Here is a 113,356-nt window from a genome sequence, read left to right as displayed (position 1 = left end):
GTAGGGGTTGTTCATCTCCTGGAACGTCATGCCGATCTTCAGCTGGTCGTCCTGGGCCGACGCGACCGTGGCGCAGGCTGCGACGCCCAGAGCGGCGATGGTGCCGGATTTCAAAAGGTTCTTCATGGTAGTCCTCCCTTGGTTGGCAGTCAGACCCCGCCCGCTCCGGGACCCTGAACGGGCCGCCGGGATGTTCTGCGGTCGGGGAATTTCGGTGATCAGGCGGGCATGCGCGCCGCCTCGTTTTCCGCGAAGGTGGCCCGGAACTCCGACGGAGACCGTCCCTTCAGTCGCAGGAAATGTCGGTTGAAGTTCGACAGGTTCGAAAACCCGACATCGAAACAGATATCCGAGATCCGCGCTTCGGGATCCGAAACCAGCATCTGGCAGGCCAGATCGATCCTGAGCTGATTGCGGAAGCGCACCAGTGTCGCCCCCGTGTGCCGCTTGAAGGAGCGGGAGAAGGCGCTCTGGCTCTGACCCGTCATCTCCGCGAGTTCCGTCTCGCTCAGGGGCTCGGTCAGGTTCTCCCGGAGATGCGCGATCACCCGGTTCATCGCCGATTCCTCGGATTTCTCCATGTCCAGCATGAAGTTGAGGCTGCAGAGCGTCTGCACGCGGGGCGCGTTCAACAGCACATCGAGGATCTCGAAGTAGAGGGCGAGGCGCAGCACGCCGCGCGCGTCGATCACCCGCCGCATGAGCGGGGCGACCTTCCGGCCGGTCTCGCCATCGAACAGTAGCCCGCGCCGGCTGCGCTGAAAGAGCCCCTCGGCCGCCTCCATCTCCGGGAACGCGTCGGCCAGGCGGTCGACGAAGTCCTGTGAAAACTGGATTACTTCGGTGCGGCTCGCCGAGACTTCGCCCGGCTGCACATCGCTGATCCAGTTCTGCGGCAGGTTGGGGCCCGTCATGATCAACTGACCGGGCTCGAAATCGCCGACATGGTCGCCGATGTAATACTTGCCGGTCGTCGCTACGACGAGGTGAATTTCGTATTCGGGATGGTAATGCCACCGCACGGTCCGGAACGGATAACCGTGGCGCCATGCGGCAAAGGATTCGCCGCTACGGATATGGACCAGCTCCAGATCGAGTTGCATCTGTCCCCCCATTCCCCGCCGAAATCGATGTGCCATTGGCAGTCTCGATCCTCCTCTCGGCGTTAATGCTTTTGTATCACGCCCCCGAATCCCCAGCCACGACGCCACCGCCTGAATGCTGGTACTTTTTTGACCGCCCCGCGTCCGAAGTGCATCAGGATGTCTGCCGGTGGGCGTACCACTGCGCGAGGCGAGCCTCGTTGAGTCGCCGCAATGCAGAAAAATTAAGGGGTTTCCGGAAAAGCAGATGCCCGCGAGACCACGGCCCCTCGGTCGCAGCCGGTTGCGAGCACGGGGCGGCCGAGCGCCGCCGGTCATACTTTTCCGCCAGCGCTATTACCGAATTCTATCAAATGCCCCGTCCGGCGCACCCTGCCTGCCTAGCAGGATTCGGGGCGCCGGCTGGGCTCCGTATTCGTCGTCAGGCGTCCGGAAACTCGATCTGGATCTTCACGTCCGTTTCGCGCGCTTCCACTGCGCGGTCGAAAGCCGCGATGCTGTCCTTGAAGGGTAGGGTGGCTGAAATGAGCGGTTTGAGATCGACCTTGCCGGCGCCGATGAGCGCGATCGCGCGATCGTAGATGTTGGCATATCGGAAGACGGTTTCGAGCCGGAGTTCCTTCGCCTGAAGGCCGACGATATCCATCGGTGCGGGCTCCACCGGCATGCCGACGAGCACTACTGCGCCGCCGGGACGGGCGAGGCCGGGCAGGCCGAGGATCGCGGGCGCCGCGCCCGAACATTCGAAGACCACATCGGCGCCCCAGCCATCCGTCGCTTCGGCAATCGCCTCGGCAACCGGGGTTTCGCGTATGTTGACGGTCTCGATCCCGTCATAGGCACCGATGATGTCCAGCTTCGGCTGCGCGAGATCGGCGACGTAGACCTTCGCGCAGCCACCGGCGAGCGCGGCGAGGGCCGTCATCATGCCGATCGGTCCCGCGCCCGTCACGACGGCGATGTCGCCGGGCTGGATGCGGGCGCGAAGGGCGCTCTGCATGCCGATCGCGAACGGCTCGACCATGGCCCCTTCGGCGAAGGTCACGTTGTCCGGCAGCTTGTAGGTGAAGGCGGCGGGGTGGACGATTTCCGGCGTCAGGCAGCCATGCACCGGCGGCGTGGCCCAGAACTGCACGGAGGGGTCGACATTGTAGATCCCGAGCTTGGCGGCGCGGGAGGTCTGGTCGGGGATGCCGGGCTCCATGCAGACACGGTCCCCCGGCTTCAGGCCGTCGACCTGCGAGCCCACCTCCAGCACCACGCCGGCCGCCTCGTGACCGAGGATCATCGGCTCGTTCACGATGAAGTGGCCGATCTTGCCATGGGTGTAATAGTGAACGTCGGAGCCGCAGACGCCGACGGTCCGGATCGCCACGCGCACGTCGCCGGCGCCGAGATCATTCGGAACCGGGAAGTCCCTGAGGGACAGCTTGCCCTTTTCCTCAAGTACGAGCGCTTCGGCCATGGTCGATCCTCCCCATCACGTCACTTGCCATCGATCGGGACCGCATCCCGGCTCGGCGTTCGCGATGTTCGCCTCGGGAGGCCTGCAAGTAAACGGGGGAGTGCGCCGGGGCGGAGTGTCGTCCCGCCGCCCGGCAAAATTCCTATCACGGGCACGCGGACCCGGTATCACGAGGCCGCGAATGCGTCCCGGCCGCGCGATGCGACGCGGCCGGGGAGGCCCGGGATCACATGCCCGAGGCCATGTCCGTCACCTCGGAGGTATAGGCGCCCTCGGGCTCCTCGGTGATCGCGGGGTTCTCCTCGCTGATCGCGGAGAGAAGCGTGTCCACGGTTTGCCGGTAATCCTCCGGATCGAGCGTACCGTCGGACCCTTCGGTGAGCTTGGCCACCTCGTTCATCATGTAGACCTGATGCTCCAGCGTCTGGGCGCCGGTCGTATCGTTGTCGATGATGATCTGCGCGGCCTCCTCGGGGTTCGCCTCCGCATAGCGCCAGCCTTCCATCGAGGCGGAGACGAAGCGGGCCATCTTGTCCACGAAGGCCGGATCCTCAAGGTCCTCCTCCTGAACGTAGAGCCCGTCTTCCAGCATCCCGACGCCCTCGTCGAGATAGTTGAAGTTGACCAGCTCCTCCTCGGTATAGCCGGCATCGAGGACCTGGCCGTACTCGTTGTAGGTCATGGTGGAGATGCAATCGGCCTGACCCTGAAGGAGCGGATCGACGTTGAAGGCCTGCTTGAGGACCGTGACGCCGCTTTCGTCCGCGCCGTCGGTGTCGATGCCGAGCTGGGCCATCCACGCGTAGAACGGGTACTCGTTGCCGAAGAACCAGACGCCGAGAGTACGGTTCGGGAAGTCCTCCGGAGTTTCGATGCCGGTCTCGGCGAGGCAGGTGAGCTGGAGGCCGCCGGTGGCGAAGGGCTGGGCGATGTTGACGAGCGGCACGCCGCGCTCGCGGGCGGCCAGCGCCGCGGCCATCCAGGTGACGATCACGTCCGCGCCGCCGCCGGCGATGACCTGCTCGGGCGCGATGTCGGGCCCGCCCGGCTTGATCGTGACGTCGAGGCCGGCCTCGTCGTAGAAGCCCTTTTCCTCGGCCACGTAATAGCCGGCGAACTGCGCCTGCGTGACCCATTTGAGTTGCAGCGTGACGGCATCCTGCGCCGCAACGGGGGCGGCCAGAACCGTGCTGCCGAGGGCGGCGATGAGGAACTTCTTCATGTGTAGTCTCCCTAGTCGGTTGTCCCCGGAGTTCATCCCCGGTTGGACGGATGCCAGAAGGTCACCCGTTTCTCGATTGCGACGACGAGGCCGTAGAACGCGCTGCCCGCCAGCGCCGCCACCGCGATCTCCGCCCAGACCATATCGAGCGACAGCTGGCCCACGGAGGTCGATATGCGAAAACCGATCCCGCGGATCGGCGAGCCGAAGAATTCGGCTACAATCGCGCCGATCAGGGCCAGCGTCGTCGAGATTTTCAGCCCGTTGAAGATGAAGGGCATCGCCGCGGGCAGGCGGAGCTTCACGAGCCCCTGCCAATAGCTCGCTCCGAAGGTCCGCATTAGGTCGCGCTGCATCGTCTCGGCGGCGCGGAGGCCGGCGACGGTGTTCACCAGCATCGGGAAGAACACCATGACGACGACGACGGCGGCCTTTGATTGCCAGTCGAACCCGAACCACATCACGAGGATCGGCGCGACACCGACCACCGGCAGCGCGGCGGCGAAGTTCCCGACCGGCAGGAGACCGCGGCGCAGGACGTCGACGCGGTCCGCCAAAAGCGCGACGGCGAAGGCCGCGAGGCAGCCGATCACGTATCCGCTGAGCGCGCCCTTCAGGACCGTCTGGACGAAGTCCTCCCAGAGCGTCGGCAGGCTTGCCGCGAAGCGCAGGGCGATCTGCGTGGGCGCGGGCAGGAACACCATCGGCACGTCCAGCCCGCGCACGATCAACTCCCACATCACGAGGAGCGTCACGCCGAAGAGCAGCGGCACGGCCAGCGCGACGCTTCGGCTCTGCGGACCGCTTGCGAGGCGGACGTTCAGCGCCCAGCCGGCGGCCCAGAGAACGAGGGCGAGCGCGACGAGCGTCATGGCCGCATCCCCATCCGCGCGAGCGCCCGGCGCTCCAGCCCGCCGATGAGCCCGACGAGCCCGGCGGCCAGGATCGCGGCGGCGAAGAGCGCGGCCCAGATCTGGACGGTCTGGCCGTAATAGCTGCCCGCCAGGAGCCGGGCGCCGAAGCCGGCCTGCGCGCCGGAGGGCAATTCGGCGACGATGGTTCCGATCAGCGCCGCGGCGACGGCGATCTTCAGAGAGGCGAAGAGATAGGGCGCCGAGGCGGGAAGACGGAGCTTCCAGAAGGTCTGGGGACGGCTCGCTCCGTAGGTCCGCAGAAGGTCGAGCTGCATCGCATCGGGGCTCCGGAAGCCCTTGGACATGCCGACGACGACGGGGAAGAAGGACAGGTACGCCGCGATCACCGCCTTGGGGAGGATGCCCTCGATCCCGATGGCGTAGAGCACGACGACGATCATCGGCGCGATGGCGATGATGGGCACAGTCTGGCTGACGATGGCCCAGGGCATCACGCTCATCTCCATCACGCGGAAATGGACGATCCCCACCGCCAGCGCGATGCCGAGGCCGGCGCCGATGGCGAAGCCGAGCAGGGTGGCCGACAGCGTGACCCAGCCGTGATGGATCAGGCTCTGGGCCGAGGTCGGTGAAACGGTTGCCGTGCTCTGCCAGAGCGCGCCTGCGACCTGATGCGGCGCGGGCAGACGGGGGCGGTCCTGCGAATAGGCGTGGGCGGTGGCGGGGCCGGGGTTGCGAAGCGCCAGCGCCAGACCGGACATGCCCCGGCGCTCCGATGCGGCTTCTGGCGAGACCGTCTCTCCTGCACGCGAGGCGTCGAGGACGGACTGGGCCGCATTCATGGGGATGCAGGCGAGGGTCCAGATCAGCAGAAGCGCGGCGAGCACGCCGAGGACGGGCAGGGTGGTCTGCCGCATAGCGCTGGCCACGCGAGCCACGCGGGCCGACCAGCCAACGCCGGCCTCGGGAGCGGAAATCGGGGCTGCGGTCTCGCTCATGCCGCCTCCATTCCGGCGCGCAGGCCCTCGCGGACGCGGTGCGCGATATCGATGAACTCCCGGCTGTCGCGAATGTCGAGCGGACGCTCCTTCGGCAGGGGGCTGTCGATCACGTCGCTGATGCGCCCCGGACGGGGGGACATGACGACGATCTTCGTGGACAGGTACACGGCTTCAGGGATCGAGTGCGTCACGAAGAGCATGGTCTTGCCGGTGCGCGCCCAGAGCGACAGCAACTCCTCGTTCAGGCGGTCCCGCACGATCTCGTCGAGCGCGCCGAAGGGTTCGTCCATCAGGAGAAGATCCGCATCGAAGCTCAGCGCACGCGCGATGGAGGCGCGCTGCTGCATGCCGCCCGATAGCTGCCACGGAAACTTCTTCTCGAACCCGCCCAGGTCGACGAGCTCCAGCGTCTCCCGAACCCGGCGCGCCTTCTCCTCCTCGGGATACCCCATGATCTCGAGCGGCAGCCGGATGTTGCCGCCGATGGTGCGCCACGGGTAAAGCCCCGCCGCCTGGAAGACGTAGCCATAGGCGCGGGCGCGGCGCGCTTCGTCGGCGCTCATCCCGTTGACCTCGAGTGTCCCGCCGGTCGGCTCCTCGAGCCCTGCGACGCACCGCAGGAACGTTGTCTTGCCGCAGCCCGAGGGGCCGATGAACGACACGAACTCGCCGGGTTCGACCGACAGCGACACGTCCTTGAGCGCATGGACCGGGCCGTCCGACGTCTGGAAGGTGAGGTCGAGGTTGCGGGCGGTGACGACGGCGCCCTCTGTGTCGGGCGCGCTCATTGCATCCCCCAGAGCCGGGCTTCGGCAAATTCGACGCTGTTTCCGGCAGGATCGCGGACGTAGACGGACCGGGCGCCATTCGGCCAGAGGAAGTCCGCCTCGATCTCGATGCCCTCTTTCGCGAAATGCGCGGTCCAGTCGTCTAGGGCCGCGCCGCTGGCCGTGAAGCAGACATGCCCGGGACCCTTGGCGCCATGGAGGGGGACGGGCAGGCCGCCGCCCGGATCGGCCGCGGCCGTGGCATCAGGGTTGAAGACGAGAAGCACCGTACTTCCGGCGCGGTAGAAGATGTGCCGCGCTTCCTTGCGCGCGATCACCTCCATCCCGAGCGTCCCGCCGTAAAAGGCATCTGCCGCGACCAGATCGCTGGCGTAAAGCGCGGCCTCGAGGATCCCGTCGATCTTCATCCGGCTCACACCCCGCTTGCCGGGATGCCGGTGCGCTCGACCGGGCGGGGCTTGGTCATGTCCTTCCAGGAGGTCAGTGCGCGGTTGACCTCGCCCTGCGGGCTGCGTTTGACGAAGCGACCGTGCCCCTCGGACGGCTTGAGCACGCCGTCATCCACCATCACCCGCCCGCGGGAGAGGACGTAGCGCGGCAGACCTTTCACATGTTTGCCTTCGAAGACATTGTAATCGATAGAGGATTCCTGCGTCTCCGCGCTGATCGTCTTCTCCTTTTCAGGGTCGAGCACGACGATGTCGGCATCCGATCCGACGAGGATCGCGCCCTTCTTCGGATAGCAGTTCAGGATCTTGGCGGAGTTGGTCGAGGTCACGGCGACGAACTCGTTCGGGGTCAGGCGGCCCGTGCCGACGCCATAGGTCCAAAGCATCGGCATCCTGTCCTCGAGGCCGCCGGTGCCGTTCGGGATCTTGGTGAAGTCCCCGATCCCGGTCCGCTTCTGCTCGGTCGTGAAGGCGCAGTGATCGGTGGCGACGCAGGAGAGGGACCCCGATTGCAGCCCGGCCCAGAGCGAGTCCTGATGCTTCTTGTCCCGGAAGGGGGGAGACATGACGCGGCGGGCGGAGTGGTCCCAGTCCTCGTTGAAATACTCGCTTTCGTCGAGGGTCAGGTGCTGGATCAGCGGCTCGCCCCAGACACGCATCCCGGCCTGCCTGGCGCGGCGGATGGCCTCGTGGGACTGCTCGCAGGAGACGTGAACGACGTAGAGCGGCACGCCGGCCATGTCGGCGATCATGATGGCGCGATTGGTCGCCTCGCCCTCGACCTGCGGCGGGCGGGAATAGGCGTGGCCCTCGGGGCCGTCATTGCCTTCGCGCAGGAGGCGGGCGGAGAGGTCCGCCACCACGTCGCCGTTCTCGGCGTGGACGAGAGCGATGGCACCAAGTTCCGCCAGTCGCTGGAAGGAGGCGTACATCTCGTCGTCCTGAACCATCAGGGCGCCCTTGTAGGCCATGAAGTGCTTGAAGCTGTTGATGCCGTATTGCTCGATCACGGTCTTCATCTCGTCGAAGACCTGCTCGCTCCACCACGTCACCGCCATGTGGAAGGAGTAGTCGCAATGCGCGCGGGCGGACTTGTTGTCCCACGTCTTCAGCGCGTCGAGGAGGCCCTGTCCGGGCTGGGGCAGGGCAAAATCGACCACCATGGTCGTGCCACCGGCCAGCGCCGCACGGGTGCCGCTGTCGAAATCATCGGAGGAATAGGTGCCCATGAAGGGCATCTCCAGATGCGTATGCGGATCGATCCCTCCGGGCATGACGTAGCAGCCGGTCGCGTCCAGCACCTCGTCGCCGTCGAGGTCTTGGCCGATCTCGATGATCGTCTCCCCATCTATCAGGACATCTGCCGCGTAGGTCAGGTCATGTGTGACGATGGTGCCGTTCTTGATGACGGTGGTCATGTTCTCTCCTCCCGTCCGTCCGTGCGACGGATGATCAGATCCTTGTGGATGATCGCATTGTCTTGGTTGCTCTGGCGTCCGCTCGGCGCGGTATCGCTCGGAGCGCGGATCGGCCTCGCCTCTCTTCCCGAAGGCGCGTGGATCAACGTCATCCCACCACCTCCGCCGTTTCGACGACCGCGTGCAGGAGCACGTCGGCCCCGGCCTTGGCCCAGTCCTGCGTGATCTCCTCGGCCTCGTTGTGGGACAGACCGTCCACGCAGGGGCACATGACCATGGCGGTCGGGGCGACGCGGTTGATCCAGCAGGCATCGTGGCCGGCGCCCGAGACGAGATCCATGTGGGAATAGCCGAGGCGCTCGGCGGCGGTCCGGACGGCCGTGACGCAGCCCTCGTCGAAGGTGACGGGGTCGAAATGGCCGACGGGCTCGATCTCGAGGCCGAGGCCGAGATCGCCCGCGATCTGCTTGGCCGCCGCCTCGTAGGCATTTCGCATGGAGGTTAGTTTCTCGAGGTCGGGGGAGCGCAGATCGACGGTGAAGACCGCCTTACCGGGGATCACGTTGCGCGAGTTTGGGAAGACCTCGCAATGCCCGACCGCCCCCACCGCGTGGGGCTGATGATCCATCGCGACGCGGTGCGCGGCCTCGGTCATGCGCGCCATGCCGAGGCCCGCATTCACCCGCATTTCCATCGGCGTGGAGCCGGTATGCGCGTCCTTGCCGGTGACGGTGCATTGCAGCCACCACAGGCCCTGCCCGTGGGTGACGACGCCGATCTGTTTCCCCTCGGCCTCGAGGATCGGGCCCTGTTCGATATGGAGTTCGAACATCGCGTGCATCTTGCGCGCACCGACCGGCTCCTCGCCGCGCCAGCCGATCCGGTCGAGTTCGTCGCCGAACCGCGCGCCCTTCGCATCCGTCCGGTCCTCGGCCCAGTCCTGATCGTGCACTCCCGCAAAGACACCCGAGGCAAGCATGGCGGGGGCAAAGCGGGTCCCTTCCTCGTTGGTCCAGTTCACTACGACGATGGGGTGCCTCGTCTTCACGTTCAGGTCGTTGAGCGTTCGCAGGATCTCCAGCCCCCCTAGAACCCCGAGGACACCGTCATACTTTCCGCCAGTGGGCTGCGTGTCGAGGTGGCTGCCGACATAGACGGGCAGGGCGTCCGGGACCGTTCCTTCCCGGCGGGCGAACATGTTGCCCATCGTGTCGAGCCCCATCGTGCAGCCCGCCGCCTCGCACCAGCTCCGGAACAGCTCGCGGCCCTCGCTGTCGGCATCGGTCAGGGTCTGGCGATTGTTGCCGCCCGCCACGCCGGGGCCGATCTTTGCCATGTCCATGAGCGACTGCCACAGGCGTTCGCCATCGATCGTCATGTTGTCGCCGGGTGCTTGGGATGGCATTGCAGGTCCTCCTGATCCTGACAAATTGACCGGATGGTCAAAAAGACGCTAGATCGGCGCGGGGCCGTAGCCGGGATGCGCAGTTGATTTGGTCGAATGCTGAAGAACTGGTCGGACCGTGCCGCATCATTGAGCACTTTCGCGGCAACTGGATGATCTCGCAATGACCATGAGCCGGATCCAGAAGCGAAATCGCGCGCGCATCGCCGAGGCCGCGCTGGAGGTCTTCTCCCGTAACGGATTCCGCGGCGCGACGCTCGACGCCATCGCCGGCGAGGCGGGGCTCTCGAAGCCGAACCTGATCTACTATTACCCCTCGAAGGAGACGATCTACGAGGAGCTGCTCACCGGCCTTCTGTCGCGCTGGCTGGAGCCTCTGACCGCGCTCGATCCCGCGGGAGAGCCGGAGGCGGAGATCCTCGGATACGTCAGCCGCAAGCTCGAGCTGTCGCGCCAGATGCCGCGGGAAAGCCGCCTCTTCGCGAACGAGATCCTGCGCGGCGCGCCCCTCATCGCGCCGCACCTGACCGGCCCGCTCCACCGGCTGGTCGCCGAGAAGGCGGCGGTGATCGAGGGCTGGGCCGCGGCGGGGCACATCGCGCCGGTGGACGGGCGGCAGCTCATCATGTCGATCTGGGCATTGACGCAGCATTATGTGGATGCCGATGTTCAGGTCCGGGCAGTGACCGGCTTGGCCGATCCGTTGGCGGGCGCGGCGGCGCATCTCGAAACGCTCTTCCGCCGCACCCTGAGGGGCTGATCGCCCTATTCAGCCGCGGTCGCCGCGGGGTTGTTCGGGTGTTGGGTCCAGTTTCCGGGTTCGGCCGGCACCACCCGTCCGGTCCGGGGATCGGTCTCGCCCGGCTCGAGCCGGGTCATGGTGATGCAGTCTTCCACCGGGCAGACATCGACGCAGAGGTTGCAGGCGACGCATTCGGCGTCGATCACCTCGAAAGTCCGGCCCGGCTCCATCGCGATGGCCTGGTGGGAGGTGTCCTCGCAGGCGGCATAGCAGCGGCCGCACTTGATGCAGAGATCCTGATCGATCCGCGCCTTGGTGACGTAATTGAGGTTGAGGTATTGCCAGTCGGTGACGTTCGGAACGGCGCGGCCAGAGACCTCGGCGACGGACGCATAGCCCTTCTCGTCCATCCATGCGGACAGGCCCGCGGTCATCTCCTCCACGACGCGAAAACCGTAGGTCATCGCCGCGGTGCAGACCTGGACGTTGCCGCAGCCGAGCGCGATGAACTCCGCCGCGTCGCGCCAGGTCGTGATGCCCCCGATGCCGCTGATCGGCAGGTCCCGCGTTTCGGGATCGCGGGCGATCTCGGCCACCATGTTCATCGCGATGGGGCGGACGGCCGGGCCGCAATAGCCGCCATGGGTGCCCTTGCCGTCGATCGTCGGCTCTGGCGCCATCCGGTCGAGGTCGACCGAGGTGATCGAGTTGATCGTGTTGATCAGGCTGACCGCATCGGCGCCACCGTTCAGCGCGGCACGGGCCGGCATGCGGATATCGGTGATGTTGGGCGTCAGCTTCACGATCACGGGCCGATCGTAGTACGTCTTGCACCAGCGGGTGACCATCTCGATGTATTCGGGCACCTGGCCGACCGCCGATCCCATGCCGCGCTCCGCCATTCCGTGCGGGCATCCGAAGTTCAGCTCGATCCCGTCCGCCCCGGTCTCGGCGACGCGCGGCAGGATCGCCTTCCACGCCGCTTCCTCGCACGGCACCATGATCGAGGCGATGAGGGCGCGGTCCGGGTAGTCCGCCTTCACCCGAGCCATCTCCTCGAGGTTGGTCTCGAGCGGTCGGTCGGTGATGAGCTCGATGTTGTTGAGCCCCATCAGACGCCGGTCCGGCCCGTAGATCGCGCCGTATCGGGGCCCGTTGACGTTGACGACCGGCGGGCCCTCGGCGCCCAGCGTCTTCCAGACGACGCCACCCCAGCCGGCCTCGAAGGCGCGACGGACGTTGTATTCCTTGTCCGTCGGAGGCGCCGAGGCGAGCCAGAAGGGGTTCGGGCTGCGGATGCCCACGAAGTCTGTCGTCAGATCGGCCATGGCTGGTCTCCGGAAAGTGGCGAGGGCGAGAACGAAAAGGGACGAGTAGGGCGGGGCGGGTCAGCCGGGCATGTCCGGGTGCGGCGCGTGGCCGTGAGGAGGCGCGTCGATCCCGCGCGCGGCCTCGGCGATGACGGCACGGGTGGAGGCTTCGGGTACGCCCATGAGCGCGGCGTGCATGTCTTCCGCCGCATCGCGGCCCTGGGCCGCGCCCCAGACGGTCAGATCGTCCCCCGGCGCGACGCAATCGCCGCCGGCCCAGACCTTCTCCATCGAGGTGCGGTACTTCGCGTCCACCGAGATCCGGCCCCCCTCAAGCTCAAGACCGCTATCGAGGGTCATCGTCTGACCGATGGCCTTGAAGATCTGGTCCGCGGGCAGGCGCAGCCGTTCGCCGGTCCCCCTCAGGCCGTCGCCGGTATCGGCGGTGTATTCGAGCTCGATCTCGGCCGCGGCGCCGTTTCCGTGGATCTCCACCGGCTGCACGTTGCAGATGATGCGCACGCCCTTGGACGCGGCCAGATCCTGCTCGTAGACCGAGGCGCCCATGCGGTCCCGCCCGCGGCGGTAGGCAATGGTGACGTTCTCGGCGCCGAGGAGCTTGGTTTGCACGGCCGCGTCGATGGCCGTCATGCCGCCGCCGATGACCACGATGTTGCGCCCCACGGGCAGGGACGCGAGGTCCGTGCTCTGCCGCAATTCCGCGATGTAGCGCACCGCATCGGTCACGCCGTCCTTCTCGGCGCCCTCCGCTGCAAGGGCGTTCACGCCAGCCAGCCCGACGCCGACAAACACCGCATCGAAGCTCTCCGCCAGCTCTTCGAGCGACAGCTCACGCCCGAGCGCCTTGCCGCCCTCGAAGGAGATACCGCCGATCTGCATGATCCAGTCGGCCTCGGTCTGGGCGAAATCGCCGGTCGACTTGTAGGCCGCGATGCCGAACTCGTTCAGCCCGCCGGGCTTCGTCGCCGCATCATAGAGCGTGACCCGGTGGCCCCGCATGGCCAGCCGATGCGCGCAGGCCATCCCGGCCGGGCCGGCTCCGACGACGGCGACGGTCTTGCCGGTCTCGTCCGCCCGGTTGTAGGGGTGGCCCTGCCGCCGCATGAGGCTGTCGGTCGCGTAGCGCTGGAGAAGGCCGATCTCGACCGGCTTGCCCTCCGACGTCTCCCGCACGCAGGAACCTTCGCAGAGATCCTCGGTGGGACAGACCCGGGCGCACATTCCGCCGAGGATGTTCTGGTCGAAGATCGTCTTCGCCGCTTCCTCCGGCCGCCCGCCGGCGATCTGCCGGATGAAGAGCGGGATATCGATCTCGGTGGGGCAGGCCGCGATGCAGGGCGCATCGTAACAGAAGTAACAGCGATCGGCCGCGACCGCGGCGTCCCGCGGCCCGAGCGGCGCATGCAGGTCGGCGAAGTTGCCCTCGATCTCTTCGGGGGAGAGGCGGCCGGCGGCAAGTCCTGGCGTCAAGGGATCGGTCATCACCTGTCCTTCTGGCTGGGTCAGGTGAAGCCTTGCACGGTTCGATTTTTTATCAAACGGTAAATTTTGGGCGAAGCGTGAACGGCAAAAATTGGGCGGGCACCGCGCCGGTGCCGGCCTGCTCACACGCGGCGGGGGGCGCGCGTTACGTGCGGGCCGCCCTCTCGTCGGGGACCTGCGGCGGGAAGAGCGTGTCGTAGCACCAGGTGAAGACGAAGGCGTAGACGACGTAGAAGGCCGCGAAGGTGATCTCCATCAGGAAGGCCGTCACGAGCGAAACCTGAAGCCACCACGCGAAGATCGGCAACAGGATGACGAGGAGGGTGGCCTCGAACAGCACGGCATGAAGGATCCGTAGCGGGAACGTCTTCCGGGCATCGCCCCTGCGGCGGTGCAGGGCGTGGTCGAAGCCGAGGTTGAAGAGGTAGTTCCAGACCGTCGCGGCCGTGGCGCCCAGAACGACGAGGACGCCCATGTCGCCCATGGGATGATCGAAGAGCCAGGCAAACATCGGTGTGACGATCAGGATGCCGATCAGTTCGAAACAGATGGCCTGGCGGACACGATCGGCGGTGCTGCGCATGATGAAAGGGCTCCGATTGAATGTCGGGCCGTCCCGAATGCAGACCGATTGGCCGGGGGAGGTCGTCCTCTCCTGGGGCGGGATCTGGCCTCTATGGCCGCGAGTTTCAAGCGGCACCCGTGTCGCAGGGAACCTGACCGCGCCAATGGTTCCGGCGGGGCACCTGGCGCGGCTTTCACGAGATGCGCTTGCCTCCATGCCGCCCAGATGCGAATGAATTAACCATCGTTAAATGCAGGCTTGTCGGGGAGGCACGGCGGAAGATGGTCCTTTCAGCCATTCGGCGCATTCAGATCGTGAGTTTCGCCCTGCCGCATATTCCGCTTGCGGCTGTCGTCGCGATCCTGCTGAGGGATGGCAGCGAGGGCGATTGGGCCCTGATCGGTGGAACGTTCGTGGCGACGTTGATCACCGCGGTCCTGCTGCTGACGTTCCTGAACAGCGCTGTGAAGAATGTCGCGGCGCGATCTGATCGGCCTGCCGCCGCTGCGCCTTCGAACTGAACGGATCAGGAACCGATCAACATCCAGATGATCGCCGCGATCAGGATGGCTTTTGCGCAGACGACGGCGACGAGGGTTCCGCGGTTCTCCGGAGCGAGAAAGATCTCCTGCCAGGCGGGCCTGCTCGGACCGAAGATCCGGGCTTCCACACTTCGGCGGATGCGGGCCGGCGGAGACACGGCGTCGACGTCGAACATCTCGGTGAACGTGCTTTGCCAACGATCGAGTTCGGACCGGAAATCCGCGTCCCACGAAGCGAGATCGCGCGCCTGACGGAGATCCTCGCCCTCGAGCAGATCGAGAGCGTATTCGCCGGCCAGCATGATTCTCTCGTCGCGGCCCATGAAGCCTCGTTTTCGCGCAGTCTGATATCAATGTAGACCGCCGGGCCGTTCATTACCATGACGCGTCACGGCAGCGCGAGGCGCACGGGATGACCGGTCTTCGTGGCTGTGCAGGGCGGTAACGGCTCGCCAGGTTAATCGAGCCCGGCGGTAAGCGATCAGTCCAGCGACAGGACCGCGAGGATCACGAGAAGGACGATCACCGCGCACGGCATCAAGGCATGCCGGTACTTGCGATGAACTATGAGCGTGAAGCCGGCCCCGATCATGGCGCTGATTCCAATTCCCGCACCGAGATGTCGCGTCATTATGGGAATCAGCAAGATCGCGGTCAGCAGTTCCAGGCTCCCCACGAGGCGGTTCATGTATGCGGGATATCCCCAGCGCGTATATTCGGTCCGGGCGCTTTCTGCCCCGATCAGGTTTATGAGGCTGCCGATGAGGAAGAAGAGGGACGCGGACCAGGCAATGAAATGAGACATGACACCTCGAAAGAGCAAGCCGGTCCAATCGATCCGAATTGACGGCACCCGAATTCAGGGTGACCTATACGCAATTTTCACACCGACGCGCGCTCATTTACTGAAGCTTTCGTTCTTTTACAATGGTATTGCCGCAAGACATTCCCGACTCAGTGTGAACGAGGCTTTGAGGCGTTGCGACTTTTTTGTGCGCACGGACCGCTTCATGCGACGAAACAGGCCCCGTCGCACGCCTTCGCGCAGGCGTCGCGATCAAAGCATCTGTAGGGACGCAAGGATGATGAAGCTGCCGGCGAGAACCTCAAGGAGAGGGAGGAACAGTCGGACCCGCGAGCCGTCCGCGAAGGACAGGAGCGTGCTTTCCCGTGCGGTGACGGCGAGGATGGCGACGCCGACGGTCACGGTCCCGGTGCCGAGGGACATGGCAACGGTCCCCGCAATTCCGGCGGCAAGGAGTCCCATGTGCCACGTCAGGACGAGAAGGAGCAATGCGCCGGAGCAGGGGCGGATCGCGATGCTCGCGATGAGGGCGGCGATGCCGCGCGCGGACGTCGCCCCGGACACCTCCTCGACAGTCGGGCCGTGTCGATGTCCGCACCCCTCATGCGCGCACCCGCCCTGATGCCGATGGTCGTCGTGGCCATGGGGATCGTGGCCCGATTGGCCGGAGCTGCCGCTCGTCCGGCTCATGCGCCAGAGACGGCCGGCGCCGCGAATGGCAAGCCAGATGCCGATGAGGCCAATAGCGAGGGCGCTGAGGGACGCCATGATGCCTTCCGCGGCCCCCGTCGCCTGCACCCGCGTCCAACCGATGCCGAGGATCCCGATGCAGACGATGGCAATCGCCGTCACGGCCTGTCCCAGAGAGGCACAAAGGGCGATGGCGGAGAGGCGAAGGATCGGCACCCGTCGCCCGACGCCGTATCCGCCGATCAGCACCTTGCCATGCCCGGGGCCGATCGCATGAACGACCCCGTAGGCGAAACACAGGCCGATCATCAGCGCCAGTGCGCCGGGATCGCCGGCCCTGAGGGCGCGCAGGGCGCCGGCAAGCTCGTTCTGGAAAGCGCGCTGCCACCCGGCGGCCCAGCGAGCGAGATCGGCATCGGCGCCGGTGATCAGCAGGGCCGCGAACACCGCGAGCGCGAGGGTCGGCAGGATGAGAAAGCTCAGTCGCATGACAGAAGGAACGCGTCCGTGAAAAGGATGCCGATATCCGGCAGATCGACGACCTCGAAGGGATCGGAGGCCATGTCCACCGCTGCGAGAAGGTCGCCGTACTTCGCGCGTGCGGCCTCGAAATCAGCCTCGTTCCGCAAGAGGCTACACCCCTCCCGCCCGATCACGCCGGGCTCGCCCGGAACGTCGTAGGCGACGAAGTAGGTGGTATCGTAGGCCCGTGCGACGATGTCGTGCCCCTCGATCGCGGCGGGCTCGGCGAGGGGGCGGATATGCGAGGTGACATAGCGCTCGTCCCGCCACTCGGCGGTATGGGAGACCGGCGGGTCCAGTTCGATTGGCGCCCCGTCTATGGTGAGCGTGAAATCTCCCGGAAAGCCCGCGTCCCAGTCGACGTCCTGTCCGGCGAAGGCATCGAGCCGCTCCTGCTCAGGAACGCCGTCGCCATTCTCATCGAGGTCCTTCTCCTCCAGAAGGAGGAGGGAGTAGAAGTCGTCATAGGTCCATTCAACCAGCACGGCCTCGATCCGCCCGTCCGCATCGAAAATCAGATCGAAATCGGTGTCGATGAAGATATGCGGATGAGCGGATGCCCCGCTTGCCCAAAGAAGGACGCCGGCGGCGCAGACCACCCCGGCGGACGCGGCCCGGCCGAGCCGGACCGCGAAGCAGCGGCACAAGGGAGCCGATCTCGTCATTTCCCGCAGGATGCAATCTCTTCCGCGACACTCCGGATGAGGGCGGGATAGAAGTCCGGCCCAAGCGGGATGTCCGTGCCGACGGGGTCTATGATGCCGGTCGAGACGCCGGTGCCGTCGGCCACGGTGCGGACCAGCCCCTGATTGAACTGCGGCTCGGAAAAGACGCACGAAACGCCGAGATCCCGCACCATGTCGCGGACCTCCTTGATCCTGGCGGGAGAGGGGGAGGAGGCGTCACTGAGGGAGATGGCCCCCGCGGCGGACAGATCGAAGCGCGTTTCGAAATACTGATAGGCGTCGTGGAAGACGATGAATTGCAGGTCGGTCACGGGAGCGAGGGTCGCACTCGCCTGGGCAATGGCGTCGTCGATCTCGGTCTTGCCGGCTTCGGCGTTCGACGCGTAGGCGTCGGCGTTGTCCGGGTCGAGGTCGCTCAGGGTACTTGCGATCTGATCCAGCCAGACCTTGGCATTCTCGGGGTCGAGCCACGCATGGGGATCGGTGCCGTCATGCGCATGATCGTGGCCGGCGTGCCCGTGAGCGTCGTCATGATCATGTTCCGCATGTTCTTCGCCATGGTCATGATCTGCGTGATCGTGGTCGTGTCCGGCGTGCTCATGCTCATGATCGGCATGCTCTTCGTCATGGTCATGCTCTTCGTCATGGTCATGGTCGTGATCGTGCTCATGGTCGTGGTCGCCATGATCATGTGCCTCGAACGTGGCGCCCTGGCGGAAGGCTAGGGTCTGAGTGGCGGGCAGGTCCAGAAGCCCGACAACCTCGGCGCCATCCGCGAGGTTCGCGATCGAGCCCTCGAGAGACGGCGTCAGGTCCGAGCCGATCCAGAAGACCGCGTCGGCGTCCTGCAGGGCGCGCGCCTCGGAGGGGCGCATCGCATATCCGTGCGGCGAGACGCCCGGCTTCACGAGCAGGCTCGGCTCGTCTGCGAGTCCGTCCATGACACGGGCGACGAGCGAGTGGACCGGTGGGATGTCGGTGGCCACCTGCGGGACATCGGCGAGGGCGGCGCCGGAAGCGAGGAGGCCGGCGAGGCCGGAGAAGGTGGTCAGGCGGATCGACATCTAAGTGCCTCGTGATTGTATTACATTTCACCGCTCTCGATAGCTGTTACCATTTAACACTTCAACCCGGTGAGCTGTCACGGGACCGATACCGGGAGGGGGGCTCTCGGAGGCCGGATGACCTCGGGCCCAGACCTTGCGCGCGTCGCGGCAGATCTGCCCGGCCTCGATGGCGTCGAGCCGCCTGAGCGCGGCCGCCTCGTCGCCTCCGGCATGGCGGAGGGCCGTCCGCCATGCGCGGAGGGCGGAGCGGGGGGACCAGGGCAGCGTGGCCGTGGCGAGCCAGCGACGAAGGGATTCCGGAAGCCTGTCATATTCGCTCATGGGGGAGACCCTGCGCCTCCTCCGGGCGAGGCTGCTGTTGCCGGTATTCGCGCGCGTCATTCCGCGGCCATCCTGTCGCGCCAGCCGGGGAAGGGGTCGCCGAGTGTCGTCCAGTCGTCCGGGGCGAAGGAGTCGCCGTCGAGAAGCGCCGCGTCCAGTGACCGGACGATCGCGTCCCGGTCCATCCCGCTGCCGATGAAGACGAGTTCCTGCCGCCGGTCGCCGAACGGCTCCTGCCAGTGCCGGGAGATATAGGCCCGCGCCTGCGGATGGTCGGGCCAGCGATCCTGCGGCACTGTCGCCCACCACCGCCCGAGCGGTTTCACGGAACTCAGCGCACCCGCGAGCGAGAATTCGGCAAGCCAGTCCGGGCGCGTCGCGATCCAGAAATGGCCCTTCGCCCGGATCACTCCCGGCAGCTCGCCGGTTAGGATGTCGTGGATCTTCTGCGGATCGAAGGGCCGGCGTGCGCGGTAGACGAAGGACGACACGCCGTATTCCTCCGTTTCGGGCACGTGGTCGGCAAACCCGTAGAGCTCCTTTGCCCAGAGGGGATGCTCGTGCGCGGTCTCGAAATCGAAGCGCCCGGTGCCGAGGATCTCGTCTGCCGGGACATGCCCGTGATCGGCCTCCACGATCCGGGCATCCGGGTTCAGCGCGGTCACGATCTTCCGCGCGGCGTCGAGCCGGTCCGGGCCGGCGTCGCTTGCCTTGTTCAGGATGACGACGTCAGCGAACTCGATCTGGTCGACCAGCAGATCGACGATGGTGCGCTCGTCCTCTTCCCCCAGGCTCTCGCCGCGATCCTTGAGGAAATCGTGGCTTGCGTAATCCTGCAGCAGGTTCACCGCGTCGACCACCGTCACCATCGTGTCGAGCCGGGCGACATCCGAGAGGCTCTGGCCCGCGGCGTCGCGGAACTCGAAGGTCGCCGCGACGGGCAGGGGCTCCGAAATGCCGGTGGACTCGACCAGCAGGTAGTCGAAGCGGTTCTCAGCGGCGAGGCGGCGGACTTCCAGAAGCAGATCGTCCCTGAGGGTGCAGCAGATGCAGCCGTTGGACATCTCGACCAGCGTCTCGTCGGTCTGGCTCAGGTTTGCGTCGCCCGCTCGGACGAGGTCGGCGTCGATGTTCACTTCGGACATGTCATTGACGATGACGGCGACGCGGCGACCGTCGCGGTTGTTCAAGACATTGTTGAGAAGCGTAGTCTTCCCCGCTCCGAGGAAGCCCGACAGGACCGTGACGGGCAGGAGGGTGGACTCGTTCGAAGAGAGGGTCACGTCGGCATCCTTTTTTATTATGTACTAACATAACGATTACAGGCGCCATTGGCGGCTTGCAAGCCGAGCGCTGGCATTCGCAGGACGACGACCCGGCAGGCCCGCGCCAAGACCCGCCACGTATCTCGCAAAATGGGCCGAGAGATCGGCTTCGTCGCGCAGTCTCGCCGGCCTGCCGCCTCTTGCGGAAAAACCGTGCGCGATACTTGACTAAAAGAATTGGGTTTGAGAATACCCCCTCCATCGCCGGCGGACATTTGCCGGCTCGACCGATGCCAGCGCCGAAGCAAGCTCCCGGATTTCTCAATCTCAGGAGGATGCCGTGCGTCATCGCCCGACCCCCGTACTTTGTGCTGCACTCTGCCTTCCCACATTGTGCCCCTCGCTGGCCGTAGCGCAGGAGACAAGCTTCACGCTCGATCCGATCATCGTCACGACGGACCGGTCCGGGACCGCAATCCTCGACGTGCCGGCCAGCATCACGGTGATCGGGCAGGAGGAGATCGAGGACCGTCAGGTCTCTGACATCGAGGAGTTGGTGCGCCGCGTTCCGGGCGTGACGGTGAACCGGCAAAGCTCCGGCGCAGATCCGTTCAGCACCCTCGGCGGGTTCACGATCCGCGGTGTCGGCGGCAACCGGGTGGCCGTGCAGGTGGACGGCTCCCGCATGGCCGAGAGGATCATCGACGGCACCCGCGACTACGTGGACCTGAACTTCACCAAGCAGGCGGAGATCGTCCGGGGACCGGCCTCCGTTCTCTGGGGGGCGGATGCGCTCGGCGGGCTCGTCGCCTTCGAGACGATCGATCCCGAGGATCTCCTCCAAGGCAAGGACGAGGCTGTCCGGGTGGGGGCCGGGTACGACACCTACGATGACAGCGTCAGCGCGAGCCTCACATTCGGGCGGAGATTGTCCGACAGCGTGTCCGTCCTTGCCGGGATTGCCCAGAGCGCCGCGCACGAGCCTGAACTGACGAATGCGCGCGATGACGGAGGAATTTACGGCTGCCCCCGCGCCACGGAGTTCGGCGCCACGCCCTGCGGGGCCTTCGATCCCACCGATGCCACCTCGACGCGGGCCCTTGGAAAGCTGGTCTGGACGCCGGACGCGGCGCACCGTCTGGAGTTCAGCGCCGATGCCCTGATCAGGGACACCAGCGTCGAGCAGGATTCCTCCCTCGGGCCGGTGCTGTCCACGATCACCGGCGCGCCGACGGGAGACGTGATCGTCGGCAAGGATCGCGCGCTCGACCTCTACCGGTATCGCCTCGGTCTGGAGCATACCTGGACGCCCGCTGCCGGCCCGTTCGACGAAATCGTTTCCACGCTGGCCTACACCCCCCATGGCTACGAGCGGAGGGGGCGGGAACTCTCGACCTCTGCGGGCGGTGCTGAGATCCTCACCGAAGACGAGCTGACCTACGAGGAGGACTTCGTCGAACTGGACATCCAGGCGACCTCCCGCTTCGAGACGGGCGCGGCGGATCACCGTCTGATCTTCGGCTTCGACGGCGACCGGAAGCGCACCGATTACGAACGCCGGGACGTCGAGACGAACCTCGCGACGGGCGCGGTGACCGAAACGGTCGCCGGGGGCTTCAACTTCGCGAACGCCACCACGCAAAGGGCGGACGTCTACGTCGAGGACCGCATAACCTTCGGTGGCGGCCGCTTCGAACTGACGCCGGGGCTTCGTTACGCCACCTACAAGATCGATCCGCGCCCGGACGGGGATTACGAGGAGGTGCCGGGCCAGGCGCCACGTGTCCGCAAGGACGAGACCCTGCTGAAGAGCCTCGGCGCGATCGTGCGGTTCGATGACAGCTGGTCGGCCTGGGCGAAGTACGGCGAAGGCTTCAAGATGCCCACCGCGCAGCAGCTCTTCACCTCCTCGCCCGGTGACTTCTTCAATCTGACCCCCGCGCCCGATCTGAAGCCGGAGGAGGTGCAAAGCTACGAGCTCGGCCTGAGATACGAGGAGCCGCGGGGCTTCGCGTCCCTGAGCGTCTTCAAGGCGGATTACTCGGACTTCATCCAGAGCTTCTACAACCCGCCCGGAACGATCGACTACACCTACCGCAACCTCTCCGTGGTGAACGTCCACGGCGTCGAGGCGGAAGCCGGCTGGGCGTTCGGGCAGGGGACGACGATGAGCGTTTCCGCCGCCTGGCAGGAGGGCACCCAGCAGGTCAGCGACGACGCGGAGGAAACGCGCCATACGCTGCCGCCGCTGACGGCGACCCTCGCTCTGGCGCACGAATTCCCGGACTACGGTCTCTTTATCGAAGGGGTCGCCACCTTCGCCTCCGACGTGGAGGAGACCGCGAGCCCGGACGACTTCAAGCCCGATGCCTATCAGGTGCTCGATCTGCACGCGAAATGGGAGATGGTCGAGGACGGCTTCCTGAAGCTCAGCGTCAACAACGTCTTCGACCGGCGCTACTTCGTCGCCAACGCGGCGACCTACGGATCCACGGCGTCGGCCTCCGTGGCCGCGACGAACCCGATCGAACTGCAGACCGGACCCGGTCGCAGTTTCGCCGTAAGCTTCGACAAGACGTTCTAGATGCGGGACTCCCTCGCACGCATCTGGGGCCTGACCCGGCGCGCGGTCTTCGGACCTAGCGCCGGGATCGGATTGCTCATGGCGGGGATCGCGCTCGCCCTCATCGGCGTCGAACTCTGGGTCGACGTGAAGATGATCGCCTGGACGCGGCGGTTCTACGATGCGGTGGAGCAGATGGAGACCGCCGCCGCGATGCGCGAGCTCGGCGTCTTCGCGGTCCTCGTGACCGCCTCCGCCGCGATCTTCCTGACGAGCGACTACCTGCGCAAGCGTCTGCGCCTGAGATGGCGGCAGAAGCTGACGGGGCAGGCGCTCGACCGCTGGACGGGGGGCAAGGCCTACTGGCATCTCCGGCCCGGCCTTTCGGCCGAGACCGTGGACAATCCCGACCAGCGCATCGCCGAGGATTGCGAACGCTTCGTCGCGCTTCTTCTACTGCTTACCCTGGACCTTGTCGGCCGCATCGCCGGGGTCGTGACCTATATCGCGATCCTCTGGACGCTGTCCGACTTCGTCCTGAGCTTTTCCCTCTTTGGCGTGGGCATCGAGATCCCGCGCTACATGGTCTGGCTCGCGCTCCTTTACGTGCTGGTCTCCAGTCTCATCACCCACGCCGTCGGCTGGCCGCTGAAGTCCCTCTATTTCCGGCACGAGAGGCGGGAAGCGGATTTCCGGCATTCCCTCGTCCAGGTTCGGGACAACGCCACCGAGATCGCCCAGTCCGGCGGTGAGGCGGCGGAGCGGCGCCGGCTCGATGCGCGGTTCGAGGGGATCCGAAGCAACTGGCTGCACCTGATCCGCCGGGAATTGATCCTCGGCCTCTTCACGCGGCCCTACTACCAGACGGTCCTGCGGGTGCCGCTGTTCTTCGCGCTGCCGGCCTATTTCGCGGGATCGGTGACCTTCGGCGGGCTGATGCAGCTTTCGGGCACGTTCAGCCGGGTCACGACGACCCTGTCCTGGTTCATCTTCCAGTACAAGGAGCTGGCGGAGTTCGCCGCCGTGTCCCACCGCCTCGACCAGCTGTTCCGCGTCACGGAGGACCCAGAGCCTGTCGCGGGAGCCGTGACGGCAATCGAGCGGACCCATGGGGGCAACCGGGCCCTTCGCGTGAGCGGCCTGACCCTCGCGACCCCGGAGGGACGGTGGCTCGCGCCCGTGCCCGACCGGGTGATCCGGCCGGGCGAGCGGATCTGGATCTCCGGCGCGTCCGGCCAGGGCAAGACGACGCTCCTCGCGGCGATCACCGGGCTCTGGCGCTATGGCGAGGGTCGGATCGACATGCCTTCGGGGCGCATGATCGTACTGCCGCAACGACCGCATCTCTTCTCGGACGGCCTCGCCGCGGCGGCCTGCTATCCCTCCGATCCCGCCGACGTTCCGCCGGACCGGCTGCGCTTAGTTCTGGAGCGCCTCGGCCTGACACATCGCCTGGGCGCGCTCTCGGCGGAGGGCCCGGACGATGGCGACGCGGCGCTCGAGGGGTTGTCCCTCGGCGAGCGGCAGCGGCTGGCGCTGGCGCGGGTGCTTCTGCACCGGCCGGACTGGGTCATCCTCGACGAGGCGACCTCATCGCTGGATGTCGCCAGCGAGGCGCATCTCCTCGCGCTGCTCCGGCGCGAACTGCCCCGGGCCGCGATCCTCTGCGTTGCCCACCGCGATCCGGTCGGGCTCGACCCCACCGGGACCTGGATCATCGGGGAGGCCCCCCAAGACGAAAGGAAGACAGCATGACCGAGATCGAGAAAGGCCGCTGGGAGCTGCCGGATGCCGAGGTGGCCGAGATGCTCCACCGGCTGGAAGGAATGGAGAACATCATGATCGTGCTCCGCTCCGGCGGGGCGACCCACGAGCGGATCGGCGCTGTGGGGGAGGTGTCACGCGTGGGCGACATGATCGCGATCGGTGGACCGGTTCACACCGCCCGGATCGATCCCGGCGCCGCCAGCCGCATCGTGTTCGACACCTCGCTCGTGATCGCCGGCGGAAGCTATCCGGCCCTCGAGTTTCAGGACGAGGACGGCACCGAGCTCTTCAAGGCCATCGCGATGGGCGGGGCGCCCGCCTTCGTCGCGGCCTTCGGCGCTGAGGCGCGGGTCGCGCTCGAGCCGAAGGAACGGATGATGCCGTCGATGGGCGGCGATGCCGACGAGATCACCTCCGATCCGGCGTTCATCCTGCTGAACAGGCTGCGGGAGGAGGGGGATCCCGTCGAGATCCGGCACCGCCTCGCCGGACGGGAGCAATCGTGGCAGGGGACGATCGAGACGGTCCGTCCGGGCATGGGGTTCTCGAACGTGACCACGGACGACTTCCACCTGCACGTGAAGGCCGGCGCCGTGTCGGAGTGGCGCGAGACGCCGGCGGGATGGCTGGCTCTGGCGCCCGACGGCTCGGAGATCGGCCTCGTCGTGGCGCGGATGACGAAGGCGGCGGCGTGACCGGTCCTTTCTGGTATCGTCCCGGCGCACCTGACGCCGTCCCGCACGCGACCGTCCTCGAAGACATGGCCGGCGCCGAAGTGGTCCTTCTCGGCGAGCAGCACGACCGGGCGGACATGCACCGCTGGCAGCTCCATGTGGCGGCGGGGCTACTCGCCCGGCGCCCGCTGATCGTCGGGTTCGAGATGTTTCCCGCGCGGCTCGATCCGGTCCTGTCGGAATGGGTCGCAGGCGCACTCACCGAGGAGGCGTTCCTCGAGAAGGCCGAGTGGGGCACGGTCTGGGGCTTCCCGGCCGACCTCTACCTGCCGCTCTTCCGCTTCTGCCGGGAGACCGGCACGCCGATGCTCGGCCTCAATTGCCGCCGCGGCCTCGTCAGCGAGGTCGGCAAGGGGGGATGGGAGAGCGTGCGGGAGGAGGACCGCGAGGGCCTGACGCCTGCGCGTCCTTCGCCAGAGGCCTACCGCCGTCACATCTTCGACCTGACCGGAAACGGCCAGCCGGGCCGGAGCGACGCCGACCCGGATTCCCCCCGCTTCAGCAGGTTCCTGCGGGCTCAGGAGGTCTGGGACCGGGCCTTCGCCACGCGACTTGTGGCAGCCGTTCGGCCGGACGGGCCGCTCCTCGTCGGGATCGTGGGAATGGGGCACCTGGCCTACGGGGGAGGCGTGTCCTGGCAACTGGCCGATCTCGGCGTGACGGACGTGCGCGTCGCGATCCCGCACTCGGCTGAGCAGGCGGAGATGAAGAGCGGCGCGGCCGACTACGCGATGTCTCTCGCCTGAGAGGGCGACACGTCGCGCCATGGCAGCGCTCGCGCTAGACCGCGGCCGGTCGGGGAAGCGCGTGGTGCGACAGCGTTTTCGTCGAGCGCTGAAGCCTAGTCGGAAGCGGTACCAAGGATACGCGCACATTCGTGGCGCACCTCTTCGCAAAACGTACGGATCAGGGGGAGGTTGCGGGCGTCGCTGGCGTGCATGAGATACTGATCCAGTGCGACGCTTGGCCTGAACGGGCGAGAGACGATGCGGGTGTCCATCGCGTTGCAGAACAGCGGGTACACGAGCGACACGCCGATGCCTCCCGCGACGAGTTCGGTGACGCTGTTCACGCTGTCCGTGGTGACGACGACATTCGCATGGACGCCATGTTCCCGAAACAGCGAGTCGACCTTTTGACCGGTATGGGAATCGAGGTCGAAGGCTATGAATTGCTCCGTCGCCAGATCTTCGGGGCGGATCACGTCGCGGTCCGCAAGCCGATGGCCTTGCGGCATGATGCAGACGAGCGGAAGCGCGGCGAAGTGATCGACCACGAAGCTGCCGTTCTCGATCGGGGTCGGCGAGACCGCGATGTCGATCTGGCGGGTGCCGACATGCTCGACCAGCCAGCGCGAGCGACGCGACTGTATTTGGCAATAGACGTTGGGACAGCGATCGAGGAAGCGTTTCACCACGCAGCGCATGAACGATCCGGCAAGACCGGGCGGCACCCCGATGATCAGGCGTGCCCGATCCTCCCGCTTGATATAGTCGATCGCGCTCTCGACCTGCTTCACGCCTGCGAAGATGCGCTCGACCTCCTCGTAGAGGTACAGGCCCTGCGTCGTCGGGATAAGGCGCCCCTTCCTGCGGTCGAAAAGGGATAACCCGTTGTCGCCTTCCAGCTGCATCAGCAACTTGCTCGCCGCGGGCTGCGAGACGTTCAGCAGTTCGGCCGCCCCGCTGACGGTGCCGATCTCCATCACGGCCTTGAAGACCTCGACCTGCCGGAGATTCAATGCGCGTGCCATGCCATAACTTCCGGAATACCCTACCGTCGTTTTACTCTTGGACAGAATACGCAGGCCTTCCCTAAATTTGTCAACAGAGGGGAAGCGAAATGCCTGTGACACACCTGAACATGACGCAGATCGAGCGGGACGAAGCCGGGGAATCCCCGCTGTTCAGGCTGGTCGAGTCGCCGGAGAATTCGGTGACCATCCGGGTGGACGGCGTGCCTGTTCTTGCACAGCCGGGCGAGACCGTGGCCGCCGTTCTGTTGAGGCTGTCCCCCGCCTGGTCCCGCCGGACGCACGGCTCGGGTGAGCGGCGGGCGCCCTACTGCATGATGGGCGTCTGCTTCGACTGCCTCGTTTCCATCGACGGGACGGGATCGACGCGAAGCTGCCTTGCCAGGGTGTGCGACGGCATGCAGGTCGAGCGGCAAGACATCTCGCAGGGGCTCCGGACATGAGCCGCCGGGTCGACCTGCTGATCGTGGGCGCGGGACCGGCGGGCCTCGCCGCCGCGATCACAGCACGCGCCTGCGGGCTCGACGTGGTGGTCGTGGACGAACAGGCCGGACCGGGCGGCCAGATCTGGCGCGACATCGAGCAGGTGGGCGCAACGCCCCGCGCGCGTCTCCTCGGGCAGGCGTATGGCGAAGGCCGCGGGGTCGTGCGGGCCTTCCGCGAGAGCGGGGCGGAGTTCCTCCCCGAGACACGGATGTGGAATGTCGACGAGGACCTGCGCGCCTATCTGGCCCATCGGGGACGGGCGTGGTCGATCGAGGCGGGAGCACTTCTGCTGGCGACCGGCGCACAGGAGCGACCGGTGCCGTTCCCGGGCTCCACCCTGCCGGGCGTCATGACGGTCGGCGCCGGACAAATCCTGCTGAAATCGAGCGGTCAGGTCCCGGCGGACCCCGCCTGGATCGCGGGGACCGGGCCGCTGGCGTTGCTCTACGCCATCCAGCTGCTGGCCGCCGGCGGCCGGATCGCAGGGTTTCTCGATACGAGACCGACAGGCCAGACACTTGCGGCGGGGCGGCACGCGGCACGGGCGCTGCTGACGGGGCCTCGCGACATCGCCAAGGGCGCCGCCTGGATGGCGCAGCTGCGGCGGCGCGTGCCGGTCTTTGGCCATGCCCACGGGATCGTCGCCGAGGGTGGCCATACCCTGGAACGCATTCGCTTCCGCGACAAGCGGGGCGCCGAGGTGACTCGGGCGGCGAAGGTGTTGCTGGTCCACGAGGGCGTGATCCCCGCGCTTCACGCCACACAGGCGCTCGGCTGCCGGCATGAATGGGACGCGGCGCAGCAATGCTTCCGGCCGGTCCTCGACGACTGGGGCACAACCAGCGTGGCCGGCGTTCACGTCGCCGGTGACGGCGCGGGGATCGCTGGCGCACGGGCCGCGGGTCTGCGCGGCGAACTCGCCGCGCTCGGCGTCGCGATGCGGCTGGGCCGGATAGGGGCGGAGGCCGCTGAGCAGCGCGCGGCGCCGGTACGTGCCGCGCTTCGCCGGGCGATCGGTGTCCGGCCGTTCCTCGATGCGCTCTATCCGCCGCGGGTCGAGATTTCGGACCCGCCCGACGCTGCGATCGTCTGCCGGTGCGAGGAGGTGCGGGCAGGGCGCGTGCGTGCCCTGGCGGCCGGTGGCCTCACCGACCCCAATCAGGTCAAGACCGCGACCCGGGCCGGGATGGGCCCCTGCCATGGGCGGCAATGCAGCGCCCCCATCGCCGGGATCCTGGCGCGGATGGGCGGCTCAGAGGTGAGAGACATCGCGCCGGGACGGGTGCGGCCGCCGATCCGCCCGCTGACGCTTGCCGAACTGGCCAGCCTCGATGCGACGGAGGCGCCGCGATGACCGCGATCGTCCGCGATGCCGTGGTGATCGGCGGGGGCCTGCACGGGCTCTCTGCCGCGCTGTTCCTCGCACGGGCCGGGCAACGGGTCACGGTGGTGGAGCGCGCCTATCTCGGCCGGCACGCCTCGGGGGCGAATGCGGCCGGGGTGCGTACGCTGAACCGCGCCATCGAAGAGCTGCCGCTCGCGTTCGAGGCCATGGAGATGTGGCGCGACATGAATGCGCATGTCGGCGACGATTGCGGGTTCCATGCCTGCGGGCAGGTTCGTGTGGCCGAGTCCGTCGATGAGGTCGCCAGCCTGGAAGCGCGTCAGGCGCAATCGCGGGCGGCGGGGTTCACGCACGAAGAGATCATCGACGCGGCCGAGCTTCGCCGCTTGGTGCCGGCCATTGCGCCCCACTGCGTCGCGGCGCTGGTCACGCGGGACGACGGCGCGGCCGATCCTCATCGCACGATCGATGCCTACCGACGCAGTATTCTGGCCGCGGGCGTCGCGCTTCACGAAGGCGCCGGCGTGACAAAGGTCGTCCGACAGGGCCAGGACTGGGCGGTGCACTGCGACGCCGGGACGTTCGTCGCGCCCTGCGTGGTCAACGCGGCCGGGGCCTGGGCGGGACAGGTGGCCGCGATGGTTGGCTGCCACATCCCCATCAGCTGTCGCGCCTCGATGATGATGGTCACCGAGCGCGTTCCGCCGCTGCTGGAGCCGGTCGTCGGACTGGTGGGCCGCCCGCTGTCATTCAAGCAGACGGATAAGGGCACGCTGATCATCGGCGGCGGGCAGCAGGGCCGCGCGGATATCGAGACCGGGCGCAGCATCGTCGATTTTGCAGGACTCGCGAAGACCGCGCGAACGGTGACCGAGCTGTTCGCAGCTACCGCAGGCGTGGGTATCACGCGCTGCTGGACGGGGATCGAGGCTCAGACGAAGGATCGGCTTCCCGTGATCGGCACGTCGCCCGACGCACCGGGGATGATCCACCTGTTCGGGTTCTCGGGCCACGGGTTCCAGCTTGTCCCGGTCACCGGCGCCATCGTGGCGGATCTCGCGATCAGGGGCACCACGCAACGCAACATCGCGGCCTTCGCGCCGCAACGCCTTCAGGGCGAAGCAATTGAGGCCTGTCCGCAGGACGGCCTCCGACATGCGATCAAGGAGTAAACGGGCAATGTACAGGATCGGCGTGGATGTCGGAGGAACCTTCACGGATTTCGTGATGGAAAAACAGGGCGGCGGGTCGATCGCCTTCTACAAGGTGCCTTCGACCCCGGACGATCCGTCCGAGGCCATCGCCTCCGGCATCGTCGAGATGTTGAAGCGTCACTCGGTCGATCCGGGCGACATCGCTTATGTCGGCCATGGCACGACGGTGGCGACGAACATGGTCATCGAACACCGCGGAGTGCCGACGGGCCTTCTGACGACCAGGGGATTTCGCGACGTGCTCGCCATAGGTCGGCAGACGCGCCCGTCCCTGTACGACTGGGGTGTGCGCAAGGTCGCCCCGCTGGTCGAGCGGTATCGCAGGCGCGAGATCGACGAACGCATTGACCGGCGCGGCACCGCGCTGGTGGTTCCCGATGCGGCGGAGATCGAGGCCGAGGTGCGGGCCCTTCGCGACAGCGGGGTCGAGGCCATCGCGGTCGGCTTCCTGCATTCCTACCGCAATGCGGCGCACGAACGCGCGGTGCGCGACCTGATCGCGAAGATCGCGCCCGACATCTTCGTCTCGATCTCCTCCGAGGTGGTGGCCGAGTTCCGAGAGTTCGAGCGGTTCTCGACCACGGTCCTCAACGCCTATGTCGGCCCCCGGACACGGAAATACCTGCACCGGCTGCGGGATCGCATCGCCGCGGCCGGCATCTCGGTCGAGCCGCTGACATTCCATTCCAACGGCGGGCTGCTGCCGGTGCGCACGGTCGAGGAGCTGCCTGTCCTGACCTGTCTGTCGGGGCCCGCGGCGGGTGTGATTGGGGCGACGCGTATCGGCGCAGAAATCGGCCAGAGCGAAATCATCACGTTCGATGTCGGGGGCACATCGACCGACGTGTCGCTCATCACCAAGGGCAAGCCCCAGTTCACCTCGAGCAGGCTGGTCTCGGGGCACCCGGTCAGGATGCCGATGGTCGATATCCACGTGATCGGCGCAGGCGGCGGGTCCATCGCGCGCATCGATGACGCCGGTGCGCTCAAGGTCGGCCCGGTGAGCGCCGGCGCGGTTCCCGGACCGATCTCCTATCTCCGGGGCGGGACCGAGGTGACGCTGACGGATGCCAATATCGTTCTGGGCCGGCTCAACCCGGTGGCGCTGCTGGAGGGCCGGATGAAGGTCGACCGTGGCCTGGCTGAAACCGCGATCCGAACGAAAATCGCCGAGCCGCTCGGCCTCTCGGTCGAAGCGGCAGCCGCCGGGATCATCCGCATCGCAACCGCGAACATGAGCCGGGCGATCCGCTCGGTCTCGACCGAGCACGGTCACGACCTCTCGCAATTCGCGCTCTATGCCTTCGGGGGCGCCGGCGCGCTCCACGCCGCCGAGGTGGCCGAGGAATGCGGTCTCGACCGGATCGTGGTTCCGCGCGAGCCGGGAACGCTTTGCGCGCGCGGCGTGCTTCTGTCGGATGTCAGCCGCGACTACGTTCGCACGGCGCTCATCGTCGCAGGCGACGCTGGCTGGGGCGAGGTCGTGGCGATGGGCGCGGGCATGCGCGAGGACGGCGAAGCCTGGCTTGCCTCCGAGGCGCGGTCCGAGGCAGCCCACGAGCTGCGCTTCACGCTCGACGCGCGGTATCTGGGCCAGAGCCATTCGATCGCCGTCCCGCTCGAGACGCTGGACGCGGCGGCGATGACCGACTTCATCGCGCGGTTTCATGCAGCGCATAACGACCAGTTCGGCTACCGGCTCGATGATCAACCCGTCGAGATCGTGAACATCCGCCTCAAGGCCGTTCGCTTCGTCGAAAAGGGTGCGGCACCGGAGGCCGAAGCGGGCTTGACGCTGGCCGAAGCGCAAATCGAGTCGCGGCAGGTGTATTTCGCGGACGGATGGGCGCCCACCCCCGTCTACCGTCGTGCAGGCCTGCCCTATGGCGCGCCCTTCTCCGGCCCCGCCATCGTCGAGGAGATGAGTGGCACAACCGTGGTTCTGCCCGGCCAACGGGCCGAGCTGGACCGGTTCGGCAACATCCACATCACGCGCGCACAGGGCTGAGGAGACAAGCATGACACAGGTACAGGCACAGGCGGAGACCCCCGCCGCCGGGTTCGACGCCATCGCGATGGAAGTTTTCGCCAACCGCCTTCTGTCGATCACCGAAGCCATGGCGATCAACATGATGCGGTCGTCTTTCTCGACCCAGATCAAGGAGCGTCGGGACTTCTCGGTCGGACTGTTCGACGCAGGCGGGCGGCTTGTGGCGCAGGGCACGCATATCCCGGTGCACCTGGGGTCGCTGATGGGCGCTGTCGACGCGGTGCTGGCCCGGTTTCCGCGCGACCAGATCGCGCCGGGCGATGCCTTCATCTGCAACGATCCCTACGTGGCCGGGGGGACCCATCTGCCGGACATCTCGATCGCAACGCCGCTGTTCGTCGAGGGACGGCTGGAAGCGTTCACGGTGAATATCGGCCACCACAACGATATCGGCGGGCCGGTGCCGGGATCGACCTCGGCCCTGTCCCGGTCGATCTTCGAAGAGGGGCTGCGGATCCCCGTGATGCGGGTTTGCCGGGGGGGCGAGATCGACGAGGATCTGCTTGCGATGATCGCGCTCAACACCCGTTTGCCGGAAGAGCGGATCCTCGACCTCAAGGTGCAGATCGCCACCAACATTCGCGGCGGCGAGCAGACGCGCGAGCTGATCCACCGGATGGGCGCCGGCGCATTCCGCGCGCGGATCGAGGACCTTCTCGACTACACCCGGCGGCGCCTGGCGCTCAGGATCGCAACGCTCGAGGGGCGGGGTCAGGGACACTTCACCGCGCATCTCGACGACGACGGGATCCCGGGCGGCGATCCGGTGCCGCTGTGTGCCACGGTCGGTGTCGAGGCGGGACGGCTGGTCATCGATTTCGCGGGCAGCGGCCCCGAGGCACGCGGCGCGCTCAACATCGCGCAGAACGCCCTGCGGGCGACGGCCTATTACTGCGTCAAGGCGCTGCTGGACCCTGAACTCATGGCCAATTCCGGAATGATGGACGCAATCGATCTGCGCGCGCCCGTGGGGACGATCGTAAACCCCGCCGATCCCGCGCCTGTCGGATCGCGCACCATCGCCTGCCAGCGGCTCGCCGGGGCGATCTTCGGCGCGTTCCAGCCGCTGATAGAGCCTGCGCAGCGGATGGCATCGAGCTATGACGTGCTGCCGTCCTTCGATTTTTCGGGCCGCGATCCCGAGACTGGAAAGTACTTCATCTGCGGCGAGACGGTCGGCGGTGGCGGCGGCGCGCGGAACGACGCGGACGGAATGGACGGCATTCACGTGCACATCACCAACTCGCTGAACCTGCCGGTGGAGGCGATGGAGAACGAGGCGCCGCTCATGTGCCGCGAATACGGCCTGCGGCCTGATACGGGCGGTGCCGGGCGCTGGCGCGGGGGGATGGGCATCATCCGTACGGTCGAGGCGCTGCACGCCGGCACCATGGTCTCCGCCCGGTCGGACCGGCACAGCGCCGGTGCCCCGGGCAGCGAGGGTGGCGCTCCGGGCGGAACCGGACGCATCCGGCGCAATCCCGGCACGCCACGGGAGGAGGAGCTGTCATCGAAGATCGCGCGGCTGCCCTTCGCGGCCGGCGACACGCTGTGCATCGAGATACCGGGCGGCGGCGGGTTCGGACCGCCAGCCGACCGCCCCGACGACCTTCTGGCCGTCGACCTTCGTGACGGGATCTTCAGCGAGGATCACGCCCGCGAGGTCTTCGGCCACGAGAAAGTCGCGCGCGTGCTTGCGCGGCTGAAGACGTCTGCGGCTGGGTAGCACCCCGGTCCGCAGCGACGTGAAGACGAAACCGGGCATACCCGGACATCAGTACAACAGAGGAGAACGACATGAGAAACAGAGTGATCGGACCCAAATCCATTCCCGCCCGCGTAGCCGCGGCGGCGATGCTCGCCCTCCCGGCCCTGGCCGCCAGCGGGCCGGTGATCGCACAGGACAACGCCGTGCTGCGCTTCGGCCTGTCGGCTTATCCTCCGGGCCTTGACCCGTTTCGCCACGAAGGCGCGGCGGGCCATGATGTGAAGCTGCAGATTTTCCGCGGTCTCCTGGGCTTGAACGGCTCCGGAGAAATCGTGGGCGAACTGGCCGAGTCCTGGGAAGAAAACGGCACGGAATACGTCTTTCACCTGCGCCAGAACGCGACGTTTCACAACGGCGAGGCGGTGACGGGCGAGGACGTGAAATGGTCGCTGGAGCAGATTCGCGCCGAGGGGTCGACCGCCTATTTCAAGGACGAACTGCAGGTCATCACCGAGGTCGAGGTGATCGACGACAGCACCGTCCGCATCAAGCTCGATGCGCCGACACCTGCATTCCTGAAGCTGCTGGCGACGCCCTATGTGCCGATCCTGTCGCGCGAGGCCGGGCTTGAAGACCCGGTCGGTGCCGGGCCCTACCGCATCACCGCGACGGAAGAAGGCGTCGCGATCGAGTTCGAGGCTTTCGACGATTACTACAAGGAGGGCTATCCCAAGACGGAGCGCATGCGCATGATCGCCTATCGTGACGAGAACTTGCGGGTGGCGGCGCTGGAAGCGGGCGATGTCGACATCATCGAGTACGTCCCTTGGCAGAGCATGGCGAAGATCGAAGACGATCCCGACCTGACCCTGCAGGAGACAACCGGCCCGAACATGGTGCTGAACTTCAACGTCGAGCAACCGCCTTTCGACGATGCGCGGGTGCGTCGCGCGGTCTGCAATGCGATCAACCGGAAGGACATCGTCGATGCGGCGTTCTACGGGCGCGGCGCCCCGCTGGAGGGCCTGCCGCTCGATGAAAACTCGGAGGTGGCGGACGACAAGACCCAGACGCTCTTCGGGTTCGACATGGAGGGCGCCAGCGCCGCGTTGAAGGACAGCGGGGCAACCGGACAGGAGGTGACGCTTCTGTCCTCATCGACCTATTCCATGCACCAGGACACGGCACTGGTGATCCAGCAATATCTCATCAATGCCGGGCTTCAGGTGACCCTCGACCTGCCGGAGTGGGGCGCCCGCGTGGCGCAGGGCAACGAGGGGCAGTACCAGTTCGCTGTCAACGGCAGTGGGACGGTGGTCAACGATCCCGACGGGCTGACCGCGATGATCGGAAGCGGCACGCCCAGCTACAAGCGCTCCTACGGCTATTCCAACGAAGAACTGGATGCGCTTCTGAAGAAGGGCCGCCACGAACTCGACCCCGAAGCGCGCGCCGCGGTCTATGACGAGATCGCTCAGATCGTGGCCGAAGACGTGCCGCTTTGCCCGCTGACGCGGCGGACGCAGGGCTTCGGTCTGCGGCAGGGCGTCGAGGGGTTTCACGCGCTGGTGGGAAGCGCGAGCGGTTACTCGGCCTTCGGGCTTGAAGCCGTGACGCTCGACTGAGGCACGCGGGACCGGAAGGCGGGCGTGTCCCGCCTTCCAGGAAACGGGACGGAAATCAGATGCTTTCATACACCATCAGACGATGCGTCGTCGCGCTGTTGCTGGCCGTCTCGGTCGCTTCGCTCGTGTTCTTCGCGCTCTATCTCGTGCCGGGAGACCCGGCGACGATGCTGCTGTCGGTCGGAGGCGTGGAGCCGCCGGCGGCGGCGGTTCAGGCGCTGACCGAGGAGCTCGGGCTCGATCGGCCGGTCCTGGTTCAGTACCTGGATTTTCTGGGTGGCCTCGTAACCGGCAACCTTGGCCAATCCTTTGCGAATGGCGACACGGTTTGGAGCATGATCGCCGTGCGCCTGCCGCGAACACTGGAACTGATCGCGCTGGCCACCGCCATTTCGCTTGCCGTGGGGGTGCCCGCGGGTCTTGCCGCGGCGCTGCGGCAGGGGCGCACTGTCGATCGGCTCTTCTCGTTCACCGCGAGCGTCCAGATGTCGCTACCGGTCTTCGTGGTCGGCACGGCGATGGTCTATATCTTCGCGCAGCGCCTCGGCTGGGTGCCCGCGGGCGGCTACGTGCCGCTGGCACAGGATCCGGCGCGCCATCTTGTCCTCGTCCTGATGCCGGCGCTCGCGATCTCGGTGGGGTTCAGCGCGATCGTCTTTCGCATGTCGCGCGCAACGGTGGCATCGGTCCTGACGAAGGACTGGGTACGAACCGCGCGCGCCAAGGGACTTGCCGAGGGCCGCGTGCGGCGCTGGCATATCCTGCGCAACGCCCTGGGGCCGGTCGCGACCGTCGTCGGTCTCGAGATGGGCGGGCTGCTCGGCGGCTCGGTGCTGGTCGAATACGTCTTCAACTATCCCGGCCTCAGCGGCTTCCTCGTGACCGCGATCGAAAACCGCGACTATCCGCAGATTCGCGGAACGGTTCTGGTCATCGCGTTCCTGTTCATCCTGCTGAACCTGCTGGTGGACCTCCTTTACATGCTTCTCGATCCCAGGGTGCGCGACTGATGGACAAGACACGGAGTACACAACGCCGCGGCCCGGGCGCTCTCGAGCTCAACCTCGGTCTGCTCGTGGCCCTGATCGGTATCGCGGTCCTCGGGCCGATGGTCTGGCGGCTCGATCCGACGGCGATGAGCATCGCGGAGCGCTACGCTGCGCCCTCGTCGGCGCATCCGCTGGGGCAGGACAATTTCGGGCGCGACGTCCTGTCCCGCCTTCTCTACGGGGCACGCACATCCCTGAGCATCGCCTTCGCGACCGCGCTCATCGCGGCGACGCTCGGCACCGCCGCGGGGATCGCCGGAGGCTACTTCGGGCGTTTCTGGGAATTCGCGACGCTCCGGGTGTCGGACGTCCTGCTGGCGTTTCCTCCCATCCTGATGGCCCTGCTCGTCGTTGCCCTGTTCGGGCCCAGCGTCGCCACGCTGGTGATCTGCCTGTCGATCCTCTACGTCCCGAATTTCGCGCGCGTGGCCTATGGCGAAACGCTTTCGGTGCGGCGTCACGAATACGTTGACGCGCAACGCGCCTTCGGGGCCCGGGCGCCGCGGATCCTCGCGCGGTCTATCCTGCCGAACATCGCCGGACCGGTGCTGGTACAGTTCTCGCTGACCGCGTCCCACGCCATCATCGTCGAAGCCGGCCTCAGCTTCCTCGGACTCGGGGTCGTGCCGCCAACGCCGTCCTGGGGCCTGATGATCCGGGCTGCGCGAGCGCAGGTCGAGGTGAACCCGATGGGTATCGTCTGGCCAAGCCTCTGCCTCGTCCTGACGGTCTTCGTGGTCAACCGGCTCTGCGACGCCCTTCAGGCGCGGTTCAACCCACGCAGTGCCAACGCGGCCCGCGCGTCCAGGCAAAGCGTGTCGGAAGAGGTCGTCTACCGCGCGCCCGAGGCTGCCAGCGACGCGCTCCTGTCCGTGTCGGATCTCAGGACCGAATTCCTGACCGAGGCGGGTCCGGTCGAGGCTGTCAGCGGCGTGTCGCTCGACGTCCGGCGTGGCGAGACGCTGGCCATCGTCGGTGAGTCCGGATCGGGCAAGAGCGTGACCGCGCTGTCGCTCATGCGCCTGAACGAGCGTGGCACGACCCGCATGAGCGGATCCGTGACCCTCGATGGGCGGGAGCTGATGACGCTGTCGGACGAGGCGTTCCGCGATATTCGCGGCAACGACATCGCGATGATCTTCCAGGAACCGATGACCTCTCTGAACCCGGTCCTCACGGTCGGAACGCAGATCGTCGAGGCGATCCAGGCGCATCGCGACGTGACCCGAGCCGAAGCGCGGGCCGAGGCGCTCCGCCTGCTCGACAGGGTACGCATCCCTGACTCCGCCACGCGGATCGACCAGTTTCCGCACAACTTTTCGGGCGGCATGCGGCAACGGGTGATGATCGCGATGGCATTGGCCGGTCGCCCGAAGCTTCTGATCGCGGACGAGCCGACCACCGCGCTCGACGTCACGGTGCAGGCGCAGATTCTCGAGTTGCTGAAGGAGTTGCAGCGCGAAGACGGTATGGCGGTGGTGTTCATCACGCACGACATGGGCGTCGTCGCGGAACTCGCCGACACCGTCGCGGTGATGTACCGCGGCAAGCTGGTCGAGACGGGCGCGAGCGAGACGATCTTTGCCGCGCCGGAGCATCCCTATACCCGCGCGCTTCTCGCGTCGGTGCCGCGGATCGGCGCCATGGCGGGACAGGCACATCCCTTGCGGTTTCCCGAGGTCGATCGCGCCACTGGCATCGCGCGCCAGGCACCCGAGAGACGCGACACTGTCCGCCGCGATGCGGACCCCGTGCTGCGGGTGCAGGGCCTCGTAAAGCGGTTCGAGCTGCCTGGGCGGTTGCTTTCACCGTCACCGGGGCGGGTGCATGCAAGTGAGAACGTGAGCTTTGACATCCATGCGGGCGAGACGCTCTCGCTGGTCGGTGAATCGGGCTGCGGCAAATCAACGACGGGGCGCGCGATCCTGCGCCTGACCGATCCCGATGCAGGGGAGGTGCAGCTCGCCGGCAGGGATGTGACAGGCGCGGACCCAAAGCAACTCCGCGCCCTTCGGCGCGAGATGCAGATGATCTTCCAGGATCCGTTCGCCAGCCTCAACCCGACGCAGCGCGTCGGCGCTTCGATCGCCGAGCCTCTTCTGATCCACGACCGCGCGCGGGGCGCAGAGGCCCGGAAGCGCGTGGAAGACCTGCTGGTCCGTGTCGGGCTGAGCCCCGAGATGGCCGACCGGTTTCCCCACGAATTCTCAGGCGGGCAGCGCCAGCGGATCTGCATCGCCCGGGCCCTCGCGCTCGAGCCGAAGGTCATCGTGGCGGACGAGGCGGTGTCGGCGCTCGACGTGTCGGTCAAAGCCGAGGTGGTCAACCTGCTCATGGAGCTGCAGGAGACCATGGGGCTCGCCTATCTGTTCATCAGCCACGATATGGCGGTGGTCGAGAGGGTCAGCCATCGCGTCGCGGTAATGTATCTCGGCGAAATCGTTGAGATCGGCCCACGCGAGGCCGTCTTCGGCGATCCCCAGCACCCATACACCAAGCGGCTTCTCCAAGCCGTGCCGGTGGCCGATCCGTCCCGGCGCGGCCAGCGACGCTCCGTGCCCGCGGGCGATCTGCGCAGCCCCGTCCGTCCCACGGACTACGTCGGCCCCCGCCGGGAGTGGCGCAGGGCAGACGCCGGTCAATTGGTGATGTCGTGGGAGGAAGACCCTGAATGGGCAGGGAGCTCCACGTTGTCGGTGCCGTCCTAAACAGATCCGGCCTTCATCGATGTCCCGATCAGCCGACCGTGTTTCACCCGATAATGTGTGTCATCAACGCCTGCCTGGGAGACGCCAAATTGCAGCGGCTGACATCTTGTGAAGGTCGGCACTGACCCGATCGCTTCCGCCTCTTGCTTTGAGTGGATGGCGGGAGCAACAAACCTGGCCTCTGCTCGACACTGCGGGCGCCATGTCTCCGGTGTGTCGTAGGGCGCGTTTTCCTCGTGGGTCAGGCGCACGTTCGGCCCATCCCAGACGCACGGGGCTTGCTGCGCTGTGCGGCGCTTAGGAAAAAGCTTGAGGCGGTGCATCGAAGCCTCAGCGCATCTGCGGGAATGACAGCCTGTCCATTTCTTTCAGAGCACCCGGCCCGGACATCGGCTCGGCCGATCAGGCTCGCGACAAGACCGACGGTCTGGCGGAGCGGCAGGCCGAAGAGGACCTTCAGCGTCAGGAAGGTCTGAACGGTACTGTCGGAGAAGGTCTCGGGGTGGCACGGCATAGTCGGTGCAAGCGGCGGTGCTGAAAGTCGTCATGGTATGACGATGTCCTGGCAAACGAGCTTCCCGAGGGCGCCCATAAGCAAAATAGAAACATAACTACAGGGAGTTAGTGGCGGAGAGACAGGGATTCGAACCCTGGGACCCCGTGAAGGGTCAACGGTTTTCGAGACCGCCCCGTTCGACCGCTCCGGCACCTCTCCGCGCTGCTGGGTCGCAGGTGGCGTGTCGTTTAGGCCGTGGCGGGCGGGCATGCAACCCCCGATCTGGCGGGTTTCCCAGCGGAATGCGGGCAGGGCAGGGCGGGGCCGGCCAGGAGGCGCCGACGCCTGACGATTTGGTGGGTCCCGCTTGGCAGGACGCAATGCGTTGCGTATCGCTGGTCAACGCGATGGGCTGCGCCCGTGCCGGACCCGAGCTGCCGTGCGGCATTGTCGGTTCGGCGTCGGGTCACGTCCTGTCGTCATGGAGCGTCACCGTCCGCAAAGGGGTCATCCGAATGCGTCCGACCAAAATTGCCGCCCGCGTCCTTTTGTCTGCGCTGCCTGCTGCTCTCTGCGGTGGGCTCGCGCTGGCGCCGATCGATGCCACGGCCCAGACAGCGCCCATGCCATCCGTGAGAGCCGCCGATCGGGCGGAGGTCGCGCCGCTTGCCGAAGCGTTGCGCATCGAGGAGCTCATGGCGGTGATGCGGGCCGAGGGACTGGCCTATGCCGTCGAGTTGCGGGACCAGCTCTTTCCGGGCGAAGGCGGCGCGCGGTGGACCGCGGCGACGCGGGAGATCTACGCGATGGACACCATGACCCGTGTCATGGTGGAGGGCCTCGTCCACGACATGTCCGCAGAGGACGTCGCCGCCGCGGCGCAGTTCTTCACGTCGGACCTCGGGCAGCGGATCGTGGATCTGGAGATCGCCGCCCGCGAGGGGTTGATGGAGGACGGTGTCGAGGAAGCGAGCCACGACCACCTCGGTGAGCTGGCGGATGCGGACCCCGAGCGGATGAAGCTTCTGGATGCGTTCATCGCGGCGAACGATCTGCTCGAAGAGAATGTGGTCGGTGCACTCAACGCCAATCTTGCCTTCTTCGAAGGTCTGGACGCGGGCGGCGCATACTCGGAGGAGTGGAGCGAAACGGGGTCGATGTACGGCGACCTCTGGGCCCAGGAGGCGCGCATCCGTCAGGAGACGGGGGAGTGGATCTACTCCTACCTCGCCATGGCCTATGCACCGCTCACCGATGCCGAACTCTCATCCTACATCGCATTCTCCGAATCGGATGCCGGGATCGCCCTCAACACGGCGCTCTTCGGGGCGTTCGACCGGCTCTATACCCGGATCAGCTACGACCTCGGCCGCGGCGCGGCGCGGTTCATCGCCGGCGAAGACATCTGAGACGCCCCCGCGGCGCTTGACACCAAGGGACTTCCTCGCCATAGAGCGGCTTCCCTAAGAACCGAGCCCCCGAGGGGGCCGCCGTCACAGGCGTCGGCATGGCCGACACGAACGTTCCGGAGACCCGGAAGGCCGTAGACGCGAGAGAAATGAAGGAAACGGCCCATGTTTGCGGTCCTCAAGACCGGCGGCAAGCAGTATCGCGTTCAATCCGGCGATGTGCTTCGTGTCGAAAAGCTTGCAGCTGAAGCAGGCGAAACCGTCCAGTTCAACGACATTCTCATGATCGGCTCCACGGTCGGTGCCCCCCTCGTCGAGGGTGCGGGCGTCCAGGCCACGGTGATCGAGCAGATCAAGGGCGAGAAGGTCATCCACTACGTCAAGCGTCGCCGGAAGCACAGCTCGCAGCGCCGCAAGGGGCACCGTCAGCAGCTCACGCTCCTGCGCGTCACCGATCTTCTTGAATCGGGCGCCGACAAGAGCGACGTGAAGGCTGCGATCGGCGCCGGGTCCGTTTCGGGTGCCGCGATCGTCGCCTCCGACGGCCGCTACGCCAAGAACAAGACCGACCAGGCGGAGATGAATCGCCGCGTCACCGAGGGCAAGGCGAACGAGAAGGTCGCCGAGACCACGGATGCCGCCGACACTCCGAAGAAGAAGCCCGCGAACCTCCTCAGCGAATCGCGGGACGGCAAGGGTGACGATCTCACGAAGATCGGTGGCGTCGGCCCCAAGCTGAAGCAGAAGCTGAACGACAACGGTGTCTACCATTTCGACCAGATCGCGGCGTGGACGCCGGAAGAGGTCGAGTACATGGACGACCAATTGTCCTTCAAGGGCCGCATCACGCGTGACGGCTGGATCGACCAGGCGACCCAGTTCGCCGCAGAACAGGAGTAAGTCCCGATGGCACACAAGAAAGCTGGCGGCTCTTCCCGGAACGGTCGCGACTCTGACGGCCGCCGCCTCGGTATCAAGAAGTTCGGTGGCGAAGCCGTGATCCCCGGCAACATCATCGCGCGTCAGCGCGGCAACAAGTGGTGGCCGGGCGAGAATGTCGGTGAAGGCAAGGACCACACGCTCTTCGCCAAGGTCGAAGGCGCCGTGTCCTTCCGCAAGGGCTTCAAGGGCCGGACGTTCATCTCCGTTCTTCCCGTCGCCGACGCCGCCGAATAAGGCGCGTCCGATCCGGGCTTAATCGGATCGAAAGACACACGATCTATCTGGACGGGGCTGGCGGTGTCGCCGGCCCCGTCCCCGTATCGGCCGGAGAATCCGGCCCTGCCGCGTCCGGGGAGGGCACGCGGACGGGCTGCTGGTCGGCGCCGGGAAAATCCCGGCTGCGAGGAGGGTTATTTCATGAGCGAGACAGTCTCCCTGACCGGGCAGCCGGAGATCGTGGCCGACCGCGTGGTGCTGCGGCCGCTGCGTCGCTCCGATGCTGGCCTCCTGAGCCTCTATGCCGGTGACAAGCGCGTTGCCGCATCCACCTCTTCGATCCCGCATCCCCTGCCGCCCGGCACCTCGGAAGCCTTCATCACGCGTGCCCTCGCGCCGAACCGGCGGGAAGAGGTCTGGGCCCTCGATGGCTCGTCCAGCGGGCTTGGGGAGCTTGTCGGCGTCATTTCCCTGACGCGCATGCTTCACGGCGCGCCCAACCAGGCTGAGATCGGATACTGGGTCGCGCCCGCCTTCTGGAATACCGGCCTCGCCTCCGAAGCCGTACGCGCGCTCACCGCGGCCAATCCGCTCGGCAGCGCCACGATCTTCGCCAGCGTCTTTCAGGACAACTCGATATCTGCGCGCGTCCTGACAGGGGCGGGGTTCGACTATATCGGCGATGCCGAAACCTTCTGCGTCTCCCGCGGCGCAAAGGTGCCGACCTGGACCTATCTACTCCGTCTTGAGGCTCGGCGCTCACCCGCGGCTTGATGGCCGCGTCCTCTTGGCGTAGGCGGACAGCCTGACAAGGGGGCGGACATGAAGTTCCTCGATCTGGCCAAGGTCTATCTGCGCTCCGGCGCTGGCGGTAACGGGGCGGTTTCGTTCCGCCGCGAGAAGTATATTGAATACGGCGGTCCCGATGGCGGGGACGGCGGGCGCGGCGGCGATGTGATCGTCGAGGTTGTCGAGGGGCTGAACACGCTCATCGATTTCCGCTATCAGCAGCATTTCTTCGCCAAGAACGGTCAGGGCGGCATGGGTCGCCAGCGCACCGGCCGCACAGGTGATGACATCGTGCTTCGCGTGCCGGCCGGGACCGAGATCCTCGAGGAAGACGAGGAAACCGTGATCGCCGATCTGGCCGAGGTCGGGGATCGCGTCGTCCTGGCGCGCGGCGGCAACGGCGGCTTCGGCAACCTGCATTTCAAGACCTCCACCAACCAGGCGCCCCGCCGCGCCAACTCAGGGCAACCCGGCGTAGAGCGGACGGTCTGGCTGCGCCTGAAACTGATCGCGGATGCGGGCCTTCTCGGTCTGCCGAATGCGGGCAAGAGTACCTTCCTCGCGGCGACGTCCAATGCCCGCCCGAAGATCGCAGATTATCCCTTCACCACGTTGCACCCCAATCTCGGCGTCGTCGGCGTGGATAATGCCGAGTTTGTCGTCGCGGACATCCCCGGCCTGATCGAGGGCGCACATGAGGGCAGGGGCATCGGGGACCGCTTCCTCGGCCATGTGGAACGCTGCGCCGTGCTGCTTCACCTCGTCGATGGCACCTCTGAGGATCCGGTTCAGGACTGGCGCACGATCATCGGTGAGCTCAACGCCTATGGCGGCGTCCTCGCCGACAAGCCACGGCTGACGGTTCTCAACAAGATCGATGCGCTGGACGATGAAGAGCGGGATGCGCGCGCGGCCGCCCTTGAAGAGGCGACGGGCGGTGAGGTCATGCGCATGTCCGGCGCGACGGGCGAGGGCGTGCGCGAGGTGCTGCGCGCGCTTCGCCGGATCATCCTCGCCGAGCGTGGAGCCGAGGCGTCGGTGGACGAGGAGCCGGGACCGTGGCGCCCCTGACGCTCGCCCAAGGACGCCGCATCGTCGTGAAGATCGGCTCCGCCCTTCTGGTGGACGCTGCGACGGGAGCCCTCCGCGAGGACTGGCTGACCGGTCTCGCCGAAGACGTCGCGGCGCTGCGCCGCAACGCGGACGTGATCCTCGTGTCCTCGGGCTCCATTGCCCTGGGGCGCCGCATCCTCGGCCTCGCCCCCGGGGATCTTTCCCTCGATCACGCGCAGGCCGCCGCGTCGGTCGGCCAGATCCGCCTTGCGCGCGCCTACGAGGCTGCCCTCGGCGCCCACGGTATCATCTCCGGCCAGGTTCTCCTGACGCTGGACGACAGTGCGTCCCGCCGCCGCTATCTCAACATTCGTGCGACGCTGCAGACGCTTCTCGGCCTCGGCGCCGTGCCGGTCGTCAACGAGAACGACACCATCGCCACCGACGAGATCCGCTACGGGGACAACGACCGTCTCGCCGCGCAGGTCGCCGTGACCATCGGCGCGGACCGGCTCATCCTCCTGTCCGACGTCGATGGCCTCTACACCGCGAACCCCGCGCTCGATCCCGGGGCGCGCCACCTCCCCGAGATCGGGCGCATCACGCCCGAAATAGAAGCGATGGCCGGCGATCCCGTCTCCGGCCTCTCCAAGGGCGGAATGCGCACCAAGCTCGCCGCCGCCAAGACCGCCACGGCCGGCGGCTGCGCGATGGCGATTGCCCGCGGAGATGCGCATCGTCCGCTGTCGGCGCTCGACGGCGGCGCTCGCTCGACGTGGTTCCTGCCGCAGGACGATCCGCAGGTTGCGCGCAAGCGGTGGATCGGCGCCATGAAGGCGAAGGGCACGGTCGCGGTCGATGCCGGCGCTGGCGATGCGCTGCGACAAGGGCGCTCGCTTTTGCCGGCCGGGGTGACCGCCGTCACCGGCCGGTTCGAGCGAGGTGACCCGGTGGAGATCGTGGACCAGGGCGGTGCACGCCTTGGCCTCGGCCTTGTGAGGTACGCCGCAGCCGAGGCGAGCCGCATCATCGGGGCACGTTCGGAGGAAATCGAGGACATCCTTGGACATCCTGCGCGCTCCGCCCTGATCCACCGCGACGACATGGTGCTTTGAAGCCGAGCGCCGCCCTTTCATCTTGTGGCGAATACCCATATTCCGGACGCCGAACGGCAACGAAGGGGTCGGGCCATGAAGGACGGCACAGGCGACATTCACGAGATGATGCAGGATATGGGCCGTCGAGCGCGCGCAGCGGCCGACGTGCTTGCCTACACCCCGGCCGAAGTCAAGCGCGCCGCTCTCGAGGCCGCCGCGGACGCGATTCTTGCTGCCGAAGCTGAGATCTTGGCGGCGAATGCCGCCGATCTCGACGCCGCGACCAACCTCACTCCTGCCATGACGGACCGGCTGAAGCTCGATTCCGGCCGCATCGCATCGATGGCTGAAGGCGTTCGCGCCATTGCCGCGCAGGAGGATCCCGTCGGCGCCGTTATCGCCGAATGGGACCGGCCGTCCGGCCTTCATATCAGACGCGTTCGCACCCCGCTGGGCGTCGTCGGCGTGATCTATGAAAGTCGTCCCAACGTGACCGCCGATGCCGGCGCGCTCTGTCTCAAGGCCGGCAATGCCGTCATCCTGCGCGGCGGATCCGAGAGCACGCGCTCCTCCGCGGCCATCCACGATGCCCTCGTACAAGGCCTGAACGCGGCCGGTCTTCCCGCCGATGCCATCCAGCGTGTGCCCACCACTGACCGCGCCGCCGTCGGCGAGATGCTCACCCTGTCCGAGTATATCGACGTGATCGTTCCTCGCGGCGGACGCAGCCTTGTCGGTCGGGTCCAGACCGAGGCGCGCGTTCCGGTCTTCGCCCATCTCGAGGGCATCTGCCATATCTATGTCGACAAGGCTGCCAATCCCGAAATGGCGATTGATGTCGTGCTCAATGCCAAGACCCGCCGCACCGGAATCTGCGGGGCGGTGGAGTGCCTCCTCGTTCATAAGGATGCCGCCGAGCTCGGTCAGAAGATCGTCGACGCGCTGATGGCGGCCGGTGTCGACGTTCGCGCCGAGGGGCTCTCCGGGTCCGCCCCCGCGACCGAGGACGATTGGGGGAAGGAGTATCTCGACATGAAGATCGCTGCCCGCCTCGTCCCGGATATCGATGGAGCGATCGCGCATATTCGCCGTTACGGATCGTCTCATACCGAGGCGATCCTGACAGCGGATGACGCGGCTGCCGATCTGTTCTTCACCAGGCTGGACAGCGCGATCCTCCTGCGGAACGCCTCGACGCAGTTCGCCGACGGCGGTGAGTTCGGCATGGGCGCCGAAATCGGGATCGCCACCGGGAAGATGCACGCACGCGGCCCCGTCGGGGCTGAACAACTAACCTCCTTCAAGTACCTCGTCACCGGCGACGGAACGGTCAGGCCCTGAACATGACGGATACCTCCGAACTCCCGCAGCTTTACCTTGTCACGCCGACGCTTCCGGATCCGAGCAGTTTTCCGGACAGGCTCGCGAGGGTCCTTGATGGCGCCGAGATCGCCTGCGTCCGTCTTGCGATCCAGGGCACCGACGAAGATGCCATTGCCCGGGCGGCTGATGCCGTCCGGCCGGTCTGTCATGATGCCGACGTCGCCCTCGTCGTGACGGACCATTTCAAGCTTGCCGAACGCCTCGGTCTCGATGGAGTACACCTCTCCGGCCCGAAGAACATTCGAGCCGCGCGCAAGGCCCTCGGTCCGGATGCCATCGTAGGCGCATTTTGCGGTGCTTCCCGGCATGACGGCTTGAACGCAGGTGAAGCAGGCGCCGATTATGTGGCCTTCGGGCCGGTCGGCGGCGGCGGTGTCTTGGGAGATGGTACGGTTGCCGAGCATGATCTTTTTGCGTGGTGGTCCGAGATGATCGAGTTGCCTGTGGTTGCCGAGGGTGCTCTCGACGTCACCGCAATTCGGTCGCTTGCCCCCGTGACGGATTTCTTCGGGATCGGCGACGAGATCTGGCGCGAAGATGATCCTGCCGCGGCCCTTGCTCGATTGAAGGACGCGATGGGCGTATAGCTGGCATCGCATCCCGGCTACGCCTTTGGCCCGGCAACTGTCAGAACATCTGAATGTCTCCTCGCTCCGTGCTCTCGCTGCGGAGGGACCCGGCGCACTCTCCGTTCAATCGCTGCTTGAGCGAGGCCAAGCGAAGGCCATCAAACAGATCGGCATGATCGATTTCCGTCTTGCCCGTCCGGTCGGCGATGTTTGAGGCGAGGCGTCCCAAATCCTGCGCAACCTGGGTGGCGAAGTCCAGGTTCTGGAGTTGCGTCACGCTTCCTGCCAATGCCAGACCGTCATCACCGGCAAGGTCCCGCGCCTGAATGGCGGCCGTCAGATCCGACAGGCGGACGAGTTCTGCCGCCATGTTCGTCATCACCGACGACAGGATCGAGGCGGCATCAGTTTCCCCGAACGACGGATTTTCAGGGCGTTGGCTGATCGTGCTCACAGACGCCCCACCACGGCTTCAATGCAGTTCAGTAGGCCCTGTGGATCGAAGGGCTTCGCAATGAAATTGTTCATTCCCAATTGCTTTCCGGCATTGATGATATCGGGATCTGCCTTACCCGTAATCAGGATGAAACCGACGCCGCCGAGTTTCGTGTCCGAGCGGAGGGACTTGAGAAGTTCGAGCCCGTCCATTCCGGGCATGTTGTAGTCCGATATGACCAGATGCGCGGGCGCCTTTCCAAGTGCCGCGAGTGCGCTCGGCCCATCTTGCGCGTTGCGGACATTCCGTACTCCAAACCCGTCGAGGGCTTGCAGGATAAGGCCGCGGCTCGTCGACATGTCATCGACGACCAAGACGTGGAGCTGATCGCGAAGGGCCATTTTGTCAGTACCTTTCTCTGGAGCCGGAATAATGGGCGCTGCCCTTTCGATAGGTCGTCGTTCCGACCGGGATGAGCTCCGTCGCTGGCACGCCTTCGACACGCTCCGAATGTCCGACGAACAGGTGTCCCCCGGATTTGAGCAGAGCTTCGAATCTCGGCCACAAGGCTGCCTGTGTTTCTGCGTCGAAATAAATGACGACATTCCTGCAGAAGATGATGTCGAAGGCGCCGCGCATCGGCCACTGTGTCATGAGGTTCAGCGGTCGAAAGGTGCAGAGGGCGCGCAGGTTTTCGGAGGCCCGCAACGTGTTGCCATCTCCCGACCGTGCGCTGAAGTGTTTCTTCCGGATATCCGGAGGAACCTTCTTGAGCAGCGTTGCCGCGTAAGCGCCTTTCTCAGCCGTCGCAAGGACGTCCCTGTCGATGTCGGTGGCGAGGATCCGAATGTCGAGCTGTGCCGCTTCGGGGCATGCCTCAAGGACGCACATCGCTATTGTGTACGGCTCGGCGCCGGTTGAACAGCCGGCTGACCAGATTCTCACCCGCTCTCCCCGTTTTGCGGCGTCCATCAAGGGCGGGAGGATTTTCCCTGAAAGAAGATCGAAATGGTGGGGTTCGCGAAAGAACGATGTCACATTCGTCGTCAGCGCTTCGATCAGTCCACGGCGTTCATCCTTTCCATTCGGGCCGTCGAGAATCGCGAGATAGGATGCAATGTCTGGCAACCCGAGCCGGCGCGCGCGTTTTGCAAGACGAGAGAAGACCATGGAGGCCTTTTCCTGCGGGATCTGCAGGCCGGCTTCCGCGCGCGCGATACCGGCTATGCGAGCGAAATCGACTTGTTTGTCGGTCTCGGAAAAGGATGACTGCGCCGATGTCATGCCGCCTCCGTCTCATGGCCGGGCTGGACTGCATCAAGATCGAGGATGCGCAGCATGCGACCTTCGATGATTGTCAAAGCCTTGATGAAGCCATGGCTCGCATCCTCCGCCATGTCGGGCGGGGGCTGCATGTCCCCCTGCGGGATCGAGAGGATATCCGAAACAGCATCCACCAGAAGTCCGAGGGTCTGATCATGAACGTGGACCACGATGATCACATTGCGTTCCGTGGGCTCCGCGACCGGGATGCCGAGCTGGCGCGCAAGATCTATGATCGGCAGAACAGTGCCGCGCAGGTTGATGACGCCGCGGACATGCGCCGCCGAATGGGGCAGGGGCGTTGCACGGGTCCAGCCCCTTATTTCGCGGACGGACATGATATCGACCGAGTATTCCTGTTCGCCGACTCGAAACGACAGCAGCTCCTGCTCGGTGGGATCGATGTGACCTTGCTCGCTCATGGACTCTATCCTGCGTGGAGGGATTCTTCGGCCGACGGTTCCCGACCGGGGATTATGGTCAGGTCGGCGGCGGCCCTGGTTGCGCCCGAGGCCCGGGCCATGAGATCGACCGGATCGAGGATTAGCGCGACCTGTCCGTCCCCGAGGATGGTTGCTGCGGCAATGCCGGGGACGTGTCCGTAGCTTTCCTGGAGGCCCTTGATCACGACCTGTCGCTGTTCTTGGATCTCGTCGACGATGAGGGCGGAGCGGCTTCCATCCTCTTTGGCAATAAGGAGAACGACGCTCGAATCGTACTGGCCGAGCGGTGTCCGGTAACCGAGCTCGGCCCCCAGATCGAGAAGGGGGACGAAGCTGTCGCGAATATGGATCACGCTCGTCCTCGGGCCGAGGTGCCGGATCTCGCTGCCGGCCAATGTGAGCGTTTCGACGATCGATCCGAGGGGCACGACGATGGTCTCGCCGGCGACGCGGACGACCATGCCGTCGAGAACGGCAAGGGTCAGCGGAAGGCTGATCTGGAGTGTCGTGCCACGACCGGGCTCGGACGAGATCGCGATCCGACCGCCGAGGGACTGGATGGAGCTGCGAACGACGTCCATGCCGACGCCGCGCCCGGATAGATCGGACACTTTGGAGGCAGTGGAGAAGCCCGGAAGGAACAGGAGGTTGTCGATCTCACTGTCACTGAGCTGCAGACCCGACGCGATAAGGCCCTTCTCTTCGGCAATCTGTTTGACTTTGGGCCTGTTGATGCCGGCGCCATCGTCGGACACTTCGATGATGACGCGCCCCGACCGGTGCGCGGCACTGAGCCTGACGACGCCTTCGTCCGGTTTGCCCGCGGCAACGCGTTTGTCGCGGCTTTCAAGACCATGATCGACGGCATTGCGCACCATGTGGGTTAGGGGATCAGACAGCCTTTCGATGACAGTCTTGTCGACTTCGGTGGCTTCGCCGTCGGTGACGAGGCGGACGCGCTTGTCGACGCTTGCGGAGGCTTCGCGGACGATCCGGGCCATGCGCTGGAACAGGGATTTGACAGGCTGGGCGCGGATCATCATCACGCTGTCCTGAATGTCCCGGGTCAGTTGCATGAACTCCTCGAGCCCGTGGGAAACAGGTGAATTGGCTGGGATCCCCATCTCCGCGACCGATTGAGTGAGCATCGCTTGATTGATGACCAGTTCGCCCACGAGATTCACCATGCGATCGATGCGGTCGAGATCGACACGGACGGTCTGCTTTGGTTTTGCGGGCTCTTCCGGAGGAGAAGCCGGCGCGGGCGACGTCTGTCCAGCTGCCGCGACAGGGGTGGGGGCAGACGGCTCTGCGATCGGGACGGTTGCCGGCTCGGGCTCAGGATCCGGCCGTGCGGACGTCGGATCTGGGGACAATCGATCTGCGCACGCCGTGGCCCCGGCCACATCCGAGCTGCAGCGGGAAATGTCGAGCCGGCAGACCCCGTCGACGAAATCAAAGATTTCGGCTACACGCTCGCGATCGACATCCGCCGCCAGCCTCATCGACCAGGACAGGTAATTCTCCTCGGGGTCGAGGTCCCACAGGGGGGGAACCGCAGAGGTGTCACAGCGCGTTTCCAGCGGCCCGACCTCCGAGAGGGCGGCGAGGAGATGCCGCGGTTCGTTTCCTGTCACGAAGAGTTCGCGCTCGGGCTTGAACGAGATGTCCCAGCCGGGAGCGGCAGCTGCCTCGTCCGGCGAAATGTCGAGGCCGGGCAGGTCGAGGGACAGGGTCATCGGCGTGAACTCGACGGCCTCCGCCTCGCCCTCTGGTTTGGGGCTTCCGCCGGTCAGCCCCTCGAGCTCGCTCAACGTCGCTTCGATATCCGCTTCATCGAGGGAGGTGCCGTCGCGGGCGGCGCGGACGAGGTCGAACAGGACGTCGGCCGCGCGGAAGAAGAGGCGCATCGCTTCGGCGTCGGCGCTGAGGCGGCCGGCGCGCATCTCGTCCATGACGGTTTCGTAGCGGTGGGCGAACCGGACGAGATCGTCGAGGCCGAATGCCCCTGCGCCACCCTTGATGGAGTGAACGGCGCGGAAGCAGACGTTGATCGTTTCGGAATCGGATGCACCGCCCTCCATGGCGGTCAGGCCATCTTGCAGACTCTCAAGGAGTTCCTCGCACTCGACAAAGAACGAGGCGCGGATTTCGGCCATGGGATCAGGAGCTCTCATCTGGCATCTCCGTTTCCGGCGACCATGTGCAGGGCGCGGATGAGCTTGTCCGGATCGAACGGCTTGACGATCCATCCAGTGGCCCCGGCGCTGCGGGCACGGGCCTTGAGTTCCGGTGCGCTCTCTGTCGTGAGAAAGAGGATCGGCGTCGTCCGGTGCCTGGGCTGTTCGCGGACGGCTTCGATGAAGCCGAACCCGTCCATCCGCGGCATGTTCAGATCGGTGATGATGACATCGGGGGAGGTCTGCTCGAGCACCTCCAGACCGTGGACGCCGTCCTCGCCGAAATGCGCGTCGAACCCCGCGCCCGAAAGGGTCAGTTGGAGCATGTCACGGATCGTGCGGCTGTCGTCGACCGCGAGTACTTGCAACGCCATCGCTCAGCCCTCCGCCGCGCGGGGCTGGAAATCGGACGCCGTCAGCCCGAAAATTGCGAGCTGCCGTGTGATTGCATCCTCCTCCAGTCCTTCGATGGAGAAGTCCCGGCCCGACTCCCACCACGTCCGGACCGCGGAGAGCAGGACCTGCAATCCGGGCGTTCCGAGATGCGCGACATTCGTCGCATCGATGACGATCGGGCCGTCCGCATGGGATTGCAGTTCGGCGGCCAGCGGTGCGGCGGCCGGCAAGTCGAGTCGCGCCGGCAGGATGATCCGCGGGGCACCATCGCCTTGGCGCCGCTCTGTGCTGGTGGCTGGGGCCACTGGTAGACCTCCCTCGCGTTGACTGTCACGCGAGGGGGTTTAGCGCCCGGTCTCTTAACATCCGCTTACCGACAGACGGCTTTGTGGGTCAGGACTGCGCCATTCGGTGTTCAAGGTGAACGATCGAACCGATGAGGGCGGCGTAGTCGTCTTCGACGACGGTGACGTCGAAACGCTCCATGAAGGTCGAGAACCGCCCCTTGTCCCGGAACGCTTCGACGAAACCGTTGGTATGCATGTGAGGGACCATGGCGCGGGCGACGCCGCCGATGAGGTAGATGCCACCGAACGGCAGATGGGTCAGCGCAAGATCACCGGTGACGTTGCCGAGAAGCCTGACGAAGGTCGCGACGGCATCCTGCGCGCAGGGATCGCCGCCTGTCTCCGCGGCCTGCATGACCTCTGCCGCGGACGCGCCGTCCCCCGTCTGACGCTCGCTGCAGAGCCAGGAATGGATCCGTTCGAGACCGCGGCCCGAGAGGACGTCCTCGATGGAGGCGAAGCCGTGGTTGTGTTCGACGAAGGCCGCGAGGCGGCGGTCATCGTCCCGCCTCGCCGGCAGGGAGGCGTGGCCGCATTCGGATGGGGGGACGTAGCGGCCTGTCTCGGTGTTCCAGACAGGAGCTGCATTGAAGCCGGTGCCGACGCCGACGACGAGCTGCGCCGCCTCGCCGGATGTCTCATGCGCGCCGATGATGGGGTGCAACCGATCGGCGCTCAGATGGCCCAGAGCGTGGCCCTGGGCCTGAAGATCGTTCAGGAGCGCGACGGTTCCGGCCCCGGTCGCGCGGGCGAGCACGTCCACGTCCAGAACCCAGTCGAGATTGGTCATCTTCCCGCGGCCTTCGAAGACGGGTCCTGCCATGGCGATGCAGGCGGCATCCGGCGCGCCGCAGCCGGCCTCCTCGATGAACTGGCGGAGGACCGGCTCGAGGGCGCCGAACTCGGAATTGCGGAACGCGCGGGTGGAGGCGTCCACCAGCACACCGTCGCGGGCGAGCGCGACGCGGGTGTTCGTTCCACCGATGTCGGCGACAAGGGACTGGCGGCTCATGCGGACCTCTTCAGCGCTGATTTGAGCGCGTGATAGGATGCCTTGGGGCTGCGTTCCAGCGTGTCGTAATCGACATGGACGAGACCGAAGCGGGGACCGTAGCCGAGCGACCATTCGTAATTGTCGAGAAGCGACCAGGTGATGTAGCCGGCGAGCGGAACGCCGTCCTCCGCCATCGCCCTGCGGGCCTGCTCGATATGATCGGTGAGGTAGGAAATGCGCTGGTCGTCCTGATGCGGCGCCTCGGCGGCGAGCCCGTTCTCGGTGACGTAGATGGGCAGGCCGGGCGCGTCCCGGGCCACCTGGTTCAGGAAGTGGCGCAGGCCCTCGGGATAGATCTCCCAACCGACCTGCGTCTTCGGCAGGCTCCCGTCCACTGGCGCGAGTGCGGGCCAGGGGCCGGGCGCCGCCGCGATGTTCTTGCGCGTGTAGTAGTTCACGCCGAGCCAGTCGAGCTTCTGGCCGATGAGGGGCATGTCGTCCTGCCAGCCATGGGGCAGGTGCGGCTCCAGCCCCTCGAGAACCTCCTCCGGATAGGCGCCGTGGAACAGGCCGCCGGTGAAGAAGCGATTGTAGATCGCGTCATAGGTGCGGGCGGCGCGGCGGTCGTCCTCGCTGTCGCTGGCGGGGTTGGAATACTCGAAGTTGCAGACCGCGCCGACATTGGAGACGTTCGCGCCGCGCAGGACCTCGACGGCGCGGCCATGGGCGTAGAGGACGTGATGCATGGCCCGGGCGGCCGCTCGGATGTCCCTGAGGCCGGGAGCATGGACGCCCTCGAAATGGCTGAGCCAGGCGACGCACCAGGGCTCGTTGATCGGAGCGGCGGACCACACGCGGTCCCCGATGCGGGCGGCCATCAGGTCTGCATATTCGGCAAACCAGTCGCCAATATCGCGATTGCGCCAGCCGCCCTTGTCGGCCAGCACGCTGGGCAATTCCCAGTGGTAGAGCGTCCAGGCGGGCTTCAGGCCGCGCTCCAGAAGACCGTCGACGAGACGGTCATAGAAATCGAGGCCCTTCTGGTTCGGCGTGCCGGTGCCCTCGGGCAGGACCCGCGCCCAGGAGGTAGAGAACCGGTAGATGTCGAGTCCGAGATCCTTCAGCAGGTCCAGGTCCTCGTCCATCCGTCCGATATGGTCGCAGGCGACATCGCCGTTCTCGGCGCCTTCGACATTGCCGGGGGTCGCCGCGAAATCGTCCCAGTGGGTCCGGCCCGCGCCGCCCTGCGCACCGCCCTCGATCTGATACGCGGACGTGGCAGCGCCCCACAGGAACCCTTCGGGGAATTGCGACCGGTCGAACATGGCATTGCTCCTGATCTCATGTCAGCGCTCACAATAGGCGACGCCGTCGCATTGGAAAGGCGGAGACTGCCCTCGGACCAGCGCCGACCGAGCGGATGACAGCGGGTTTCGCCCAGGCCCCGATTTCGCCAAAGCCTCAAGGCCCGCGCGGACAGTGCCACCGTCCGCGGCCGAATTCGAACAGCGACGCGGCGACATAAAGTTATTTCTCTCGATGCCGCGTTGACAGGGAATTGCGTGGGCATACGATGGGGGTGGCAAGGCCCCGGACGGAATTGATGTTTCCGCGATGCCGCAATTCGGGGCCGAATGGAAGAACGACGCCGGTCCCGCAGGGACAGGGGTCAAGTCTGGGAGGACATTCATGAAATTCCATCTTATGGCCGGCGTGGCCACCATCGCCCTCGCCGCCGGAGCCGCCAACGCACAGGATCTGGTTTTCCCGATCGGCGAAGGCGATTTCAACTGGGACAGCTATCAGGCATTCGCCGACAGCCACGAGGCGGACGGAACCGCGATCACCGTGTTCGGCCCCTGGCTCGCCGGAGAAGCCGAGGCCTTCGAGAACCTTCTCGCCTACTTCAACGAAGCCACCGGCGCGAATGCGACCTACTCGGGCTCCGACTCGCTGGAGCAGCAGATCGTCATCGACGCCGAAGCCGGCTCCGCCCCCAACATCACCGTCTTCCCGCAACCGGGTCTTGCCGAGAGTATGGCCGAGCGTGGTTTCCTGTCGCCGCTGCCCGAGGGCACCGAGCAGTGGGTGCTCGACAACTACGCTGCGGGCCAGTCCTGGGTGGATCTCGGGACATACGCCAATGCCGAGGGCGAAGATGACCTCTACGGCTTCTTCTTCAACGTGAACGTCAAGAGCCTCGTCTGGTACGTGCCCGAGAACTTCGAGGATTTCGGGTACGAGGTCCCCGAAACGATGGAAGAGCTCAAGGCGCTGATGGACCAGATGGTCGAGGACGGCGAGACGCCGTTCTGCGTCGGGCTCGGCTCCGGCGGCGCGACCGGCTGGCCGGCGACTGACTGGGTCGAGGACCTGATGCTGCGCCTCCACGCGCCCGAGGTCTACGACCAGTGGACCACCAACGAGATCCCGTTCGACGATCCGCAGGTCATCGAGGCGATCGAGGAATACGGCTTCTTCACCGGTAACGACGACTACGTCGCCGGTGACGCGACCGCCACCGCCGCCACCGACTTCCGGGACAGCCCCAAGGGCCTGTTCGACGTGCCGGCACAGTGCATGATGCACCGGCAGGCGTCGTTCATTCCGGCCTACTTCCCCGAGGGGACGGTCGTCGGCCAGGATGCGGACTTCTTCTACTTCCCGGCCTACGAGGAACGCGATCTCGGGCGCCCGGTGCTCGGCGCCGGCACGCTCTTCGCCATCACCGATGCGAACGAGGGTACGGACGCCTTCATGCAGTTCCTGCAGACGCCCATCGCCCACGAGATCATGATGGCTCAGGACGGCTTCCTGACCCCGTACACCGAGGCCAACCCGGAGCTCTATTCCTCCGATGCGCTGCGCGGGCAGGGCGAGATCCTGACCAACGCGACCACGTTCCGCTTCGACGGATCCGACCTGATGCCCGGCGGCGTCGGCGCGGGCAGCTTCTGGACGGGGATGGTGGATTACTCCTCCGGCACGGCCTCCGCGGCGGATGTGGCCTCCGACATCCAGGACAGCTGGGAAAACCTCCAGTAACGTCGCGGCCCGGCCGGAGAACGCTCCGGCCGCCGCATTCACCTCGCGACCGGTCCGGGCGGCACATTCCGTCCGGGCCCATCGTCACCGCCGCCTGATCTCGTGAGGACCAGATGAATCCAGCCCTGCAAGGTGTCATCATCGTCGTTCTGGCCGTTGCGGTCTGCGTCGGGTACTTCTGGTCGTCGAACCAGATCCTCGACCGGGTGATCTTCCCCGCGAAGGGCGAGAAGGCCGGGCAGAACATCAACCGGGCGAACATGGTCCGTCCGTGGCTCTTCCTGTTCCCCGCGCTGCTCGTCCTCGGCGTCTACCTCGCCTACCCCGTGGTGGAGACGCTGCGCCTGTCGCTGACCCAGCGGGTCGGATCGGGGTACGAGTTCGTCGGCTTCGACAACTACGTCCAGATGTGGAACGAGCCGAAGTTCCGCGAGGCGCTCCTGAACAACATGCTCTGGCTGGTCGTCGTGCCGGCGGCCTCAACGGCCTTCGGGCTTCTCGCCGCCCAGCTCACCGACCGGATCGGCTGGGGCGCCGTCGCCAAGTCGCTGATCTTCATGCCGATGGCGATCTCCTTCGTCGGCGCCGCGGTGATCTGGAAGCTGGTCTACGACGCCCGTCCGCTCGGGCAGGACCAGATCGGTATCCTCAACGCGATCTACCTCGGCCTCGGCGGCGATGCGCCGCAGACCTGGCTGACCATTCCGTTCTGGAATAACTTCTTTCTCATGGCCGTGCTCGTCTGGATCCAGACGGGCTTTGCCATGGTGATCCTCTCCGCAGCGCTCAGGGGCATCCCGGAGGAGACCGTCGAGGCCGCGATCGTCGACGGGGCAGGGCCTCTGCGCGTCTTCTTCCAGATCAAGGTGCCGCAGATCATGGGCACGATCCTCGTCGTCTGGACGACGATCACGGTGATCGTCCTCAAGATCTTCGACATCGTCTACGCGATGACCAATGGCCAGTTCGAGACGCAGGTTCTGGCCAACTACATGTACGACAAGCTCTTCCGCGCGAACGACTGGGGCGTGGGATCGGCCGGGGCCATGGTGATCATGCTGCTCGTCACGCCGATCCTGGTCTGGAACGTCTACAACGCGCGCAAGGAAATGCGCTGAAGGGGGAGCGGACGTCATGGACAATATCGCCGGACACAAATCGAGCCTGACATGGGCCGTGCATATCTCGGTGGCGCTTCTGGTGCTCCTGTGGCTCCTGCCGACGCTGGGCCTGCTGGTGTCCTCCTTCCGTACGGCGGACCAGATCGCCGGATCCGGCTGGTGGGCCGCCCCCTTTCCGCAGGAGGAAAGCCTCCAGCTTCGGACCGCCGGTCCGGACGAGATGACGCAGGATGGCGATCTCTACGTCATCGAGGGCAATCTTCTCGAACAGAACGGGGCTGGTGATCTGGATATCTCCGCCTGGGGCACATCCGCCCGGGACGTGTCCGCCTATGCGCCCGGCAAGACCGCCGAGATGCGGGGTGGCGAGACCATGACGCTGGAGGAGGACGGAACCTATCGTCTCACGTCTGCCGAAGCGTTCGAAGGGCGGGGCGAGAGGGTCTTCGTCTCGGCGACGGTGCCGCCCGAATTCACGCTCGACAATTACGAGCGGATCCTTTTCTCGGATGACAGCCGGGAAGGCATGGCGAAAGCCTTCTTCAACACGCTCACCGTCACCATCCCGGCGACGATCATCCCGATCCTGATCGCCGCCTTCGCCGCCTACGCGCTTGCATGGATGGATTTCCCGGGGCGCGCGCTCCTTGTGGCCGCGGTCGTCGCGCTCCTCGTCGTGCCGCTGCAGCTTGCCCTGATCCCGCTTCTGCGGCTGCACCTCTCTATCGGCATCGGCAAGGGCTACATGGGGGTGTGGCTTGCGCATACCGCCTTCGGGATGCCGCTCGCCGTTTACCTCCTTCGCAACTACATGGTGGGTCTGCCCAAGGACATCATCGAGAATGCCAAGGTCGACGGGGCGACGGATTTCCAGATCTTCACCCGCATCGTGCTGCCGCTGTCCTTCCCGGCGCTCGCCTCCTTCGCGATCTTCCAGTTCCTCTGGACGTGGAACGACCTTCTCGTCGCGCTCGTCTTCCTGATCGACGCCTCGGGGCAGACCACGGTGATGACCCGCCAGATCGTGGAACTTCTCGGCACGCGGGGCGGCAACTGGGAAATCCTCGCGACGGCGGCTTTCGTCTCGATCTCGGTTCCGCTGGTGGTGTTCTTCGCGATGCAGCGGTATCTCGTCCGGGGCCTGCTTGCAGGGTCCGTGAAGTGACAGACGAGGCTTCCGAATGAGCTTTTCAGCCAGCGCTGCCGCCGCCGCCGGCCATTCCTCCGAGCCGCCGAAGGCGGACAGGGACTGGTGGCGCGGGGCAGTCATTTACCAGATCTATCCGCGCTCCTTCCAGGACAGCAACAATGATGGGGTGGGGGACCTCTCCGGCATCATTCACCGGCTGACCCACGTGTCGGATCTCGGCGTCGACGCGATCTGGATCTCTCCGTTCTTCCGCTCCCCGATGCTCGATTTCGGCTACGATGTGAGCGATTACCGGGATGTCGATCCGCTCTTCGGAACGCTCGGCGACTTCGATGCGCTGATCGCGCGGGCTCACGAGCTCGGCCTGCGTGTGCTGATCGATCTGGTGATGTCGCATTCCTCCTCGGAGCATCCGTGGTTCAAGGAGAGCCGCTCGAACCGCACGAATGCGAAGGCGGACTGGTATGTCTGGGCGGATCCCAAGCCGGACGGCACCGTCCCAAACAACTGGCTGTCGATCTTCGGCGGTCCCGCCTGGCAGTGGGACAGCGAGCGGATGCAGTATTACCTGCACAACTTCCTCGCCGAGCAGCCGGACCTCAACTTCCACAATCCCGCGGTGCAGGACGAGATGCTGGACATTGCCCGCTTCTGGCTCGACCGGGGCGTGGACGGCTTCAGGCTCGACACCGTCAATTTCTACTTCCACGACGAGCAGCTTCGGGACAATCCGCCGCTGCCCGAAGAGGAGCGGAACGACAATACCGCGCCGTCGGTGAACCCTTACAACTTCCAGGACCATCTCTACGACAAGACCCAGCCCGAGAACCTCGCCTTCCTGCGCCGTCTGCGTGCGGTGATGGACGAGTATCCGGCCGCGGCCTCCGTCGGTGAGGTCGGCGAGAGCCAGCGCGGCACCATCGTCCAGGCGGAATACACCGCCGGCAACGATCTGCTGCACATGTGCTATGATTTCGATTTCCTCTCGAGCACCTATCCCGGGGGCCGCGAGGTCGCCCACGTGCTGCAGAAATTCGCCCGCTTCGTGAAGGATGGCTGGGCCTGCTGGGCCTATTCCAATCACGACGTCGTCCGCCATCCCAGTCGCTGGGGCCTGGGCGAGCCGGCCCGGCGGCTCTACGCGGCGCTTCTTATGTCGATCAAGGGCTCGGTCTGTCTCTACCAGGGCGAGGAGCTGGGGCTGGGCGAGGCCTATGTCGCGTACGAGGACCTTCAGGATCCCTACGGCAAGCGCTTTTGGCCGAAGTTCAAGGGCCGGGACGGCTGCCGCACGCCGATGCCGTGGAACGCCGAAGGCCGCAACGCCGGCTTCTCGGATGCCAAGCCGTGGCTGCCCGTCGCCGTCGAACATCTCGACCGCGCGGTGAGCGAGCAGGGGCGGGACCCATCCTCCACGCTGGCCTTCTATCGCGAGATGATCCGCTTCCGCGGCACCCATCCGGCGCTCGTCAAGGGAGACCTGGAGCTCGCCGAGTTCGACGAGGGCTACGTCTCGTTCCTCAGGGGAGAGGCGGGCGGCAGGGTCTTCTGCGCCTTCAACCTGACGGGCCGCCCGCGGGAGATCAGCCTGCCCGAAGGGCGCTGGCTGCGCGATCCGGCCGCTCCGTTCGAGGCCGAGCAGGTTTCGGACGACCGTTACACGTTGCCGGCCTGGCAGGCGCTCTTTGCCACGGAAGAAGAATCGGACGGCTGATCCCGTCATCGAGGGGAGGGACGACATGGCGAACCTGAAATTGAAGGACGTGGAGAAATCCTACGGAGAGGTCCGCGTCCTCAGCGACATCAACCTCGAGATCGAGCAGGGGGAGCTCGTGGTCTTCGTCGGCCCGTCCGGCTGCGGCAAGTCCACGCTTCTGCGCATGATCGCGGGCCTGGAGAAGATCTCCGGCGGCACGCTGGAGATCGACGGGCGCGTGGTGAACGACGTGCCCCCGGCGCAGCGCGGGATCGCCATGGTCTTCCAGTCCTACGCGCTCTATCCGCACATGACCGTGCGGGACAACATGTCCTTCGCCCTCAAGATCGCCAAGAAGTCGAAGGACGAGATCGAGGCGGCTGTGGCCAAGGCCGCGCGCATCCTTCAGCTCGAACCCTATCTCGACCGGCTGCCGAAGGCGCTTTCGGGCGGCCAGCGCCAGCGCGTCGCCATCGGCCGTTCCATCGTGCGGGACCCGAAGGTCTATCTTTTCGACGAGCCGCTCTCGAACCTCGATGCCGCCCTGCGCGTCGCCACCCGGATCGAGATCGCGCAGCTCAAGGAAGCGATGCCGAATTCCACCATGGTCTACGTCACCCACGATCAGGTGGAAGCGATGACGCTGGCCTCCCGCATCGTCGTGCTCGCCGGTGGCGGGATCAGCCAGGTCGGCGCGCCTCTCGAGCTCTACCGCAAACCTGAGAACGAGTTCGTCGCGCGCTTCATCGGCTCGCCCGCGATGAACCTGATGCCGGGGGAAATCACCGGCACCGGCGCGCAGACGCGGGTCAGGCTGAAGCACGGAGGCGGCGAGATCCTGTCGGATTACCCCTCCACCGAGGACGATCTCGGCCGCGAGGTGAATGTCGGCATCCGCCCCGAGGACATGCAGATCACCGAGGGCGAGGATTACGCCTTCGCCGGCGAGGTCGAAATCCGGGAGAGCCTTGGCGAGGTCACGCTTCTCTACTTCAGAGAGCACGAGGAGGGGGCCGACCAGATCATCGCCAAGCTGCCGGGCATCCATCCCGACAATCGCGGCCAGCACCTGCGGCTCACCGGCGCTCCCGATGCCGTCCACATCTTCGCCAACGGCCGCTCGCTGCTCTATCGCTGAGCGTGCGGCCCCGCTTGCGCCTTCATCGCAGGCAGAGGGCTTCGTGCGCGGACAAGCGGAGAGATGTGCGCCTTCTCCCCCTTTGCGGGACGACCGGGAGCGCATAGTCTCTGGCTCGAACCCCCAAGGAGACGATCAGCCACATGCGTCCACGCGTCGGCATCATCTGCAACCCCGCCATTTTGGACGGGACCTACAAGGTTCACGCCGGCGGCGTGATGAACACCGAGGCCGTGGCGGAGGTGACGAACGCCCTGCCTCTTCTCATTGCGGCCGATCCGCGCTTCGTGACGGTGGAGGAGCTTCTGGAGAGCTTCGACGGCTTTCTCTTCACCGGCGGCCGTCCGAACGTGCATCCGGAGGAGTACGGCGAGGCGGCGACCGAGGCGCATGGCGATTTTGACCGGTCGCGTGATGCGATCACCCTTCCGCTCATTCGCGAGCTGACCCGCCGCGGGCAGCCCTATCTGGGCATTTGCCGCGGCTTCCAGGAGGTCAACGTGGCATTCGGCGGCACGCTTCATCCCGAGATCCGCGATCTTCCGGGGCGGATGAACCATCGCATGCCACCCGATGGCACCATCGAGGAGAAGTTCGAGCTGCGTCACAAGGTGACGTTCGGCGAGAGCGGCCCCTTCCACCGGCTCTTCGGCGCGCGTGAGGTGATGACCAACACCCTCCACGGCCAGGGCATCAAGTCTGCCGGTGGGCGCATCGTCGTCGACGGTCACGCGCCGGACGGAACCCCCGAAGCGATCTACGTGGACGGCGCTCCGGGGTTCACACTCTCCGTGCAGTGGCACCCCGAGTATCGGGCCGCCGAGGATCCCGTGTCCCGCCCCCTCTTCACCGCCTTCGGCGATGCCGTCCGGGCCTGGGCCGAGGGTGGACGTCAGCCCGTTCGGCTGTCCGCCTGACGGATCAGGTCACGAGTGACCGGGTGGCATAGGCGGGGTCGTCCCAGAGCCGTTCGTTCATCACCTCGGCAATGACGCCTGCGGCGACGTCGATATCCTCTTCGGAGAGGTAGAGCGGCGTGATGCCGAAGCGCATGATGTCCGGCGCCCTGAAGTCGCCTACGACGCCACGCGCGATCAGGGCCTGCATCGCCGCGTAGCCGTGCTCGAACCGGAACGACACCTGGCTGCCCCGCGCCTCCGGATCGCGCGGAGAGACAAGCTCGAGATCCGGGCATGCGCTCCCGACGGCCGCGATGAAGCGCTCCGACAGCGCGATCGAGCGCGCGCGCACCTCGCTCATTTCAACCTCGTCCCAGATATCGAGCGCCGCCTCCAGCGCCGCCATCTGAAGGATCGGCGGCGTTCCAACACGCATCCGCTCCGCTCCGGCCGCCGGCCGGTATCCCGGTTCGAAGGCGAACGGCTCCGCATGGCCGAGCCACCCTTGCAGGATCGTTCGCGCCACGTCGGCATGGCGCGGGGCGACATAGGCAAATCCCGGCGCGCCCGGCCCCCCGTTGAGGTACTTGTAGGTGCAGCCACATGCGAAATCGGCACCGGCCCCGGCAAGCTCGACCGGAAGGGCCCCGGCCGAATGCGCCAGATCCCAGACCGTCAGCGCGCCGGCTTCGTGCGCGGCGCGGGTCAGGGCGGCCATGTCGTGTTTGCGGCCCGTCCGGTAATCGACTTCGGTCAGCATCAGCACCGCCACATCGGGCCCGATCCGCCCGGCGATCTCCTCGGGCTCGACGATGACGAGCTCGACGTCCCCGAGCGCTTCGGCGAGACCGTCCGCCATGTAGAGATCGGACGGAAAGTTCCCGCTGTCGGACAGGACCACCTTGCGCTCCGGTCGCATCGAGAGAGCCGCTGCAACGAGCTGGAATACCTTCACCGAAAGCGTGTCGCCGACGGAGACGGAGCCGGGCTCCGCACCGATCAGGCGCCCGATCCGATCCCCGAGCGCCATCGGTTGACCGATCCAGCCGGCCCGGTTCCAGCCGGCAATCGCCAGTCGCCCCCATTCGAGCTCCACCGTCCGCCCGACGCGCTCCGACGCGGCGCGGGGCAGGGGGCCGAGCGAATTGCCGTCGAGATAGACGAGTCCGTCCGGCAGGATGAATCGCTCTTTCATCATGAGCGCAGGGCCTCCGTTAGCCTGGTTTGAGAAGTCCTGCGCCGCCGCAAGGACCACCGGGCATGACATGAAAAGTCGCGCCCAGGGACGTCCGGGGCGCGACAGGAGTATCAAGCGGCAGGGATCAGAAGCCGGCCTTGATCCGTTCGAAGGCCTCGTTCTGCTTCTGGCGCAGCTCCTGGCTCATCGGGAGCTGCGCGAGGACCGGCGCGTCGATCTCCTCGAGGCCGGACGCGGCGAGCTCCTCCTGGGACTTCTCGGACATCGCCGCCTGGTTCGCCTGACCGTAACCTTCGGTCAGAAGGGCGTCGGTCGAGGTGGGCGCCAGCATCGCGTTGATGAAGTCGTAGGCCTTGTCTTCGACGCCCTCGCCGCTGGCGAGGTTCACGTAGCCGCAGAGCCAGAGGGAAGAGCCCTCTTCGGCCGTCCGCTGGAAGCCGGCGGGGAAGTCCATCTCGGTGAGCGTCGGGTAGGTCTCGTTCCAGGCCCAGGCGATCTGCACTTCGCCGGTGGAGACCAGCTGCGCAAGTTCCGCCGGATCCTGCCAGTAGGTGCGCAGGTTCGGGTGGACCTGGCGCAGCCAGTCGGTCGCGGCCTCGAACTCCGCATCGTCCACGTCGCCCCAATCGGTCACGCCGGTTGCGAGGTAGGCAAGCGCATAGGCGTCGTCGACATTGTCGGGCAGCGTCATGCGGCCGGCATAGGCGGGGTTAAGGAACACGTCGAGGGAGGCGACATCCTCGGCGGGCACGTCCTCCTCGTTGTAGATGATCGCGGTGGAGCCGAAATCGGTCGGTACGAAGTAAACGTCCTCGGCGCCGGTGGTCACGTCCTGGCCGGTCAGCTCGGGATTCAGGTCCTCCCAGGCGTCGATTTTCGAGGTGTCCCACGGCTCAAGGAGGCCGCTCTCCTGCCATTTCGTCACCGATCCGGCGCAGACGTGAGAGACATCCGCGCGGAAGCCGCTCTGCAGCTTCTGGAAGGCTTCGTCCTCGTCACCGAAGAAGGCGAAGGTCGGGCTGGCGCCGTTGGCCTCGATGTAATCGGGATGGAAACCGGGGTCTTCGAAGCCGGAATAGTCGAAGACGAGCAGATCGGAATCCTGCGCAAGGGCCGGACCGGCGGCGAGGGCGGCAAGGGCGGCGCCGGCAAGCAGACGGGCCGTGCGGGTCGGGTTGGACATGGAATGTCTCCTCCGGGTCATGTGTTTCATCGTGTCGGACGGTAGCAGCCGACGAGCCGCTCGCAAGTGATTAAACCTCCGCGATGCGCAACCCGGTCCGCACGGGCGAGGCGAGGCGGCGCATCTTATTTCGAAACCGCGGTGAAACTTTTCCTTAGGCCTCTCCGTGCATTCTGCTGTCCGGCCTGGGGACCTCCCGGGTCGCGATGCGTCACGAGTGAGGGGCGGAGGTGGCCTCCCCCAACGGGTCGCCTTCGTGCAATCCCCGCCCATCAGTTCCGGGCGGGGACCCTCACCGTCGCCTCTTCTTCCCGGCTCGATCCCGGTTGCGGGCATGATTCTTCTCGCAATCGTGCGCCAATGGTGCAGGATGAGGGCAGGGAGGCGTCGCATGGAACTCAAGGACAGCCGCAGGATAGAGGCACCCCCGCAGGACGTGTGGGACGCGCTTCTGGACAAGGACGTGCTCAAGGCCTGCGTGCCCGGGTGCCAGGAGATGGAAGGCTCGCCCGAGGACGGCTTCGACGCCAAGGTCGTTCAGAAGGTCGGCCCCGTGAAGGCCACGTTCGGCGGCCGCGTCACGCTGGAGGACCGCGTGCCCCCGGAAAGCCTGACGATCACTGGAGAGGGCAAGGGCGGCGCTGCCGGTTTTGCCAAGGGCGGCGCAAAGGTCCGGCTGGAGCCGCTGAACGGCGGCGCCGCAACACAGCTTCACTACGATGTCGAGGCCCGCGTCGGCGGCAAACTCGCTCAGCTCGGCAGCCGCATCATCGACGGATTTGCAAAGAAGATGGCGGATCAGTTCTTCACCCGTTTCGAAGAGGTGGTCACCGGGACGGAGGAGGCGGCGGAGGCCACCCCGCGCGCCGATGCCGGCAACGAGGCGCCGCCGGGTGAAACGGCGGCCGCCCAGGACGAACGGACGCGCTGACTGGAGGGGCGGCGCGGCAGGACGTGACGAGCAAGCAAAGTGACGGGCCGTCCCCGACGCGGGCGGTCGGAGAGCAACCGGGAGGGACGCCATCCGATGACCAAAGTGACAATGAACGTGAACGGCAGGAGCCGCAGTGGCGAGGTCGAGGGCCGGACCCTGCTCGTCCAGTTCCTGCGAGAGACGCTGAGCATGACGGGAACGCATGTGGGGTGCGACACGTCGCAATGCGGCGCCTGTGTCGTGCATGTGGACGGGCAGGCGGTGAAGTCCTGCACCATGCTTGCGCTGGAGGCGGATGGCGCGGAAGTCACCACGATCGAGGGCATGACCAATGCGGATGGCTCCCTCGGCGTGATCCAGCAGGCCTTCCAGGATTACCACGGCCTTCAATGCGGTTTCTGCACGCCCGGCATGGTGATGTCCGCAAAGGCGCTCCTGGCCGAAAATCCGAAGCCCTCGGAGGAGGAGATCCGGGAGTATCTGGAAGGCAATATCTGCCGCTGCACCGGCTACCACAATATCGTCAAGGCGATCATGGCGGCGTCCGGGCAGCAGGTGGAGCCGGTCGCGGCGGAGTGAGCCGCGAGGACTGATAGGCGGGGCGTTTTGAGGAGAGCGCCCGGCCTCGATGTATCACGGCGTCCGCCCCGGATGTGGTGCAGGCCGCCGGAGTTTCAGGGAGGAGTTCAATGCCCAAGGACGGAGGCATCGGCGCCAGCACAAAGCGGCGCGAGGACGTTCGGTTCCTGACCGGGACCGGCCGTTACACCGACGACATCAACCTGCCCGGACAAGCCTACGTGCATTTCGTCAGATCGGACGTCGCACATGGACGGATCAGGTCCATCGACCCGAGCACCGCCGAAGGCATGCCCGGAGTTCTAAAGGTCTTCACCTCGAAGGATTTCGAGGCGGCGGGCGGCATTCCCTGCGGCTGGCAGATCACCAGTCGGGATGGCAGCGTCATGCAGGAGCCGAAGCATCCGATCCTTGCCGAGGGTGTGGTGCGGCATGTGGGCGATCCCATCGCGGCCATCGTCGCGAAGAGCCGGGAGCAGGCCCGCGATGCCGCCGAAGCGCTCGAGATCGACATCGAGGAGCTGCCGGCCGTGATGAACATGCGGGAGGCGCTGAAGGACGGCGCACCGCAGGTCCACGACTCCCTCGACAGCAATCTGTGCTTCGACTGGGGGTTCGTCGAGGAGAACCGCGAGGCGGTCGACACGGCGATCCGCGAGGCGGCCCACGTCACGACGCTCGAGCTTGTCAACAATCGCCTGATCGCCAACCCGATGGAGCCTCGGGTGGCCATCGGCGCCTACGACATGGCCGCCGACAGCCATACGCTCTACACCACATCGCAGAACCCGCACGTCATCCGCCTCCTGATGGGGGCCTTTGTTCTCAACATCCCGGAGCATAAACTCCGCGTCGTCGCGCCGGACGTGGGCGGTGGCTTCGGCTCCAAGATCTATCATTATGCAGAGGAAGCCTTCTGCACTTACGCCGCCAAGGTGCTGAGGCGGCCCGTGAAATGGACGTCGAGCCGGTCCGAGGCGTTCATGTCGGACGCGCATGGGCGGGACCACGTCACCAAGATCGAACTCGCACTCGATGCGGACCACAATTTCACCGCTTTGCGCACCGAGACCCACGCCAACATGGGCGCGTACCTGTCGACCTTCGCGCCGGCCGTGCCGACCTGGCTCCACGGCACGCTCATGGCGGGGAACTACCGGACGCCGCTCGTCTACGTGAACGTGAAGGCGGTCTTTACGAACACCGTCCCGGTAGACGCCTATCGCGGCGCGGGTCGCCCCGAGGCCACGTTCCAGCTTGAGCGCGTGGTGGACAAGGCCGCTCGCGAGCTCGGGATCGATCCTGTCGAGCTTCGGCGCAAAAACTTCATCACCGAGTTTCCCTATGCCACGCCCGTCGCCGTCGAATACGATACGGGCGACTATCACGCGACCCTGGACAAGGTGCTGGAGATCTCGGACTGGGCGGGTTTCGACGCCCGCCTCGAGAAGAGCCGCGCGCGGGGCAAGCTTCGCGGCATCGGTCTTGCACATTACATCGAGGCTTGCGGCATCGCGCCGTCCAACCTCGTCGGCCAGCTCGGCGCGCGCGCCGGCCTTTTTGAAAGCGCAACGGTCCGGGTGAACGCCACCGGCGGCATCACAGTGATGACCGGCAGCCATTCCCACGGACAGGGCCATGCCACCACCTTCGCCCAGGTCGTGGCGGACATGATCGGGATCGATGCAAGCCAGGTCGAGATCAGCCACGGAGATACCGCGAACACGCCCATGGGCATGGGCACCTACGGCTCGCGCTCCATCGCCGTCGGCGGCTCCGCCATGGTCAAGGCGACGGAAAAGATCATCGCCAAGGCCAGGAAGATCGCCGCCCACATGCTGGAAGCGTCCGCCGATGATATCGAGCTCAAGGACGGCGCGTTCACGGTGGCCGGGACCGACAAGTCGCTGAACTGGGGCGACGTGACCCTGGCGGCCTACGTTCCCCATAATTATCCGCTGGACGAGATCGAACCGGGGCTGGAGGAGACCGCGTTTTACGATCCGGCCAACTTCACCTTCCCGTCGGGCGCCTATGTCTGCGAGGTCGAGGTCGATCCCGAAACCGGCAAGGTTGAGGTTCAGGGCTTTGCGGCCGCTGACGATTTCGGAAACGTTATCAATCCGATGATCGTCGAAGGTCAAGTGCAGGGCGGGTTGGCGCAAGGCATCGGGCAGGCGCTTCTGGAAGCCTGCGCCTACGATGATGACGGGCAGCTTCTGTCGGCGTCCTACATGGATTATGCCATGCCCCGGGCTTACGATTTCCCCATGTTCAAGGTGGATTCCTCGTGCCGGACGCCCTGTACGCACAATCCCCTCGGTGTGAAGGGGTGCGGAGAGGCCGGGGCGATCGGCTCGCCGCCGGCGGTGGTCAACGCGGTGATCGATGCGCTTCACCGCGCCGGTCATGAGATCCCGCATATCGACATGCCGATGACGCCGAACCGCGTCTGGTCGGCGATCCATGGCGGAGCCGGGCCAGACAAGGACGGCGAGACGATGGAAGAACGGTCAGTCGGCGCTTGAGGAATTTCGGGAGATAACAACGATGTATGACTTCGAGTTCATGAAGCCCTCCTCGCTGGACGAGGCCGTGGCCGCGCTCGCCGAGGAGGACGCCCAGCTTCTCGCCGGTGGACAGACCCTCCTGCCGACGATGAAGCAGCGTCTCGCTATGCCCTCCAAGCTTATAAGTTTGAAGGACATTCCGGACTTTTCCTATGTGAAGGCGGAGGGTGATACGCTCACGATCGGAGGCGGCACCACGCATCGCCAGGTCTCCGAGGAGGCCGAGAGCGCCTTTCCGGGCCTCGCGTCGCTTGCTGGTCGTATCGGAGACCCGGCGGTGCGCAATCGCGGCACCATCGGTGGAAGCCTCGCCAACAATGACCCCGCCGCCTGCTATCCCGCCGCTGTCCTCGCGACAGGAGCGACGGTGATCACGAACCGCAGGGAGATACCCGCGGACGAGTATTTCCAGGGCATGTTCACGACGGCGCTCGATGAAGGCGAAATCATCACGGCCGTGCGCTTTCCCATTCCCGAGGCCTCCCGCTACGAGAAGTTCGCCCAGCCCGCGAGCCGCTTCCCGATGGTCGCGTGTTTCGTCGCAAAGATGAATGGGGGCGTGCGCGTCGCCGTCACCGGCGCATCGGAAGAAGGTGTCTTCCGGTGGAGCGAGGCTGAGGAAGCGCTGACGGCCACGTTCTCGGCGGACGCGCTGGAGGGGCTGGCGCATCCTGCGAACGGCATGATTTCGGACATCCACGGATCGGGCGAGTACCGCGCGCATCTGATCGGCGTGATGACCAAACGTGCCGTCCTGCACCTGACGTGATCGAGGCAGGGGGCTTTTCTACCGCCGTGGTGACCGATGCAGGAGAGCTGGAGCGGGTGAAGGGAATCGAACCCTCGTCGTAAGCTTGGGAAGCTTCTGCTCTACCATTGAGCTACACCCGCTGAGCGACGCGAGATTTAGCTAGCGCACCCGGTTCGGTCAAGCCGGGATCATGGCCTTCCAAAAAAGAACCGGGCCGCGATGCGAGGACATCGCGACCCGGTATCGATGCCGGCCCGAAGGCCGGCGTCGATTTCCGACGTGGGTTCACTTCGGAAGGAGAACCCCGTCCACCACATGGATCACACCGTTGGACTGCATCACGTCCCCGGTGCTGATGAGGTAGTTGTTGCCGCTCTCGTCGAATGCGTAGAGCTGGCCGTCCCGCTCGCCGACCGACAGAGCATCGCCCGACACGGTGGTCAGGTGCGCAAAGCCGTCAGAGCCGAACTCGTCGCGCAGCGCCTGCGTGGTGAGGTTGCCCGGAACGACATGCGCGGTAAGGATGCCGGCAAGCTGCTCGCGGTTCTCGTCCATCATCAGCGTCTCGACGGTGCCATCCGGCAGGGCCGCAAAGGCCTCGTCGGTCGGCGCGAAGACGGTGAACGGACCCTCGCCCTGAAGTGTTTCGACAAGGTTCGCCTGCTGAACGGCCGCCACGAGGGTGGTGTGGATCGGCGAGTTCACTGCGTTCTCGATGATGTTCATGTCCGCCATCATGGGCGCACCGCCGACGGTGGGATTGTCGGAGGCCATGGTCTCGCCGGACATGTCGCTGCCACGGTCCATCTCCCCGGATGCCGTGTCGCTGGCAAGCTGGAAGTCTTCCTCGGCGGGAAGGAGGACCGTATCGATCACGTGGATGACGCCGTTCGACTGGCGGACATCGGCGGTGGTGACGGTCGCGACCTGGCCGCGCTCGTCGGTCAGCGTAATCTCATCGCCATCCATCTCGGCGGTCAGCGTGCAGCCTCCAAGCGTCTCGACCGGGTGCGCACCGCCATCGTCGGCGATCATGCCGCCGATTGCGTCGGACATCGCGTTGGCCGCGACGACATGGCATGTCAGAACCTGTTGCAGCGTCTCGAGATTCTCGGGGAGCAGAAGGGCGTCAACCGTTCCCTCGGGAAGCGCAGCGAAGGCGTCGTCCGTGGGGGCGAAGACGGTGAACGGACCCTCGCCCTGAAGCGTCTCGGCGAGACCGGCGGCCTGAACCGCGGCGACGAGGGTGGTGTGGATCGGCGAGTTCATCGCGTTCTCGACGATGTTCATGTCCGCCATCATCTCGGCGCCGCCGACGGTCGGGTTGGACATGGTGTCCTGCGCGATCGCCGGGGTGACGAGGGCGGTGGCGCCCATCAGTGCGACGATAGCGGTGGTCTTACGAAAACCGGTCATTGTTCGTTCCTCCCAGTGTGACAAGGCCCCGTTGTTCGGGGCCGATCTGCTGGAAGTCACGGAGACCGGGCTCTCCAAGTTGCGGCGATCCGCATCACGGCAGCGTGATGCGCGGTAAGGCGTTGATCAAGTTCAGTGAAATGATGACCGGCCTTACGTCCGGCGTCGTCGCCGTCGCCCTCCGCCGCCCTCTTGGTCCGATCCACGCGTGTTGAAGCTGACGTCCGGCAGGGGCACTTCGGCGCGGAGGAGAGTAAAGGGATCGACGGCATGAGGCATCGCGTTCGCGGCAACAAAATGCTCTTGGAAGCGCGGCTCGATGGCGGTTTCGACCTTGGTGATCTGCCGGACCTGCTCCTCGACCTGTCTGCGCGCGGCTTTGTTCAGGAGGGCAATGCGGGCGCCGGTTCCGGCGGCATTGCCGGCGCTGGTCACGTCCTCCAAAGCGACATCGGGGATCATTCCGATGACCATGGCATGCTTCGGCGAGATATGCGCGCCGAATGCCCCGGCCAGGACGACCCGTTCCACCCGGTCGACACCCATCTCGTCCATAAGGAGGCGCGCACCGGCGTAGAGAGCGGACTTGGCGAGCTGGATGGCGCGGATGTCCCCTTGCGTGACGGAGATCAGCGGACCGCCATCCTCCCTGCCGTCGTGGATCACGTAGGAATGGGTCCGGCCCTCGGGGACGCACCGTTCCGTGCCGGTCTGCTCCGGTGATCCGATGAGGCCGGCGCTGTCCACGATGCCGGCCATTCGCATTTCGGCCACGGCCTCGATGATGCCGGAGCCGCAGATGCCGGTGATGGCGCCGGCGTCCTCGACAAAGCCCGGCTCGTCCGACCACAACTCGGAGCCGATGACCCGGAAGCGGGGCACTTTGGTTTCCGGATCGATCCGGATGCGTTCGATGGCGCCCGGAGCGGCGCGCTGGCCGGAGCTGATCTGGGCCCCTTCGAAGGCCGGTCCGGTGGGCGAGGAGCAGGCGAGCACGCGGGAGGTGTCCCCCAGGAGGATTTCCGCATTCGTGCCCACGTCCACGATGAGCGTCAGGCGCTCCTGCGCGCCGGGCTCTTCGGACAGGGCCACCGCCGCGGCATCCGCGCCGACATGGCCGGCGATGCAGGGCAGGAGATAGGCCTGCGCCTGCGGGTGCAGTCCCGCCACCATCGCTCCTGCAGGGAGATGGGTCGCGTCCGAGGTCGCAAGCGCAAAGGGCGCCTGGCCCAGCTCGACCGGGTCGATCCCAAGGAGGAGATGGTGCATCACGGGATTGCAGACGAAGACCGTCTCGACGATCTCGCTTGCCTGCGCGCCGGCCTCGCTCGCGATCTCGGCGGCGAGCGTCTCCAGCGCGTCCCGCACCGAGGCGGTCATCTCTGCGGCGCCGGTCTCGTTCATCATTGCGTATGAGACCCGGCTCATCAGGTCCTCGCCGAACCGGATCTGCGGGTTCATCACCCCGGCGGACGCGACGACCTCTCCGGTCACGAGGTCGCAGAGATGGCCTGCGATGGTTGTAGACCCAAGATCGACCGCGAGGCCGAGGAGCCGCGGTTCGGCATAGCCCGGCCAGATGTCGAGGATGGTAGCCGTCGCGCCCGAGGCGCCTTGATGAACGAGGCAGGTGATCTGCCCGCTTTCCTTGCGCAGAACGCTCTGGAGACGGGCGAGAACGGGCAGGGGCATCGAGGCGTTCTCGACCCCCCAGGCCATTCGAAGCGCCTCCTGCAGCCGTTGAAGGTCGCCGCGGGGCTCGTGCATGTCCGCCTCGTCGACCTCGACGAGATAGAGCCGGACGGCCGGGTCCATGTCGATCAGGCGATGTGCGGCATCCTTGCGGACCACCTGCTTGTGAACCTGGCTCTCGGGCGGCACGTCGAGCAGCGCATCCGCCAGGATCCGGGCCTGGCAGCCGAGGCGTCGGCCCGGCTTCAGGCCGCGCTTCTCCTCATAGCGCGCCTCGACCGCGTTCCACTCCGATAGCGCCTCGGGACCGGTGGTCACGCCATGCTTGGGGAAGGACCCGACGGCCGGAGCGACCTGGCACTTCGAACATATCCCGCGCCCTCCGCAGACGGAATCGAGATCGACGCCGAGCGCCCGAGCCGCCTGTAGGACTGTCGTTCCGGGCGCGACCCGGCCGCGACGTCCGGACGGCGTGAAGATGACGAGGGGATCATCGGTCATGACACTACCTTCCCCGGACCGGACCCGGGCCGTTGCGCCTGAGGATTCGGCAACGACCAGGAACCTAAGGAGGTCCCGGGCCAAGGGAGCTGCAGCCGGGGTCTGAAGTAAGCCGCAAGCCGCTTCATTAAAACGAAATTTCTGCGAAATTTCGTACCGAATTTTCGTTGAAAATTCGTTTCTAGCAGATGATCTTCAGCCCGTCCTTCGAGCAGATCACCACGTACTGACTGCCGCACCGCACGAGATGAAATCCCCGCCTGCGAACCTCCTCGACGAAACGGTCGCGCCCGATTTCCCTGTGCACCCACGGGACGGCGCGTCGGACGATCCCGCCCGTTCTCGCTGCCCGGGCAGAAAATATGGCGTCGATCCAGTGATCGGGATTGAGGCGGATGGGGAAGGCGGCATGTTGCATGCGCCTTGTTATGCGACCCGCAGGCAAACATTGTGTTAACCCCGCCGGCGTCTCCGGCCTCCGCGGCCGCCGCCGGCATCCTGCGCCGCCTTGGACGCTTCGGCAAAGCTTGCGCCTTCCTTCAAGCCATCGAGCACGCGGGAGAAGCCGATCCAGGTGGCGCCGTTCGCATCGTGGTTCATCAGGAAGTTCGCCGCGCGGATCGCTTCCATCTCGCCGGGACGGACGGGGTTCATGATCGCGCTGGTCATGCCAGAAGCGATGGCCATTGGGAGGAAGGCCGCGTTGATACCGTGCCGATTTGGCAAGCCGAACGAGACGTTGGAGGCGCCGCAGGTCGTGTTGACGCCGAGCTCTTCCTTCAAACGTCTCACCAGTGTGAAGACCTGCCGTCCCGCGGTCGCCATGGCGCCGACCGGCATCAGCAGCGGATCGACCACGATGTCGGCGGCCGGAATGCCGAAATCCGAGGCGCGCTCGACGATCTTCTTGGCGACCGCGAACCGCACATCGGGATCTTCGCTGATCCCGGTATCGTCGTTGGAGATCGCGACGACGGGCACGTTGTACTTCTTCACCAGCGGCAGGACGAGTTCGAGGCGATCCTCCTCGCCTGTCACCGAGTTCACGAGCGGGCGGCCCTTGGCAACCTCAAGGCCGGCTTCGAGCGCCCCGGGCACCGAGCTGTCGATGCAGAGCGGCGTGTCGACGAGGCCCTGCACCAGTTCGATCATCCGGCGCATGAGGGGCGGTTCGGTCTCGTTCGGGTTGGGATTGGAGTTGTAGACGACCCCCGCGTTCACATCGAGAACCATCGCGCCGCACGCGGCCTGCTCGATGGCGTCGCGCTCGACGGTGGAAAAATCACCCGCCTCGAGTTCGGCCGCGAGCTTCTTGCGCCCCGTGGGGTTGATCCGCTCACCGATCACGCAGAACGGCTCCTCGAAGCCGATCGTGACCGTCTTGGATTCGCTCTCGACGGTGGTTCTCGTCATGCTCTTGCTCCTTCAAGGCGGCGGAGAAACGGCTCCAGCGCCGGGTCGGTGAAATCCTTGATGGTGGCCTGTGCGCCCGCGGCACGCAGGGCGCCCTCATCGAGCGACGAGCGCACCCCGATAGCCGTCAGCCCGGCGGACGCGGCAGCCCTAAGGCCACTCTCGCTATCCTCGAAGGCCAGCGCGCTCGCCGTCGTGGAGCCGGTGAGTTCCATGGCGCGAAGGTAGGGATCGGGATGTGGCTTGGCCCGCGCCTGTTCGTCGCCGATCAGGAGCGGTCCGAGGCGGCCGGTCAAGCCGATCGCCTCGAGCATCGCCTCGGCATTGGCCCGCGGTGCGTTCGTGACGACGGCCATCGCCCAGTCCTCGGCCTCCGCCCGCTCTACCAGCTCATGAAGGCCCGGCATCGCACTGACTTCGTCCAGCCGGGCGCGAACGCGGGCCTCCTTCTCGTCCGCGAGTGCAGCGGGATCGCGATCCGGGAAGTGCTTGCCGAAGATGTCCGCGTTCAGCCAGCCGTGCAGATCCGTGTAGTAGAAATCGTCGTCGATCTCTTTGCCGAGCTCGGCGAAGAGATCCTTGAAGACTGCGGCGTGAAGCGGATCGGTCTCAAGAAGAGTGCCGTCGAGATCGAAGAGGAGGGCTGGCGTCGGAGCTGAGGTCACGCTTCAGCCACGGCCCGTCGCGCTGCGGCGTTCGACCCGGTGGCCATGCTCAGCGGCCCAGGACGTCGTCTTCTCGATCCCGCCCAGGGGGAAGAGATGCAGGCGTTCGACCGCGAAATCGGGGTCCGCCGCGCGGGCACGGGCGAGATCGGCGACGAGGGTTGTGGGCTCGAAGGGCATGACCAGCTTCGTGACGTCTTTCGCGCGGCGCTGCAAGACCCGCAGCGAGGGACCGACGCCGCAGGCCACGGCAAACTTGATCATGGTCTGGAGTTTCGCGGGCCCGGCAATGCCGAGATGGACGGGCAGGGTGATGCCCCCGGCGCGCAGGCGGCGGGACCAGGCGACGATGGGGGCGGCCTCGAAGGCGAACTGCGTCGCGATGGCCATATCGATCCCGCGTTCGGCGGCGAAGGCCTGCTTCTGCCGCAGCGCCTCCATGGCGATCCGGTCGCCGCCGTCGCCGTCGATATCCTTGCTTCCCTCGGGGTGACCGGCGATGTGAAGACGGCGCGCGCCGTCGAAGAGGCCGGTCTCGAGCATCTCCATCACCGAGCCGAACGGACCGCGCGGTGTCGTGACGCCGCCGCCGAGAACCAAGAAACTGTCGATCCCCGCCTCGCCTTGATAGCGCGCGAGCCAGTCCGCCAGTTCGGCATGGCTCCCGACGACGCGGGCCGGGATGTGCGGCATCACCTCGAACCCTTCGGAGACGAGGCGGCGAGCTGTTCCGACCATCTCCTCGATCGCGGTGCCGTCGATATGCGCGATGTAGACCCGGGTTCCGGCCGGAAGGAGCGCCGTGAAATCCTCGACCTTCGCTGCCGTGCGCGGCATCACTTCGATCGAGAAGCCGTCCAGAAGGTCAGCTGTGCTCGCCTCGCCAGGTCGCAGGGCGGAGCGGCGGGGCTTGGCGAAGGGCAGGAGGGACATGGGCGGCTCCAGGCTGGCGTGGATGGTGGATAGGTCCGTCAGGTCGTCCGTGGTTCTGCGTGTCCGTCATTCGCGATCAGGCGTTTCAGGAAATCCGTGTCGTATTCCGCATCGATCCGCGCCGCCTCGCTCGCGGCGGCCTCTTCGGGAGCGCCCTCGCGCTCGCCGGACGGCACCTTGCGCCATTCGGCAAGGTAGGCGTCGTCATCCTTCGCGCCGACCTTCATGGCGCAGCGGTCAATCGCCTGTTCGAAGCGCTCGGGCAGGATCGCCTTTGCCGCGCGCCGGCCCTTGCCGACGATCACCTGCGCCGGAATGTCCCGCCAGTACACGATGGTAAGCTCCGCCATGAGGCGCGTCCTTTCGATCTTCCACTCGGTTTACAGTGTACCCGCCTTCCGTTGATGGCGGATTTCGACACTGCGGACGACACGCGCGACATCGCGCCACGCCGCCGGGTTTCCTTCTAGACCGCCTCGCGCGATGGCGCCACAGCCATGCAATCGCCGAAATCTTCATCACGGCCCGGAGGCGGGAACGGCATGACGTAGAGGCGCGCGCATGGCAAATGTTGCGCTTTCGTCCCGCCAGGCCTACTATCATATCAACCGATAGGAGGGCGTGATCATGACGCCCAGGCGTCCCACAGGCGCGGCGGCGTTCCCCATGACGGTCGAACCCCTCGCGCCGAGACCCCCCGATCCGGATGCGCCCTATGCCGCGCTGGATCTGGGGACCAATTCGTGCCGCATGCTCGTGGCCCAGCCCAAGGGCAGCCAGTTCCATGTGGTGGACAGTTTCTCGAAATCCGTGCAGCTCGGCTCGGGTCTCGAAAGTTACGGCCGGCTGAGCCGGGCCTCGATGGCCCGGACCATTCAGGCCCTGAAGATCTGCAAGTCCAAGTTTCAGAAGCACAACGTGCAGCGCATGCGGCTCGTGGCGACCGAGGCGTGCCGCCGCGCCCGCAACGGAGCGGAGTTCCTGAACGCCGTGCGTCGGGAGACGGGCCTCAGGCTCGACATCATCCAGCCCGAAGAGGAAGCGCGGCTCGCCGTCGTCTCCTGTGCGCCGCTTGTTTCGACCAAGACCGAGCAGCTTCTCGTCGTCGACATCGGCGGCGGCTCCACGGAGCTCGTCTGGATCGACCTGTCCCGCGTGCCGCCCCTGGAACGGCCGCGCGCCATCATGCGTCTGCACCGCGGCTTTTCCACCATGGACAGCCCGTTCCCGGCCGCGAAGGTGGTGGACTGGATCTCCGTCCCGCTCGGCGTCGCGACGCTGAAGGACCAGTTCCGCGACGTGGACGACGATGCCGGCCGCTTCGCGCTGATGTCCTGCCATTTCGAGGAATGCCTCGCGGATTTCACGCCCTACCAGTCCGACCAGACGCGGGAGGGCTTCCAGATCATAGGCACCTCCGGGACGGTCACCACCGTCGCCGCCTCACATCTCGGTCTCAAGCGCTACGACCGGACCAAGGTGGACGGACTGCGCATGACCTCGGACCAGATCGACCTAGTGATCCGTGACTACCTCTCGCTCGGCGAAGAGGGCCGGCGGGCGGACCCCCGGATCGGCCGGGACCGGCAGTCGCTCATCATGTCCGGCTCCGCGATCCTTCAGGCGCTGATGCGGGCCTGGCCGACGGACCGGCTCTCGGTCGCGGACCGGGGACTGCGCGAGGGATTGCTCTATGCCCAGATGTGCGCCGATGGCGTGCTGGAGGACGGGCCCTACTGACGGACGGGTGGCGCAATGCGGCGCCCCGGTCTATGCGGGGCGCTAAAGCAGGATGGCGGCCGATGCGGCGGCCCCCAAGAGCGACAGGCGCGAGCGACTTTCATGGCTAAGACCCCCGGAAACAGCGGCCGCGGACAGCGCGATCTCAAGGTCAGGGTGAAGACCGCCCGCGGTCGACGTGCGTCCTCGACCCGCTGGCTCGAGCGACAATTGAACGATCCCTACGTGGCCCGCGCCAAGCGGGAAGGCTACCGCGGCCGCGCCGCCTTCAAGCTGATCGAACTCGACGACCGCTTCGGCTTTCTCAAGCCAGGGACCCGCGTCATCGACCTTGGCTGTGCGCCGGGCGGCTGGTGCCAGGTCGCTGTCGAGCGCACGAACGCGCTTCGGGGCAACAGCAACAAGGCACAGGGCTTCGTCGTCGGGCTCGACCTGCGGGAGATCGAGGCAGTGCCCGGCGCAGAGACCTACGTGCTCGACTTCCTCGACGAGGGCGCAGACGTGATCGCGAAGGACTGGCTCGGCGGCCCGGCGGACGTGGTCCTGTCGGACATGGCCGCGGCCTCTTCCGGTCACAAGCAGACCGACCACCTGCGCATCGTCGCCCTTTGCGAGGCGGCGGCCGAGTTCGCGTTCGACGTTCTGGAGCCGGGCGGGACCTTCGTCGCCAAGGTCCTGGCGGGCGGGGCAGAGGGCACGCTTCAGGCGGAACTGAAGAAGAGGTTCGAGAAGGTGGCGAACGTGAAGCCCCCGGCAAGCCGCTCGGATTCGTCGGAAAAGTACGTCGTGGCCATGGGCTTCAAGGGCCGCGTCGACGCTTCGGAAGACTGACCCGCCTCCTACCGCGCGAGAATGGCGATGGTGGCCCAAAATGCCACCGGCCCGGTTGCGCCCGCCCCGGCAAAAAGGGCCGTGAGGGCGGCCAGCAGGATGACAGCCGCTCCGATGAGGGCCATCTGCGCGCATAGTGGTTCGCCGGAGATGCGCGCCTCGATCTGATCCGTGCCCAGATGTGCGAAGAGGATGCTCAGGATCGCGCAGACCCCGCGGCGGGTCATGATCGCCGGCACCACGGCGAGGAATGCGAACTGGTCCACCTTCATGTGGCAAGATTAGGGCGCGATTCGGGCCGTGGCAAGAAATCGACCGCGTGGGGCTCATGCGCACAAACAGGACGGGGCGGTGGGGGTTGCGCGCACGGGCGCGCAGCGACTGTCCTGATTGTGCACCGTCCGCAACGTCAATTTCCCGGCGGCACCTGTGAAATTGACGCAACACCGATTACATGCTCGTCGCATTCCAGTTCCTCCGCATAGAGACCGAGTCACGTGTCACAGACCGATGCACCGCCCGCCGAGACACCCACGCCCCGGCGAGAGGAAATGAACTTCGACGGTGACCGCGGTGCGTCCAGATCAAAATGGGTGGCGGGACTGATCGTCGTGCTGCTCGCCGTCTGGATGGGCAGCGGGTTCATGACCGAAGAGGCGGCCGAGCCTGCCCAGTCCGCCGAAGCGGAGGAGGGGCCTGCGCCGGTCTCCGTCGCCGTGCGAACGAGCGAAGCCTCCTCGGTGATCGAGGAATTCCTCGCCGAGGGGCAGGCCGAGCCTGATCGCCAGACCGCGGTGGTCGCGCAGACGTCGGGAACGATCGACGAGGTCGCCGCCATGAAGGGCTCGGATGTCGAAGGGGGCGCGCTCCTGGGGCGGATCGCCCTTGCCGAACGCCGGGCGGATCTGGAGAACGCGCGCGAAGCCCGCGCCCAGGCGCAGCGGACCTTCGACAATGCGCAGACCCTCCTCGACCGGGGCGTCGGCACGCAGGACCGGGTGTCCGAGAGCCGCTCGGCGCTCGCTGCCGCCGAAGCGCAGGTTGCGGCCGCCGAGGAGGCGATCGAGGATACCGAGATCCGCGCGCCCTTCGCGGGCCGGGTCGAAGTGCTGGACATGAATGTCGGCGAAGTCGTCCAGGCGGGCGCAGAGGTGGCCCGGATCGTCGACAATTCGCCCCTGACCGTCGGCATCCAGGTGCCGCAGCAGATCCTGCGCGGCGTGCGGCCGGGGCTCCCCGCCGAGGTCACGTTCATCACCGGCGAGGAGCGGGAGGGCACGGTCGTCTTCGTCGGCACCAGCGCCGACACCCAGACCCGGACCTTCACCGCCGAGATCGAGGTTCCGAACGACGGGGGGGAGATTCCGGCCGGGATCTCGGCCTCGGTCCGCATTCCGACAGGCGAGGCGCTGGGGCATTTCCTGTCACCCGCCATCCTGTCCCTCGGCACATCGGGCGAGCTCGGTATCAAGACGGTGGATGACGACAATGTCGTGACGTTCCACCCCGTGACCATCATCCGTGCCGAGACCGAGGGCGTCTGGGTCGCCGGCTTGCCCGAAACGGCTCGGATCATCACCGTGGGGCAGGGCTTTGTGAGTGACGGCGAGACGGTCACGCCCCGCGACGAGAGCGAGACCGAAACGGACGTCGAAGCGGCTGGCGAAACGTCCGATGCCGCGGCCGAAGAGGCGGAGGATGCCAGCCTCGCGGGCGCGGCCCTGGCCGCCGAGAGCGCCAACGCCAGTGCGGAGGCCACGGAATGAACGCGATCATCGACGGCGCCTTCGACCGCGCCCGCGTCGTCGCGCTCGTCCTGATCGGCGTTCTTTGTGCAGGCGCCTACGCCTATATCACGATCCCCAAGGAATCGATGCCGGAGGTGCCGATCCCGGTCATCTATGTCGTCACGACGCTGGAAGGGATCTCGCCCGAAGACGCGGAACGCCTCCTGGTCTCCCCTCTCGAGACCGAGATGTCCTCCATCGAGGACGTGAAGCAGATGGAGGCAAGCGCGGGCGAGGGCTATGCCTCCGTAACGCTTGAATTCGATGCCGGCTTCGATGCGGCAGAGGCGCTCGACCGGGTGCGCGAGGCAGTGGATACCGCCTCGACGGAACTGCCCGAGGATGCCTCCGAGCCCAGCGTCAACGAGGTCAATACGGCGCTCTTCCCGATCCTGACCGCGACCCTGTCCGGCCCGGTCCCGGAGCGGACGCTGAACCGGCTTGCCGAGGATCTGCAGACGCGCCTCGAAAGTCTGGCCGGCGTGCTCGAGGTGGATGTGGGCGGCGAGCGAACGGAGCTGATGGAGGTCCTGATCGACCCTACGGTCTTCGAGACCTACAACATCAGCTTCGAGGAGCTCATCGGTCAGATCAACCGCAACAACCGCCTGATCGCCGCCGGTGCGATCGAGAACGGCGCGGGGCGGATCGTGATCAAGGTGCCCGGCCTCATCGAGAACCTCGAGGACGTGATGGAGCTGCCGATCAAGGTCTCCGGCACGACCGTCGTGACCTTCGGGGACGTCGCGACTGTTCGCCGGACTTTCGAGGATCCGACCAGCTTTGCGCGCATCGGCGGCCAGCCCGCGCTGGCGCTCGAGATCAAGAAACGCTCGGGTGCCAACATCATCGAGACGGTGGAAGCGGCCAAGGAGGTCATCGCATCCGAACAGGAGGGCTGGCCCGACAGCGTTCAGATCGATTACCTCCAGGACGAGAGCCAGCAGGTTCGCGATCTTCTGAGCGACCTCGAATCCAACGTCATCACGGCGATCATCCTCGTCATGGTCGTGATCGTCTGGGCGCTCGGCTTCCGCTCCTCGATCCTCGTCGGCCTTTCGATCCCGGGCGCATTCCTCGCCGGCGTCCTGACGCTCTATGCGATGGGGCTCACGATGAACATCATCGTGCTCTTCTCCCTCATCCTCGTTGTCGGGATGCTGGTGGACGGGGCGATTGTCACGACCGAACTCGCGGACCGGAAGCTCATGGACGGCGCGAGCCCCAGGGAGGCCTATTCCTACGCCGCCAAGCGGATGACATGGCCGATCATCGCCTCGACGCTGACGACGCTCTCTGTGTTCTTCCCGCTCCTCTTCTGGTCGGGGACCGTGGGCGAGATCATGAAGTTCCTGCCGATCACGGTCATCCTCACGCTGACCGCCTCGCTCTTCATGGCGCTGATCTTCATCCCAGTCCTTGGCGGTTTGATCGGGCGCCGGCAGCCCCAGACGCGGGCAGCGAAACGGACGATGTACGAGGCCGAGACGGGAGATCCCCGGCGGATCGGCGGCGTCACGGGCGCCTATGTCCGCCTTCTGACCGCCGCCGTGAAGCGCCCCTGGGCCACGCTGCTGCTTGCCGTCGCGCTCCTCGTCGGCGCCTTCACGGCCTATAGCCGCCTCGGCACCGGGATCACCTTCTTCCCCGAGATCGAGCCGGACTTCATGCAGGTTGAGGTCCGCGCGCGAGACAGCTTCTCCATCTACGAACGGGACGCTCTTGTGCGCGAGGTGGAGGCCCGCCTGCTCCGTTACGATAACATCGAGAGTGTCTATGCGCGGACCTCGGCGGATCGGCAGAGCGACGAGGAGGTCATCGGCACCATCCAGCTCGAGCTGGACGAATGGGATACCCGTCCGACCGCGGCCGTCATCGGCGATCGGATCCGGGAGGACATGCAGGACATCCCGGGCATCGATGTGCAGGTACAGACCGCGCAGGAAGGCCCCGCCGCCGGCAAGCCGGTGAACCTTCAGCTCAGCATCCGGGATCCAGACTCGCAGGTCGCCGTGGTCGAGCAGGTGCGCGAGGCGATGGAGGAAATCGGCGGCTATATCGACGTGACCGATACGCTGCCCATTCCGGGCGTCGAATGGCGGATCGAGCTGAACCGGTCCGAGGCCGCGCGCTTCGGCGCCGACGTGAGCCTCCTGGGGCAGGCCGTGCAGCTTCTGACGCAAGGGATCACGGTGGCCGAGTATCGCCCGAGCGACGTGGACGGCTCGGTCGATATCCGTGTGCGCTTCCCGGCCGGGCAGCGGACGCTCGAAGAGCTTCAGAGCCTGCGCGTTCCGACCAATGCGGGCCTCATTCCGATCGGCAACTTCGTCACCTTCGAGCCGTCCCCGCGCACGGGCCTGATCCACCGGATCGACCAGCGACGCGTCGTGACCATCGAAGCCAACGTGGCCCAGGGGCTGCTGGCGAACGACCAGATCAACGCCCTTCGCGGTGCGCTCGAACAGATGGAGTTGCCGCCGGGCGTTGACTGGTCCTTCGGGGGCGAGGCGGAGGATCAGCAGGAGAGCATGATCTTCCTCGGGACGGCGTTCCTCGTCGCCATCGCGCTGATGTTCGCGATCCTGCTGACCCAGTTCAACAGCTTCGCGCAATCGGTCATCGTGATGACCGCGATCATCTTCTCCGTGGCGGGTGTCCTCCTCGGGCTCCTCGTCACCGGTCGGCCCTTCGGCATCGTCATGGGCGGTGTCGGCGTGATCGCGCTTGCCGGGATCGTGGTGAACAACAACATCGTGCTGATCGATACCTACAACGAGCTCCGCGCCGAGGGGCTGTCGCCGATGGAAGCCGCCATCCGGTCGGGCGCGCAGCGCTTCCGGCCGGTGCTCCTGACCTCGATCACGACGGCCCTCGGACTGATGCCGATGGTTTTCGCGCTGTCGGTGGACGTCATGGGGCGGGACATCGTCTACGGCGCGCCCTCGACGCAGTACTGGACGGAACTGTCCTCCGCCATTGCGGGCGGCCTGACGGTTGCGACGGTGCTGACGCTCGTGGTGACGCCGGCGATGCTGATGTTGCCGCTCAAGAAGAAGCGCCGGGCCCTGCGGGACGGCCCGCTCGCCGCCCGTCCGCAGCCAATCGCACAGCCAGCCGAGTAAGGAGGCGCCGCATGGCGCGGCGTCCCACCTCCGGCGTTAATTTTAGTTAAAAAAGAGAAGCCGCATGGGGTTATGCGGCTTTCTTTATGCGGATCCGGTCAGGTTTCGTCGGCGAAGTGGCAGGCGATACGCTGTCCGGGGCGGCCGGAGGGCTTCTCCTCCAGCACCGGGTCCCGCTCGGCGCAGAGGGCCTGCGCCCGGGGGCAGCGCGTCCTGAACACGCAGCCTGACGGCGGATCGAGCGGCGAGGGAAGCTCTCCCGACAGCACGATCACGTCCTTTGTGCGCTCGATATCGGGATCGGGCACCGGAACGGCGGACATCAGGGCTTGCGTGTAGGGATGCCGCGCATTTGCATAGAGGTCGTGCTTCTCCGCGATCTCCATGATCCGGCCGAGATACAGGACCATCACCCTGTCGGAGATGTGCCGCACGACGGAGAGGTCATGGGCGATGAAGATCAGCGCGAGACCGAGCTCCTTCTGCAGGCGCATCAAAAGGTTGATGACCTGGGCCTGGATCGACACGTCGAGCGCCGAGACCGGCTCGTCGCAGATGATAAGCTTCGGCTCGACGATCAGCGCGCGCGCGATGCCGATGCGTTGGCATTGGCCGCCGGAGAACTCGTGCGGGTAGCGGTTGATCTGGTTGGGCAGGAGCGAAACCCGGTCCATCATCTCCTTCACCCGCGTCTTCACCTCCGTGGAGGAAAGGTCGGGGCGATGCGTGCGGAGCGGCTCGGCGATGATCTGGCCAACCGTCATCCGCGGATTGAGCGCGGCGAGCGGATCCTGGAAGATCATCTGGATCTCGCTGCGATAGCTGAGCATCTTGCGCCGCGAGACGGCGAGAAGGTCGTCCCCGCCCATCCAGACGACGCGGCCTTCGCCAGGCACCATGCGAATGAGCGCGCGGGCGAGCGTGGATTTGCCGCAACCGGATTCGCCCACAATTCCGAGGGTCTCGCCGGCGTTCAGGGTGAAGTCCACACCCCCCACGGCGCGCAGGTGCAGCGGCTCGGCAAAGGGCAGGGCGCCACGGCGGGGAATGTCGAAGGTGACGCGGAGATCCTCGACGCGCAGAAGCTCGCTCATGGCAGCGCCTCCTCGTAATCGGCCGGAATGCCCTCGCGGATGGTCTCCACCGGGCGGATGCAGGCGCGGGACCGGTTCGGGCCGACCGAATCCAGCGGCGGAACGACGGCATCGCAATCGTCACCGCCCCAGGCGCAGCGCGGGCGGAAGGGGCAGCCCGGCGGCGGATTGGTCATGTTGGGCGGCGCACCCGGGATCGTCAAAAGCTCCTCTGACCCCTTGTCGACCCGCGGGATCGCCCGGAGAAGGCCGAGCGTGTAGGGATGGACCGGATCGGCGAAGAGCGGGTCCACCGGGGCCTTCTCCATGATCCGGCCGCCATACATCACCACGACATCCTCGCAGGAGCCTGCGACGACGCCGAGATCGTGCGTGATCAGCAAGAGGGCCATGCCGAATTCCGACTGGAGCTCCGAGAAGAGCGACATGATCTGCGCCTGAACGGTCACATCGAGCGCCGTGGTGGGCTCGTCCGCGATCAGAAGCCGCGGACGGCAGAGCAGCGCCATTGCGATCATGACGCGCTGGCGCATGCCGCCGGAGAACTCGTGCGGGTAGAGCCGGATGCGTTCCCGGGCACTCGGGATATGGACCGCGTCCAGCATCCGGACGGCCTCGGCGACGGCCTCCTTCTTGCCCATGCCCTTGTGGTGCATGAGCACCTCGCTCATCTGGTCCGAGACGCGCATGTAGGGATTGAGCGAGGTCATCGGGTCCTGGAAGACCATTGCGATCTTCTCAGCCCGGATCTTGTTGAGCGCCTTGAGAGGCGCGTTCAGGATCTCCTCTCCCTCGAAGCGCACGGAGCCCGTGGCGCGGCCGTTCTTTGCCAGAAGGCCAAGGGCGGCGAAGGCGGTCTGGGACTTGCCCGACCCGCTTTCGCCGACGATGGCCAGCGTCTTTCCGGCCTCCAGCGCCATCGACACGCCGCGCACGGCGCTGACCGTGCCGTCCGGCGTGTCGAAGGAGACGCTGAGGTCGTCGATCTCGAGAAGGGGCATCAGCGATCCTTGGGGTCGAGCGCATCCCTCAGGCCGTCTCCCACGAAGAAGAAGCCGAAGAGGGTGATCACGAAGAAGAAGAGCGGGAAGAGAAGCTGCCAGAGCGTGCCGTACTGCATCGTCCCGGCACCTTCGGAGATGAGCGCGCCCCAGCTCGTCAGCGGCTCCTGCACGCCGAGACCGAGGAAGGAGATGAAGCTCTCCGTCAGGATCATCAGCGGGACGAGCAGCGTGGCGTAGACGGCGACGATGCCGAGGAGGTTCGGCACGATATGGCGCAGGATGATGCGGAAGCCGGAGACGCCGGTGGCGCGCGCGGCCTCGATATACTCCATGTTCTTGAGGCTGAGCGTCTGGCCCCGGACGATGCGGCTCATGTCGAGCCAGGACAGAAGCCCGATGCCGAAGAACAGCATGGCGATGGAGCGGCCGAACATGACGAGGAGCAGGATCAGGACGAACATGTAGGGGATCGCCATGAGGATATCGACGGTTCGCATCATGACGTTGTCCGTGGCGCCGCCGACATATCCCGCGATGGCGCCCCAGAGCGTTCCGACGATGACCGCGATGGCCGCGCCGACAAGACCGACCATGAGCGAAATCTGCGTGCCCTGCACGACGCGGGCGAAGAGGTCCCGTCCGAGGTCGTCCGTGCCGAAATAATGCCCCGTCTCGATCGAGGGGCCGCCGAGCTCGGCGACCTGTCCGAGGACCATGAAATCGAGCTCGTCGATCGACCACGCCGCGATGTAGGGGCCGAAGAGGGCGAAGGCGCCGACGAAGACGAGGATGACAAGTCCGAACATCGCGGCCTTGTTGCGCACGAAGCGGCGCCTCGCGTCCGCCCAGGGAGAGCGGCCCTTGACCTCCTCCTCGACGAGACGGCCGGCGAGGCTTTCCATTTTCTGCTGTTCGACGAGCATCAGTAGCGGATCCTCGGGTCTATCCAGGCGTAGAGAATGTCCACGACGAGGTTGAAGAGGATGGTCAGCCCGCCGATCAGGATCGTGATCCCCATCATCACCGAATAGTCGCGGGAGAGCGCGGCGTTGACGAAGAAGAGGCCGATCCCGCCCGTCGAAAAGAACAGGTCGATGACGACGGAGCCCGTGATCATCGTGACGAAGGCGGGCCCGAGATAGGAGATCACCGGCAGCATGGCCGGCTTCAGCGCATGGCGCAGCAGGATCCGCCGCGTCGGCAGGCCCTTGGCCCGCGCGGTGCGGATGTGGTTCTGCGCCAGGACCTCCAGCATCGAGGAGCGGGTGATCCGCGCGATCGACGCCATGAAGGAGGTGGAAAGCGCGACCACCGGCATGACCAGGTATTCCCACTGCCCGTCGTTCCAGCCGCCGCCCGGCAGCCAGCCGAGCCACAGGGTGAAGACGAGGACGAGGATCGGCGCCATGACGAAGTTCGGCAGGACCTGCGCCCCGATGGAGACGCCGACGGCGAGGTAGTCGAGCCAGGAATTCTGCTTGATGGCGGCCGCGACCCCGAGCGAGCACCCGACGATCACGGCGACAAGGAAGGAGATGGCGCCGTAGGTCAGAGTGATGGGGAAACCCTGCGCGATGACGTCGTTCACCGTGCGGGACGGGTAGACGAAGGAGGGGCCGAAATCGAAATGGGCGACGATGTTCCACAGATACGTGCCGATCTGCTTCCAGAGCGGCTCGTCGAGGCCGTAGCGGGCGTTGAGATTGGCCAGCACCTCGGGCGGAATCGCGCGCTCGCGCGTGAACGGCCCGCCGGGCGCGGCGTGCATCAGCACGAAGGACAGCACGATCAGGACGAGAAGCGTCGGGATCGCGACGGCCAGACGTTTGAGAATGAACGAGAGCATGAGGGATCAGGAGGCCGGGCGACGCGCGCCCGGCCTCCCTTTGACCATCAGTTTGCGGAGGAGGAGGCCGGGGCGTCCTCGGCCGCGATGTAGAGATCCTTCGAGTACCAGTTCTGCATCAGGTTATCGAAGGGGTAGTTCCGGACCTGCGGATCCACCATCAGAACACCGGTGTACTGATAGATCGGCGCGAAGGGCATGTTCTCCGCGAGGATCTGCTCGGCCTCGGTGTAGTTCGGATTGGGATTTTCCATCGTCTTCGACTCGCTCATCAGCTCGTCGTAGGTCTCGTCGGTCCAGCCCGAGACGTTGTGGTCCGAGTAGGAAGTCATCAGGTCGAGATAGGTCGATGCCTCGTTGTAGTCGCCGCACCACGCGTAGCGGGCGATTTCGTAATTGCCGTCCTGGAGACGGTCGGTATGGGTGGCCCATTCGTAGTTGGCCAGCTCGACATTCACACCCAGCGTCTGCTTCCAGAACTGGCTGACGGCCACGGCGATCTTCCGGTGGCTCTCATCGGTGTTGTACTGGATCGTGACGGTCAGGGGCTCGCCGTCCGGGCCGTAACCGGCCTCCGCCATCAGTTCCTTCGCCCGCTCGTTGCGCTCTTCCTGGGTCCAGCCGGCATAATCGATCTCGGGCAGATCGAAGCCCGCGGTCGCCTGGTGGGTCCAGTTGTAGGAGGGATACTGCCCGCCCTGGAGAATGCGCTCGACGATGATGTCGCGGTCGATGGCGTAGGACAGCGCCTTGCGGACGCGCTCGTCTTTCAGGGCCGGGTTGCCGTTCTCACCCTGGTTGAACCAGTAGATGTACGAGCAGGACCGCGGGAAGGAATGGGCCTCGTCGGGGTATTCCTCCGACAGGCGCGGATACTGGCCGGAGGGGATATCTGTCATGTCGAGTTCACCGGCGAGATAGCGGGTCAGGCCCTGGTTCTCGTCATTGATGATCAGCGTGACCGTCCGGTCGAGGATCGTCTCCTCGTCGTTCCAGTATTCGGGGTTGCGCTCCCGCACGACCCGTTCGCCGGGATTGTATTCCGTCAGGGTGTAGGCGCCGTTGCCGACGAGATTGCCGGGCCGCGTCCAGGCATCGCCCAGCTCCTCGACCACGGCCTCGGGGACCGGGAAGGTCGAGGGGTGCGTCAGCATGGAGATGAAGTAGGGCAGGGGCGTCTCGATCGTGACTTCGAGCGTCTGGTCGTCGACGGCGCGGATGCCGAGCTCTTCAGGCTCCATCTCGCCCTCGACGATGGCAGAGGCGTTCTCGACGCCCATCAGCTCCATGTACCACGCGTATTCGGAGGCGGTTTCGGGATCGACGAGGCGTCGCCAGGCATAGACGAAATCGGACGCCGTCACCGGCTCGCCGTTGGACCAGTTCGCCTCGCGCAGGTTAAACGTGTAGGTCTTGCCGTCTTCGCTCAGCTCATGGTCCGTCGCCATGCCGGGGACCTGGTTGCCGTCGATGTCGTCGTTGTAGAGGCCCTCGAAGAGGTCGCGGAGGATCTTGGAACCTGAGACGTCGGTGGAAATCTGCGGATCGAAGGACTTGATGTCATCGAGTTCGCGGTAGGTGAAGACCTGCTCCTCGGCGAGGGGCGTGCCGTCCGGGGCGGTCTCCTGGGCGACGGCGGGGAATGCGAGCGCGGTGCTCAGCAACAGGGATGATACGAGGGAACGTGACATTGCGGATCCTCCTGAAGGGGCCTGGGGTCGACGCGTCTTGCGGCGTCGTCATCGTGTCAGTCCAGCATTGGATGCGATCCTTGGCAAGGCCAGTCCATGGAGGTGTGATCGGATCTTTGCCATGACCTTACGCAATTGCACTGAGATTGGGCGCTAGTGCCGCCCGGTTCAGTGCGGTCTGATCGCGCCCGAAGGCCTCAATTCCGGCGCTTCCGCTGCGGAAGGGCGGCCGGGTGCAGGCCCGGGCGGGCGCCGGGGCCCTTGCCCTTGCCCCATTTGAGCTTCCAGCGGCGGTGAATCCAGAACCACTGGCCCGGATACGCCCGCACCATGGCCTCGAGCCGCGCGTTGAACTCCTGCATCCTGCTCTCGGGATCGCCGTCGGGTATAGGCTCCTCGACGATGACGCGGAAATTGATGCCGTCCGGCTGCCGGATCGCGAAGGCCGGCACGAAGAGGGCATCGTAGCGCGTCGCCATCTCGGCGGCCGACACCGCCGTCATCGCAGGACGCCCGAGGAATTCGAGTTCCCGCCCGCTGCCGATGTAGAGATCGTTGAGAAGCATCGTCCGCCCGCCCTGCGACAGATGGCGGATTAGTCCCTTCATGCCGGTCCGGTCGGAGGCGAACATTGGCTTGCCAACATTCTCCATGGTCCTGACGTAGTGGGCGTTGAAAAAGGCGTTGGCCATGGGGCGATAGAGCCCGCCGAGCGCAAGCCCGCGCCCGTTCAGGCATCCGCGCGCGGCTTCGTAATTGCCGAAATGGCCGGAGATGACGATGACGGGCCGCCCCGCGGCCTTTGCCTCCATGAGCGCCGCCATGCCGGGCCCTTCGGGATCGATCTTTGCCGCGCGTTTAAGAAGCTCGGGAGCGGAGTAGTTCTCGATCAGCATCCGGCCGGCATTGTCGGCGACCTCGGCCGCGATGCGCCTGCGCTCGGCGGGCGGCATGTCCGGGAAGACGTAGTCGAGGTTCTCGGCGATGCGCGCGTCGTAGCCCGCGAGCGGCGTGAAGACGCGGCGGGAAAGGGTGCCGAAGAGGGGAACGCGGGTTTCGTAGGGCAGGCGGCGCGCGGCCCAGATCGCGGCGCGCAGGACCGCATCGACGGCCCTGTCCTTGACGCTCCCCGTGAGAGGCTCCTCCTCCTCGCTCATCTCCTCCTCCCCTCAGACGGCGGAAGGAGGGATAGGATGCCGGACCGACCGGCGCAACATCTGGCCGTCCTGTCAGTGCTGGGCGGTCGCATGTCCGGACACCTGCCGCTTGCGCACCGGATCGAGCTTGCGGGATTTCATCATCAGCACGAGGGCCACCGCCGAGCAGATCAGCACGCCGACCGAGAGCGGAACGATCGTGCCGTTGAACGCAAGGCCGATGGGCGCCGCGAGGATCACCGCCCCGATGGTGGAGACGCAGCCGACGACGGAGGAGGCGAGGCCCGCGATATGGCCCATCGGCTCCAGCGCAAGCGCGTTGAGGTTGCCGAAGGTCAGGCCGGCCATGAAGAAGACGCTCGTCGCCCAGAAGAAGAAGGCCGGGAAGAAGAGCGCCTCCGGCAGGAGGCCGGACAGTTCGAGCAGCACGAGCAGCGTGGAGATCGCCGTCTGCGCACCATAGGCGGCGATGGCGAGGCGGCGCATACCCAGCCGCATGACAAGCGTCGCGTTGATGATCGTGCCGGTCCCGGCGATCAGGCCCTGCACGAGAAACCACTGGGGGAAGCTATCGGTGATGCCGAAGATCTCGGCATAGATCTGCTGGATCGACGAGAGGAAGGCGAACATCTGGCCGAAGCCGAGGGTCAGCACGGCGATGTAGATCAGCACGAGCTTGTTCGTCAGGACTTCCTTCACCGCGGTCCAGAGGCCGCCGAGGCGCAGGGAGCGCCGCCTGTCGAGCGGCAGTGTCTCGTCCTGGCGGATATTCAGCCAGGTGCAGCCCAAAAGACCGAAGAGGGCGAAGGCGAGGAAGATGGACCGCCAGCCGAATGCGTTCATCACGAGCTCCCCGGCGGAGGGGGCCATCGCGGGGATGAGGATGAAGATCATCATCATGAAGGATGTGATCTGCGCCATGCGGCGGCCTTCGTAGAGATCCCTCACCATGGCAAGCGCCACGATGCGTGGCGCGGAGGCCCCGAGGCCCTGGAGAGCCCGGAAAGCCAGCATCGTCTCGAGGTTCTCGGCCTGCCAGGACCCGATCGCGCCCGCGATGAACACGCCGATGCCGAAGGTGATGACGGTCTTGCGTCCGAACGTGTCGGAGAGCGGCCCGCTGAAGAGCGTGCCGATCCCCATGCCGAACACGAAGGCGGTCAGCACGAGCTGCGCCTTGTTGGGCGCATCCGGCGTCAGGTCCTCCGCGATCTGGGGCAGGGCGGGCAACATGGCGTCAATCGAGAAGGCGACGCAGGCGAACAGCATCGCGAGCATGACGACGAATTCGGGAACGGCTAAGCGACGTGGCATTGGGCACCTCGGGATGGTCCCGGGCGGACCGGGCGCGCATTTGAATGTTGGCCACGCCGACGCGAGGCGGCTTCGGGTCTCTCCCTGCGTGCAGTCCTTAGACTGCCCTCTCTGCACTGGCCAGTCGGCAAGGGGGCAGTCAGACCTGTGCACCCGTGCAGGATCGCGCGCCGTTCGGAAGGCAGGATGCACGCCGGCACAGAGCGGCGCATCTCTTGAGCGAGACGGGGCCTTGAGAAGGTCGGGCTGAGTATACTGCGCGGCAGCCCGAGCCCTCAGGCGAGTTGCGCGTTGATCTCGTCGATGAGCTTGAGCCAGAGGTCCGGCTGCTGCGCGCCCGGAACGACGTGCTGGTTGGCGATGATGAAGGTCGGAACGGCCGATACGCCGCGCTCGCGGGAATGCGCCTCCCGTGTCTCGATCTCGGCCGTGTCCGCGTCGCCGTCCAGAAGGCGGCGGATGGCCGCGGCGTCGAGCCCGGCCCCATCCGCGATATCCGCAAGGACGTCCCGATCGCCGATATCCCGGCCCTCCTGGAAGTAGGCCGCGAAGAGAGCGTCTACCACCGCGCCTTGCTTACGCTCGATCCCGGCCCAGTGAATCAGGCGATGCGCATCGATGGTGTTCGGTGACCGCTTGATGGTCTCCCAGTCGATCTGCAGCCCCGCATCCCTCGCAGCCTCGTCGATCCGCGTATGGAGCTGTACGACGGCCTCCTTCGAGCCGAACTTGCCCTCGAGGTACTCGCCCCGATCGAGCCCGCCCCGCGGTATTTCCGGGTCGAGCTGGAATGGATGCCAGGCAATGGTGAAGGGGTGGTCGGGGCGGTCGGCAAGCGCACGGTCGAGATGCGCCTTGCCGATGTAGCACCACGGACAAACGGGATCTGAAATGATGTCGAGCGTGATCATGGACGCGGCTCTAGCAGATCCTGCCGTACTTCGCGAGGCCGGGCGCCCGGGAGCTCCGGATCAATCCGTCCGACCGGCCGGCGGCTCGGCGGTGTCGTCGTCACCGAAATCGCCGTCCTCGGCATAGACGTCCTCTCCTTCGGGGATGGACCGTCCGGAGAAGGTGATGTTGGCGTTGTCGTTCAGCTCGTCCATGCGCGCGTCGATGGGCATGTTGGACGTCATGAACTCGTCGATCTCCTCGTTCGCTTCGACCTGCCTGAGGGCGTGGGCCTCCATCAGGTAACGGGTGAACGCCTCCCGGTCGCCGTCGATCTCCACGAGGCGGGAATGTGCGAGATTCGGCCAGCGATCCTCGATCCCGTCCAGCATCTCATCCCAGTTCCGTGCGATCGGGGCCCAGTCCATCTTCTCGTCTCCAGCATCTGTGTCGGTGTGATTATCGATGTCGCGGGACAAGACTTCGGCCCGGAGGATGGTTCCCTCCGGGGCGGATGCCCCCAAGTCAGGATCGCGGCTACCGGCAAGACGAGGTGCGGCCGAGGCTGAATGTGAAAGGACCCGGACGCATCGCGTCCGGGCCCCTGAATGTCACAATCCGATGCGCCGTTACTCGGCGGCTTCCTCGTACCACCAGACATCCGGCTGGAAGCCGAGCCAGTCGCCGTACATCGCTATGGTCTCGGGGTACTTGATCTCCTTGACGTGGGCGAGGTGGCTCTCCGGGGAGTACCAGAAGGGCACGACGTAGCGCCCGGTCGTCAGCACGCGGTCGAGGGCCTTCACGGCGGCCCGGAAATCCTCCTGGCTCTCGGCCGTGAGCATTGCACCGATCATCGCCTCGATGGCCGGGTTGTCCGCGCCCATCCAGTTGTAGGTGCCCGGCTCGTCGACGCCGTCCGCGCCCCAGTAGAGATACTGCTCGTTGCCGGGGGAGAGAGACACCGCGCGCTGGTAGATCGTCATGTCGAAATCGTAGGCGTCCGAGCGCTCCTTGTACTGGGCGCTGTCCACGGTGACGACTTCGGCATCGACGCCAATCCGCCTCAGCCCTTCGACGTAGAGTTCCGCGGCGGTCGCGTATTGTCCGGCGCTCTGAGGCAGGACGATGTCGAAGGAGAGGGCCTCGCCGGTCTCCTCGTGGGTCATCACGCCGCCGTCGATGGCATATCCCGCCTCGCCCAGAAGCCGGATCGCGGTACGGGTGCCGGCGCGGTTGGCCTCGGAGCCGTCGGAGACGGGAAGGGAATAGCCCTCGAGCGCCCCCGGCAGCAATTCATCCGCGAACGGCTCCAGGAGCTCGGCGACGCGGCCTGTCGCCGAGCCGCCCTCCATCGCCAGGACGGAGTTGCAGAAGTAGGAGCAGATCCGGGGCTCCGTGCCGCCGTTGATCGCGGAGTTGATGAACTCGAAGTTGAACGCGTTGATCAGCGCTTCACGCACGCGCCAGTCATCGAAGGGCGCGCGGCGGGTGTTCATCACGAAGCCGAGGATGCCGGAGGGCCGCTCGTGCGGAATGGTGGAGAGGACGACATCGCCACTGCGGACAGCCGGGAAATCGTACGCCGTCTGCCAGCGGCCCATGTTCGTTTCGCGGTTCGAGGAAATCTCGCCAGCGCGGAAGGTCTCGAAGGCCACGTCCCCGTCGCCGAACCACTCGTACCGGATCTCGTCGAAATTGTGGAAGCCGGACATCAGGGGCAGGTCCGCGGCCCACCAATCTTCATCGCGTTCCAGAACCATGTACCGGCCCTGCTCGTAGGGGCCGACGGTGTAGGGACCGGAGCCGACGGGGATGGTGTTCGACGCCGCCGCGAAATCGACGTCCTCGAACTGCGCCTTCTTCAGGATCGGACGAAGGCCGAGGATCAGGGGCAGTTCGTCGTCTTCCTCCGAGAACTCGAATCGTACGGTCCGCTCGCCCACGATTTCGGAACTCGCAATCTTGTCCCATGCGGAATGATAGCGGGGATGGCCTTCCGTCCCGAGGATCTCGAATGACCATAGGACATCTTCAGCGGTAACGGGGGAGCCATCGGAGAATCGGGCTTCGGGGCGAATCGTGAATTCCACCCATTCCCGATTCGGTCCTGTTTCGACCGATTCGGCCAGCCAGCCGTATAGCGTGAACGGCTCGTCGTAGGATCGGCCCATGAGCGATTCGTACCCGTAGACCCGCTGGCCGTAGACCGGGCTGCCCTTCAGGACGAAGGGATTGAGGCTGTCGTAGGAGCCGATCTCGGCGAAGGTGAAACGGCCGCCCTTGGGGGCATCGGGGTTGGCGTAGGGCAACGCCTCGAACCCCTCCGGGAGCGCGGGATCGCCGTACATGGCAATGCCGTGGGTGGGGTCGGCCGCGGCCGCGCCCGCCATCGTCCAGATCGCGGCCAGTGCCGTCGCCTGCGCTCGGAAGGGGGTCATGGATTGCCTCATCATCTGCCGTGTTCCTGTCGCCGGCGATGCTACGGGGCCGGCATGGGCGATTCAAACTTTTAACTTTGACGTCCGTATTTTGACGGTTATATAGAGGGCACTGCTCGATAGGTTTCTTGCCTGTATGAAACCTGCCTCAATAACTTGCGCCCGCCTTGTGCGGGCGCTTTTTTTTGCCCGGTCGCGCCGCCTGTTTCCCGCATAGGTAAAACGTGCCGGCACGACCCCCGAGCAGCTCACTCGAATGGAATCGACCCCGCGCGGCCTGCGCACTGGCCACAGCGAACCCGTCGCCTATGCTATGCCGCGAGTGCAAACAACGCTGAGGGCGATCACATGAAGCTGAATGGCAAGACGGCGGTGGTGACGGGATCGAACAGTGGCATCGGCCTCGGCGTCGCGACGGCGTTCGCTCAGGCCGGAGCGCGCGTTGTGCTGAACTCCTACACCGACAGCGAGGAGGACCACGCCCTGGCGCGCAAGCTGTCCGATGAGACGGGATCCGAGGTCCTCTACATCAAGGCGGACATGTCGAAGGGTGAGGAGTGCCGCCAGCTGATCGAGAAGGCCGGCGCCTGCGATATCCTGGTTAACAATGCCGGCATCCAGCACGTCGCCCCGGTCGAGGAGTTCCCGCAGGAGAAGTGGGACGCGATCATCGCGATCAACCTGTCCTCCTCCTTCCACACCATCGCCGCGGCGATTCCGATGATGAAGGCCGCCGGGTGGGGGAGGATCGTCAACATCGCCTCGGCCCATGGCCTGACCGCGAGCCCCTACAAGTCCGCCTACGTCTCCGCCAAGCACGGCATCGTCGGCCTGACCAAGACCATCGCGCTCGAGACCGCCCGGGAGGATATCACCTGCAATGCGATCTGCCCCGGCTACGTGATGACCCCGCTCGTCGAGGCGCAGATCCCGGATACGATGAAGCAGTACGGAATGGAGCGTGAGGAGGCCATCGAGAAGGTCATCCTCGACCGTCAGCCCTCCAAGGAATTCGCCACTGTGGAGGAGATCGGCGGCGTCGCGACCTTCCTGTGCTCTGATGCGGCGCGGCAGATCACCGGCACGACCATCAGCGTCGATGGCGGCTGGACGGCGCTCTGAGCGGCGTGGCGGACCCGGTACGCATCACTCTCGCGCTTCAGGGCGGCGGCGCGCACGGCGCCTTCACCTGGGGCGTGCTCGACCGGCTCCTTGAGGAAGAGGGCATCGAGATCGCCGGGATCTCCGGCTGCTCGGCGGGCGCGCTGAACGGAGCGGCGCTCAAGGCCGGACTCGTCCGCGGCGGGCGAGAGGCGGCGCGCGAGAATCTCGACTGGCTCTGGGCCCGCGTGGTCGGCGTGCAGGACCTGCGGCTCACGCATTGGTTCGCGCAGTTCACGCCCAATGCCACCCTCAGCCACCTGCTCGGCAATTCACCGGCCTTCTTCCTGGCCGATTCCGTTTCCCGCGCGATCAGCCCCTATGCCTACGGGCCGTTCTATTCCAATCCCCTGCAGCCGGTCGTGGAGCATTTCGACTTCGACCTGGTCTGCTCCGATGCGGGGCCGGCCTTCTTCGTCTCGGCGACCAACGTGCGGTCCGGCAAGATCCGCGTGTTCTCCGGCGCCGAACTGTGCCCGGATGCCATCCTCGCCTCCGCCTGCCTGCCGACGATGTTCAAGGCGGTGGAGATGGAGGACCCCGCGACCGGGGAGATGGAGGCTTACTGGGATGGCGGCTATACAGGCAATCCGGCCCTCTTTCCGCTCTATGACGATGCGCTGCCGTCCGATCTCGTCATCGTCAACATCAATCCGCTCTGGCGGCCGGACGTGCCGATGAACGGCACCGACATCCAGAACCGGATCAACGAGATCAGCTTCAACACCTCGCTCCTGCGAGAGCTGCGCGCCATCGACTTCGTGCGCCGCCTGATTGCCGACGGGCGCATCCCTGAAGGCGCGATGAAGGCCGTGCGCGTCCACATGATCGCCGACGACGCCCTGATGAGGGATCTGTCCGTCGCGACCAAGACGGTGCCCTCGGCGCTGGTCACCGGGCGCCTGAAGGCGGCCGGGCGAGACGCCGCGGAGACCTTCCTGTCCGTCCACGGTCACATGCTCGGCGTGGAGGGAAGCGTCGATCTGCAGCGGATGTTCGACTGATATATCCAGCCGCAAATGTTCCCTTCGTCGGCCCGGTCATTTCGTTTGGCGGGCGCGGGCCGCGTCAGGCGGTCTCGCGATGCTCGGCGGGCGCATGGTCCGGCCCACCGGGAAGTCCCGCCGGGACAGGGCCCGCTGGCGGGGCAGGGGGAACGGTGCCCGGCTTCTGGGGCGGGTAGACGAGACCGGCTGAGATCACGAGCTTCGCGGCATCCTCGACGGTCATGTCGAGATAGGTCACGTCACGCTCGGGCACGATAAGCAGGAAGCCCGAGGTCGGGTTCGGCGTGGTCGGCAGGAAGACGGAGATCATCCGCGTCTCCGCATCGCCGAGCTTCAGGGCCAGCTCGCCTTTCGCCGTGGTGGACACGAAGGCGAGCGCCCAGACACCCTTGCGGGGGTATTCCACGAGGCAGGCGCGCTCGAAATTGCTTTCGGTCTGCGCGAACACGGTCTCGGCGATCTGCTTCAGGCCGCCGTAGATCGACCGCACGACGGGCATACGGTCCACGAAACGCTCGCCCCACCCGATCAGCGAGCGGCCGATGATGCCTTTCGCGACCCAGCCGACGAGGACTGTGAAGACGAGGAAGATCACGACGCCGAGGCCGCGGATATCGACGCCGATATATTGTTCGGGACGGAAATGCGCCGGCACCAGCGGCAGTACGAAGCCGTCGATCCAGCCGATCACGGACCAAATGAGATAGATGGTGAGCGCGATGGGCGCGATGACGACGAGACCGGTCAGGAACGATGCGCGCAGCCGCCCGAAACGCTTCGGCTTGCCGGGACGCCGCGCAAGGGGATCGGTGCCGGGATCGCGCGGCGGGGGAGCAGATTTTGGGGGAACCACGTGGAGGGAGCGCCTGAATGAGATGAAGGAGGCCCGTTGCCACCTTGCGAAAAGGGTAGGGATCCCCCGGGGGCTATGCAAGAACGGCTTGCGTTTCGCGGGACCTTCCTCTATCCGGCGCCCACTTCACAGGCGGAGTCGGGCCATATCGGGGGAGACATCCCCGTGACGTCCACCGGTTGGGGCCTTCAACGGTCCCTCAAGCTCCGCCGAGGCATGAAACCGGAAAAAGGACAGACGCACATGGCGCTTCCCGAATTCTCCCTGCGTCAGCTGCTCGAAGCTGGCGTTCACTTCGGTCACCAGACCCAGCGGTGGAATCCCCGCATGGGCGAGTACATCTATGGTGAGCGGAACGGCATCCACATCATGGACCTGACGCAGACCGTCCCGATGCTGGACGCTGCCCTGAACGTGATCCGCGAGACCGTGGCCCGCGGCGGCCGCATCCTCTTCGTCGGCACCAAGCGTCAGGCCCAGAAGCCGATCGCCGAGGCCGCCGAGCGTTGCGCCCAGTACTACATGAACCACCGTTGGCTCGGCGGCACGCTGACCAACTGGAAGACCGTCTCCCAGTCGATCAACCGTCTGAAATCCATCGACGAATCGATGGCGATGGGGGCCGAGGGCCTGACCAAGAAAGAGCGCCTCCACATGGAGCGCGACCAGGAGAAGCTGAACGCCTCCCTGGGCGGCATCCGCGAGATGGGCGGCGTTCCGGATCTTCTGTTCGTCATCGACGTGAACAAGGAAGACCTAGCCATCGCCGAAGCCCGCAAGCTGGGCATCCCGGTCGTCGCCGTCGTGGACACGAACTGCTCCCCGGCGGGCGTGGATTACGTGATCCCCGGCAATGACGACGCGGCCCGCGCGATTGCCCTGTACTGCGATCTCGTCTCTCGCGCCGCCCTCGACGGGATGAGCGCGCAGATGGAATCGGCCGGCATCGATGTCGGCGAGATGGAAGAAGCGCCCTCCGAAGAGGTCGCTGCCGAAGGCGAGACTGCCGAGGCCTGATCCGGATCGTCACGCCGTGCGCTTCAAGTAAGCGGCGTGACCTTCGGGATTGTCATTCCACTGACATGCGCGGGCGGCACAGGCTGCCCGCGGAACTGCCTATTTCAGGAGCACTGATACGATGGCGATTACCGCTGCACAGGTGAAACAACTCCGCGACACGACCGGCGCGGGCATGATGGACGCCAAGAAGGCGCTGACCGAGACCGACGGCGACATGGAAGCCGCCGTCGACTGGCTGCGCACGAAGGGCCTCGCGAAGGCCGCCAAGAAATCCGGCCGGACCGCCGCCGAGGGCCTCGTGGCCGTCCGCGTCGAGGGTGGCACGGGCGTCGCGGTCGAGGTGAACTCCGAGACCGACTTCGTCGCCAAGAACGCCGAATTCCAGAAGATGGCCGGCGATATCGCCGATGCCGCGCTGAAGGCGGACAACGTCGAAGCGCTGGTCGAGGCCGACATGGGCGGCAAGAAGATCAAGGACGTGATCACCGACAAGATCGCGACGATCGGCGAGAACATGTCCGTCCGCCGCATGGCGAAGCTGAGCGGCGAGAACGTGGTGTCCTACGTCCACAACGCCGCCACCGACGGCATGGGCAAGATCGGCGTTCTCGTCGCCATCACCGGCGGTGACGAGGCGTTCGGCCGCCAGGTCGCGATGCACGTCGCGGCCGTGAACCCGGCATCCCTCGGCGAGAGCGATCTCGACCCCGAGCTGGTCGCCCGCGAGAAGCAGGTCCTGACCGAACAGGCCCGCGAGAGCGGCAAGCCCGAGCAGGTCATCGAGAAGATGATCGAAGGCCGGATGAAGAAGTATCTGTCCGAGGTCACGCTGCTCGGCCAGAGCTTCGTCATCAACCCGGATCTGACGGTCGAGCAGGCTGCCAAGGATGCCGGCGCCACGATCACCGGCTTCGTCCGGCTCGAGGTCGGCGAAGGCATCGAGAAGGTCGAGGAAGACTTCGCGGCCGAGGTCGCCAAGGCGGCTCAGGGCTGATCGACGTCCGACATCAGCATGACACGGGACAGGGCGCTTCGGCGTCCTGTTTCGTTTTCGGATGCAACATGCCGATCTCTAAGAACAAGATGAGCCTACAGGGGTCGTGATCGACGCGGACTTTCCCCGTAAGCTGTCACGCCACAGAAGCTCGGTTTCAAATACCGGTAGCACTGCGGCCGCCTCGTGCACACAATATTAACATAATACTGATTATCGGATCGACGCATGTGGGAGGCTGGACGGCTTTCCCCGCCGCGCTGTGCCCCTTCGATTGACATCCGCAGAGCTTGAGGTCTCAACGTACTCGCGGCCCGGATGCGGTCCGCGCCGACACATTGCCAAGCGAGACATCAAACGACATGCGACCCTGTTCCCCGATCTTCGACATGGCGCGCTGAGCCATGGACGTACTTTCACAGAACCCCACGCTTCTCGCGGCCATGGTCGCTCTTCTGCTCTTCATCGGTGCCTTTGCGGGTGTCCTTGCGGGGTTCCTCGGTGTCGGCGGCGGGATCGTCCTGGTGCCCGGCTTCTATTATGCCTTCGCGGCGCTCGGATACGAGAGCCCCTATCTGATGCAGATGTGCCTGGCGACGTCGCTTGCGACGATCATCGTGACGTCGACCCGGTCCGTCCTGTCGCATAACCGCAAGGGCGCCGTGGACTGGTCCGTGCTGCGTGGCTGGACGCCGGGGATCGTCATCGGCGCGCTGATCGGCGTTGCCGTGGCCGCAGCGTTGCGCTCCGGTACGCTACAGGGCATTTTCGGCTGCCTCGCGATCCTCGTCGGGCTCTACATGCTCTTCGGCAATTCGAACTGGCGCCTCGGATCGGAGATGCCGAAAGGTCCCCTCAAATACATCCTGTCGCCGATGCTGGGTTTCCTGTCGGTGCTGATGGGAATCGGCGGCGGCTCCTTCGGCGTGCCGGTCATGAGTCTCCACGGAATGCCGATCCATCGCGCGGTCGCGACGGCGGCGGGCTTCGGGACGATCATCGCCGTGCCTTCGGTCCTCGGTTTTCTATTCGTCGGGATCCCGGCGGAGGTACGTCCTCCCTTCACTGTGGGATCGGTCAATCTCGGCGCGTTCATCGTGGTCATCGCGATGACGCTGATCACCGCGCCCCTTGGCGTCGCGCTCGCACACAAGACGGATCCGAAGCCGCTCAAGCGGTTCTTCGGGGCGTTCCTGCTCCTGGTGGCGCTCAACATGCTGCGCAAGTCGTTCGGGTACTGATCCCGGACGGCCGGCGTCAGCCCAGGGCGTATCCCGCGCCGCGAACCGTGCGGAGCGGGTCATCGCCGCCGGTGGCACAGAGAGCCTTGCGGAGCCGCCCGATATGGACGTCCACGGTGCGGGTGTCGACGTAGACGTCCCTGCCCCACACGCGGTCCAGTAGCTGCTCCCGGCTCCAGACGCGGCCGGGCTTTTCCATGAGCGTGGCGAGGAGCCGGAATTCCGTCGGGCCGAGCTTCAGGGGATTGTCGTTCCGTGTGACCTTGTGGGTCTCGGCATCGAGTACGATTCCTTCATACTCGACCCTCTCGCCGACGGAGGCCGGACGCGTGCGACGCAGTTGCGCGCGGATACGGGCCATCAGCTCGATCACCGAGTACGGCTTCACGACGTAATCGTCCGCGCCGGTTTCGAGCCCGCGCACGCGATCCACTTCCTCGGAGCGCGCCGAGAGCATTATGATCGGAACGCCCCGGGTTTCGTGCCGCATCTTCAGCCGGCGGCAGACCTCGATCCCCGAGACGTTGGGCAGCATCCAGTCCAGCACGATGATGTCCGGAGAATCCTCGTCCACGGCGATCAGGGCTTCGTCTCCGTTGCCTGCGCGGGAGACGCGGAATCCCTCGGCCTCGAGGTTGTAGATCAGCACCTCGCGCTGCGCCGGCTCGTCCTCGACCACGAGGACACGGGGCTGTTCCTGCGGCGACATCAGGATTGTCCGAACGTCTCAAGGGACGAGCGATCGCCCTTCGGCCGGTCCTCATCCGGTTTTTCGCCGCTGACGAGATAGATGACCTGCTCGGCGATGGAGGTGACGTGGTCTCCCATCCGCTCGATGTTCTTGGCGATGAAATGAAGGTGGATGCAGGCCGAGATATTGCGCGGATCCTCCATCATGTGCGTGACGAACTCGCGGAAGAGCGCGGTGTACATCTGGTCCACCTCCGCGTCGCGCGCCCAGACGTCACGGGCCATCTCGACATCGCGCTGGATGTAGGCGTCGAGGGCGTCCTTCAGCATCTGTTCGACGGAGTGGGCCATGCGGCGGATGGACCCCGCCGTGGAGCCGATCTGCGGCATCTCGGTCAGCGCGATGGTGCGCTTGCCGATGTTCTTGGAATAGTCGCCGATCCGCTCGAGGTTGCCCGAGATCTTGATCACCGACAGGACCGTGCGCAGGTCCCGCGCCATGGGCTGGCGGAGCGCGATCATGCGCGCCGCCTCCTCGTTGATCCGCTCTTCCAGCCCGTCGATGGCCTTGTCCCCGCGCCGCACCTTGCTTGCCAGGTCGCCGTCGTTCTCGACGAGGCACTGGGCGGCGTTCAGGATGGATTCCTCGACCAGACCGCCCATCTTCATGATGAGCGCCTGCACCGCCTCGAGATCGCGGTCGTAGGAGCTGACGATATGACTATCGTTCATGGTATTGCCCTTCCCTGCCCTCTGCGAAGACGTCAACCGATGCGTCCGGTGATGTAGCTCTCGGTGCGCTGGTCCTGCGGAGTGTTGAAGATATCGCCGGTGTCGCCGTACTCGACGAGGTTGCCGAGGTGGAAGAACGCCGTCTTCTGGCTGACGCGTGCCGCCTGCTGCATGGAATGCGTCACGATGACGACGGAATAGGTTTCCTTGAGCTCGTCGATCAGTTCCTCGACTTGCGCCGTGGCGATGGGATCGAGGGCGGAGCACGGCTCGTCCATCAGAAGAACCTCGGGCTCCGTCGCCACTGCGCGGGCGATGCACAGGCGCTGCTGCTGACCGCCCGAAAGCCCCGTACCGGAAGCGTGGAGCCGGTCCTTCACCTCGTCCCAGATCGCCCCGCGGCGAAGGGCCTTCTCGACGATCTCGTCCAACTCGGCCTTGTTGCGCGCCAGACCGTGGATCTTGGGGCCATAGGCGACATTGTCGTAGATCGACTTGGGGAACGGGTTGGGCTTCTGAAAGACCATCCCGACCCGCGCCCGAAGCTGCACCGGATCGACGCGCTTGTCGTAGATATCTTCCCCGTCGAGCAGGATGTTCCCCTCGATGCGGGCGATGTCGATCGTGTCGTTCATGCGGTTGATGCACCGCAGGAAGGTCGACTTGCCGCAGCCGGACGGGCCGATGAAGGCGGTGACGGTATTGGCGAGGATGTCGACGTCCACATCCTTGATGGCGTGCGTGTCGCCGTAATAGACCTGCACGTTCTTTGCCGCGATCTTGACGTTGTCGGTATCCACGATGCGCTCCAAGGGTCTCATGTCGTTCATGGGTCTCTCCTGCGCTCTTACCAGCGACGTTCGAAGCGGCGTCTGAGCACGATCGCCAGCGTGTTCATGATCAATAGGAAGACCAGCAGCACGATGATTGCACCGGAGGCCCTCTCGACGAAAGCGGGATCGGCACGCTGGGTCCAGTTGTAGACCTGGACGGGCAGCGCGGAGGCGGGATCGAAGAAGCCGTCGGGCGGCGCCGCCGGGTAGTCCCGGACGAAGGCGACCATGCCGATCAGCAGCAGAGGCGCGGTTTCCCCGAGAGCTTGGGCGAGGCCGATGATCGTCCCCGTCAGGATGCCGGGCATCGCGAGCGGCAGCACGTGGTGGAAGACGGACTGCATCTTCGAGGCGCCGATCCCGAGCGCAGCGTCCCGGATGGAGGGCGGAACCGCCTTCAGCGAGGCGCGGGTCGCGATGATGATCGTCGGCAGCGTCATCAGCGTCAGCACAAGGCCGCCGACGATGGGCGCCGATTGCGGAAGGCCCGCGAAGTTGATGAAGATCGCGAGGCCGAGGATGCCGTAGACGATGGAGGGCACCGCCGCGAGATTCGAGATGTTCACCTCGATCACGTCGGTGAACCAGTTCTGCGGCGCGAATTCCTCGAGGTAGATCGAGGCGGCCACGCCGATCGGCAGCGCAAGGCAGAGCACGATCAGCATCATGTAGAGCGAGCCGATGATCGCGACCCCGAGACCGGCCGCTTCGGGGCGGTTGTCGGAGGCGTCGGGCGCGGTGATGAAGGCCCAGTTGAAGTGGACGTTCAGGATGCCGGCGTCCTGCATGGCCTGGGCCAGCTGGATCTGGGCCGGAGAGACGTTGGAATTCAGTTCGGCGGTACGATCCGTCACGCGGCCCTTGAAATAGCCGTCGATCCAGGAATTCGCGAGGACCTCGATCTCGACGGTCTGACCGATGAGTTCGGGATCGGCCAGCACGCGGTCGCGGATCTGCGCCGAGGCTTCGGGAGAGATGATGCCGCGCGCCTCGTCCTCCGACAGCCCCTCGATCTCGATGCCGGCATTGCGGAACGTGTTCAGCACGGCATCGCGGATGATCGACGAATAGCCGAAGGTGGAGACCGAGGCGATGTCCGCGGGGTCGCGGTTGCCGCCCGGATCCAGCGTCTCGGCGGTGAGCGGCACGTCGAGCGTGACGTAGGCCTGACGGAAGGAGCTCAGGCCCTGGCTCAGGATCGAGACCAGCAGGATAACGAGAGCGGCAAGGCCGACGGCGATGGCAGCGAGACCGTAGGCGCGGAAGCGGGCTTCGGCGGCGTTGCGGCGGCGCGTTCCCTTGTCCGCTGTCATCAGCGACGTATGGCGACGCTCGGGCGCGGCTCCGGATGCGGTTGCATCGGTCATTCGTACTGTTCCCGGTACTTGCGGACGATGTAGAGGGCGAGGACGTTGAGCGCCAACGTGATGACAAAGAGCGTCAGGCCGAGCGCGAAGGCGACCAGCGTCTCGGGGCTGGCGAAATCGGTATCGCCGGTGAGCTGGCTGACGATCTTGACGGTGACGGTGGTCATTGCCTCGAACGGGTTGATGGCCTCCGTCAATCCCTCGTTCAGGCGTGCGGCCGCGGCCCCTGCCCCGAGGACGACGATCATGGTTTCACCGATGGCACGGGAGGCGGCCAAGAGGACGGCGCCCACGATGCCGGGGAGCGCTGCCGGAATGATCACCGAGCGGATCGTCTCGGACGGCGTCGCGCCGAGGCCGAGGGAGCCATCCCGCATCGACTGCGGCACCGCGTTGATGATGTCGTCCGACAGCGAAGAGACGAAGGGGATCAGCATGATGCCCATGACCAGACCCGCCGTCATCACCGAGGAGGAGCTGTTGCCGAGGCCGAGGGGCTGCGCGAAGTAGTCCCTGAGCGCCGGGCCCACCGTGATCAGCGCGAAGAGGCCATAGACGATGGTCGGGATGCCGGCGAGCACCTCGATCAGCGGCTTGGCGACGGCGCGCATCTTCGGCCCGGCATACTCGGAGAGGTAGATCGCCGCGAAGAGCCCCACCGGAACCGCCACGAGAAGGGCGATCAGCGAGATGTAGAGCGTGCCCCAGAGCAGCGGGAGGATGCCGAGTTCGGAATTGCCGCGGAAATCCGGGGACCAGGTGGTCGAGAAGAAGAACTCGCTCGCCGGGTACTGGCGGAAGAAGTTGATCGTCTCGAAGAGCATCGACAGGACGATGCCGAGCGTCGTCAGGATGGCGATGGAGGAGGCCAGGATCAGCAGCGCCAGGAGCCCGGTCTCGACGGCGTTCCGGGCGCGGAAGCTCGGATTGATCCGGCGCAGGCCGAGCAGCAGGCCGCCGGCCGCAAGGGCGATCACCACCACGGCCATCCAGACCTGCGAGGCGGCGGCGAGGCCGCGATAGCGCTGCGCGGCGGCGAGCGTGGTCTCCGTGACGGAGGAGCCGAGCGAGATGCCGAGCCCCATGAGACGGCCGGCCAGCGCATTGTCGGCGACGAGGCCGGACGCCTCGGACGCGCTGAGTGCTCCGGAGGAGACCGCGGAGTCGAGACCGGCCGCGAGGCGGCGCACATCGGACATCAGGAGCGAGAGATTGGAGCCCTCCTGCATTCCCTCGTCCACCAGCCCGGAGACCATGCCGTCGATCACGATCGGCGCGATCAGCATCCAGGCGGCTAGAACGAGAAGTGCGGGGACGACGGTCAGGATGAACGCGTTCCAGCCGTAGTAGGAGGGGAGCGAGTGCAGGCTGCGGTAATCGTCACCGGCCGAACTCAGGGCGCGGGCGCGGCCGAGCACGTATCCGGCGGCGCCGAGCACGAGAACGATGGCAAGGATCCAGAATACGGGCATCGCGAACCTGTCGGGAAAGGGAAAGCCGGCGGACCGGACGAGGCGGACGGGGCCACATGCCCCGGTCGAAAGGTGCGGGAGGCTCCGAAGAGCCCCCCGCGAAGCCGTAGCTTACATGCTCTCGGACATGGTCACTTCGTCGGCGATCTGCTGCTGGGTCTGCTCCAGCTCGGGATCGGCAACGAGGCCGTAGTTGGAGAGCGGGCCGTTCGGACCGGCGACTTCGTTGGACACGAAGAACTCGGCATACTCTTTCAGGCCCGGGATGACGCCCATATGCGCCTTCTTGATGTAGAAGTAGAGCGGGCGGGAGACCGGGTAGTCACCGGAGGAGATCGTCTCGGTGGAGGGTTCGACACCGCCCATCGTGGCGACCTTCAGCAGGTCGGTGTTGTTCTCGTAGAACGCCAGGCCGAACACGCCGATGCCGTTGGGGTTGCTCTCGATGCGGGCGAGGGTCTCGGTGTAGTCGCCGTCGATGTCCACGGCCACGCCGTCGGTCCGGATGGACATGCAGGCATCTTCCGCAGCGTCTTCGTCGCCGCCGTTGATCTCGAGGATCTGGTCGTAGGCGCCGCTGTCTTCGCAGCCCTGAAGGATGACCTTCTCTTCGAAGACTTCACGCGTGCCGTGCTTGGTGCCGGGGATGAAGGCCTGGATCTCGACATCGGGGAGCGCGCCGTCGACATCGGACCAGCTGCTGTTCGGGTTGGAGGCCATCTCGCCGTCCATCGGAAGCTCGGCGGCCATCGCGTTGTACCACTGGGCCGGCTCGAAGGCGGTGAACTCGGGGCCGTCGATCTGGCTGGCGAAGACGATGCCGTCATAGCCGATCCGGACTTCCATGATGTCGGTGACGCCGGCGGCGGCACAGGCTTCGATCTCGCCTTCGCGGATCGCGCGGGAGGCGTTGGCGATGTCGATGGTGTTCTCGCCGACGCCTTCACAGAAGCGCTTCAGGCCAGCGGAGGAGCCACCGGATTCGACGACCGGGGTCGGATAGTCGAAGTTCTCGCCGAAGGCTTCGGCGACGATGGAGGCGTAGGGCAGAACGGTGGACGAACCGGCGATCTGCACCTGCTCGCGCCCTTGGGCGGACACGGCGGTGGCGGAGACGGCAGCGAGGGCCAGCGTCGAGACAGTCAGCTTGGCGAGAGACATGTATGTCCTCCTTTGAATATCGTGGCAGGCTACCCCAGGCAGCCTCGGGAGCCGTCTATGCCCCGGATGCTGGCCTTTTGTGACAACCGTGTAACAGTTCGATGACAATGCGGAAGTTCGGCGGATTCTTTACGGCACCCCTGCCCTGCGGCATCGCAGCGGGGCGGACCGACGCGGGCTTTTCCAAAATCTTCGTGTGCGCGTAAGGCCCCGGAACCGCGGCTGTGTCGTGAAGGCGGCAGGCCCCGGAACCGGTAGCAATGGAGATGACCCTGCGCCCGGCGGACAGCCCGCGACGATCGTGGCAGCTGACCGGCGCGCGTCGCGGCGCATAGACCGGACGGCGCGCCTCAGGCGGCTGGCAGGAGAATCGTGAACGTGGAGCCTTCGCCCGGTGCACTTTCAATCCGGAACCGGCCGCGGTGCCGGGAGACGATGTGCTTGACGATGGCGAGGCCGAGGCCGGTGCCGCCCTGTTCCCGGCTGCGATGCGTGTCCACGCGGTAGAAGCGCTCGGTCAGCCGGGGGATGTGGATGGGATCGAATCCCTCGCCCTTGTCGATCACGTCGAGCTGAACGCCGGGTCCGCGGAACACCGCCTCGCGCTCCCGTACGGACAGCCGGATCGTCACCTCCCCGCCTGACGCGCCGTACTTGATCGCGTTCTCGACGAGGTTGAGGACGATCTGCTGGAGCTGGTCGGGGTCGCCCATCACGTCGAAGGCGCTCGTCTCCAGCCCCTCCTCCGTCTCTAGCCGCAACACGACATCCGCGGCATCGGCCATTGGGCGTACCGCATTCACCACCGTTCCCGCGATCTCCCGCAGTGACAGCTTCTCGGTCGGACGAAGGCGCTCCGTCGTTTCCACGCGGGACAGTGACAGGAGGTCCGAGACGAGGCGGTTCATCCGCGCCGCCTCCTTCTCCATGATCTCGAGGAACCTGTCCCGCGCGGCGGCATCTTCCCGCGCCGGGCCGCGCAGCGTCTCGATGAAGCCCAGAAGGGCGGTCAGGGGCGTCTTCAGCTCGTGACTGACATTGGTCACGAAATCCCGCCGCATCTGACCGGCTTGTTCGACGTCGGTCACGTCCTCGAAGGACAGCATCATGCCCCCCTCCCCGCGCACCGGGATCGCGGAGACGCGCCACGTCCCCTCACGGCTGTCACCGGTATAGAAGCGCGCGGTGCCGGGCCGGTCGCCCTTCAGGACCGCGTCGATGGCATCGAGGACGGCGGGATTGCGCAGCACGGTCGCGTAGTGCCGTCCGATGCCGGCCACGCGGAAGAGCTCGCTCGCCCGCGCGTTCATCGCCGCGATGCGCATGTCCGCCCCGATCAGGACGAGCGGCTGCGGGATCGCATCGAGGGCGGCGGCGGTCTGTTCTGGGCTCATGGGAGCGCGGGGGTCAGATTTCGGTCAGCTCGGCCCGGAAGCGCTCGGCATTCTGCCGGTAATACGCCGTCCCGGCCGTCATCCGCTTCAGCGCCGCCTCGCCCACCTGGCGGACGACCTTGCCCGGGGCGCCCATGACGAGGCTCCCGGGCGGGATCTCTTTGCCCTCCGTCACCAGGGCCCCTGCCCCGATCAGGCTGCCGGCGCCGATCACGGCCCCGTTCAGGATCGTCGCGCCCATGCCGATCAGGCAATCCTCGCCGATGGTACAGCCGTGGAGCATCGCCTTGTGACCGATGGTGACGTTGGGGCCAACCTCGAGCGGGAAGCCGATATCGGTGTGCATGACCACGTTTTCCTGCACGTTCGAGCCCTCGCCGATGACGATTGGCTCGTTGTCCCCCCGCAGCGTCGAGCCGAACCAGACGGAGGCGCCGGCCTTCAGGACGATGGCGCCGATCACGTTGGCATCGGGCGCGACCCAGGCCGTTTCGTCAATCTCGGGGCGCAGCTCGCCCAGGGCGTAGACCGTCATGACTGAAGCTCCTCGAATTCGTGGTTGAGCCGGCGGACGATATCGACGAGGTCCGGCTGCTGGGACAGGCGCATCCGCTCGGCCTGGATGATCGTCTTAAGCTTCGATTCGGTCTCGTCCAGGTCATCGTTCACGAGGACATAATCGTATTCCGGCCAATGGCTGATCTCGTCCCGGCTCTTCTTCATCCGCCCGGAGATCACCTCGTCCGTGTCCTGGGCGCGGCTCCTGAGACGCCGCTCGAGTTCCGGAATGGAGGGGGGCAGGATGAACAGCGAGAGCGTGTGCTTGCCGAGGACGGAGTTGCGGATCTGCTGGCCGCCCTGCCAGTCGATGTCGAACAGGACATCCCGGCCGGCGCTGATCGCCTCTTCGACGGGTTGCCTCGGCGAGCCGTAGAAGTGCCCGAAGACCTCCGCGTGTTCCAGCATGTCGCCGCGCGCGACCACCTCCTCGAACGCCTCGCGGCTGCGGAAGAAATACTCCCGGCCCTCCACTTCCCCCTCGCGCGGGGCGCGGGTCGTCGCGGAGACCGAGAAGGACAGATCGGGATCCCATCGCATGAGGCGCCGCGCCAGCGTCGACTTTCCGGCGCCGGACGGCGACGAGAGAATGATGAGCAAGCCGCGGCGGTTCACCATGGGTCGATTGTCTCCGAGATCCTGACCGTGCCTCGACGGGCCGGCCGGTCCCGGTTCCACCATGCGCCGGGCAAGGTCAAGTCTCGGGGGGCGACCGCGGCGTCCCTGCCCCGCGCGCCCGCGGCAGTACGCTTCGCTTAACCATTGGTCACGAAAAGACGTGAAATTTATCGAAACTCCGGCGCATTAAGAAGCCGGTAACAATTGCGACCTTATCGTTAGCGCGATCTTAATTTGCAGGGCGCGTGAACCGATGGTCTCAATTCGCGAAACACCCACCACGGCGTCACCGGACTCCGGGGGTCGGTTCAGGATGGGGTCATACATGACGACGCGTGACGAGACCAGGAACGGGCAGGACGCCAAGATCGTCTCCCTCAACAGCACGATGCCGAGGGAGAACCGTTTCTCTGCCATCAGCGCCGTCGAGGCCTACTGGAAGGAGATCCGGGCATCGCGTCCGGTGCCCTTCCGGTCGGAGGTCGACCCCCGCCGGATCGAGGACGCCCTCGAATATGCCTTCATCCTGGAGCGGATCGCGCCGGGCATCGCGCGCTTTCGCCTCGCCGGGATGCATCTGAGCGATCTGATGGGGATGGAGGTGCGCGGCATGCCCCTGACGGCGATGTTCATGCCGGAGGCCCGTCGTCCCGTCTCGGACACGCTGGAGCGGGTCTTCTCGGGCCCGGCCGCGGCGACGCTCACCATGGCGGGGCAGCGCGGGACCGGACGCCCCCCGCTCGATGCCAGGCTGATCCTCCTGCCGCTCAGGAGCGACATGGGAGATATCACCCGCGTTCTCGGTTGCCTTGTGAGCGAGGGCCCGATCGGCCGCGCGCCGCGCCGGTTCGAACTGCGCCAGACGCAGATCTCCCCCATCGTCATCCGCGACGACGACGGCGAGCGGACGGGCGAGTCCCCTCGCGCCGGCTCCCGCGGGGTGGTGCGGAGAAGCGAGAGCGATCCGACGCCGGAGGGACGCGGCGGGAACGGCGTGCGGGGGATGGCCGAGCGGTTCACGCCCTACCGCCGCAGCGAGCCGCTCAGACGACCCGACGTCCCGACTGGCGCAACTTGCGTCAAAAGGGACGGCCGGCCGTCCCTCTACGTCGTGGAGGGCGGCGCCGACTGAGGGCGCTCCTCCCCCTTGCTTCAATTGGTTAACGAATCACCCCCGCCGGATGAGGCGGGGGTGAAAGGCATCGGTTTCGGGGCGAAACGCCCGTGCGGCGACTACGCCGAGGCGCGCGCGGCCTCGCGGGCGGTGGTCAGCTCCTCCGCCACGAGGAACGCCAGTTCCAGCGATTGGGACGCGTTGAGGCGCGGATCGCAGGCCGTGTGATACCGGCTCGACAGATCCTCGTCCGTGACGGCCCGAACGCCGCCGGTGCATTCGGTCACGTCCTGCCCGGTCATCTCGAAATGGACGCCACCCGGCACGCTCGCCTCGTCCCGGTGCACCGCGAAGAATTCGCGCACTTCGGAAAGAACCCGGTCGAACGGCCGGGTCTTGTAGCCCGACTCGCTCTTGATCGTGTTGCCATGCATCGGATCGCAGACCCAGACCACGTTCGCCCCCTCGGACCGCACCGTCTGGATGAGGCGCGGCAGGTGGTCGGCCACCTTGCCGGCGCCGAACCGGGCGATCAGCGTAAGGCGCCCGGCCTCGTTCTGCGGGTTCAGCGTGGCGAGGAGGCGCTTCAGGTCCTCCGTCTCCATCGTCGGGCCGCATTTAAGGCCGATCGGGTTCGACACGCCGCGGCAGAACTCGACATGGGCGCCGTCGGGCTGGCGCGTGCGGTCCCCGATCCAGATCATGTGGCCGGAACCGGCAATGGTCGCTCCGGTGGTGCTGTCGACCCGCGTCAGCGATTCCTCATATTCCAGCAGAAGCGCCTCATGGGACGTGTAGAAGTCCACCGAGGAAAGCGCGTCGATATTGTCGCCGCTCAGGCCGGCGGCGCTCATGAAGTCGAGCGCGTCGGCGATCCGGTTGGACAGGTCGCGATAGGCCAGCGCCTTGTCTTCTTCGGCGAAGCCCGTGGTCCAGCTGTGAACACGGTGGATGTCGGCGAAACCGCCCGTCGAAAAGGCACGGAGCAGGTTCAGCGTCGCGGCCGCCTGGGTGTAGCCCTGCAGCATCTTCGCGGGGTCCGGGATCCGGGCCTCGGGCGTGAAGTCGAGTTCGTTGATGATGTCGCCGCGGTAGGACGGCAGCTCGACACCGTTCACCGTCTCCGTGGGGGCGGAACGCGGCTTGGCGAACTGACCGGCCATGCGCCCGACCTTCACCACCGGCACCTTTGCGCCATAGGTCAGGATCACCGCCATCTGCAGCATGACCTTGAACGTGTCGCGGATCTGGTCGGCGCTGAACTGGCCGAAACTCTCGGCGCAATCGCCGCCCTGAAGCAGGAACGCCTCCCCGCGGGAGGCCTTGGCCAGTTCCGCCTTCAAGCGGCGTGCTTCGCCGGCAAAGACGAGCGGCGGATACTTGGAAAGCTGGCCTTCCACGGCCCGCACGGCATCCTGGTCGGGATAATCCGGCATCTGCACGCGGGGTTTCGAACGCCAGTCGGTCTTGCTCCAGCTCATCTTGGTCGCCTCTTTCATCTTTCCCCGCCAGAGGCGCGGGGTGGGCGTCCTTATAGGCGGCACGGAGCGTCAATCCAACGCCGAATCCCACTCGTTCTGGCGCTGCGGTGCACCGGAGTGACGTGGATGCTCTTGCGGAAGGCTGATTTTGGTGAGAGCGGTTGCGAAGCGCGACAGAGAAATGAGACCGCGATGGACAAAGGTACCACCGCCTCCTCCCCCCGTTCGATGAGGGATCCGGCCCCCGGGCCCGGAGGCGGCACGCGCCGGTTCGTCTTTCTTCTGGTCCCGGATTTCACGCTGCTGTCGTTCGCCTGCGCCATCGAGCCCCTGCGTCTGGCCAACAGGATCACCGGAGAGCGGCTCTACAAGTGGATCACGGTGTCCGAGGACGGCGCGCCCGTCGCCTGCTCCAACGGCGCGGAGATCTCGGTGAACGGCGATCTGGCGGAACTGATGCGGGACGACACGATCCTCGTATGCAGCGGCGCCAACGTGCAGGATCACACGAACCGGAAGCTCCTCAACTGGATCCGCCGAGAGGCGCGGCGCGGCGCAGCGCTTGGCGGGCTCTGCACGGGCGCGCATCTTCTGGCCGATGCGGGGCTGCTCGACGGCAGACGCGCGACGATCCACTGGGAAAACCAGGACAGTTTCGCCGAGGCCTTCGAGGAGGTCACGCTGACCAAGGCGGTCTTCACCGTGGACGGGCCGCGGATGACCAGCGCCGGCGGGACCTCCTCTCTCGATCTGATGCTGAAAGTCATTGCCGACGATCACGGGGAGGCGATCGCGGGCGCCGTGGCGGATCAGTTGATCTACTCCTCGATCCGCACCGATCAGGACACACAGCGCCTGTCCGTGCCCACGCGTATCGGCGTGCGGCATCCCAAGCTCGCGGTCGTCATCCAGGTCATGGAGAGCAATCTCGAGGAGCCGATCTCGCCAGCCCGTCTGGCCAAGGATGCGGGCCTGTCCACGCGTCAGCTAGAGCGCCTGTTCCGGCGCTACCTCGGCCGATCCCCGAAGCGCTATT

104 protein-coding genes, 2 tRNA genes and 2 pseudogenes (2 of these 108 cut by a window edge) are annotated in these 113,356 nt (G+C 66.0%); 43 read left to right on the top strand and 65 right to left on the bottom strand.

Annotation, left to right across the window (positions count from 1 at the left end; genetic code table 11):
• The 10 genes from DQG15_RS02210 to DQG15_RS02165 all read right to left on the bottom strand — a co-directional run.
• Positions 1-126 carry the start of an ABC transporter substrate-binding protein gene (locus DQG15_RS02210; protein ID WP_116082388.1) on the bottom strand. Its footprint begins 792 nt before the window's first position, so the window shows 126 of its 918 coding nt (coding positions 1-126); it begins with the start codon at positions 124-126; the stop codon falls past the left edge of the window.
• 92 nt (positions 127-218) lie between these two features.
• Positions 219-1,139, bottom strand: coding sequence for an AraC family transcriptional regulator (locus DQG15_RS02205; RefSeq protein WP_232830674.1), 921 nt, complete (start codon positions 1,137-1,139; stop codon positions 219-221).
• A 385-nt stretch (positions 1,140-1,524) separates the two neighbouring features.
• Positions 1,525-2,568: an NAD(P)-dependent alcohol dehydrogenase gene (locus DQG15_RS02200; RefSeq protein WP_116082385.1), complete on the bottom strand. Its 1,044-nt coding sequence runs from the start codon at positions 2,566-2,568 to the stop codon at positions 1,525-1,527.
• Between the two features lie 226 nt (positions 2,569-2,794).
• On the bottom strand, positions 2,795-3,790 hold the full coding sequence (locus DQG15_RS02195) for an ABC transporter substrate-binding protein (protein ID WP_116082383.1): 996 nt from the start codon (positions 3,788-3,790) through the stop codon (positions 2,795-2,797).
• Between the two features lie 32 nt (positions 3,791-3,822).
• Positions 3,823-4,662, bottom strand: a complete 840-nt coding sequence (locus DQG15_RS02190; protein ID WP_116082382.1) for an ABC transporter permease — start codon at positions 4,660-4,662, stop codon at positions 3,823-3,825.
• On the bottom strand, positions 4,659-5,582 hold the full coding sequence (locus DQG15_RS02185; RefSeq protein WP_116083681.1) for an ABC transporter permease: 924 nt from the start codon (positions 5,580-5,582) through the stop codon (positions 4,659-4,661). Before DQG15_RS02185 ends, DQG15_RS02190 begins: the two co-directional genes overlap by 4 nt.
• A gap of 77 nt (positions 5,583-5,659) precedes the next feature.
• A complete protein-coding gene (locus DQG15_RS02180; protein ID WP_116082380.1) occupies positions 5,660-6,454 on the bottom strand; it encodes an ABC transporter ATP-binding protein in 795 nt (264 codons plus the stop codon).
• Positions 6,451-6,861, bottom strand: coding sequence for a VOC family protein (locus DQG15_RS02175; RefSeq protein WP_116082378.1), 411 nt, complete (start codon positions 6,859-6,861; stop codon positions 6,451-6,453). Before DQG15_RS02175 ends, DQG15_RS02180 begins: the two co-directional genes overlap by 4 nt.
• Before the next feature lie 5 nt (positions 6,862-6,866).
• Positions 6,867-8,321, bottom strand: coding sequence for a dihydropyrimidinase (gene hydA / locus DQG15_RS02170; protein WP_116082377.1), 1,455 nt, complete (start codon positions 8,319-8,321; stop codon positions 6,867-6,869).
• Positions 8,322-8,469: 148 nt separating this feature from the next.
• Complete coding sequence (locus DQG15_RS02165; protein ID WP_116082375.1) at positions 8,470-9,726, bottom strand: Zn-dependent hydrolase; 1,257 nt, start codon at positions 9,724-9,726, stop codon at positions 8,470-8,472.
• Positions 9,727-9,889: 163 nt separating this feature from the next.
• Between DQG15_RS02165 and DQG15_RS02160 the strand changes: the two genes are divergently transcribed.
• Positions 9,890-10,486: a TetR family transcriptional regulator C-terminal domain-containing protein gene (locus tag DQG15_RS02160; protein WP_116082374.1), complete on the top strand. Its 597-nt coding sequence runs from the start codon at positions 9,890-9,892 to the stop codon at positions 10,484-10,486.
• Positions 10,487-10,491: 5 nt separating this feature from the next.
• Here the strand turns inward: DQG15_RS02160 and preA are convergent, their stop codons facing one another.
• The 3 genes from preA to DQG15_RS02145 form a co-directional block, all read right to left on the bottom strand.
• On the bottom strand, positions 10,492-11,796 hold the full coding sequence (gene preA / locus DQG15_RS02155) for an NAD-dependent dihydropyrimidine dehydrogenase subunit PreA (protein WP_116082372.1): 1,305 nt from the start codon (positions 11,794-11,796) through the stop codon (positions 10,492-10,494).
• A gap of 60 nt (positions 11,797-11,856) precedes the next feature.
• Positions 11,857-13,281, bottom strand: coding sequence for an NAD(P)-dependent oxidoreductase (locus DQG15_RS02150; RefSeq protein WP_116082371.1), 1,425 nt, complete (start codon positions 13,279-13,281; stop codon positions 11,857-11,859).
• A gap of 145 nt (positions 13,282-13,426) precedes the next feature.
• Positions 13,427-13,864 (bottom strand): PACE efflux transporter, encoded by a 438-nt coding sequence (locus DQG15_RS02145; protein ID WP_116082369.1) that lies wholly within the window; start codon positions 13,862-13,864, stop codon positions 13,427-13,429.
• A 263-nt stretch (positions 13,865-14,127) separates the two neighbouring features.
• Between DQG15_RS02145 and DQG15_RS02140 the strand changes: the two genes are divergently transcribed.
• Positions 14,128-14,367 carry a hypothetical protein gene (locus tag DQG15_RS02140; protein WP_116082367.1) on the top strand — a complete coding sequence of 80 codons (240 nt, stop codon included), beginning with the start codon at positions 14,128-14,130 and terminating at the stop codon, positions 14,365-14,367.
• A gap of 5 nt (positions 14,368-14,372) precedes the next feature.
• On the opposite strand, the gene DQG15_RS02135 is transcribed toward DQG15_RS02140, so the two are convergent.
• From DQG15_RS02135 to zigA, 7 genes are all read right to left on the bottom strand, one after another.
• Positions 14,373-14,711, bottom strand: coding sequence for a hypothetical protein (locus tag DQG15_RS02135; protein ID WP_116082365.1), 339 nt, complete (start codon positions 14,709-14,711; stop codon positions 14,373-14,375).
• A gap of 158 nt (positions 14,712-14,869) precedes the next feature.
• A complete protein-coding gene (locus tag DQG15_RS02130; protein ID WP_116082364.1) occupies positions 14,870-15,193 on the bottom strand; it encodes a DoxX family protein in 324 nt (107 codons plus the stop codon).
• Between the two features lie 252 nt (positions 15,194-15,445).
• Positions 15,446-16,372 (bottom strand): nickel/cobalt transporter, encoded by a 927-nt coding sequence (locus DQG15_RS02125; protein WP_116082362.1) that lies wholly within the window; start codon positions 16,370-16,372, stop codon positions 15,446-15,448.
• Positions 16,363-17,070 (bottom strand): DUF1007 family protein, encoded by a 708-nt coding sequence (locus tag DQG15_RS02120; RefSeq protein ID WP_116082361.1) that lies wholly within the window; start codon positions 17,068-17,070, stop codon positions 16,363-16,365. Before DQG15_RS02120 ends, DQG15_RS02125 begins: the two co-directional genes overlap by 10 nt.
• A complete protein-coding gene (locus DQG15_RS02115; protein ID WP_116082359.1) occupies positions 17,067-18,155 on the bottom strand; it encodes a zinc ABC transporter substrate-binding protein in 1,089 nt (362 codons plus the stop codon). The genes DQG15_RS02120 and DQG15_RS02115 overlap by 4 nt, the downstream gene beginning before the upstream one ends.
• A gap of 27 nt (positions 18,156-18,182) precedes the next feature.
• The gene (locus DQG15_RS02110) at positions 18,183-18,539 is read right to left on the bottom strand and encodes a DUF6525 family protein (protein WP_116082357.1); all 357 of its coding nucleotides are present in this window, start codon (positions 18,537-18,539) and stop codon (positions 18,183-18,185) included.
• Positions 18,536-19,762 (bottom strand): zinc metallochaperone GTPase ZigA, encoded by a 1,227-nt coding sequence (zigA, locus tag DQG15_RS02105; RefSeq protein WP_116082356.1) that lies wholly within the window; start codon positions 19,760-19,762, stop codon positions 18,536-18,538. The genes DQG15_RS02110 and zigA overlap by 4 nt, the downstream gene beginning before the upstream one ends.
• 322 nt (positions 19,763-20,084) lie before the next feature.
• Here zigA and DQG15_RS02100 point away from each other — a divergent pair, with 322 nt between their 5' ends.
• The 4 genes from DQG15_RS02100 to DQG15_RS02085 are packed head-to-tail and all read left to right on the top strand — an operon-like array spanning position 20,085 to position 25,554.
• Complete coding sequence (locus DQG15_RS02100) at positions 20,085-22,328, top strand: TonB-dependent hemoglobin/transferrin/lactoferrin family receptor (RefSeq protein ID WP_157968870.1); 2,244 nt, start codon at positions 20,085-20,087, stop codon at positions 22,326-22,328.
• Positions 22,329-24,062 carry an ABC transporter ATP-binding protein/permease gene (locus DQG15_RS02095; protein ID WP_116082353.1) on the top strand — a complete coding sequence of 578 codons (1,734 nt, stop codon included), beginning with the start codon at positions 22,329-22,331 and terminating at the stop codon, positions 24,060-24,062. It begins immediately after the preceding gene.
• Complete coding sequence (locus tag DQG15_RS02090; protein ID WP_116082351.1) at positions 24,059-24,769, top strand: hypothetical protein; 711 nt, start codon at positions 24,059-24,061, stop codon at positions 24,767-24,769. Before DQG15_RS02095 ends, DQG15_RS02090 begins: the two co-directional genes overlap by 4 nt.
• The gene (locus DQG15_RS02085; RefSeq protein ID WP_232830673.1) at positions 24,766-25,554 is read left to right on the top strand and encodes a ChaN family lipoprotein; all 789 of its coding nucleotides are present in this window, start codon (positions 24,766-24,768) and stop codon (positions 25,552-25,554) included. Before DQG15_RS02090 ends, DQG15_RS02085 begins: the two co-directional genes overlap by 4 nt.
• A 95-nt stretch (positions 25,555-25,649) precedes the next feature.
• Here the strand turns inward: DQG15_RS02085 and DQG15_RS02080 are convergent, their stop codons facing one another.
• Complete coding sequence (locus DQG15_RS02080) at positions 25,650-26,561, bottom strand: LysR substrate-binding domain-containing protein (RefSeq protein ID WP_116082348.1); 912 nt, start codon at positions 26,559-26,561, stop codon at positions 25,650-25,652.
• 89 nt (positions 26,562-26,650) lie between these two features.
• Here DQG15_RS02080 and DQG15_RS02075 point away from each other — a divergent pair, with 89 nt between their 5' ends.
• The 8 genes from DQG15_RS02075 to DQG15_RS02040 all read left to right on the top strand — a co-directional run bounded on the left by DQG15_RS02075 (position 26,651) and on the right by DQG15_RS02040 (position 38,746).
• Positions 26,651-27,004, top strand: coding sequence for a (2Fe-2S)-binding protein (locus DQG15_RS02075; protein ID WP_232830672.1), 354 nt, complete (start codon positions 26,651-26,653; stop codon positions 27,002-27,004).
• A complete protein-coding gene (locus DQG15_RS02070) occupies positions 27,001-28,401 on the top strand; it encodes an NAD(P)/FAD-dependent oxidoreductase (RefSeq protein WP_116082347.1) in 1,401 nt (466 codons plus the stop codon). Before DQG15_RS02075 ends, DQG15_RS02070 begins: the two co-directional genes overlap by 4 nt.
• Entirely contained in the window at positions 28,398-29,564 is a 1,167-nt protein-coding gene (locus DQG15_RS02065; RefSeq protein ID WP_116082345.1) for an FAD-binding oxidoreductase, read from the top strand. The genes DQG15_RS02070 and DQG15_RS02065 overlap by 4 nt, the downstream gene beginning before the upstream one ends.
• Before the next feature lie 7 nt (positions 29,565-29,571).
• Complete coding sequence (locus tag DQG15_RS02060) at positions 29,572-31,614, top strand: hydantoinase/oxoprolinase family protein (protein WP_116082343.1); 2,043 nt, start codon at positions 29,572-29,574, stop codon at positions 31,612-31,614.
• Positions 31,615-31,624: 10 nt separating this feature from the next.
• On the top strand, positions 31,625-33,382 hold the full coding sequence (locus tag DQG15_RS02055) for a hydantoinase B/oxoprolinase family protein (protein ID WP_116082341.1): 1,758 nt from the start codon (positions 31,625-31,627) through the stop codon (positions 33,380-33,382).
• A 71-nt stretch (positions 33,383-33,453) separates the two neighbouring features.
• The gene (locus DQG15_RS02050; RefSeq protein WP_116082340.1) at positions 33,454-34,989 is read left to right on the top strand and encodes an ABC transporter substrate-binding protein; all 1,536 of its coding nucleotides are present in this window, start codon (positions 33,454-33,456) and stop codon (positions 34,987-34,989) included.
• Positions 34,990-35,048: 59 nt separating this feature from the next.
• On the top strand, positions 35,049-35,999 hold the full coding sequence (locus tag DQG15_RS02045; RefSeq protein ID WP_116082337.1) for an ABC transporter permease: 951 nt from the start codon (positions 35,049-35,051) through the stop codon (positions 35,997-35,999).
• A complete protein-coding gene (locus tag DQG15_RS02040) occupies positions 35,999-38,746 on the top strand; it encodes a dipeptide ABC transporter ATP-binding protein (RefSeq protein WP_370454153.1) in 2,748 nt (915 codons plus the stop codon). The genes DQG15_RS02045 and DQG15_RS02040 overlap by 1 nt, the downstream gene beginning before the upstream one ends.
• Before the next feature lie 385 nt (positions 38,747-39,131).
• Here the strand turns inward: DQG15_RS02040 and DQG15_RS02035 are convergent.
• Both DQG15_RS02035 and DQG15_RS02030 read right to left on the bottom strand, forming a co-directional pair.
• Positions 39,132-39,248 (bottom strand): annotated as a pseudogene (locus DQG15_RS02035) (transposase); the annotation flags it as partial.
• Between the two features lie 123 nt (positions 39,249-39,371).
• Positions 39,372-39,461: transfer RNA gene (locus tag DQG15_RS02030), tRNA-Ser, on the bottom strand.
• 296 nt (positions 39,462-39,757) lie between these two features.
• On the opposite strand from DQG15_RS02030, the gene DQG15_RS02025 reads away from it, so the two are divergent.
• From DQG15_RS02025 to DQG15_RS01990, 8 genes are all read left to right on the top strand, one after another.
• Positions 39,758-40,651 carry a DUF2059 domain-containing protein gene (locus DQG15_RS02025; protein ID WP_232830670.1) on the top strand — a complete coding sequence of 298 codons (894 nt, stop codon included), beginning with the start codon at positions 39,758-39,760 and terminating at the stop codon, positions 40,649-40,651.
• 165 nt (positions 40,652-40,816) lie between these two features.
• On the top strand, positions 40,817-41,551 hold the full coding sequence (locus tag DQG15_RS02020) for a 50S ribosomal protein L21 (RefSeq protein ID WP_116082334.1): 735 nt from the start codon (positions 40,817-40,819) through the stop codon (positions 41,549-41,551).
• Positions 41,552-41,557: 6 nt separating this feature from the next.
• A complete protein-coding gene (gene rpmA / locus DQG15_RS02015) occupies positions 41,558-41,827 on the top strand; it encodes a 50S ribosomal protein L27 (protein ID WP_116082332.1) in 270 nt (89 codons plus the stop codon).
• Positions 41,828-42,010: 183 nt separating this feature from the next.
• Positions 42,011-42,583, top strand: a complete 573-nt coding sequence (locus DQG15_RS02010; protein WP_116082330.1) for a GNAT family N-acetyltransferase — start codon at positions 42,011-42,013, stop codon at positions 42,581-42,583.
• 48 nt (positions 42,584-42,631) lie between these two features.
• On the top strand, positions 42,632-43,669 hold the full coding sequence (gene obgE, locus DQG15_RS02005) for a GTPase ObgE (RefSeq protein ID WP_116082329.1): 1,038 nt from the start codon (positions 42,632-42,634) through the stop codon (positions 43,667-43,669).
• A complete protein-coding gene (gene proB, locus DQG15_RS02000) occupies positions 43,657-44,766 on the top strand; it encodes a glutamate 5-kinase (RefSeq protein WP_116082327.1) in 1,110 nt (369 codons plus the stop codon). The genes obgE and proB overlap by 13 nt, the downstream gene beginning before the upstream one ends.
• Positions 44,767-44,841: 75 nt before the next feature.
• The gene (locus DQG15_RS01995) at positions 44,842-46,089 is read left to right on the top strand and encodes a glutamate-5-semialdehyde dehydrogenase (RefSeq protein WP_116082326.1); all 1,248 of its coding nucleotides are present in this window, start codon (positions 44,842-44,844) and stop codon (positions 46,087-46,089) included.
• 2 nt (positions 46,090-46,091) lie between these two features.
• Positions 46,092-46,718, top strand: a complete 627-nt coding sequence (locus DQG15_RS01990; protein WP_116082324.1) for a thiamine phosphate synthase — start codon at positions 46,092-46,094, stop codon at positions 46,716-46,718.
• Between the two features lie 40 nt (positions 46,719-46,758).
• Here the strand turns inward: DQG15_RS01990 and DQG15_RS01985 are convergent, their stop codons facing one another.
• The 9 genes from DQG15_RS01985 to DQG15_RS01945 form a co-directional block, all read right to left on the bottom strand.
• Positions 46,759-47,154: a hypothetical protein gene (locus tag DQG15_RS01985; protein ID WP_116082322.1), complete on the bottom strand. Its 396-nt coding sequence runs from the start codon at positions 47,152-47,154 to the stop codon at positions 46,759-46,761.
• The gene (locus DQG15_RS01980; RefSeq protein ID WP_116082319.1) at positions 47,151-47,537 is read right to left on the bottom strand and encodes a response regulator; all 387 of its coding nucleotides are present in this window, start codon (positions 47,535-47,537) and stop codon (positions 47,151-47,153) included. The genes DQG15_RS01985 and DQG15_RS01980 overlap by 4 nt, the downstream gene beginning before the upstream one ends.
• Positions 47,538-47,541: 4 nt before the next feature.
• Positions 47,542-48,420 carry a protein-glutamate O-methyltransferase CheR gene (locus DQG15_RS01975; RefSeq protein WP_116082318.1) on the bottom strand — a complete coding sequence of 293 codons (879 nt, stop codon included), beginning with the start codon at positions 48,418-48,420 and terminating at the stop codon, positions 47,542-47,544.
• Positions 48,417-48,881, bottom strand: a complete 465-nt coding sequence (locus tag DQG15_RS01970; protein ID WP_116082316.1) for a chemotaxis protein CheW — start codon at positions 48,879-48,881, stop codon at positions 48,417-48,419. Before DQG15_RS01970 ends, DQG15_RS01975 begins: the two co-directional genes overlap by 4 nt.
• Before the next feature lie 5 nt (positions 48,882-48,886).
• Positions 48,887-51,079, bottom strand: coding sequence for a chemotaxis protein CheA (locus tag DQG15_RS01965; protein WP_232830669.1), 2,193 nt, complete (start codon positions 51,077-51,079; stop codon positions 48,887-48,889).
• Entirely contained in the window at positions 51,076-51,456 is a 381-nt protein-coding gene (locus tag DQG15_RS01960; RefSeq protein WP_116082313.1) for a response regulator, read from the bottom strand. The genes DQG15_RS01965 and DQG15_RS01960 overlap by 4 nt, the downstream gene beginning before the upstream one ends.
• Before the next feature lie 3 nt (positions 51,457-51,459).
• A complete protein-coding gene (locus DQG15_RS01955; protein WP_116082310.1) occupies positions 51,460-51,783 on the bottom strand; it encodes an STAS domain-containing protein in 324 nt (107 codons plus the stop codon).
• An 88-nt stretch (positions 51,784-51,871) separates the two neighbouring features.
• Positions 51,872-52,837, bottom strand: a complete 966-nt coding sequence (locus DQG15_RS01950; RefSeq protein ID WP_116082309.1) for a glucokinase — start codon at positions 52,835-52,837, stop codon at positions 51,872-51,874.
• Complete coding sequence (locus tag DQG15_RS01945; RefSeq protein WP_116082307.1) at positions 52,834-54,144, bottom strand: GH1 family beta-glucosidase; 1,311 nt, start codon at positions 54,142-54,144, stop codon at positions 52,834-52,836. Before DQG15_RS01945 ends, DQG15_RS01950 begins: the two co-directional genes overlap by 4 nt.
• A 364-nt stretch (positions 54,145-54,508) precedes the next feature.
• Here DQG15_RS01945 and DQG15_RS01940 point away from each other — a divergent pair, with 364 nt between their 5' ends.
• The 6 genes from DQG15_RS01940 (at position 54,509) to DQG15_RS01915 (ending at position 61,886) form a co-directional block, all read left to right on the top strand.
• Positions 54,509-55,864, top strand: a complete 1,356-nt coding sequence (locus DQG15_RS01940; protein ID WP_116082305.1) for an ABC transporter substrate-binding protein — start codon at positions 54,509-54,511, stop codon at positions 55,862-55,864.
• 113 nt (positions 55,865-55,977) lie between these two features.
• Positions 55,978-56,982 (top strand): carbohydrate ABC transporter permease, encoded by a 1,005-nt coding sequence (locus tag DQG15_RS01935; protein ID WP_116082303.1) that lies wholly within the window; start codon positions 55,978-55,980, stop codon positions 56,980-56,982.
• 16 nt (positions 56,983-56,998) lie between these two features.
• Complete coding sequence (locus tag DQG15_RS01930; RefSeq protein ID WP_116082302.1) at positions 56,999-58,150, top strand: carbohydrate ABC transporter permease; 1,152 nt, start codon at positions 56,999-57,001, stop codon at positions 58,148-58,150.
• A 16-nt stretch (positions 58,151-58,166) separates the two neighbouring features.
• Complete coding sequence (locus DQG15_RS01925) at positions 58,167-59,849, top strand: alpha-amylase family glycosyl hydrolase (protein WP_116082300.1); 1,683 nt, start codon at positions 58,167-58,169, stop codon at positions 59,847-59,849.
• A gap of 25 nt (positions 59,850-59,874) precedes the next feature.
• Positions 59,875-60,969 (top strand): ABC transporter ATP-binding protein, encoded by a 1,095-nt coding sequence (locus DQG15_RS01920; protein ID WP_116082298.1) that lies wholly within the window; start codon positions 59,875-59,877, stop codon positions 60,967-60,969.
• 143 nt (positions 60,970-61,112) lie between these two features.
• Entirely contained in the window at positions 61,113-61,886 is a 774-nt protein-coding gene (locus tag DQG15_RS01915) for a gamma-glutamyl-gamma-aminobutyrate hydrolase family protein (protein WP_116082297.1), read from the top strand.
• Positions 61,887-61,890: 4 nt separating this feature from the next.
• On the opposite strand, the gene kynU is transcribed toward DQG15_RS01915, so the two are convergent.
• Together kynU and DQG15_RS01905 are read right to left on the bottom strand one after the other, a co-directional pair.
• On the bottom strand, positions 61,891-63,066 hold the full coding sequence (kynU, locus tag DQG15_RS01910) for a kynureninase (RefSeq protein ID WP_116082295.1): 1,176 nt from the start codon (positions 63,064-63,066) through the stop codon (positions 61,891-61,893).
• A gap of 124 nt (positions 63,067-63,190) precedes the next feature.
• On the bottom strand, positions 63,191-64,249 hold the full coding sequence (locus DQG15_RS01905) for an ABC transporter substrate-binding protein (RefSeq protein WP_116082293.1): 1,059 nt from the start codon (positions 64,247-64,249) through the stop codon (positions 63,191-63,193).
• Between the two features lie 391 nt (positions 64,250-64,640).
• Here DQG15_RS01905 and DQG15_RS01900 point away from each other — a divergent pair, with 391 nt between their 5' ends.
• The 4 genes from DQG15_RS01900 to DQG15_RS01885 all read left to right on the top strand — a co-directional run bounded on the left by DQG15_RS01900 (position 64,641) and on the right by DQG15_RS01885 (position 69,101).
• On the top strand, positions 64,641-65,180 hold the full coding sequence (locus DQG15_RS01900) for a CoxG family protein (RefSeq protein ID WP_116082291.1): 540 nt from the start codon (positions 64,641-64,643) through the stop codon (positions 65,178-65,180).
• Between the two features lie 96 nt (positions 65,181-65,276).
• Entirely contained in the window at positions 65,277-65,762 is a 486-nt protein-coding gene (locus DQG15_RS01895) for a (2Fe-2S)-binding protein (protein ID WP_116082290.1), read from the top strand.
• Positions 65,763-65,872: 110 nt separating this feature from the next.
• Positions 65,873-68,290, top strand: a complete 2,418-nt coding sequence (locus DQG15_RS01890; RefSeq protein ID WP_116082288.1) for a xanthine dehydrogenase family protein molybdopterin-binding subunit — start codon at positions 65,873-65,875, stop codon at positions 68,288-68,290.
• Positions 68,291-68,312: 22 nt separating this feature from the next.
• Entirely contained in the window at positions 68,313-69,101 is a 789-nt protein-coding gene (locus DQG15_RS01885; RefSeq protein ID WP_116082286.1) for a xanthine dehydrogenase family protein subunit M, read from the top strand.
• Between the two features lie 48 nt (positions 69,102-69,149).
• Here the strand turns inward: DQG15_RS01885 and DQG15_RS01880 are convergent.
• The 9 genes and pseudogenes from DQG15_RS01880 to DQG15_RS01845 form a co-directional block, all read right to left on the bottom strand.
• Positions 69,150-69,223, bottom strand: a tRNA-Gly gene (locus DQG15_RS01880).
• Between the two features lie 145 nt (positions 69,224-69,368).
• Positions 69,369-69,809: a fasciclin domain-containing protein gene (locus DQG15_RS18500; RefSeq protein ID WP_370454163.1), complete on the bottom strand. Its 441-nt coding sequence runs from the start codon at positions 69,807-69,809 to the stop codon at positions 69,369-69,371.
• 123 nt (positions 69,810-69,932) lie between these two features.
• Positions 69,933-70,460, bottom strand: a pseudogene (locus tag DQG15_RS18495) (fasciclin domain-containing protein); the annotation flags it as partial.
• A gap of 192 nt (positions 70,461-70,652) precedes the next feature.
• Positions 70,653-72,692 (bottom strand): ASKHA domain-containing protein, encoded by a 2,040-nt coding sequence (locus DQG15_RS01870; RefSeq protein ID WP_116082282.1) that lies wholly within the window; start codon positions 72,690-72,692, stop codon positions 70,653-70,655.
• A 181-nt stretch (positions 72,693-72,873) separates the two neighbouring features.
• On the bottom strand, positions 72,874-73,110 hold the full coding sequence (locus DQG15_RS18490) for an N-(5'-phosphoribosyl)anthranilate isomerase (RefSeq protein ID WP_116082280.1): 237 nt from the start codon (positions 73,108-73,110) through the stop codon (positions 72,874-72,876).
• 35 nt (positions 73,111-73,145) lie between these two features.
• On the bottom strand, positions 73,146-74,105 hold the full coding sequence (locus DQG15_RS01860; protein WP_116082279.1) for a methyltetrahydrofolate cobalamin methyltransferase: 960 nt from the start codon (positions 74,103-74,105) through the stop codon (positions 73,146-73,148).
• Positions 74,102-74,770, bottom strand: a complete 669-nt coding sequence (locus tag DQG15_RS01855; RefSeq protein ID WP_116082277.1) for an HAD family phosphatase — start codon at positions 74,768-74,770, stop codon at positions 74,102-74,104. The genes DQG15_RS01860 and DQG15_RS01855 overlap by 4 nt, the downstream gene beginning before the upstream one ends.
• 3 nt (positions 74,771-74,773) lie before the next feature.
• On the bottom strand, positions 74,774-75,703 hold the full coding sequence (locus DQG15_RS01850; protein ID WP_116082275.1) for a methylenetetrahydrofolate reductase: 930 nt from the start codon (positions 75,701-75,703) through the stop codon (positions 74,774-74,776).
• Between the two features lie 38 nt (positions 75,704-75,741).
• On the bottom strand, positions 75,742-76,053 hold the full coding sequence (locus tag DQG15_RS01845) for a virulence factor (protein ID WP_116082274.1): 312 nt from the start codon (positions 76,051-76,053) through the stop codon (positions 75,742-75,744).
• 277 nt (positions 76,054-76,330) lie between these two features.
• Between DQG15_RS01845 and DQG15_RS01840 the strand changes: the two genes are divergently transcribed.
• Together DQG15_RS01840 and DQG15_RS01835 are read left to right on the top strand one after the other, a co-directional pair.
• On the top strand, positions 76,331-77,443 hold the full coding sequence (locus tag DQG15_RS01840) for a Ppx/GppA phosphatase family protein (RefSeq protein WP_116082272.1): 1,113 nt from the start codon (positions 76,331-76,333) through the stop codon (positions 77,441-77,443).
• A 102-nt stretch (positions 77,444-77,545) separates the two neighbouring features.
• Positions 77,546-78,274: an RlmE family RNA methyltransferase gene (locus tag DQG15_RS01835; RefSeq protein ID WP_116082271.1), complete on the top strand. Its 729-nt coding sequence runs from the start codon at positions 77,546-77,548 to the stop codon at positions 78,272-78,274.
• A gap of 8 nt (positions 78,275-78,282) precedes the next feature.
• On the opposite strand, the gene DQG15_RS01830 is transcribed toward DQG15_RS01835, so the two are convergent.
• A complete protein-coding gene (locus DQG15_RS01830) occupies positions 78,283-78,546 on the bottom strand; it encodes a hypothetical protein (RefSeq protein ID WP_116082269.1) in 264 nt (87 codons plus the stop codon).
• 321 nt (positions 78,547-78,867) lie between these two features.
• On the opposite strand from DQG15_RS01830, the gene DQG15_RS01825 reads away from it, so the two are divergent.
• Together DQG15_RS01825 and DQG15_RS01820 are read left to right on the top strand one after the other, a co-directional pair.
• The gene (locus DQG15_RS01825; RefSeq protein WP_232830668.1) at positions 78,868-80,040 is read left to right on the top strand and encodes an efflux RND transporter periplasmic adaptor subunit; all 1,173 of its coding nucleotides are present in this window, start codon (positions 78,868-78,870) and stop codon (positions 80,038-80,040) included.
• Complete coding sequence (locus DQG15_RS01820) at positions 80,037-83,186, top strand: efflux RND transporter permease subunit (RefSeq protein WP_116082266.1); 3,150 nt, start codon at positions 80,037-80,039, stop codon at positions 83,184-83,186. Before DQG15_RS01825 ends, DQG15_RS01820 begins: the two co-directional genes overlap by 4 nt.
• A 98-nt stretch (positions 83,187-83,284) precedes the next feature.
• On the opposite strand, the gene DQG15_RS01815 is transcribed toward DQG15_RS01820, so the two are convergent.
• The 10 genes from DQG15_RS01815 to DQG15_RS01770 form a co-directional block, all read right to left on the bottom strand.
• On the bottom strand, positions 83,285-84,280 hold the full coding sequence (locus DQG15_RS01815) for an oligopeptide/dipeptide ABC transporter ATP-binding protein (RefSeq protein ID WP_116082264.1): 996 nt from the start codon (positions 84,278-84,280) through the stop codon (positions 83,285-83,287).
• Positions 84,277-85,281, bottom strand: a complete 1,005-nt coding sequence (locus DQG15_RS01810; RefSeq protein ID WP_116082262.1) for an oligopeptide/dipeptide ABC transporter ATP-binding protein — start codon at positions 85,279-85,281, stop codon at positions 84,277-84,279. Before DQG15_RS01810 ends, DQG15_RS01815 begins: the two co-directional genes overlap by 4 nt.
• Positions 85,281-86,207: an ABC transporter permease subunit gene (locus DQG15_RS01805; protein WP_116082261.1), complete on the bottom strand. Its 927-nt coding sequence runs from the start codon at positions 86,205-86,207 to the stop codon at positions 85,281-85,283. Before DQG15_RS01805 ends, DQG15_RS01810 begins: the two co-directional genes overlap by 1 nt.
• On the bottom strand, positions 86,207-87,130 hold the full coding sequence (gene oppB / locus DQG15_RS01800) for an oligopeptide ABC transporter permease OppB (protein ID WP_116082259.1): 924 nt from the start codon (positions 87,128-87,130) through the stop codon (positions 86,207-86,209). The genes DQG15_RS01805 and oppB overlap by 1 nt, the downstream gene beginning before the upstream one ends.
• A gap of 47 nt (positions 87,131-87,177) precedes the next feature.
• Positions 87,178-88,821, bottom strand: a complete 1,644-nt coding sequence (locus DQG15_RS01795; protein ID WP_116082258.1) for a peptide ABC transporter substrate-binding protein — start codon at positions 88,819-88,821, stop codon at positions 87,178-87,180.
• Between the two features lie 197 nt (positions 88,822-89,018).
• Positions 89,019-89,978 carry a lysophospholipid acyltransferase family protein gene (locus DQG15_RS01790; RefSeq protein ID WP_116082256.1) on the bottom strand — a complete coding sequence of 320 codons (960 nt, stop codon included), beginning with the start codon at positions 89,976-89,978 and terminating at the stop codon, positions 89,019-89,021.
• Positions 89,979-90,050: 72 nt separating this feature from the next.
• The gene (locus DQG15_RS01785; protein WP_232830667.1) at positions 90,051-91,292 is read right to left on the bottom strand and encodes a multidrug effflux MFS transporter; all 1,242 of its coding nucleotides are present in this window, start codon (positions 91,290-91,292) and stop codon (positions 90,051-90,053) included.
• A gap of 275 nt (positions 91,293-91,567) precedes the next feature.
• Positions 91,568-92,203: a DsbA family oxidoreductase gene (locus DQG15_RS01780; protein ID WP_116082253.1), complete on the bottom strand. Its 636-nt coding sequence runs from the start codon at positions 92,201-92,203 to the stop codon at positions 91,568-91,570.
• A 60-nt stretch (positions 92,204-92,263) separates the two neighbouring features.
• A complete protein-coding gene (locus DQG15_RS01775; RefSeq protein WP_157968868.1) occupies positions 92,264-92,611 on the bottom strand; it encodes a hypothetical protein in 348 nt (115 codons plus the stop codon).
• Positions 92,612-92,812: 201 nt separating this feature from the next.
• The gene (locus DQG15_RS01770; protein WP_116083676.1) at positions 92,813-94,624 is read right to left on the bottom strand and encodes an extracellular solute-binding protein; all 1,812 of its coding nucleotides are present in this window, start codon (positions 94,622-94,624) and stop codon (positions 92,813-92,815) included.
• A 348-nt stretch (positions 94,625-94,972) separates the two neighbouring features.
• Between DQG15_RS01770 and DQG15_RS01765 the strand changes: the two genes are divergently transcribed.
• Both DQG15_RS01765 and DQG15_RS01760 read left to right on the top strand, forming a co-directional pair.
• The gene (locus tag DQG15_RS01765) at positions 94,973-95,746 is read left to right on the top strand and encodes a 3-hydroxybutyrate dehydrogenase (RefSeq protein WP_116082249.1); all 774 of its coding nucleotides are present in this window, start codon (positions 94,973-94,975) and stop codon (positions 95,744-95,746) included.
• Positions 95,747-95,751: 5 nt separating this feature from the next.
• Positions 95,752-96,789, top strand: a complete 1,038-nt coding sequence (locus DQG15_RS01760) for a patatin-like phospholipase family protein (RefSeq protein WP_116082248.1) — start codon at positions 95,752-95,754, stop codon at positions 96,787-96,789.
• 64 nt (positions 96,790-96,853) lie between these two features.
• On the opposite strand, the gene DQG15_RS01755 is transcribed toward DQG15_RS01760, so the two are convergent.
• The gene (locus DQG15_RS01755) at positions 96,854-97,645 is read right to left on the bottom strand and encodes a DUF502 domain-containing protein (protein ID WP_116082246.1); all 792 of its coding nucleotides are present in this window, start codon (positions 97,643-97,645) and stop codon (positions 96,854-96,856) included.
• A gap of 243 nt (positions 97,646-97,888) precedes the next feature.
• Between DQG15_RS01755 and rpsB the strand changes: the two genes are divergently transcribed.
• The 3 genes from rpsB (at position 97,889) to DQG15_RS01740 (ending at position 100,900) form a co-directional block, all read left to right on the top strand.
• The gene (gene rpsB / locus DQG15_RS01750; protein ID WP_116082244.1) at positions 97,889-98,662 is read left to right on the top strand and encodes a 30S ribosomal protein S2; all 774 of its coding nucleotides are present in this window, start codon (positions 97,889-97,891) and stop codon (positions 98,660-98,662) included.
• Between the two features lie 121 nt (positions 98,663-98,783).
• Entirely contained in the window at positions 98,784-99,659 is an 876-nt protein-coding gene (tsf, locus tag DQG15_RS01745) for a translation elongation factor Ts (RefSeq protein WP_116082242.1), read from the top strand.
• A 404-nt stretch (positions 99,660-100,063) separates the two neighbouring features.
• Entirely contained in the window at positions 100,064-100,900 is an 837-nt protein-coding gene (locus DQG15_RS01740; protein WP_116082241.1) for a sulfite exporter TauE/SafE family protein, read from the top strand.
• Between the two features lie 16 nt (positions 100,901-100,916).
• On the opposite strand, the gene phoB is transcribed toward DQG15_RS01740, so the two are convergent.
• The 9 genes from phoB to gmk all read right to left on the bottom strand — a co-directional run bounded on the left by phoB (position 100,917) and on the right by gmk (position 109,725).
• Positions 100,917-101,609, bottom strand: a complete 693-nt coding sequence (gene phoB, locus DQG15_RS01735; protein WP_116082239.1) for a phosphate regulon transcriptional regulator PhoB — start codon at positions 101,607-101,609, stop codon at positions 100,917-100,919.
• On the bottom strand, positions 101,609-102,322 hold the full coding sequence (gene phoU / locus DQG15_RS01730) for a phosphate signaling complex protein PhoU (RefSeq protein WP_116082237.1): 714 nt from the start codon (positions 102,320-102,322) through the stop codon (positions 101,609-101,611). Before phoU ends, phoB begins: the two co-directional genes overlap by 1 nt.
• 32 nt (positions 102,323-102,354) lie before the next feature.
• On the bottom strand, positions 102,355-103,152 hold the full coding sequence (gene pstB / locus DQG15_RS01725) for a phosphate ABC transporter ATP-binding protein PstB (protein WP_116082236.1): 798 nt from the start codon (positions 103,150-103,152) through the stop codon (positions 102,355-102,357).
• Positions 103,153-103,169: 17 nt separating this feature from the next.
• Positions 103,170-104,522: a phosphate ABC transporter permease PstA gene (pstA, locus tag DQG15_RS01720; RefSeq protein ID WP_116082234.1), complete on the bottom strand. Its 1,353-nt coding sequence runs from the start codon at positions 104,520-104,522 to the stop codon at positions 103,170-103,172.
• Complete coding sequence (pstC, locus tag DQG15_RS01715) at positions 104,519-105,994, bottom strand: phosphate ABC transporter permease subunit PstC (protein ID WP_116082232.1); 1,476 nt, start codon at positions 105,992-105,994, stop codon at positions 104,519-104,521. Before pstC ends, pstA begins: the two co-directional genes overlap by 4 nt.
• 111 nt (positions 105,995-106,105) lie before the next feature.
• Positions 106,106-107,155: a substrate-binding domain-containing protein gene (locus DQG15_RS01710; protein ID WP_116082230.1), complete on the bottom strand. Its 1,050-nt coding sequence runs from the start codon at positions 107,153-107,155 to the stop codon at positions 106,106-106,108.
• Between the two features lie 350 nt (positions 107,156-107,505).
• Positions 107,506-108,549 carry a cell wall metabolism sensor histidine kinase WalK gene (locus DQG15_RS01705; RefSeq protein WP_116082229.1) on the bottom strand — a complete coding sequence of 348 codons (1,044 nt, stop codon included), beginning with the start codon at positions 108,547-108,549 and terminating at the stop codon, positions 107,506-107,508.
• Between the two features lie 13 nt (positions 108,550-108,562).
• Positions 108,563-109,084: a gamma carbonic anhydrase family protein gene (locus DQG15_RS01700; RefSeq protein ID WP_116082227.1), complete on the bottom strand. Its 522-nt coding sequence runs from the start codon at positions 109,082-109,084 to the stop codon at positions 108,563-108,565.
• Entirely contained in the window at positions 109,081-109,725 is a 645-nt protein-coding gene (gene gmk, locus DQG15_RS01695; protein WP_116082226.1) for a guanylate kinase, read from the bottom strand. The genes DQG15_RS01700 and gmk overlap by 4 nt, the downstream gene beginning before the upstream one ends.
• Positions 109,726-110,050: 325 nt before the next feature.
• Between gmk and DQG15_RS01690 the strand changes: the two genes are divergently transcribed.
• Positions 110,051-110,857 (top strand): PAS domain-containing protein, encoded by an 807-nt coding sequence (locus DQG15_RS01690; protein ID WP_232830666.1) that lies wholly within the window; start codon positions 110,051-110,053, stop codon positions 110,855-110,857.
• Between the two features lie 101 nt (positions 110,858-110,958).
• Here DQG15_RS01690 and DQG15_RS01685 read toward each other — a convergent pair whose 3' ends face one another.
• Positions 110,959-112,320 carry a class II 3-deoxy-7-phosphoheptulonate synthase gene (locus tag DQG15_RS01685; RefSeq protein WP_116083672.1) on the bottom strand — a complete coding sequence of 454 codons (1,362 nt, stop codon included), beginning with the start codon at positions 112,318-112,320 and terminating at the stop codon, positions 110,959-110,961.
• A 228-nt stretch (positions 112,321-112,548) separates the two neighbouring features.
• Between DQG15_RS01685 and DQG15_RS01680 the strand changes: the two genes are divergently transcribed.
• Positions 112,549-113,356, top strand: the 5' portion of a protein-coding gene (locus DQG15_RS01680) for a GlxA family transcriptional regulator (protein WP_198665084.1). Its footprint extends 185 nt past the window's final position; only the first 808 of its 993 coding nucleotides appear in the window; the start codon lies at positions 112,549-112,551; its stop codon lies off the right edge, out of view.

The organism is Tropicimonas sp. IMCC34011, assembly GCF_003390865.1.
In the GTDB taxonomy this organism is placed as follows: Bacteria; Pseudomonadota; Alphaproteobacteria; order Rhodobacterales; family Rhodobacteraceae; genus Tropicimonas_B.
The sequence above is the reverse complement of the archived record's forward strand: the minus strand, read 5'-3'. Positions and strand labels throughout refer to the sequence as shown.

What these genes read in the sequence shown, in the direction of transcription:
- DQG15_RS01975 (WP_116082318.1), bottom strand. Translation starts at nt 48,420, where the DNA reads ATGACATCGGCGCAGTCATCCTTTTCCGAGACCGACAAACAAGTCGAT.
- DQG15_RS01995 (WP_116082326.1), top strand. Translation starts at nt 44,842, where the DNA reads ATGAAGGACGGCACAGGCGACATTCACGAGATGATGCAGGATATGGGC.
- DQG15_RS01990 (WP_116082324.1), top strand. Translation starts at nt 46,092, where the DNA reads ATGACGGATACCTCCGAACTCCCGCAGCTTTACCTTGTCACGCCGACG.
- DQG15_RS01850 (WP_116082275.1), bottom strand. Translation starts at nt 75,703, where the DNA reads ATGTCCCTCCTGCCCTTCGCCAAGCCCCGCCGCTCCGCCCTGCGACCT.
- DQG15_RS02020 (WP_116082334.1), top strand. Translation starts at nt 40,817, where the DNA reads ATGTTTGCGGTCCTCAAGACCGGCGGCAAGCAGTATCGCGTTCAATCC.
- kynU (WP_116082295.1), bottom strand. Translation starts at nt 63,066, where the DNA reads ATGATGAAAGAGCGATTCATCCTGCCGGACGGACTCGTCTATCTCGAC.
- DQG15_RS02150 (WP_116082371.1), bottom strand. Translation starts at nt 13,281, where the DNA reads ATGACCGATCCCTTGACGCCAGGACTTGCCGCCGGCCGCCTCTCCCCC.
- DQG15_RS02130 (WP_116082364.1), bottom strand. Translation starts at nt 15,193, where the DNA reads ATGTCTCATTTCATTGCCTGGTCCGCGTCCCTCTTCTTCCTCATCGGC.
- DQG15_RS01930 (WP_116082302.1), top strand. Translation starts at nt 56,999, where the DNA reads ATGGACAATATCGCCGGACACAAATCGAGCCTGACATGGGCCGTGCAT.
- DQG15_RS02125 (WP_116082362.1), bottom strand. Translation starts at nt 16,372, where the DNA reads ATGCGACTGAGCTTTCTCATCCTGCCGACCCTCGCGCTCGCGGTGTTC.
- DQG15_RS01980 (WP_116082319.1), bottom strand. Translation starts at nt 47,537, where the DNA reads ATGGCCCTTCGCGATCAGCTCCACGTCTTGGTCGTCGATGACATGTCG.
- DQG15_RS02205 (WP_232830674.1), bottom strand. Translation starts at nt 1,139, where the DNA reads ATGGCACATCGATTTCGGCGGGGAATGGGGGGACAGATGCAACTCGAT.
- DQG15_RS02025 (WP_232830670.1), top strand. Translation starts at nt 39,758, where the DNA reads ATGCGTCCGACCAAAATTGCCGCCCGCGTCCTTTTGTCTGCGCTGCCT.
- DQG15_RS18490 (WP_116082280.1), bottom strand. Translation starts at nt 73,110, where the DNA reads ATGCAACATGCCGCCTTCCCCATCCGCCTCAATCCCGATCACTGGATC.
- DQG15_RS01790 (WP_116082256.1), bottom strand. Translation starts at nt 89,978, where the DNA reads ATGAGCGAGGAGGAGGAGCCTCTCACGGGGAGCGTCAAGGACAGGGCC.
- DQG15_RS02070 (WP_116082347.1), top strand. Translation starts at nt 27,001, where the DNA reads ATGAGCCGCCGGGTCGACCTGCTGATCGTGGGCGCGGGACCGGCGGGC.
- DQG15_RS01835 (WP_116082271.1), top strand. Translation starts at nt 77,546, where the DNA reads ATGGCTAAGACCCCCGGAAACAGCGGCCGCGGACAGCGCGATCTCAAG.
- DQG15_RS02045 (WP_116082337.1), top strand. Translation starts at nt 35,049, where the DNA reads ATGCTTTCATACACCATCAGACGATGCGTCGTCGCGCTGTTGCTGGCC.
- DQG15_RS02095 (WP_116082353.1), top strand. Translation starts at nt 22,329, where the DNA reads ATGCGGGACTCCCTCGCACGCATCTGGGGCCTGACCCGGCGCGCGGTC.
- DQG15_RS01890 (WP_116082288.1), top strand. Translation starts at nt 65,873, where the DNA reads ATGCCCAAGGACGGAGGCATCGGCGCCAGCACAAAGCGGCGCGAGGAC.
- DQG15_RS02185 (WP_116083681.1), bottom strand. Translation starts at nt 5,582, where the DNA reads ATGCGGCAGACCACCCTGCCCGTCCTCGGCGTGCTCGCCGCGCTTCTG.
- DQG15_RS02140 (WP_116082367.1), top strand. Translation starts at nt 14,128, where the DNA reads ATGGTCCTTTCAGCCATTCGGCGCATTCAGATCGTGAGTTTCGCCCTG.
- DQG15_RS18500 (WP_370454163.1), bottom strand. Translation starts at nt 69,809, where the DNA reads ATGAACATCATCGAGAACGCAGTGAACTCGCCGATCCACACCACCCTC.
- DQG15_RS01845 (WP_116082274.1), bottom strand. Translation starts at nt 76,053, where the DNA reads ATGGCGGAGCTTACCATCGTGTACTGGCGGGACATTCCGGCGCAGGTG.
- DQG15_RS01900 (WP_116082291.1), top strand. Translation starts at nt 64,641, where the DNA reads ATGGAACTCAAGGACAGCCGCAGGATAGAGGCACCCCCGCAGGACGTG.
- pstC (WP_116082232.1), bottom strand. Translation starts at nt 105,994, where the DNA reads ATGCCCGTATTCTGGATCCTTGCCATCGTTCTCGTGCTCGGCGCCGCC.
- DQG15_RS01915 (WP_116082297.1), top strand. Translation starts at nt 61,113, where the DNA reads ATGCGTCCACGCGTCGGCATCATCTGCAACCCCGCCATTTTGGACGGG.
- DQG15_RS02165 (WP_116082375.1), bottom strand. Translation starts at nt 9,726, where the DNA reads ATGCCATCCCAAGCACCCGGCGACAACATGACGATCGATGGCGAACGC.
- DQG15_RS01950 (WP_116082309.1), bottom strand. Translation starts at nt 52,837, where the DNA reads ATGAGCCGCCAGTCCCTTGTCGCCGACATCGGTGGAACGAACACCCGC.
- DQG15_RS01740 (WP_116082241.1), top strand. Translation starts at nt 100,064, where the DNA reads ATGGACGTACTTTCACAGAACCCCACGCTTCTCGCGGCCATGGTCGCT.
- DQG15_RS02110 (WP_116082357.1), bottom strand. Translation starts at nt 18,539, where the DNA reads ATGACGCGCGCGAATACCGGCAACAGCAGCCTCGCCCGGAGGAGGCGC.
- DQG15_RS02175 (WP_116082378.1), bottom strand. Translation starts at nt 6,861, where the DNA reads ATGAAGATCGACGGGATCCTCGAGGCCGCGCTTTACGCCAGCGATCTG.
- DQG15_RS01810 (WP_116082262.1), bottom strand. Translation starts at nt 85,281, where the DNA reads ATGCCCCTTCTCGAGATCGACGACCTCAGCGTCTCCTTCGACACGCCG.
- DQG15_RS01685 (WP_116083672.1), bottom strand. Translation starts at nt 112,320, where the DNA reads ATGAGCTGGAGCAAGACCGACTGGCGTTCGAAACCCCGCGTGCAGATG.
- DQG15_RS02040 (WP_370454153.1), top strand. Translation starts at nt 35,999, where the DNA reads ATGGACAAGACACGGAGTACACAACGCCGCGGCCCGGGCGCTCTCGAG.
- DQG15_RS01815 (WP_116082264.1), bottom strand. Translation starts at nt 84,280, where the DNA reads ATGAGCGAGCTTCTGCGCGTCGAGGATCTCCGCGTCACCTTCGACATT.
- DQG15_RS01795 (WP_116082258.1), bottom strand. Translation starts at nt 88,821, where the DNA reads ATGTCACGTTCCCTCGTATCATCCCTGTTGCTGAGCACCGCGCTCGCA.
- DQG15_RS01785 (WP_232830667.1), bottom strand. Translation starts at nt 91,292, where the DNA reads ATGCCACGTCGCTTAGCCGTTCCCGAATTCGTCGTCATGCTCGCGATG.
- DQG15_RS01905 (WP_116082293.1), bottom strand. Translation starts at nt 64,249, where the DNA reads ATGTCCAACCCGACCCGCACGGCCCGTCTGCTTGCCGGCGCCGCCCTT.
- DQG15_RS02055 (WP_116082341.1), top strand. Translation starts at nt 31,625, where the DNA reads ATGACACAGGTACAGGCACAGGCGGAGACCCCCGCCGCCGGGTTCGAC.
- DQG15_RS01700 (WP_116082227.1), bottom strand. Translation starts at nt 109,084, where the DNA reads ATGACGGTCTACGCCCTGGGCGAGCTGCGCCCCGAGATTGACGAAACG.
- pstA (WP_116082234.1), bottom strand. Translation starts at nt 104,522, where the DNA reads ATGACCGATGCAACCGCATCCGGAGCCGCGCCCGAGCGTCGCCATACG.
- oppB (WP_116082259.1), bottom strand. Translation starts at nt 87,130, where the DNA reads ATGCTCTCGTTCATTCTCAAACGTCTGGCCGTCGCGATCCCGACGCTT.
- DQG15_RS01775 (WP_157968868.1), bottom strand. Translation starts at nt 92,611, where the DNA reads ATGGACTGGGCCCCGATCGCACGGAACTGGGATGAGATGCTGGACGGG.
- hydA (WP_116082377.1), bottom strand. Translation starts at nt 8,321, where the DNA reads ATGACCACCGTCATCAAGAACGGCACCATCGTCACACATGACCTGACC.
- DQG15_RS01860 (WP_116082279.1), bottom strand. Translation starts at nt 74,105, where the DNA reads ATGACGAGAACCACCGTCGAGAGCGAATCCAAGACGGTCACGATCGGC.
- DQG15_RS01805 (WP_116082261.1), bottom strand. Translation starts at nt 86,207, where the DNA reads ATGCTCGTCGAACAGCAGAAAATGGAAAGCCTCGCCGGCCGTCTCGTC.
- DQG15_RS01920 (WP_116082298.1), top strand. Translation starts at nt 59,875, where the DNA reads ATGGCGAACCTGAAATTGAAGGACGTGGAGAAATCCTACGGAGAGGTC.
- DQG15_RS02180 (WP_116082380.1), bottom strand. Translation starts at nt 6,454, where the DNA reads ATGAGCGCGCCCGACACAGAGGGCGCCGTCGTCACCGCCCGCAACCTC.
- DQG15_RS02010 (WP_116082330.1), top strand. Translation starts at nt 42,011, where the DNA reads ATGAGCGAGACAGTCTCCCTGACCGGGCAGCCGGAGATCGTGGCCGAC.
- DQG15_RS01840 (WP_116082272.1), top strand. Translation starts at nt 76,331, where the DNA reads ATGACGCCCAGGCGTCCCACAGGCGCGGCGGCGTTCCCCATGACGGTC.
- DQG15_RS02190 (WP_116082382.1), bottom strand. Translation starts at nt 4,662, where the DNA reads ATGACGCTCGTCGCGCTCGCCCTCGTTCTCTGGGCCGCCGGCTGGGCG.
- DQG15_RS02145 (WP_116082369.1), bottom strand. Translation starts at nt 13,864, where the DNA reads ATGCGCAGCACCGCCGATCGTGTCCGCCAGGCCATCTGTTTCGAACTG.
- DQG15_RS01925 (WP_116082300.1), top strand. Translation starts at nt 58,167, where the DNA reads ATGAGCTTTTCAGCCAGCGCTGCCGCCGCCGCCGGCCATTCCTCCGAG.
- rpsB (WP_116082244.1), top strand. Translation starts at nt 97,889, where the DNA reads ATGGCGCTTCCCGAATTCTCCCTGCGTCAGCTGCTCGAAGCTGGCGTT.
- DQG15_RS01960 (WP_116082313.1), bottom strand. Translation starts at nt 51,456, where the DNA reads ATGGCGTTGCAAGTACTCGCGGTCGACGACAGCCGCACGATCCGTGAC.
- DQG15_RS02195 (WP_116082383.1), bottom strand. Translation starts at nt 3,790, where the DNA reads ATGAAGAAGTTCCTCATCGCCGCCCTCGGCAGCACGGTTCTGGCCGCC.
- DQG15_RS01820 (WP_116082266.1), top strand. Translation starts at nt 80,037, where the DNA reads ATGAACGCGATCATCGACGGCGCCTTCGACCGCGCCCGCGTCGTCGCG.
- DQG15_RS01765 (WP_116082249.1), top strand. Translation starts at nt 94,973, where the DNA reads ATGAAGCTGAATGGCAAGACGGCGGTGGTGACGGGATCGAACAGTGGC.
- DQG15_RS01830 (WP_116082269.1), bottom strand. Translation starts at nt 78,546, where the DNA reads ATGAAGGTGGACCAGTTCGCATTCCTCGCCGTGGTGCCGGCGATCATG.
- DQG15_RS01770 (WP_116083676.1), bottom strand. Translation starts at nt 94,624, where the DNA reads ATGACCCCCTTCCGAGCGCAGGCGACGGCACTGGCCGCGATCTGGACG.
- DQG15_RS02050 (WP_116082340.1), top strand. Translation starts at nt 33,454, where the DNA reads ATGAGAAACAGAGTGATCGGACCCAAATCCATTCCCGCCCGCGTAGCC.
- DQG15_RS01780 (WP_116082253.1), bottom strand. Translation starts at nt 92,203, where the DNA reads ATGATCACGCTCGACATCATTTCAGATCCCGTTTGTCCGTGGTGCTAC.
- DQG15_RS01690 (WP_232830666.1), top strand. Translation starts at nt 110,051, where the DNA reads ATGACGACGCGTGACGAGACCAGGAACGGGCAGGACGCCAAGATCGTC.
- tsf (WP_116082242.1), top strand. Translation starts at nt 98,784, where the DNA reads ATGGCGATTACCGCTGCACAGGTGAAACAACTCCGCGACACGACCGGC.
- DQG15_RS01895 (WP_116082290.1), top strand. Translation starts at nt 65,277, where the DNA reads ATGACCAAAGTGACAATGAACGTGAACGGCAGGAGCCGCAGTGGCGAG.
- DQG15_RS02115 (WP_116082359.1), bottom strand. Translation starts at nt 18,155, where the DNA reads ATGTCGATCCGCCTGACCACCTTCTCCGGCCTCGCCGGCCTCCTCGCT.
- DQG15_RS01885 (WP_116082286.1), top strand. Translation starts at nt 68,313, where the DNA reads ATGTATGACTTCGAGTTCATGAAGCCCTCCTCGCTGGACGAGGCCGTG.
- DQG15_RS01710 (WP_116082230.1), bottom strand. Translation starts at nt 107,155, where the DNA reads ATGTCTCTCGCCAAGCTGACTGTCTCGACGCTGGCCCTCGCTGCCGTC.
- pstB (WP_116082236.1), bottom strand. Translation starts at nt 103,152, where the DNA reads ATGAACGACATGAGACCCTTGGAGCGCATCGTGGATACCGACAACGTC.
- DQG15_RS02080 (WP_116082348.1), bottom strand. Translation starts at nt 26,561, where the DNA reads ATGGCACGCGCATTGAATCTCCGGCAGGTCGAGGTCTTCAAGGCCGTG.
- preA (WP_116082372.1), bottom strand. Translation starts at nt 11,796, where the DNA reads ATGGCCGATCTGACGACAGACTTCGTGGGCATCCGCAGCCCGAACCCC.
- rpmA (WP_116082332.1), top strand. Translation starts at nt 41,558, where the DNA reads ATGGCACACAAGAAAGCTGGCGGCTCTTCCCGGAACGGTCGCGACTCT.
- DQG15_RS01870 (WP_116082282.1), bottom strand. Translation starts at nt 72,692, where the DNA reads ATGACCGATGATCCCCTCGTCATCTTCACGCCGTCCGGACGTCGCGGC.
- DQG15_RS01705 (WP_116082229.1), bottom strand. Translation starts at nt 108,549, where the DNA reads ATGAGCCCAGAACAGACCGCCGCCGCCCTCGATGCGATCCCGCAGCCG.
- gmk (WP_116082226.1), bottom strand. Translation starts at nt 109,725, where the DNA reads ATGGTGAACCGCCGCGGCTTGCTCATCATTCTCTCGTCGCCGTCCGGC.
- DQG15_RS02160 (WP_116082374.1), top strand. Translation starts at nt 9,890, where the DNA reads ATGACCATGAGCCGGATCCAGAAGCGAAATCGCGCGCGCATCGCCGAG.
- DQG15_RS02090 (WP_116082351.1), top strand. Translation starts at nt 24,059, where the DNA reads ATGACCGAGATCGAGAAAGGCCGCTGGGAGCTGCCGGATGCCGAGGTG.
- obgE (WP_116082329.1), top strand. Translation starts at nt 42,632, where the DNA reads ATGAAGTTCCTCGATCTGGCCAAGGTCTATCTGCGCTCCGGCGCTGGC.
- DQG15_RS01965 (WP_232830669.1), bottom strand. Translation starts at nt 51,079, where the DNA reads ATGAGAGCTCCTGATCCCATGGCCGAAATCCGCGCCTCGTTCTTTGTC.
- DQG15_RS02135 (WP_116082365.1), bottom strand. Translation starts at nt 14,711, where the DNA reads ATGGGCCGCGACGAGAGAATCATGCTGGCCGGCGAATACGCTCTCGAT.
- phoU (WP_116082237.1), bottom strand. Translation starts at nt 102,322, where the DNA reads ATGAACGATAGTCATATCGTCAGCTCCTACGACCGCGATCTCGAGGCG.
- DQG15_RS02200 (WP_116082385.1), bottom strand. Translation starts at nt 2,568, where the DNA reads ATGGCCGAAGCGCTCGTACTTGAGGAAAAGGGCAAGCTGTCCCTCAGG.
- DQG15_RS02075 (WP_232830672.1), top strand. Translation starts at nt 26,651, where the DNA reads ATGCCTGTGACACACCTGAACATGACGCAGATCGAGCGGGACGAAGCC.
- DQG15_RS02060 (WP_116082343.1), top strand. Translation starts at nt 29,572, where the DNA reads ATGTACAGGATCGGCGTGGATGTCGGAGGAACCTTCACGGATTTCGTG.
- DQG15_RS01935 (WP_116082303.1), top strand. Translation starts at nt 55,978, where the DNA reads ATGAATCCAGCCCTGCAAGGTGTCATCATCGTCGTTCTGGCCGTTGCG.
- phoB (WP_116082239.1), bottom strand. Translation starts at nt 101,609, where the DNA reads ATGTCGCCGCAGGAACAGCCCCGTGTCCTCGTGGTCGAGGACGAGCCG.
- DQG15_RS01940 (WP_116082305.1), top strand. Translation starts at nt 54,509, where the DNA reads ATGAAATTCCATCTTATGGCCGGCGTGGCCACCATCGCCCTCGCCGCC.
- DQG15_RS01945 (WP_116082307.1), bottom strand. Translation starts at nt 54,144, where the DNA reads ATGTTCGACCGGTCGCAATTCCCCGAAGGGTTCCTGTGGGGCGCTGCC.
- DQG15_RS01970 (WP_116082316.1), bottom strand. Translation starts at nt 48,881, where the DNA reads ATGAGCGAGCAAGGTCACATCGATCCCACCGAGCAGGAGCTGCTGTCG.
- DQG15_RS02065 (WP_116082345.1), top strand. Translation starts at nt 28,398, where the DNA reads ATGACCGCGATCGTCCGCGATGCCGTGGTGATCGGCGGGGGCCTGCAC.
- DQG15_RS02120 (WP_116082361.1), bottom strand. Translation starts at nt 17,070, where the DNA reads ATGACGAGATCGGCTCCCTTGTGCCGCTGCTTCGCGGTCCGGCTCGGC.